The 115,343-nt window shown below is 66.6% G+C and carries 94 protein-coding genes (1 of these 94 running past the window's edge); 51 read left to right on the forward strand and 43 right to left on the reverse strand.

The features are described from left to right. Positions 1-264: 264 nt before the first annotated feature. Positions 265-2,493 (reverse strand): NADP-dependent isocitrate dehydrogenase, encoded by a 2,229-nt coding sequence (locus tag CEJ42_RS00005; protein WP_079219060.1) that lies wholly within the window; start codon positions 2,491-2,493, stop codon positions 265-267. Between the two features lie 364 nt (positions 2,494-2,857). Next, complete coding sequence (gene tcuC / locus CEJ42_RS00010; RefSeq protein WP_079214842.1) at positions 2,858-4,144, reverse strand: MFS transporter; 1,287 nt, start codon at positions 4,142-4,144, stop codon at positions 2,858-2,860. A gap of 359 nt (positions 4,145-4,503) precedes the next feature. Between tcuC and CEJ42_RS00015 the strand changes: the two genes are divergently transcribed. Then, positions 4,504-5,499: a 2-hydroxyacid dehydrogenase gene (locus tag CEJ42_RS00015; RefSeq protein WP_088749668.1), complete on the forward strand. Its 996-nt coding sequence runs from the start codon at positions 4,504-4,506 to the stop codon at positions 5,497-5,499. Positions 5,500-5,503: 4 nt separating this feature from the next. On the opposite strand, the gene CEJ42_RS00020 is transcribed toward CEJ42_RS00015, so the two are convergent. The 3 genes from CEJ42_RS00020 to hmpA form a co-directional block, all read right to left on the reverse strand. Then, the gene (locus tag CEJ42_RS00020) at positions 5,504-5,851 is read right to left on the reverse strand and encodes a hypothetical protein (RefSeq protein WP_079214844.1); all 348 of its coding nucleotides are present in this window, start codon (positions 5,849-5,851) and stop codon (positions 5,504-5,506) included. A 130-nt stretch (positions 5,852-5,981) separates the two neighbouring features. Further along, positions 5,982-6,389, reverse strand: a complete 408-nt coding sequence (locus CEJ42_RS00025) for a hemerythrin domain-containing protein (protein WP_088749669.1) — start codon at positions 6,387-6,389, stop codon at positions 5,982-5,984. Between the two features lie 43 nt (positions 6,390-6,432). Next, positions 6,433-7,626 carry an NO-inducible flavohemoprotein gene (gene hmpA / locus CEJ42_RS00030; protein ID WP_079214846.1) on the reverse strand — a complete coding sequence of 398 codons (1,194 nt, stop codon included), beginning with the start codon at positions 7,624-7,626 and terminating at the stop codon, positions 6,433-6,435. 170 nt (positions 7,627-7,796) lie between these two features. Here hmpA and norR point away from each other — a divergent pair, with 170 nt between their 5' ends. Beyond that, positions 7,797-9,368 carry a nitric oxide reductase transcriptional regulator NorR gene (gene norR / locus CEJ42_RS00035; protein ID WP_088749670.1) on the forward strand — a complete coding sequence of 524 codons (1,572 nt, stop codon included), beginning with the start codon at positions 7,797-7,799 and terminating at the stop codon, positions 9,366-9,368. A 113-nt stretch (positions 9,369-9,481) separates the two neighbouring features. Here norR and CEJ42_RS00040 read toward each other — a convergent pair whose 3' ends face one another. Together CEJ42_RS00040 and CEJ42_RS00045 are read right to left on the reverse strand one after the other, a co-directional pair. After that, entirely contained in the window at positions 9,482-10,132 is a 651-nt protein-coding gene (locus tag CEJ42_RS00040; protein WP_088749671.1) for a DUF1120 domain-containing protein, read from the reverse strand. A gap of 359 nt (positions 10,133-10,491) precedes the next feature. Next, complete coding sequence (locus CEJ42_RS00045; RefSeq protein WP_079214849.1) at positions 10,492-10,674, reverse strand: hypothetical protein; 183 nt, start codon at positions 10,672-10,674, stop codon at positions 10,492-10,494. Here CEJ42_RS00045 and CEJ42_RS25125 point away from each other — a divergent pair. The 12 genes from CEJ42_RS25125 to CEJ42_RS00105 all read left to right on the forward strand — a co-directional run bounded on the left by CEJ42_RS25125 (position 10,673) and on the right by CEJ42_RS00105 (position 32,398). Further along, positions 10,673-11,035: a hypothetical protein gene (locus CEJ42_RS25125; RefSeq protein ID WP_129587650.1), complete on the forward strand. Its 363-nt coding sequence runs from the start codon at positions 10,673-10,675 to the stop codon at positions 11,033-11,035. The two genes, CEJ42_RS00045 and CEJ42_RS25125, sit on opposite strands and share 2 nt — an antisense overlap. 87 nt (positions 11,036-11,122) lie before the next feature. After that, the gene (locus CEJ42_RS00050) at positions 11,123-11,350 is read left to right on the forward strand and encodes a dodecin (protein WP_088749672.1); all 228 of its coding nucleotides are present in this window, start codon (positions 11,123-11,125) and stop codon (positions 11,348-11,350) included. A gap of 702 nt (positions 11,351-12,052) precedes the next feature. Beyond that, complete coding sequence (gene glgA, locus CEJ42_RS00055; RefSeq protein ID WP_088749673.1) at positions 12,053-13,657, forward strand: glycogen synthase GlgA; 1,605 nt, start codon at positions 12,053-12,055, stop codon at positions 13,655-13,657. 163 nt (positions 13,658-13,820) lie between these two features. Continuing rightward, positions 13,821-16,223, forward strand: coding sequence for a 1,4-alpha-glucan branching protein GlgB (gene glgB, locus CEJ42_RS00060; protein WP_088749674.1), 2,403 nt, complete (start codon positions 13,821-13,823; stop codon positions 16,221-16,223). A gap of 1 nt (position 16,224) precedes the next feature. Next, a complete protein-coding gene (gene glgX / locus CEJ42_RS00065) occupies positions 16,225-18,486 on the forward strand; it encodes a glycogen debranching protein GlgX (RefSeq protein WP_088749675.1) in 2,262 nt (753 codons plus the stop codon). Continuing rightward, positions 18,483-20,342 (forward strand): malto-oligosyltrehalose trehalohydrolase, encoded by a 1,860-nt coding sequence (treZ, locus tag CEJ42_RS00070; RefSeq protein WP_088749676.1) that lies wholly within the window; start codon positions 18,483-18,485, stop codon positions 20,340-20,342. The genes glgX and treZ overlap by 4 nt, the downstream gene beginning before the upstream one ends. Positions 20,343-20,395: 53 nt before the next feature. Beyond that, positions 20,396-22,669 (forward strand): 4-alpha-glucanotransferase, encoded by a 2,274-nt coding sequence (malQ, locus tag CEJ42_RS00075; protein WP_088750174.1) that lies wholly within the window; start codon positions 20,396-20,398, stop codon positions 22,667-22,669. After that, positions 22,669-25,863, forward strand: coding sequence for a malto-oligosyltrehalose synthase (locus CEJ42_RS25185; RefSeq protein WP_129587651.1), 3,195 nt, complete (start codon positions 22,669-22,671; stop codon positions 25,861-25,863). Before malQ ends, CEJ42_RS25185 begins: the two co-directional genes overlap by 1 nt. A gap of 316 nt (positions 25,864-26,179) precedes the next feature. Continuing rightward, the gene (gene pgi, locus CEJ42_RS00090) at positions 26,180-27,880 is read left to right on the forward strand and encodes a glucose-6-phosphate isomerase (protein WP_079214856.1); all 1,701 of its coding nucleotides are present in this window, start codon (positions 26,180-26,182) and stop codon (positions 27,878-27,880) included. A 405-nt stretch (positions 27,881-28,285) separates the two neighbouring features. After that, complete coding sequence (locus CEJ42_RS00095; protein WP_088749677.1) at positions 28,286-29,890, forward strand: sensor histidine kinase; 1,605 nt, start codon at positions 28,286-28,288, stop codon at positions 29,888-29,890. 38 nt (positions 29,891-29,928) lie between these two features. Then, a complete protein-coding gene (locus CEJ42_RS00100) occupies positions 29,929-30,387 on the forward strand; it encodes a response regulator (RefSeq protein WP_088749678.1) in 459 nt (152 codons plus the stop codon). A 1-nt stretch (position 30,388) separates the two neighbouring features. After that, positions 30,389-32,398: a hybrid sensor histidine kinase/response regulator gene (locus CEJ42_RS00105; RefSeq protein WP_088749679.1), complete on the forward strand. Its 2,010-nt coding sequence runs from the start codon at positions 30,389-30,391 to the stop codon at positions 32,396-32,398. An 85-nt stretch (positions 32,399-32,483) separates the two neighbouring features. On the opposite strand, the gene CEJ42_RS00110 is transcribed toward CEJ42_RS00105, so the two are convergent. Then, complete coding sequence (locus tag CEJ42_RS00110) at positions 32,484-34,697, reverse strand: ATP-binding protein (RefSeq protein WP_088749680.1); 2,214 nt, start codon at positions 34,695-34,697, stop codon at positions 32,484-32,486. A gap of 569 nt (positions 34,698-35,266) precedes the next feature. Between CEJ42_RS00110 and CEJ42_RS24910 the strand changes: the two genes are divergently transcribed. The 5 genes from CEJ42_RS24910 (at position 35,267) to CEJ42_RS00130 (ending at position 43,948) form a co-directional block, all read left to right on the forward strand. Next, a complete protein-coding gene (locus tag CEJ42_RS24910; protein ID WP_165774358.1) occupies positions 35,267-35,431 on the forward strand; it encodes a hypothetical protein in 165 nt (54 codons plus the stop codon). 12 nt (positions 35,432-35,443) lie between these two features. Beyond that, positions 35,444-35,833 carry a hypothetical protein gene (locus tag CEJ42_RS00115; RefSeq protein WP_079214862.1) on the forward strand — a complete coding sequence of 130 codons (390 nt, stop codon included), beginning with the start codon at positions 35,444-35,446 and terminating at the stop codon, positions 35,831-35,833. A gap of 325 nt (positions 35,834-36,158) precedes the next feature. Next, complete coding sequence (locus tag CEJ42_RS00120) at positions 36,159-40,052, forward strand: hybrid sensor histidine kinase/response regulator (protein ID WP_088749681.1); 3,894 nt, start codon at positions 36,159-36,161, stop codon at positions 40,050-40,052. A gap of 315 nt (positions 40,053-40,367) precedes the next feature. Beyond that, positions 40,368-42,515: a TonB-dependent siderophore receptor gene (locus CEJ42_RS00125; protein ID WP_088750175.1), complete on the forward strand. Its 2,148-nt coding sequence runs from the start codon at positions 40,368-40,370 to the stop codon at positions 42,513-42,515. A gap of 185 nt (positions 42,516-42,700) precedes the next feature. Further along, entirely contained in the window at positions 42,701-43,948 is a 1,248-nt protein-coding gene (locus tag CEJ42_RS00130) for a PepSY-associated TM helix domain-containing protein (protein WP_088749682.1), read from the forward strand. Positions 43,949-43,958: 10 nt separating this feature from the next. Here CEJ42_RS00130 and CEJ42_RS00135 read toward each other — a convergent pair whose 3' ends face one another. Further along, positions 43,959-44,717, reverse strand: coding sequence for a 2OG-Fe(II) oxygenase (locus tag CEJ42_RS00135; protein ID WP_088749683.1), 759 nt, complete (start codon positions 44,715-44,717; stop codon positions 43,959-43,961). Between the two features lie 191 nt (positions 44,718-44,908). On the opposite strand from CEJ42_RS00135, the gene CEJ42_RS00140 reads away from it, so the two are divergent. Next, a complete protein-coding gene (locus tag CEJ42_RS00140; RefSeq protein WP_088749684.1) occupies positions 44,909-45,337 on the forward strand; it encodes a TOBE domain-containing protein in 429 nt (142 codons plus the stop codon). 123 nt (positions 45,338-45,460) lie between these two features. Here CEJ42_RS00140 and CEJ42_RS00145 read toward each other — a convergent pair whose 3' ends face one another. Next, positions 45,461-46,285 carry a universal stress protein gene (locus CEJ42_RS00145; protein WP_088749685.1) on the reverse strand — a complete coding sequence of 275 codons (825 nt, stop codon included), beginning with the start codon at positions 46,283-46,285 and terminating at the stop codon, positions 45,461-45,463. Between the two features lie 144 nt (positions 46,286-46,429). After that, positions 46,430-47,299 carry a LysR substrate-binding domain-containing protein gene (locus CEJ42_RS00150; protein WP_079214868.1) on the reverse strand — a complete coding sequence of 290 codons (870 nt, stop codon included), beginning with the start codon at positions 47,297-47,299 and terminating at the stop codon, positions 46,430-46,432. 104 nt (positions 47,300-47,403) lie between these two features. Between CEJ42_RS00150 and CEJ42_RS00155 the strand changes: the two genes are divergently transcribed. Both CEJ42_RS00155 and CEJ42_RS00160 read left to right on the forward strand, forming a co-directional pair. Beyond that, the gene (locus CEJ42_RS00155; protein ID WP_088749686.1) at positions 47,404-47,820 is read left to right on the forward strand and encodes a VOC family protein; all 417 of its coding nucleotides are present in this window, start codon (positions 47,404-47,406) and stop codon (positions 47,818-47,820) included. Then, the gene (locus CEJ42_RS00160; RefSeq protein WP_088749687.1) at positions 47,817-48,767 is read left to right on the forward strand and encodes a 2-hydroxyacid dehydrogenase; all 951 of its coding nucleotides are present in this window, start codon (positions 47,817-47,819) and stop codon (positions 48,765-48,767) included. Before CEJ42_RS00155 ends, CEJ42_RS00160 begins: the two co-directional genes overlap by 4 nt. 60 nt (positions 48,768-48,827) lie before the next feature. Here the strand turns inward: CEJ42_RS00160 and CEJ42_RS00165 are convergent, their stop codons facing one another. The 8 genes from CEJ42_RS00165 to CEJ42_RS00200 all read right to left on the reverse strand — a co-directional run bounded on the left by CEJ42_RS00165 (position 48,828) and on the right by CEJ42_RS00200 (position 60,648). Further along, on the reverse strand, positions 48,828-49,754 hold the full coding sequence (locus CEJ42_RS00165; protein ID WP_088749688.1) for a bestrophin family protein: 927 nt from the start codon (positions 49,752-49,754) through the stop codon (positions 48,828-48,830). A 149-nt stretch (positions 49,755-49,903) separates the two neighbouring features. Further along, positions 49,904-51,349, reverse strand: coding sequence for a heavy metal sensor histidine kinase (locus CEJ42_RS00170; protein WP_088749689.1), 1,446 nt, complete (start codon positions 51,347-51,349; stop codon positions 49,904-49,906). 7 nt (positions 51,350-51,356) lie between these two features. Continuing rightward, positions 51,357-52,049: a heavy metal response regulator transcription factor gene (locus tag CEJ42_RS00175; protein WP_088749690.1), complete on the reverse strand. Its 693-nt coding sequence runs from the start codon at positions 52,047-52,049 to the stop codon at positions 51,357-51,359. A 125-nt stretch (positions 52,050-52,174) separates the two neighbouring features. Continuing rightward, positions 52,175-55,330 carry an efflux RND transporter permease subunit gene (locus CEJ42_RS00180; RefSeq protein ID WP_088749691.1) on the reverse strand — a complete coding sequence of 1,052 codons (3,156 nt, stop codon included), beginning with the start codon at positions 55,328-55,330 and terminating at the stop codon, positions 52,175-52,177. Further along, positions 55,327-56,541: an efflux RND transporter periplasmic adaptor subunit gene (locus CEJ42_RS00185; protein ID WP_088749692.1), complete on the reverse strand. Its 1,215-nt coding sequence runs from the start codon at positions 56,539-56,541 to the stop codon at positions 55,327-55,329. The genes CEJ42_RS00180 and CEJ42_RS00185 overlap by 4 nt, the downstream gene beginning before the upstream one ends. Positions 56,542-56,593: 52 nt before the next feature. Then, entirely contained in the window at positions 56,594-58,045 is a 1,452-nt protein-coding gene (locus CEJ42_RS00190; RefSeq protein ID WP_088749693.1) for an efflux transporter outer membrane subunit, read from the reverse strand. A 237-nt stretch (positions 58,046-58,282) separates the two neighbouring features. Further along, positions 58,283-59,527 carry a multidrug effflux MFS transporter gene (locus CEJ42_RS00195; protein WP_088749694.1) on the reverse strand — a complete coding sequence of 415 codons (1,245 nt, stop codon included), beginning with the start codon at positions 59,525-59,527 and terminating at the stop codon, positions 58,283-58,285. 140 nt (positions 59,528-59,667) lie between these two features. After that, positions 59,668-60,648, reverse strand: coding sequence for an aldo/keto reductase (locus tag CEJ42_RS00200; protein ID WP_088749695.1), 981 nt, complete (start codon positions 60,646-60,648; stop codon positions 59,668-59,670). Positions 60,649-60,764: 116 nt separating this feature from the next. On the opposite strand from CEJ42_RS00200, the gene CEJ42_RS00205 reads away from it, so the two are divergent. Next, positions 60,765-61,685, forward strand: a complete 921-nt coding sequence (locus CEJ42_RS00205) for a LysR family transcriptional regulator (protein ID WP_088749696.1) — start codon at positions 60,765-60,767, stop codon at positions 61,683-61,685. Here the strand turns inward: CEJ42_RS00205 and CEJ42_RS24915 are convergent. From CEJ42_RS24915 to CEJ42_RS00225, 5 genes are all read right to left on the reverse strand, one after another. Then, complete coding sequence (locus CEJ42_RS24915) at positions 61,666-61,842, reverse strand: hypothetical protein (RefSeq protein ID WP_165774359.1); 177 nt, start codon at positions 61,840-61,842, stop codon at positions 61,666-61,668. The genes CEJ42_RS00205 and CEJ42_RS24915 overlap by 20 nt on opposite strands. Positions 61,843-61,844: 2 nt before the next feature. Next, on the reverse strand, positions 61,845-64,304 hold the full coding sequence (locus tag CEJ42_RS00210; protein ID WP_243397743.1) for a TonB-dependent siderophore receptor: 2,460 nt from the start codon (positions 64,302-64,304) through the stop codon (positions 61,845-61,847). Between the two features lie 95 nt (positions 64,305-64,399). Then, positions 64,400-65,443 (reverse strand): FecR domain-containing protein, encoded by a 1,044-nt coding sequence (locus tag CEJ42_RS00215; protein WP_088749698.1) that lies wholly within the window; start codon positions 65,441-65,443, stop codon positions 64,400-64,402. A 25-nt stretch (positions 65,444-65,468) separates the two neighbouring features. After that, positions 65,469-65,966, reverse strand: a complete 498-nt coding sequence (locus tag CEJ42_RS00220) for a sigma-70 family RNA polymerase sigma factor (RefSeq protein ID WP_079214882.1) — start codon at positions 65,964-65,966, stop codon at positions 65,469-65,471. 199 nt (positions 65,967-66,165) lie between these two features. Beyond that, on the reverse strand, positions 66,166-67,359 hold the full coding sequence (locus CEJ42_RS00225) for a citrate synthase family protein (RefSeq protein ID WP_088749700.1): 1,194 nt from the start codon (positions 67,357-67,359) through the stop codon (positions 66,166-66,168). A gap of 159 nt (positions 67,360-67,518) precedes the next feature. On the opposite strand from CEJ42_RS00225, the gene CEJ42_RS00230 reads away from it, so the two are divergent. From CEJ42_RS00230 to CEJ42_RS00245, 4 genes are all read left to right on the forward strand, one after another. Beyond that, positions 67,519-68,880 carry a CoA transferase gene (locus CEJ42_RS00230; RefSeq protein ID WP_243397744.1) on the forward strand — a complete coding sequence of 454 codons (1,362 nt, stop codon included), beginning with the start codon at positions 67,519-67,521 and terminating at the stop codon, positions 68,878-68,880. A gap of 80 nt (positions 68,881-68,960) precedes the next feature. Continuing rightward, entirely contained in the window at positions 68,961-69,653 is a 693-nt protein-coding gene (gene lepB / locus CEJ42_RS00235; RefSeq protein WP_088749702.1) for a signal peptidase I, read from the forward strand. Positions 69,654-69,914: 261 nt separating this feature from the next. Next, complete coding sequence (locus CEJ42_RS00240) at positions 69,915-70,538, forward strand: TetR/AcrR family transcriptional regulator (RefSeq protein ID WP_217507411.1); 624 nt, start codon at positions 69,915-69,917, stop codon at positions 70,536-70,538. A 433-nt stretch (positions 70,539-70,971) separates the two neighbouring features. After that, on the forward strand, positions 70,972-71,307 hold the full coding sequence (locus tag CEJ42_RS00245) for a hypothetical protein (protein ID WP_237772481.1): 336 nt from the start codon (positions 70,972-70,974) through the stop codon (positions 71,305-71,307). Positions 71,308-71,328: 21 nt separating this feature from the next. On the opposite strand, the gene CEJ42_RS00250 is transcribed toward CEJ42_RS00245, so the two are convergent. The 4 genes from CEJ42_RS00250 to CEJ42_RS00265 form a co-directional block, all read right to left on the reverse strand. After that, entirely contained in the window at positions 71,329-72,126 is a 798-nt protein-coding gene (locus CEJ42_RS00250; RefSeq protein ID WP_420840742.1) for an endonuclease/exonuclease/phosphatase family protein, read from the reverse strand. Positions 72,127-72,128: 2 nt separating this feature from the next. Next, positions 72,129-74,504, reverse strand: a complete 2,376-nt coding sequence (locus CEJ42_RS00255; protein ID WP_088749705.1) for a VTT domain-containing protein — start codon at positions 74,502-74,504, stop codon at positions 72,129-72,131. A gap of 61 nt (positions 74,505-74,565) precedes the next feature. Beyond that, positions 74,566-74,751 carry a hypothetical protein gene (locus CEJ42_RS00260; protein ID WP_088749706.1) on the reverse strand — a complete coding sequence of 62 codons (186 nt, stop codon included), beginning with the start codon at positions 74,749-74,751 and terminating at the stop codon, positions 74,566-74,568. Positions 74,752-74,787: 36 nt separating this feature from the next. Beyond that, positions 74,788-74,994 carry a hypothetical protein gene (locus CEJ42_RS00265; RefSeq protein WP_129587653.1) on the reverse strand — a complete coding sequence of 69 codons (207 nt, stop codon included), beginning with the start codon at positions 74,992-74,994 and terminating at the stop codon, positions 74,788-74,790. Between the two features lie 344 nt (positions 74,995-75,338). Between CEJ42_RS00265 and CEJ42_RS00270 the strand changes: the two genes are divergently transcribed. The 5 genes from CEJ42_RS00270 (at position 75,339) to CEJ42_RS00290 (ending at position 80,545) form a co-directional block, all read left to right on the forward strand. Then, positions 75,339-77,768: a HAMP domain-containing protein gene (locus tag CEJ42_RS00270; RefSeq protein WP_088749707.1), complete on the forward strand. Its 2,430-nt coding sequence runs from the start codon at positions 75,339-75,341 to the stop codon at positions 77,766-77,768. Positions 77,769-77,834: 66 nt separating this feature from the next. Continuing rightward, the gene (locus CEJ42_RS00275) at positions 77,835-78,560 is read left to right on the forward strand and encodes a methyl-accepting chemotaxis protein (protein ID WP_079219065.1); all 726 of its coding nucleotides are present in this window, start codon (positions 77,835-77,837) and stop codon (positions 78,558-78,560) included. 2 nt (positions 78,561-78,562) lie between these two features. After that, positions 78,563-79,150 (forward strand): hypothetical protein, encoded by a 588-nt coding sequence (locus CEJ42_RS00280; RefSeq protein WP_088749708.1) that lies wholly within the window; start codon positions 78,563-78,565, stop codon positions 79,148-79,150. A 19-nt stretch (positions 79,151-79,169) separates the two neighbouring features. Then, the gene (locus CEJ42_RS00285; protein ID WP_079219066.1) at positions 79,170-80,111 is read left to right on the forward strand and encodes a chemotaxis protein CheX; all 942 of its coding nucleotides are present in this window, start codon (positions 79,170-79,172) and stop codon (positions 80,109-80,111) included. 65 nt (positions 80,112-80,176) lie between these two features. Continuing rightward, complete coding sequence (locus CEJ42_RS00290) at positions 80,177-80,545, forward strand: response regulator (RefSeq protein WP_079214892.1); 369 nt, start codon at positions 80,177-80,179, stop codon at positions 80,543-80,545. Positions 80,546-80,742: 197 nt separating this feature from the next. Here the strand turns inward: CEJ42_RS00290 and CEJ42_RS00295 are convergent, their stop codons facing one another. Beyond that, entirely contained in the window at positions 80,743-81,621 is an 879-nt protein-coding gene (locus CEJ42_RS00295; RefSeq protein WP_088749709.1) for a PCC domain-containing protein, read from the reverse strand. 226 nt (positions 81,622-81,847) lie between these two features. On the opposite strand from CEJ42_RS00295, the gene CEJ42_RS00300 reads away from it, so the two are divergent. Then, a complete protein-coding gene (locus CEJ42_RS00300; RefSeq protein ID WP_088749710.1) occupies positions 81,848-82,312 on the forward strand; it encodes a DUF2000 domain-containing protein in 465 nt (154 codons plus the stop codon). A 19-nt stretch (positions 82,313-82,331) separates the two neighbouring features. On the opposite strand, the gene CEJ42_RS00305 is transcribed toward CEJ42_RS00300, so the two are convergent. Continuing rightward, the gene (locus CEJ42_RS00305; protein WP_088749711.1) at positions 82,332-83,156 is read right to left on the reverse strand and encodes a helix-turn-helix domain-containing protein; all 825 of its coding nucleotides are present in this window, start codon (positions 83,154-83,156) and stop codon (positions 82,332-82,334) included. Positions 83,157-83,159: 3 nt separating this feature from the next. Then, a complete protein-coding gene (locus tag CEJ42_RS00310; RefSeq protein WP_079219068.1) occupies positions 83,160-83,456 on the reverse strand; it encodes a YciI-like protein in 297 nt (98 codons plus the stop codon). 276 nt (positions 83,457-83,732) lie between these two features. Between CEJ42_RS00310 and bla the strand changes: the two genes are divergently transcribed. Then, the gene (bla, locus tag CEJ42_RS00315) at positions 83,733-84,629 is read left to right on the forward strand and encodes a class A beta-lactamase (RefSeq protein ID WP_088750176.1); all 897 of its coding nucleotides are present in this window, start codon (positions 83,733-83,735) and stop codon (positions 84,627-84,629) included. Positions 84,630-84,735: 106 nt separating this feature from the next. Beyond that, complete coding sequence (locus CEJ42_RS00320; RefSeq protein ID WP_088749712.1) at positions 84,736-85,887, forward strand: zinc-binding metallopeptidase family protein; 1,152 nt, start codon at positions 84,736-84,738, stop codon at positions 85,885-85,887. Here CEJ42_RS00320 and CEJ42_RS00325 read toward each other — a convergent pair. After that, positions 85,881-86,378 carry a Csu type fimbrial protein gene (locus CEJ42_RS00325; protein ID WP_088749713.1) on the reverse strand — a complete coding sequence of 166 codons (498 nt, stop codon included), beginning with the start codon at positions 86,376-86,378 and terminating at the stop codon, positions 85,881-85,883. The genes CEJ42_RS00320 and CEJ42_RS00325 overlap by 7 nt on opposite strands. Positions 86,379-86,659: 281 nt before the next feature. Beyond that, entirely contained in the window at positions 86,660-88,003 is a 1,344-nt protein-coding gene (locus CEJ42_RS00330) for an MFS transporter (protein WP_079214896.1), read from the reverse strand. Between the two features lie 155 nt (positions 88,004-88,158). Here CEJ42_RS00330 and cyoA point away from each other — a divergent pair, with 155 nt between their 5' ends. The 13 genes from cyoA to CEJ42_RS00395 all read left to right on the forward strand — a co-directional run bounded on the left by cyoA (position 88,159) and on the right by CEJ42_RS00395 (position 102,419). Next, positions 88,159-89,091 carry a ubiquinol oxidase subunit II gene (gene cyoA / locus CEJ42_RS00335; protein WP_088750177.1) on the forward strand — a complete coding sequence of 311 codons (933 nt, stop codon included), beginning with the start codon at positions 88,159-88,161 and terminating at the stop codon, positions 89,089-89,091. Positions 89,092-89,169: 78 nt separating this feature from the next. Beyond that, positions 89,170-91,173: a cytochrome o ubiquinol oxidase subunit I gene (gene cyoB / locus CEJ42_RS00340; RefSeq protein WP_079214897.1), complete on the forward strand. Its 2,004-nt coding sequence runs from the start codon at positions 89,170-89,172 to the stop codon at positions 91,171-91,173. Next, the gene (gene cyoC, locus CEJ42_RS00345; protein WP_079214898.1) at positions 91,166-91,792 is read left to right on the forward strand and encodes a cytochrome o ubiquinol oxidase subunit III; all 627 of its coding nucleotides are present in this window, start codon (positions 91,166-91,168) and stop codon (positions 91,790-91,792) included. The genes cyoB and cyoC overlap by 8 nt, the downstream gene beginning before the upstream one ends. Next, positions 91,789-92,274, forward strand: a complete 486-nt coding sequence (cyoD, locus tag CEJ42_RS00350; RefSeq protein WP_088749714.1) for a cytochrome o ubiquinol oxidase subunit IV — start codon at positions 91,789-91,791, stop codon at positions 92,272-92,274. The genes cyoC and cyoD overlap by 4 nt, the downstream gene beginning before the upstream one ends. Continuing rightward, positions 92,271-93,110, forward strand: a complete 840-nt coding sequence (locus tag CEJ42_RS00355) for an SURF1 family protein (RefSeq protein WP_088749715.1) — start codon at positions 92,271-92,273, stop codon at positions 93,108-93,110. The genes cyoD and CEJ42_RS00355 overlap by 4 nt, the downstream gene beginning before the upstream one ends. A gap of 6 nt (positions 93,111-93,116) precedes the next feature. Then, complete coding sequence (locus tag CEJ42_RS00360) at positions 93,117-94,472, forward strand: ATP-binding protein (RefSeq protein ID WP_088749716.1); 1,356 nt, start codon at positions 93,117-93,119, stop codon at positions 94,470-94,472. Positions 94,473-94,630: 158 nt separating this feature from the next. Beyond that, a complete protein-coding gene (locus tag CEJ42_RS00365) occupies positions 94,631-95,170 on the forward strand; it encodes a response regulator transcription factor (protein WP_079214902.1) in 540 nt (179 codons plus the stop codon). A 155-nt stretch (positions 95,171-95,325) separates the two neighbouring features. Beyond that, entirely contained in the window at positions 95,326-96,510 is a 1,185-nt protein-coding gene (locus CEJ42_RS00370) for an ABC transporter substrate-binding protein (protein ID WP_420840743.1), read from the forward strand. Positions 96,511-96,553: 43 nt separating this feature from the next. Then, the gene (locus CEJ42_RS00375; RefSeq protein WP_088749718.1) at positions 96,554-98,446 is read left to right on the forward strand and encodes an ABC transporter permease; all 1,893 of its coding nucleotides are present in this window, start codon (positions 96,554-96,556) and stop codon (positions 98,444-98,446) included. Then, on the forward strand, positions 98,443-99,216 hold the full coding sequence (locus tag CEJ42_RS00380; RefSeq protein WP_088749719.1) for an ABC transporter ATP-binding protein: 774 nt from the start codon (positions 98,443-98,445) through the stop codon (positions 99,214-99,216). The genes CEJ42_RS00375 and CEJ42_RS00380 overlap by 4 nt, the downstream gene beginning before the upstream one ends. Then, positions 99,213-99,914, forward strand: a complete 702-nt coding sequence (locus CEJ42_RS00385) for an ABC transporter ATP-binding protein (RefSeq protein ID WP_088749720.1) — start codon at positions 99,213-99,215, stop codon at positions 99,912-99,914. Before CEJ42_RS00380 ends, CEJ42_RS00385 begins: the two co-directional genes overlap by 4 nt. A gap of 215 nt (positions 99,915-100,129) precedes the next feature. Then, positions 100,130-101,767 carry a histidine kinase famiy protein gene (locus CEJ42_RS00390; protein ID WP_088749721.1) on the forward strand — a complete coding sequence of 546 codons (1,638 nt, stop codon included), beginning with the start codon at positions 100,130-100,132 and terminating at the stop codon, positions 101,765-101,767. A gap of 52 nt (positions 101,768-101,819) precedes the next feature. After that, a complete protein-coding gene (locus tag CEJ42_RS00395; RefSeq protein WP_079214908.1) occupies positions 101,820-102,419 on the forward strand; it encodes a DUF6988 family protein in 600 nt (199 codons plus the stop codon). Here CEJ42_RS00395 and bioD read toward each other — a convergent pair. Genes bioD through bioB form a run of 5 tightly spaced genes read right to left on the reverse strand, consistent with a single transcriptional unit; the run spans position 102,412 to position 107,883 of the window. After that, positions 102,412-103,128, reverse strand: coding sequence for a dethiobiotin synthase (gene bioD / locus CEJ42_RS00400; RefSeq protein WP_088749722.1), 717 nt, complete (start codon positions 103,126-103,128; stop codon positions 102,412-102,414). The two genes, CEJ42_RS00395 and bioD, sit on opposite strands and share 8 nt — an antisense overlap. Beyond that, on the reverse strand, positions 103,125-104,462 hold the full coding sequence (bioA, locus tag CEJ42_RS00405; RefSeq protein ID WP_088749723.1) for an adenosylmethionine--8-amino-7-oxononanoate transaminase: 1,338 nt from the start codon (positions 104,460-104,462) through the stop codon (positions 103,125-103,127). The genes bioD and bioA overlap by 4 nt, the downstream gene beginning before the upstream one ends. Then, positions 104,459-105,640: an 8-amino-7-oxononanoate synthase gene (bioF, locus tag CEJ42_RS00410; protein WP_088749724.1), complete on the reverse strand. Its 1,182-nt coding sequence runs from the start codon at positions 105,638-105,640 to the stop codon at positions 104,459-104,461. The genes bioA and bioF overlap by 4 nt, the downstream gene beginning before the upstream one ends. Further along, positions 105,633-106,838 (reverse strand): cytochrome P450, encoded by a 1,206-nt coding sequence (locus CEJ42_RS00415; protein WP_243397745.1) that lies wholly within the window; start codon positions 106,836-106,838, stop codon positions 105,633-105,635. The genes bioF and CEJ42_RS00415 overlap by 8 nt, the downstream gene beginning before the upstream one ends. A 1-nt stretch (position 106,839) precedes the next feature. Beyond that, complete coding sequence (gene bioB / locus CEJ42_RS00420; protein WP_088749725.1) at positions 106,840-107,883, reverse strand: biotin synthase BioB; 1,044 nt, start codon at positions 107,881-107,883, stop codon at positions 106,840-106,842. A 107-nt stretch (positions 107,884-107,990) separates the two neighbouring features. On the opposite strand from bioB, the gene CEJ42_RS00425 reads away from it, so the two are divergent. Further along, positions 107,991-108,632, forward strand: coding sequence for a GntR family transcriptional regulator (locus tag CEJ42_RS00425; protein ID WP_088749726.1), 642 nt, complete (start codon positions 107,991-107,993; stop codon positions 108,630-108,632). A 228-nt stretch (positions 108,633-108,860) separates the two neighbouring features. Here the strand turns inward: CEJ42_RS00425 and CEJ42_RS00430 are convergent, their stop codons facing one another. Further along, positions 108,861-109,790, reverse strand: coding sequence for an AraC family transcriptional regulator (locus tag CEJ42_RS00430; protein ID WP_088749727.1), 930 nt, complete (start codon positions 109,788-109,790; stop codon positions 108,861-108,863). 126 nt (positions 109,791-109,916) lie between these two features. On the opposite strand from CEJ42_RS00430, the gene CEJ42_RS00435 reads away from it, so the two are divergent. After that, positions 109,917-110,660, forward strand: coding sequence for an SDR family oxidoreductase (locus tag CEJ42_RS00435; RefSeq protein ID WP_088749728.1), 744 nt, complete (start codon positions 109,917-109,919; stop codon positions 110,658-110,660). A gap of 16 nt (positions 110,661-110,676) precedes the next feature. Here CEJ42_RS00435 and CEJ42_RS00440 read toward each other — a convergent pair whose 3' ends face one another. Then, entirely contained in the window at positions 110,677-111,399 is a 723-nt protein-coding gene (locus CEJ42_RS00440; RefSeq protein WP_088749729.1) for an alpha/beta fold hydrolase, read from the reverse strand. Positions 111,400-111,545: 146 nt separating this feature from the next. On the opposite strand from CEJ42_RS00440, the gene CEJ42_RS00445 reads away from it, so the two are divergent. Then, on the forward strand, positions 111,546-112,937 hold the full coding sequence (locus CEJ42_RS00445) for an aminotransferase-like domain-containing protein (RefSeq protein WP_088749730.1): 1,392 nt from the start codon (positions 111,546-111,548) through the stop codon (positions 112,935-112,937). A 3-nt stretch (positions 112,938-112,940) separates the two neighbouring features. On the opposite strand, the gene CEJ42_RS00450 is transcribed toward CEJ42_RS00445, so the two are convergent. From CEJ42_RS00450 to CEJ42_RS00460, 3 genes are all read right to left on the reverse strand, one after another. Continuing rightward, positions 112,941-113,726 carry an alpha/beta fold hydrolase gene (locus CEJ42_RS00450; protein WP_088749731.1) on the reverse strand — a complete coding sequence of 262 codons (786 nt, stop codon included), beginning with the start codon at positions 113,724-113,726 and terminating at the stop codon, positions 112,941-112,943. Between the two features lie 90 nt (positions 113,727-113,816). Further along, on the reverse strand, positions 113,817-114,167 hold the full coding sequence (tnpC, locus tag CEJ42_RS00455) for a Tn3 family transposase post-transcriptional regulator TnpC (protein WP_088749732.1): 351 nt from the start codon (positions 114,165-114,167) through the stop codon (positions 113,817-113,819). Beyond that, positions 114,164-115,343: the end of a Tn3 family transposase gene (locus tag CEJ42_RS00460; protein WP_088749733.1), read on the reverse strand. The gene runs 1,835 nt beyond the window's last position; 1,180 of the gene's 3,015 nt are visible here — the last part of the coding sequence; its start codon lies off the right edge, out of view — the gene reads right to left on this strand; the stop codon is at positions 114,164-114,166. Before CEJ42_RS00460 ends, tnpC begins: the two co-directional genes overlap by 4 nt.

Raw genomic sequence — 115,343 nt, forward strand, 5'->3', positions numbered from 1 at the left:
CCCGCCGCCGTCATCCCGGCGCAGGCCGGGATCCAGTGGCGTTTGTTGCGCCTCACGGGCCGTTGAACGACGCTGGATCCTGACTTTCGTCAGGATGACGGAGAAAGGGGATGCGGCGGCTGCCTCCCCGCCCGTCGCCCTCATCCCGGCGCAGGCCGGGATCCAGCGGCGTTTGTCGCGCCTCGCAGGCCGTTGAACGAGGCCATGAAAAAAGCCGCGAACTCACGTCCGCGGCTTTTTCACGACCAGAACTCCAGCGAAGGATTACGCTGCGTCCAGCGCCTTGTTCAGCGTTTCGCTGGGGCGCATCACGGCGAAGGTCTTTTCGCGGTCCGGCATGTAGTAGCCGCCGATATCCACTTGCTTGCCCTGCACCGAGTTCAGCTCCGAGACGATCTTCTGCTCGTTGTCGGCCAGTGCCTTGGCCAGCGGCGCGAAGTGCTTGGCCAGGTCGGCGTCGTCCTTCTGCGCGGCCAGTTCCTGGGCCCAGTACAGCGCCAGGTAGAAGTGGCTGCCGCGGTTGTCCAGTTCGCCGGTCTTGGCCGAGGGCGACTTGTTGTTGTCCAGCAGCTTGCCGGTGGCGGCGTCCAGGGTCTGGGCCAGAATCTTGGCCTTGGCATTGCCGGTCTTGATGCCGACGTCTTCGATCGACACGGCCAGCGCCAGGAATTCACCCAGCGAGTCCCAGCGCAGGTGGTTTTCGCCGACCAGCTGCTGCACGTGCTTGGGCGCCGAGCCGCCGGCGCCGGTTTCGAACATGCCGCCGCCGGCCATCAGCGGGACGATCGACAGCATCTTGGCCGAGGTGCCCAGTTCCATGATCGGGAACAGGTCGGTCAGGTAGTCGCGCAGGATGTTGCCGGTCACCGAGATGGTGTCCATGCCGCGGATCACGCGCTCCAGGGTGTAACGCATCGCACGCACCTGCGACATGATCTGGATGTCCACGCCGTTGGTGTCGTGGTCCTTCAGGTAGGTGCGGACCTTCTTGATCAGCTCGGCTTCGTGCGGACGGTACGGGTCCAGCCAGAACACCGCCGGCATGCCCGACAGGCGCGCGCGGGTGACCGCCAGCTTGACCCAGTCGCGCACCGCCGGATCCTTGACCTGGCACATGCGCCAGATGTCGCCTTCTTCGACGTTCTGCTCCAGCAGCACTTCGCCGTCCAGGGTGACGATACGCGCCACGCCGGCCTGGGCGATTTCGAAGGTCTTGTCGTGCGAACCGTATTCCTCGGCCTTCTGGGCCATCAGGCCGACGTTGGGCACGGTGCCCATGGTGACCGGGTCGAAGGCGCCGTTGGTCTTGCAGAAGTTGATGATCTCCTGGTAGATGCGGGCGAAGGTCGATTCCGGCAGCAGGGCCTTGGTGTCTTCGGTCTTGTTGTCGGCGTTCCACATCTTGCCGCCGGCGCGGATCATGGCCGGCATGGAGGCGTCGACGATCACGTCGTTGGGGGCGTGCAGGTTGGTGATGCCCTTGGAGGAGTCGACCATGGCCAGGCGCGGGCGCTTGGCTTCGTCGGCCTTCAGGTCGGCCAGCACTTCAGCCTTCTTGGCTTCCGGCAGGGTGTTGATCTTCTCGTACACGCCGGACATGCCGTTGTTCGGGTTCACGCCGATTTCGGCGAACAGCTTGGCGTGCTTCTCGAAGGTGTTCTTGTAGTAGGTGCGCACGGCGTGGCCGAACACGATGGGGTGCGAGACCTTCATCATGGTCGCCTTCACGTGCACCGACAGCAGCAGGTTGGTGTCGAAGGCGTCCTGCATCTGCTCTTCGTAGTAGGCGCACAGGGCCTTCTTGCTCATGTACATGCTGTCGATGATCTCGCCGGCCTGCAGCGAAACCTTGGGTTTCAGCACGATGGTTTCACCGGATTTGGTGACCAGGTCCATCTTGACGTCGACCGCCTTCTCGATGGTCAGGCTCTTCTCGCCGGCGTAGAAGTCGCCGCCGTGCATGTGCGCCACGTGGGTGCGCGAAGCCATGCTCCACTTGGACATCGAGTGCGGGTGCTTGCGGGCGTAGTTCTTGACGGCGTTGGGGGCGCGGCGGTCGGAGTTGCCTTCGCGCAGGACCGGGTTCACGGCCGAGCCGGAGACCTTGGCGTAGCGCTTCTGGATCGCCTTTTCCTCGTCGCTGGACGGGTTTTCCGGGTAGTCCGGCAGCTTGTAGCCGCGCGCCTGCAGTTCGCGGATGGCGGCTTGCAGCTGCAGCACCGAGGCGCTGATGTTGGGCAGCTTGATGATGTTGGCTTCCGGCTTCTGGGTCAGTGCGCCCAATTCGGCCAGGGTGTCGGGGACTTTCTGTTCATCGGTCAGGAACTCGGAGAATTCCGCCAGGATACGCGCGGCCACCGAAATATCGCTCTCGACGACGTCGATGCCGGCTTGCGCGGTGAATTTCTTGACGATTGGCAGCAGCGAGTGGGTCGCCAGATAGGGTGCCTCGTCGGTCAGCGTATAGATGATGGTCGGGTTGCCAGTAGTCACGATGATGTCCTTGCTGTTGGTGTGTTGATGTGCAGTGGTGCGTGATCCTTCCGGAGGCCGGACGCGGCGGCTCATGCACTTGTCGGCTGAGGCTTCCGCATCTCCTTGTCGGCTTTCCGGCTGGAAATTCGTCTCCCGGGGCGGCTTTTTCAGGATATCCCTGTCCAGGGCCGCGGCAAAAAACAGCGGTAGTTTACTCCTAAGCGGGAGGAAATGCTTCAACTCTTATATAAGACTTGAAGAATTTTTTGCATGCGCCTTGATGCCGCCGTTGCTTTTGCTGCAATAAATCCGGGAGGAAAACAAAAAAGGGCCGCTTGCGCGGCCCGTTTCAATAGCTATCGCCGGGGAGTACCCTGGCGCTTCAGGCCGGTACCGTCTGGCTCGACGCCTTGTTGCGGTAGAGCACGAAGGTGGCGATCAGGCCGCATACGGCCGCCGCGCTCATCCAGATGCCGGGCGCCGCCTTGTCGCCGGTGTACTGGATCAGGCCGGTGGCGATCGCCGGGGTGAAGCCGCCGAACAGCGCCGTGGCCAGGCTGTAGGCCAGCGAGAAGCCCGCGGTGCGCACGTCGGCCGGCATCACTTCGGTCAGCGCGACCACCATGGCGCCGTTGTAGCTGGCGTACAGGAAGGACAGCCACAGCTCGACGATCAGCATCTTGGAGAAGGTGGCGTCATGCACCAGCCAGTTCACGGCCGGGTAGGCGGTCAGGATGGTCAGGACGGTGAAGGCCACCAGGATCGGACGGCGGCCGATGCGGTCCGACAGCGCGCCCATGATGGGCAGCCAGATGAAGTTGGACAGGCCCACGCACAGCGTGACGATCAGGGATGCCTCGGTCGACAGCTTGAGCACGCTCTTGCCGAAGGTCGGGGTGTAGACCGTGATCAGGTAGAACGACACGGTGGTCATCGACACCAGCATCATGCCGGCGATCACCAGCTTCCAGTTCTCGATCATCGAACGGAAGATCTGGCCGGTGGTCGGACGGTGCTTGCGGCGCATGAACTCTTCGGTCTCCTGCAGCGAGCGGCGGATCACGAACAGCACCGGCACGATCAGGCAGCCGATGAAGAAGGGAATGCGCCAGCCCCATTCGCCGATCTCCAGCGGAGTCAGCGTGGTCGACAGCACGTAGCCGATGGCGGCCGCCACGATGATGGCCACCTGCTGGCTGCCCGACTGCCAGCTCACATAGAAGCCCTTGTTGCCGGGCGTGGCCATTTCGGCCAGGTAGACCGACACGCCGCCCAGCTCGACACCGGCCGAGAAGCCCTGCAGCAGGCGGCCCACCAGCACCAGCACCGGCGCCAGCGCGCCGATGGAGGAGTAGGCCGGCACGAAGGCGATCAGCATGGTGCCCAGCGCCATCAGCGCCAGCGTCACGATCAGGCCCTGGCGACGCCCCACGCGGTCGACGTAGGCGCCCAGGATGATGGCGCCCAGCGGACGCATCAGGAAGCCCGCGCCAAAGGTCATGAAGGTCAGCATCAGCGACGCGAACTCGTTGTCGCCCGGGAAGAAGGCCTTCGAGATGTGCGTGGCGTAGAAGCCGAACAGGAAGAAGTCGAACATTTCCATGAAGTTGCCGCTGGTGACGCGCAGCACGGTGGAAAGCTTCGATTGCGAAGATGTGGATGTACTCATGATGTGTGCCTCATTGTATGTTTGGCGGACCGTGTTGCTTCCGGTCTTATGCCTGTCTCGGCCGGCAGTGGATGCCGGTTCTAATCAGGATCTTTTTGTGTGTGTCAGCTATTGCGCCGCCGATTCTATCCCCGAAAAGCGGCGTGCGGATCGTGTATCGGGGCCGCGCATGCAGATTTCGGTTTTTTCGATAGCTGGATGAAAGCTTCGCGCCGCAAACGGGCGCAAAATCAGCCGTTTGCCAACGCTTCGACAGGAAGCTGAGTTGCGTCAATGCATGCAAGCCGCGCCTGTGGTGCAATGCCGCATGGAGAACAGCCGGATGCTCCGGTTCACCCGCCCAGCCAGAAAGGCCCGTCATGAAAACCGCCGTCTTCAGCGCTCGCCGCTACGACCAGACCCTGCTTGCCCGCGCCAACGTCGCCGGCGCGCACCAGTTGCTGTTCCTGCAGGATAGGCTCAGCCTTGAAACCGCCGGGCTTGCGGCCGGCTGCGAGGCGGTCAGCGTATTCGTCAACGACGACGCCGGCGCCGCCGTGCTGGAGCAGTTGGCGGCGCAGGGCACGCGCTTCGTCACCACGCGCTCCACCGGGTTCAATCACATCGACGCGCTGGCCGCCGCACGGCTGGGCATGACCGTGGCGCGCGTGGCGGACTATTCGCCGCATTCGGTGGCCGAGTTCGCGGTCGGCTTGCTGCTGGCGGTGAACCGCAAGATCGCCCGCGCCAGCATGCGCACGCGCGAGGGCAATTTCGAGCTGGACGGCCTGATGGGTTTCGATCTGCACGGCAAGACCGTGGGCGTGATCGGCACCGGCAAGATCGGCGCCATCTTCGCGCGCATCATGGCCGGCTTCGGCAGCAAGGTGCTGGGCAGCGACATGCATCGCAATGCGGAGTTCGAGGCGCTGGGCGGACGTTATGTGGAGGCGGCCGAGCTGTTCGCGGCCAGCGATGTGGTGTCGCTGCATTGTCCGCTGACCGAGGCCACGCGCTACATCGTCAACGCGCAGTCGCTGGCGTCGGCCAAGCACGGCTGCATCCTGGTCAATACCAGTCGCGGCGGACTGGTCGATACCGAGGCGGCGATCGCGGCCCTGAAGAGCGGGCGCCTGCGCGGGCTGGCCATCGACGTCTACGAGCAGGAGGCCAGCCTGTTCTTCCAGGACCTGTCGTCCACCGTCATCACCGACGACGTGATCCAGCGCCTGGTGTCCTTTCCCAACGTGATCGTCACCGGCCACCAGGCCTTCTTCACCGAAGAGGCGATCGGCCAGATCATGCAGACCACGATACGCAACCTCAGCGAGTTCGAGGCCGGCGCCGACCTGGGCGAGCGGCTGGTGCGCGCCTGAACCGCTAGTCGGCTCGGCGAAACAGGGTGTCGAGCTGCTCGCCGATGCGCGGCAGCAGGTGCTCGCGCACGCGCTGGATGATCTGCTCGGCGTTGCCGGCGCCGTAGGCGTCGGTCAATTCCTTTTGCATCTCGAAGTGCAGGTAGAGCAGGCCGCGAAGGGTCTCGAAGGCGGTGGGATGGTCGTCGCCGCAGACCAGCGCGTTGTTGTTGAGCACGTGGCCGATCACGCCGGGATCGAACAGGCGCACCTGGCAGATGACGGCATAGCGCACGATCTCCATGTCCAGCGCTTCCAGGTCTTCGCGCCATTCGCCGGGCGTATGGCGCTCGGCGCCGAGTTTTTCAGTCATGGCATAGCTCCCGCGGATAGTGAAGAGCCAGCTTAGCAGAACGGCGCCGGCCCTCACCTGAGCAGGATCAAGGTCTGCGCAGATCGCGCGCGGCCGGCCGGGCCGCTGCAGCGCGGCCTGGCGGCGCCGTCTAGGTCGCTTCGATCAGCGGATAGAAGTCGCGGTTCTCGCGGCCGATGCGATCGAACAGGATCTTCAGCACTCGGTTGGCGTCGGCGCGAAAGCCTTCCGGCTGCTCGGCGATGCGTTGCGCGTCGTTCCACTGGCGCGAGAAGCGGCCATACTGCGCGGCGATGTCGGCCATCTCTTCCTGGTACTGGCGCCCCTTGGCGGCCAGGGCGGCGCCGGCTTCCTGCAGCGCCGGGTAGAGGAAGCGGTCCTCCACCGAGAGGTGCAGCTTGATGACCGAGCTCATGGCGATCACTTCGCGGGCGATGGCGGCGGCGTGCCCGGCGATGCCCAGCGCGGTCAGTTTCTTGAGTTCCTGCACGTGGCGGATGATGTCCGCATGTTCGCGGCGGTATTTGTCGAGGTTCATGTTCGTTCCTTGTTCCTTGTTCAATGTTCGCTGTTGCGCTCGCTCAGTCCAGGGCCGCGGCCGGGCCGAAGAATTCGTAGCGGCTTTGCGCGTCAGGCACGCCGATTTCGCGCAGATAGCGCTTGACCGCCTTCATGAAGGGCTTGGGGCCGACGAAGTAGGCGTCGACGTCGGTGGTGGCCGGCATCCAGCGCTGCAGCAGCGCGCGGTCGATCATGCCGGTGGCGTCGGGACGGCGGTCGCCGGCGCGCTCGCGCTCATAACAGAAGAAGCGGCGCAGCTGCGGATGGCGCGCGGCCAGTTGCTCCACATGGTCGCGGAAGGCATGCACGCCGCCGTCGCGCGCGGCGTGGATGAAGTGCACCGGCCGCCCGTTCGCCAGCGCCGCCTCCAGCATGGAGAGCATGGGCGTGATGCCCACGCCGCCGCTGATCAGCACCAGCGGCTTGTCGCCCGCGGCCAGCGAGAAGTCGCCCGAGGGCGGGAACAGTTCCACCACCGCGCCTTCATGGATCTCGTCGTGCAGGTGGCGCGAGACCTTGCCGCCCGCTTCGCGCTTGACGCTGATGCGGTATTGCGGCGGCTGGCCGGGCAGGTTCAGGGGCGCGGAGAGCGAGTACTGGCGGCGCTGCTCTTCGCCGTCGACCACCATGCGCAGGCCGATGTACTGTCCCGGTTCGAAGTCGAGCAGGGCGCCGCCATCCTGCGCGCGGAAGTAGAAGGAGGTGATCTCGTCGCTCTCGGCCACCTTGCGCGCCACGATGAAATTGCGCGCGCCGCGCCAGCCGCCGGGCGCTTGCGCCTTGGCGTCGTAGACCTGCTGCTCGGCGCCGATCAGGATGTCGGCCAGCTGGCCATAGGCCGCGCCCCAGGCGTCGATGACGGCGTCGGTGGCGATCTCCGCGCCCAGCACTTCGCGGATGGCGCGCAGCAGGCAGTCGCCGACCATCGGATAGTGCTCGGGCATGATCTGCACGGCGACGTGCTTGTTGACGATCTGCGCGGCCAGCGGGCCGAGGGCTTCCAGGCGGTCGATGTGGCGGGCGTACATCAGCACGCCGTTGGCCAGGGCGCGCGGCTGGTCGCCGCTGGCTTGGTGGGTGCGGTTGAACAGCGGACGCACCTGCGGGTAGTCGCGCATGAGCATCTTGTAGAAGTGGGTGGTCAGCGCTTCGCCGCCGGACTCCAGCAGCGGGACGGTGGATTTGACGATGGCAAGTTGTGCGTCGGTAAGCATGGTGCGCCTTTCAAGCGGTGGAGAGTGAGGGGCCGGCGGCGCCGGTCTTGCCTTCTTCCATTACAAGTCGCGTGCCAGGCATCGATGCTTTTGAAATCAATGACTTGGCGGCGATCCGTGTCAAATAAACCCGTGTCATAATGACCCTTAATTATTTTAATGAGGTCAAAATGACTTCCAAAGCCTTGCTCGATGCCTTGCTGCCCCTGGTCGCCGATCTGTCACGGGCAATCGATGACCGCGAGCGCTATCGCCGCCTGTTGCAGGCCATGCGCACGCTGTTTCCCTGCGATGCCGCCGCGCTCTTGCGGCTGGACGGCGAGGTGCTGGTGCCGCTGGCCATCGACGGGCTTTCCGGCGATACCCTGGGGCGGCGCTTTCGCGTGGCCGAGCATCCGCGCTTCGGCGTGCTGCTGGCCAATGCGGCGCCGACGCGCTTTCCCGCCGACTCATCCTTGCCCGATCCCTATGACGGCCTGGTCGACGGCCTGAACGACGCCCACGGCGAACTGGAGGTGCATGACTGCATGGGATGCGCGCTCACCGTCAACAGCCGCCCCTGGGGCCTGGTGACGCTGGACGCGCTGGGGCCGGGCCGTTTCGACAGCGTCGACATGGCCTCGCTGCAGGCCTTCGCCGATCTCGCCGCGGCCACCGTCAACGTGGCCGAGCGCATCGATGTGCTGTCGGCCGCCGGCGAGCAGGAGCGCCAGCGCGCCGAAGCCTATCGCCTGGGGCTGGAAGAAAGCCAGGGCAAGCGCGAGCTGATCGGCCAGAGCCCGGCGCACCAGCAGCTGCTGCAGGAAATCCGCATGGCCGGCCCCAGCGACATGACGGTGCTGGTGACCGGCGAGACCGGCACCGGCAAGGAGCTGGTGGCGCACGCGCTGCACGCCGCCTCGCCGCGCGCGCGCAAGCCGATGATCAGCCTGAACTGCGCGGCCTTGCCGGACACCCTGGTCGAGAGCGAGCTGTTCGGCCACGTGCGCGGCGCCTTTTCCGGCGCGGTCGCGGACCGCCGCGGCAAGTTCGAGATGGCCGACGGCGGCACGCTGTTCCTGGACGAGGTGGGCGAGCTGCCGCTGGCGGTGCAGGCCAAGCTGCTGCGCGTGCTGCAGAGCGGCCAGTTGCAGCGTGTGGGTTCCGACCGCGAACATCGCGTCGACGTGCGCCTGGTGGCCGCCACCAACCGCGACCTGGCCGACGAGGTCAAGCAGGGCCGCTTTCGCGCCGACTTCTACCATCGCCTCTCGGTGTTCCCGATCCGCGTGCCGCCGCTGCGCGAGCGCGGGCGCGACGTGCTGCTGCTGGCCGGCTTCTTCCTCGAAGAGAACCGCGCCCGGCTCGGCCTTTCCAGCCTGAGGCTGGCGGCGGACGCGCAGCGCGCGCTGCTGGACTATCCGTGGCCCGGCAACATCCGCGAGCTCGAGCATCTGGTCGGCCGCAGCGCCTTGCGCGCGCTGGCCGCCCACAAGACGCGCCCGGCGATCCTGACGCTGACGGCTGATGAGCTGGATCTGCGCATGCAGGAGGGCGGCGGTGAGCCCGATGAAAGGCGCGACCAGCAGCAGGTTGATGCGGCCGCTTCCGGCAATCTGCGGGACGCCGTCGAGCGCTACGAGCGCATGCTGGTCGGCGACAGCCTGGAGCGCAACGCCGGCAACCTCGCCGCCGCCGCGCGCGAGCTGGGGCTGGACCGGGCCAACCTCAACCGGCTGGCGCGGCGCCTGGGATTGCGCTGAGCGCAGACTTGCCGGATGGGCGGAGGGGATAAAGGTGGGGAAGGGGGAGACGGGCGGGCAGGTGTGTGTACGCCGGCGCAAACCGCCGTGATGCACGCGCCGCCTTGAACCGATCAGAGGTACTGGATTTCGACCGTGGCCGACCCGTCCAGTGGGATGTCCTGCGTCAGCGGGAGATTTTCCGGGCGATTCAGGTAGGGCACGACATACACGCTCATCCTGACTTCCTTGAACGGCGCCGGCGTGTTGCCGCCGGCGGTGGTCCAGGAGAAGGCGCGATCCGTGCCCATCTGGCCGCCGTTGCCGTTGACGATCCAGGACTGGTTGCCGTCGACGGAGAACAGATTGTGGGCGGGCGCGCCGTCGGTGCGGATCGACCCGGGAACGATCACCAGGTTGTAGCGGCCCACCTTCGCGCCGCCCACCATGCCAAGACCGTAGGAGAAATGGCTCCCGGCATGCGTGCTGCTTGCACTGCGGTTGTCGAGCACCCTCAGCGCCATCTTGACCGGCGCCTGGCAGGAGATGCTGATGTCGATTGGCGTCCAATGCAAGGCCATCTCCTTGCCGGCCGGCAGCGAGGAGGCCGGGATGACGCCGAAGTCGACCGTGCCGTTGCCGCCCAGTGTCGGGGTGCAGGCCACCGTCTTGATCGCGCCGGTCACCTTCAGCTCGGCATTGCCGGCCGCCTGGGCCGCGAGCATCGGTGCGGACAAGGCGATCATCGCCAGCGGCAGCAAGAATTTTCTCGTGTTCTTTTTCATGGTGTCTGCTTTCTTCCGGGCCGCTGTCTGGTCGCTGCGGCTCCGGTTTGCAAGGGAGCTTCGAATAGAAAAGATTCTATTTTTGATCACCAACCATGGGTATAGGAAAATTCTCAAAAGCGCACGGCCTTTGGGACGGGAATGAGGGGGATGGGGCGGTGAAGAAGGGGAAGTGCAGGAAGTGCGGGAAATGCATCAAGCGCAGCAAGCGCGCCAATAGCAACGATCAGGGCAAGCCCGAAGGCCTGCCCTGATGCGTTTGCGCCGGATCGTCGTCCGGCGCTGTCTTTGTCGTGGCTGTCGGACTGAGTCGTCGGCCTGTCTCCACATCTCCTGCTTGAATCAGTGCTTGCGCCGTCTCAGCCTTGCGCGGCTTCGCCTTCTGCATCGGCCAGCTGGCCGCGGATGCGGATGGCGGTGAGATGGCGGGCCGCCGCAGCGTCGTCGTTGACGTGCTGCAGGTCTTCGGCCGTATCGATCGCCGCCTGCGTCTGGGCTTGCTGCTGGGGCGTCGGCATGGTGCCATGGTTGAGTTGCGACATGATGATCTCCAGGGATGAAAATCTCGTGCAGGGGCGCGACGGAAAGCTTCGGAAGATCTTCCCGTCGCCGGCCCCGGGGCGACCGCAATGGGTGGCCCGATGGCTGAACATTATGCGCTCAAGTTGCGCTGCAATATCGGTTCTCGTCCTATTTCTTTGTAGGACATACGGTAATTTACATGCTGTTTTTGCTCGCTTTGCAACAAATTGCCGGGCCCGCGCCGGGCCTCATTTGCTGCAAGGCAAAAAACGATTCCTGCCGGAAAATCGCCTGCCGTCCTACAGCGATAGCGGTCTGTGGCTGATGGAACCGCCGCCCCTTTCTTTCTACGATCGTCACAACGCGACTCAATGCAGATGACGCCGCGGATGAGGAGCGCGCCGCGCGCCATCCCGCGCGGGAAATCTTTTATATCGATGGCATATCGATAGGCGAAAGGACCAAGCCATGAGCGAACGCAAGCAGGACAATTCCAGCACCTACAAGGTGATCGAGGTGGTCGGCAGTTCCCCCAGGAGCAGCGACGACGCGATCCGCAATGCCATCGCCGATGTGGTCAGGACGGTCAAGCACGTCGACTGGTTCGAGGTGACCGAATGCCGCGGCCATGTCGAGGGCGGCAGCATCGCCCATTTTCAGGTCGGGCTGAAGGTCGGATTTCGCGTGGAAAGCTGATCTGCAGGTCGCAGCAGGCGCGAGCTCATCGGCTCGGACGCCGTGCCCCGCAAGGCCGGCGCGGCAGCGTCACTGACGAGCGATACAGGCGCGCAATGAGCCTGTGCACCACATAGCCAAGCTCAATTTGCGCACCCTCCGTTATGTTGATTAACTGCAGGGTAAGCGCAGACTGCGGTGACGCCGGCCGGAAGGACAGAGACGGGGAATACGGCGCAAACCGCGAAGTTCGACACAGCATGGTCGCGCCCGGTGCAATGCAGCCACCAGCATGGATCGCACGCGTCGCCTGCGGGGACGCGTCGCTACGGCAGCCGGTCCGGCGCGCCGTTTTCAGGAAATGAGCGGAGTGAACCAGGAACGAAGCGGGCATGCGCATGCCGTCTTCCGTTCGCGCAGGGCCTTGGCCCGGATCGCGCAATGCCGCTTCCAGCAAGGGATTCGCTGCGATGCAACAGTAGGATTCATCCTACGCCATGTCGGGCTGCTGTCCGATAGTGAGTGCCGTCTGGCAACCGTATAACGTCAATCATCGGCGCTCAAGCAATTTCCGTCGCATTACAAAAACATGGGACTCGATCGTCTCCCGCATCTCCGCCACGAGGATGAAGCTCGCGCGCGGCCGTGGAAGCAAGCGAAGTCTGCCGGCGACACATCAGCGTGCTTTCCATCCAGGTGCTTTCACACATTTAGGGGACCATCTTGCAAGCTCGAGTTCTTTTAGTCAGCTCGGAGGCTGTGCCGCTCGTGAAGACCGGCGGCCTGGCCGACGTGATCACCGCGCTCGCGGTGTCTCTGCGCAAAGCCGGCATCGATGCCAGCATCCTCATGCCCGCCTATCCCGAAGCGGTCCGCAACCTCGGCGAAACAGTCCAGATCGGCCTGAAGAACGGCCTGCCCGGCGGCGCCGGACGTCTCTTGCGCGGGACCATCCCGGGCACCGACGTGCCGGCCCTGTTGCTGGATACGGCGCGTTTCCGCCAGCGCGGCGCCAATCCCTATCTCGACAACGACGGCGTCGAGTTCAGCGACAACGCGCTGTGTTTCGCCGACCTGTCGCATGCGGCCGTGGCCATCTGCGCCGGCGAGACCAGCCTGCAGGTGCCGCACGTGGTGCACGCCAACGACTGGCATGCCGGATTGATTCCCTGCCTGCTGAAGCTGCGCGGGCTGGACCACATCGGCACCATGCTGACCATCCACAACCTGGCCTTCCAGGGCAACTTCGACCTGCGTTCGGCCGAGCAGGTGGGCATTCCGCAGCACCTGCTGACCGGCGACGGCGTGGAGTACTGGGGCAAGCTGTCGTTCCTGAAGGCCGGCATCCGCTTCTCGGACTGCGTCTCCACCGTCAGCCGCAACTACGCGCAGGAAATCATGACGCCGCGCTTCGGCTGCGGCATGGACGGCGTGCTTTCCTTCCGCAAGCTGGACCTGCGGGCCATTCCCAACGGCATCGACGCCGAGCTGTGGAACCCCGCCGACGATCCTCTGATCGCGCGCAACTTCAGCGTCGGCAACATGAAGGGCAAGGCCGCCTGCAAGCGCGACCTGCAGAAGCTCTTCGGCCTGCTGCCGGCGGATCCGTTCGCGCCCGTGCTGGGCATCGGCAGTCGTATCTCGCACCAGAAGATGGCCGACGTCGTCATCGAGGCGCTGCCGGCCATCATGCAGCGTCATCCGCGCCTGCAGGTGGTGGTGCTGGGCTGCGGCGAGCGCGAGTATGAAGACGGCTTCCTGGCCCTGGCCGAGCGTTATCCGGGCCGCATCGGCGTGCATATCGGCTACGACGAGCGTCGCGCCCACGCCTTGCATGCCGGCAGCGACATGTTGCTGCACCCGACCCGTTTCGAGCCCTTCGGCCTGACCCCGATCTACGCGATGCGCTACGGCGCCATCCCCATCGGTTCACGCGTGGGCGGCCTGGTCGACACCGTGCGCGACGCCGACCTCGATGCGGCCAATGCCACCGGCGTGCTGTTCGACGGCGAGACCGCCGCCGACATGGAAGCTGCGGTGGCGCGCGCCTTCGTCCTGTATGCCGACAACGAGCGCTGGCAGGCCGTGCAGCGCAACGCCATGAGCGTGCAGTGGGACTGGTCGGGACCGACCCAGTCGTATATCGACGCCTACGTGCATGTCGCCCAGCCCGAGGTGCGGCCGCTGTTTGCGCCGCCGCGCATCGCCGCGGCGGTGGCGGCCGAGCGCCCGGTGATCAATGCCGACCGCATGACCAATCCCGCCGCCGCCATCGTGGCGGCCATCGCCGGCGTGGTCGGCGGATCGGCCGCAGCGGCTGCAGCTTGAGCCGCGCCGAAGCGCTCAGCCAGGCTGCGGCGCAGGCCGCTACAACAACACGCCGCCGTCATGATCGCCTGCCGTCAGGGGCGCCAATGATGGCGGTTTTTGCTGGCGCGTCGCCACGACGCGCGGCAGTCGATCAACAGTGATAAGAAGAACAGGAGTTTGCATGTCCGGCATGTCCGTCATGGCTTATCGTGAGACGGTGGAACAGCCGTCCACCGCCGCAAGCACGTCGCCGTCCGCCACCGGCGGCGCGGCCCATCCCATCCCCCTGAAAAAACACGGCCTGTCCGAACAGGAAGCGGCGATGTTCGCCGCCTTGCTGGAAGGGCGGCTGAACCAGGCCTTTGCCCTGCTTGGGCCGCGCTACCTGTCCGAAGGCGAGGGCGGGGTGACCGTGATCCGCGCCTTCCATCCGGGCGCCTTGGCGGTGCGCGTCACCTGCCGCGCCACCGGCCGCCTGCTGGGCACGCTGGAGCAACTGACCGGACGCGGCGGCGAAGCGAGCGGATTTTTCGCCGGCGCCGTGGTCGGGCTGGAGCGCCGCCACGCGGTACCTTATGTGCTGGAGGTCGACTGGCGCGAGCCCGACGGCAGCGTCAGCGTGCAATCCACCGAGGATCCCTACGCCTTCGGCCTGCTGCTGGGCGAGCTCGACCTGCACCTGCTGATGGAAGGCCGCCATCGCCAGCTGGCCGATTGCCTGGGCGCGATCCCCTTGGAGATCGACGGCGTGCCCGGCACCCGCTTTGCCGTGTGGGCGCCCAACGCCGAGCGGGTCTCGGTGGTGGGCGACTTCAACCAGTGGGACGGCCGCCGTCACGTGATGCGGCTGCGCCATGAGCCGGGTGTGTGGGAGATCTTCATCCCGCGCATCGGTCCGGGCGATGTCTACAAATACGAGATCCTCGGGCGCGACGGCGTGCTGCTGCCGCTCAAGGCCGATCCCGTGGCGCGCGCCACCGAAGTGCCGCCGGCCACCGCCTCGGTGGTGGCCAATGCGCAGCCCTACGAATGGCAGGACCAGGCATGGATGGCGCAACGCGCGCAGCGGCAGTCGACTTCGGCGCCGATGTCGATCTATGAAGTCCATCCCGCGTCATGGCGCCGGGTGCCGGAAGAGGGCTGCCGCAACCTCAGCTGGGACGAGCTGGCCGACCAGCTCATTCCTTACGTGCAGGAGCTGGGCTTCACCCACATCGAGTTGATGCCGGTGATGGAGCATCCCTTCGGCGGCTCCTGGGGTTACCAGCCGATCAGCATGTTCGCGCCCAGCGCGCGCTTCGGCAAGCCGGAGCGCTTCGCCGCCTTCGTCGACCGTTGCCACCAGGCCGGCATCGGTGTGCTGCTGGACTGGGTACCGGCGCATTTCCCCAGCGACGAGCACGGCCTGGCGCAGTTCGACGGCACCGCGCTCTACGAGCATGCCGATCCGCGCGAAGGCTTCCACCAGGACTGGAACACCCTGATCTTCAACCTCGGCCGCAACGAGGTGCGCGGCTTCCTGATCGCCAGCGCCCTGGAGTGGCTGGAACATTTCCACGTCGACGGCCTGCGCGTGGATGCGGTGGCCTCGATGCTGTACCGCGACTACAGCCGCAAGTCCGGCGAATGGGTGCCGAACATCCACGGCGGGCGCGAGAACCTGGAGGCGGTGGCCTTCATGCGCGAGCTCAACGGCGTGGTGGCCGAGCGCTGCCCCGGCGCGCTGATGATCGCAGAGGAGTCGACCTCCTGGCCCGGCGTGACCTCCGAGATCAAGCAGGAGGGCGACCACCACGGCCTGGGCTTTTCGTACAAGTGGAACATGGGCTGGATGAACGACACGCTGCGCTACATGCAGTACGACCCGCTGTTCCGCCGCTACCATCACCACGACATGACCTTCGGGCTGCTGTACGCGTTTTCGGAAAACTTCATCCTGCCGATCTCGCACGACGAGGTGGTGCACGGCAAGCGCTCCCTGCTCAACAAGATGCCGGGCGACGAATGGCGGCGCTTCGCCAACGTGCGGGCCTATTTCGGTTTCATGTGGGCGCATCCGGGCAAGAAGCTGCTGTTCATGGGCAGCGAGCTCGGCCAGCATGACGAGTTCGACCACGACAAATCGCCGCCCTGGCACCTGCTCGACCAACACGGCGGGCATCCCGCCGGGCATCGCCAGCTGCGCGGCCTGGTGGCTGACCTCAACCGCCTCTATCGCGCCGAGCCGGCGCTGCACCAGCGCGACTGCCGCGCCGACGGCTTCGCCTGGGCGGTGGGCGACGACAGCGTCAACAGCGTGCTGGCCTTCTTCCGCTATGCCGACGACGGCTCGCCGCTGCTGGTGGTGTCCAACATGACGCCGGTGCCGCGCCGCAACTACCGGATCGGCGTGCCGCCGGTGGCGCCCGGCCACAACGGCATCTGGCGCGAGATCCTCAATACCGACGCCGCCGTCTACGGCGGCAGCAACGCCGGCAACATGGGTACGGTGCGTGCCGAGCCGTTCGGCTGGCACGGTCATCCGGCCTCGGTCGAACTGACGCTGCCGCCCCTGTCCACCCTGATCCTGCGCCGGGAGGGCTGAGATGAGCGTCGCCTTTCCCGACCGCCTGATGCCGGGGCTGCCGTACCCGCTGGGCGCCAGTTCCGATGGCCTGGGCGTGAACTTCGCCGTCTTTTCGGCGCACGCCACGCGCATGGACCTGTGCCTGTTCGATCCCTCCGGCAAGCGCGAACTGAAGCGCATCCCGCTGCCCGAATGCACCGACGAGGTGTGGCACGGCTACCTGCCGGGCGCCGCGCCCGGCCTGGTGTACGGCTACCGTGCGCACGGCCCTTATGAACCCACCAAGGGGCATCGCTTCAATCCGCACAAGCTGCTGCTCGATCCCTACGCCAAGCGCCTGGTCGGGCAGGTGCGCTGGACCGATGCGCTGTACGGCTACCGCATGCATTCGCCGCGCGCCGATTTGTCCTTCGACCGCCGCGACAGCGCCGCCGCCATGCCCAAGGCGATGGTGACGGAAGAGGCCTTCGTGTGGGAACACGACCGCCTGCCGCAGGTGCCGTGGAGCAAGACGGTGATCTACGAGGCCCATGTGCGCGGGATCTCGAGGATGCGCGAAGACCTGCTGCCGCACGAGCGCGGCACCTTCGCCGCGCTGGCCGACCCGGCCTTCATCGACCACCTGCTGCGGCTGGGCGTGACCACGCTGGAGCTGATGCCGGTGCACGCCTTCCTGCAGGACAGCTTCCTGGTGGAGCGCGGCCTGTCCAATTACTGGGGCTACAGCACGCTGGGCTATTTCGCGCCCGAGCCGTCCTACATGTCGACGGGCGACCCCAACGAGCTGCGCATGGCGGTGCGCCGCCTGCACAGCGCCGGCATCGAGGTCATCCTGGACGTGGTCTACAACCACACCAGCTGCGGCAGCGAGCTGGGGCCGACGCTGTCGTTCCGCGGTCTCGACAACGCCAGCTACTTCCGCCTGATGCCCGGCCAGGAGCGCTACCACATCAACGACACCGGCTGCGGCAACACGCTCAACCTCTCCCATCCGCGCGTGCTGCAGATGGTGCTCGATTCGCTGCGCTACTGGGCGCAGTCCTTCCATATCGACGGTTTCCGCTTCGACCTCGGTTCCACGCTGGGGCGCGAGCCCAACGGCTTCGACCCGGGCTCAGGCTTCTTCGACGCGCTGCTGCAGGACCCGGTGCTGTCGCGCCTGAAACTGATCTCGGAACCCTGGGACATCGGCCCCGGCGGTTACCAGCTGGGCAACCATCCGGCGCGCTTTGCCGAGTGGAACGACAAGTTCCGCGACGACATGCGCAAGTTCTGGAAGGGCGACGAAGCCATGCGCGGCGGTTTCGCCCAGCGCATGCTGGGGTCGGCCGAACTGTTCGAACACAATCGCCGCAAGCCCTGGGCCACGGTGAACTTCATCGCCTCGCACGACGGCTTCACGCTGCGCGACCTGGTCAGCTACAACGGCAAGCACAACGAAGCCAACGGCGAGAACGGCAACGACGGCCACAACGACAACGCCAGCTACAACTGGGGCGCCGAAGGCGAGACCGACGACCCCGAGGTGCTCGCCGCGCGCGGCTGCGCCCAGCGCTCCATGCTGGCCTCCGTGCTGCTGGCGCAGGGCACGCCGATGCTGCTGGCCGGCGACGAGTTTCACCGCAGCCAGGGCGGCAACAACAACGCCTATTGTCAGGACAACGACATCTCCTGGATCAACTGGGATCGCGCCCGTTCGCCCGAGGGCACGGCGCTGACCGACTTCGTCGGCCGGGTGACGGCGATCCGGCGCGACTTCGAGGTGCTGCGCTCCGGCTATTTTTTGCATGGCAAGGAGATGATCGCCGAGGGCCTGCAGGACGTGGCCTGGTTCGACGAGGCGGCCAAGCCGGTGTCCAGCGACGACTGGCGCAATCCGGTGGCGCGCGCCATCACGCTGCAGCTGGCGGGCAAGCGCCAGGAGCCGCACAAGCAGTTGAGCGCGCGCATCACCGACGCCGCCAACACCGCCATGCCGGCCGAGGTGCCGGAAGCGGTGCCGGACGTGGTGCTGATGTTCGTCAATGCCGGTCATGAACCGATCGAGTTCTGTTTCCCGCGCCAGGCCGCCACCTATTGCCTGCTGCTCGATACCGCGCTGGAGAACGGCATGCCGACTGGCAACAACGGCGAGATCACGGTGGCCGGCGATCAGAAGGTGACGGTCGCCGCGCACAGCATGCAGGTCTACGCCAACCGTCCCTTGCATTTGTCGTCCGCCATCTACCCGCTGGCGGCCAACGAATGGATAACCCGCAATGAATGGGGAGAACGCGCATGAGCGCCCATTTTTCCTGGCAGTTGCCTTTTGGCGCGCAGGTGAGCGCGCCGGGCCGCGTGCGCTTTCGCACCTGGGCCCCCGGCGCCAAGACCGCCGCGGTCGAGATCGACGGCCGCGGTCGCGTGCCGATGCAGGCCGAGCCCGACGGCGAGGGCTGGTTCGCCTTGGAGACCGAGTGCGATCCCGGCACGCGCTACCGCTATGCCTTCATGTCGCAGGTCGACGGCGAGGTGCTGGTGCCCGATCCGGCTTCGCGCGGCCAGGCCGGCGACGTCTTCGATCCCAGCGTGGTGGTCGATCCGCACGCCTACCAGTGGCAATACCCGAACTGGGCCGGCCGCCCCTGGCACGAGACGGTGCTCTACGAGTTGCATCCCGGCGCGCTGGGCGGCTTCGCCGGCATCCAGCAACGCCTGCCGGAGCTGGCCGCACTGGGCATCACGGCCGTCGAGCTGATGCCGGTGGGTGAATTTCCCGGCGCCCAGAACTGGGGCTACGACGGCGTGCTGCCGTTCGCGCCCGACGCCAGCTACGGCACGCCCGAGCAGTTGAAGGCCCTGATCGACACCGCCCACGGGCTGGGCATGATGGTGTTCCTGGACGTCGTCTACAACCACTTCGGGCCGGACGGCAACTACCTCAACAGCTATGCGCCGGCCTTCTTCCGCCACGACATGAACACCCTGTGGGGCGCGACCATCGATTTTCGCCGCCCGGAGGTGGATGATTTCTTCACCCAGAACGCGCTGTACTGGCTGCAGGAATATCGCTTCGACGGCCTGCGCTTCGATGCCGTGCACGCCATCTGCGTACCCGAGTGGCTGGCGAAGCTGGGCCGCCGCATCCGCCAGGAAACCGGCGGCCAGCGCCATGTGCACCTGGTGCTGGAGCACGACGGCAACGCCGCGCACCTGCTGGGCTTCGCGGCCGACGGCAGCGACGCGGCCGGCAGCGCCACGCACGTCTACGACGCCCAGTGGAACGACGACGCCCATCACGTGCTGCACGTACTGCTGACCGGCGAAGACGGCGGCTACTACGCCGCCTACGCCGACCGGCCGGCGGAGAAGCTGGCGCGTTGCCTGAAGGAGGGCTTCGTCTACCAGGGCGAGGTGTCGCCGTATTCCGGCGAGCCGCGCGGCGAGCCCAGCGCCGACCTGCCGCCCACGGCCTTCGTCAACTTCCTGCAGAACCACGACCAGATCGGCAACCGCGCCTTCGGCGAACGGCTCACCGTGCTGGCCCATCCGCTGGCGCTGCACGCTGCGCAGGCCTTGCTGCTGCTGGCGCCGCAGATCCCGATGCTGTTCATGGGCGAGGAGTTCGGCGCGGTCCAGCCTTTCCTGTACTTCACCAGCCACCGCGACGAAGAACTGGCGCGCGCCGTGCGCGAAGGGCGCAAGCGCGAGTTCGGGCGCTTCCCGCAGTTTTCCGATCCGGCGCTGCTGGAGAAACTGCCGGACCCGAACAGCTTTTCCACCTTCATCGCCTCGATCCCCGAACCCGGGCCAGCGCCGGAGTCGGCCGCCTGGCTCGGCCGCGTGGCGCAGCTGCTGCGCATCCGCAGCCTGCATATCGCGCCTTTCCTGCGCGGCGCGCACGCCATCGACGCGCAAGCCATCGGGCCCAAGGCGGTCAACGCGCGCTGGCTGCTGGCCGACCGCTCGGTGCTCAACATTACCGTCAACCTGGCCGAACAGGGCCTGACCGAATCGCTGGACCGGCTGGCCCATCCGGCCGGCGCCGACCTGCTGTACGACAGCGGCGGCGCGCTGGAGGGTCTGGCCGCGGGATGCTTCCCCGGCTACGCCATCCTGGCCATCCGCGAGCCGGCCGCACCCATGGGAGCAATGTGATGAATGCAATGACAAGCGCCGTCCTGGCGCACGGCAAGGGAGAGACGCGGGAGATGCGAGAGACATGGGGTACGCAGCAGGCCGGACCCAGGGCCGTGCCGCCGGCCGCGGCGACGGGCGAAAGCCCCTTGCACGCGCTGGCGCGCGAAGCCGGCATTGCCGTGCGCTGGACCGATGCCTACGACCAGCCGCAGGTGGTGGGCGGCGAAGCCCTGCGCGCCATCCTGGAAGCGCTGGGCCTGCCGTGCGCCGGTGACGGCGATTGCCGCGAGAGCCTGGCGCTGCTGGCGCGCGAACAGGCGGTGGGCCAGTTGCCACCGCTGGTGACGGGCGTGCAGCACCAGCCGGTGGAGCTGCCCCTGCATTCGGGATTGCATGGCCAGTCCTGCCGGGTCGAGCTGGAGAACGGCGCGCGCCTGACGCTGCTGATCTCGGGCGACGTCACGCGGGCGCCGGCGATTCCGCCCATCGACGTGCCCGGCTACCATCGCCTGCTGGTGGCGGGCCATATCCTCACGCTGGCGATCGCGCCGCCGCGCTGCTACACCGTCGCCGATGCCTTGAAGGAGAGCGGCGTCGAACGCGGCTGGGCCTTGTCGGCGCAGCTCTACAGCCTGCGCAGCGACAGCCTGAAGCCCTCGCGCAATGTCTACGGCGACGGCGGCATCGGCCATTTCAGCGCGCTGGGCGAGCTGGCGCAACTGGCTGGCGGCTACGGCGCGGCCGCGCTGGCGATGTCGCCGGTGCACGCCATGTTCGGCGCCGACCCGGGACGCGCGAGCCCCTATTCGCCGTCCAGCCGGCTGTTCGTCAATCCGCTGCTGATCGATCCGGCGGCCGTGCTGGGCGAGGCGGCGCAGGCGCAGGTGCTGGCCGAAGGCGGGTCGGAGATGATCGCCGGCCATGAGCGGCTGCAGCGCGAAGGCCTGGTCGACTGGGCGCGCGCCGGCGCGCATCGCATGGAGCTGTTGCGCCGGCTGTACGCGCTGTTTCGGATGGAGAGCACGCCGGACGGCGGGCGCCAGGCCGCCTTTGCCGCCTTCAAGCTCGACGGCGGCCGGGCGCTGCGCGCGCACGCGCTCTACGAGGCCTACAGCCACGCGCTGGCCGCGCGCGGCGAGCCGGGCAGCTGCGACTGGCGCAGCTGGGGCGAGGCCGGCAGCCATCCGGATACGCCGCAGATGCGCGCGTTCGCGCAGCAGCAGGGCGGCGAGATCGACTTCCATATGTTCCTGCAATGGCAGGCCGCGCGCGGGCTGGCGCAGGCGCAAAAGCAGGCCCGCGACAACGGCATGGCCATCGGCCTGATCGCCGACCTGGCGGTGGGCGCCGACAATGGCGGCAGCCAGGCCTGGAGCCATCAGCAGGAAATCGCCGCCGGCCTGACCGTGGGCGCGCCGCCGGATCTGCTGGCGCCACAAGGGCAGAACTGGGGGCTGGGCGCGTTCTCGCCGCTGGCCCTGCGCCGCAGCGGCTACCAGGGATACCTGGCCATGCTGCGCGCCTGCTTCGCGCAAGGCGGCGGCCTGCGCATCGACCACGTGCTGGGGCTGAACCGCCTGTGGCTGGTGCCGCAGCGGCTCGGCGCCGAAGGCGGCGCCTACGTGCGCTATCCGCTGCAGGACATGCTGCGCCTGATCGCGCTGGAGTCCTGGCGTCATCGCTCGGTGGTGATCGGCGAAGACCTCGGCACCGTCCCGCCCGGATTCGACCGCGTGCTGGACGAGTCCGGCGTGGCCGGCATCCGCGTGCTGTGGTTCCAGCGGGACAAGAAGACCTTCCTGCCGCCGCAGTCCTGGTCGGACAAGGCGATTGCCGTCACCACCACCCATGATCTGCCGACCGTGGCGGGCTGGTGGGCCGGCGCCGACATCGCCTGGCGCGCGCGCCTGGGCCAGACCGACGCCGCCGGCGAGTCCGAAGCCTATCGCGCGCGCGCCGCCGACCGCCAGGCATTGTGGCAACGCTTCATCGAGCAGGGCGTGGCCAGCGGCCCGGTACCCGCCGTATCGGCCGAGGAGGCGCAGGCGATGACGGAAACGGCGGAGTCGCTGGCGCAGCCGCCGCAGTCGCTGCTCTCATGCGCCCCGGCGGTCGACGCCGCGCTGGAATTCATCGCCGCCGCCCCGGCGCCGCTGGCGGTGGTGCCGGTGGAGGACGTGCTGGGCTTGCCGCAACAGCCCAACCTGCCGGGCCTGACCGACCCGCATCCCAACTGGCGTCGCCGCCTGCCGGCCGACATGCCGCAGCTGTTTTCCTCGTATGAGGCAAGGGCGCGCCTGGAGCGCCTGCGACGCACGCGCGGTGCGCCGCCCAAGGAGGCCTGATGGACCTGGACACCCGAGACAACGCCCGCGCCGGTCGCCTGGCCGCGCAGGCCGCCGAGCGCCGCGAGCAGCGCCGCAGCCGGCGCGACGTGCCGCGCGCGACGGCGCGCCTGCAGTTCAACCGCGACTTCCGCTTCGAGCAGGCCACCGAGCTGGTGGCCTACTACGACACGCTGGGCGTGAGCCACATCTACGCCTCGCCCATCCTCACCGCGCGCCCCGGCTCGACGCACGGCTACGACGTGGTCGATCCGACCCGCATCAATCCCGAACTGGGCGGCGAACCGGCCCTGCGCACGCTGTGCGGCGAGCTTGCCGGACGCGGCATGGGCATGATCGTCGACATCGTGCCCAACCACATGGCGGTGGGCAAGGACAACCCCTGGTGGCAAGACGTGCTGCGCTGGGGACGCCGCAGCCGCTACGCGAACTGGTTCGACATCGACTGGGAGAGCCCCGATCCGGCGCTGGCCGGCAAGTTGCTGCTGCCTTTTCTGGGCCAGAGTTACGGCGAGGCGCTGGAGGCGGGCGAGCTGCCGCTGCGTTTCGACGAGCAGCAGGGCGAGTTCTACGTGGCGCATTACGACAATCGCTTCCCGCTGTCGCCCCATGACTACGCGACGGTGCTGGAGACCGCCGGCAGCCCGCGGCTGGAGACGGTCATCGCGCTGTTTCGCGCGCTGGAGAACGGCGATCGCCCGCCCGGACAGGCAGCAGACGCCGGCCGGCAATCGCTGCGCGAGCTGGCGCAGGATGCCGACGGCATGGCCGACATCGACGCCGCGCTGGCGGCGTTCTCGGTGGCGCAGCCGCACGGGCGCGACGCCATGCACCAGCTGCTGGAGCGCCAGCATTACCGGCTGGCGTTCTGGCGCAACGCCGCCGACGAGATCAACTGGCGTCGCTTCTTCGAGGTCAGCGAACTGGTCGGCATGCGGGTGGAGGACGAAGAGGTGTTCGAGGCCATGCACGCGGAGATCTTCCGCCTGTATGCCGAGGGCCTGATCGACGGCGTGCGGCTGGACCATATCGACGGCCTGGCCGATCCCGGCGCTTATTGCCGGCTGCTGCGCCGGCGCCTGCGCGCGCTGCGCGCCGGGCACGAGCCCTACATCATCGCCGAGAAGATCCTGGCGCGCGACGAGCGGCTGCCGCATGACTGGGCGCTGGACGGCACCACCGGCTACGAATTCATGGACCAGTGCGCCGCGGTACTGCACGACCCGGAAGGCGAACCGGTGCTGGACGACATCTGGCGCGGCATCGTCGCCGGCCTGGCCGGCGAGGCGCCGCCGCATCCGGCGGAGGGCGCCGGGCGCCGCGACCAGCAGGAGCGCCTGGAGCAGCCGGAGCCGGGGTCGGATCCGGCGCGGCAGAGCGCGGCCAATGCCGATGACAACGCCATGCCGTCGCCGGCGCGCTCCGGGGCGCTCCCGTTACCGGCGTGGGCGCCGATCGACCGCATGCTGGGGCGCGGGCGGTGTGAACTGTGCGATTTCGAATCCATCGTGCGCGATGCGCGCCGCAGTTTCCTGGTGCGCAACTTCGCCGCCGAATTCAACGCGCTCACGCTCTGCCTGCACAAGCTGGCGCGCAGCGCGGTGCAGACCCGCGACCTGTCGCTGATGGCCATACGCCGCAGCGTGGCCGAGCTGCTGGTGCACTTCCCGGTGTACCGCACCTACGCCACCGCCGAGGGCATGCCGGCGGCCGAGCGTGAGACCCTGGCCTGCGCGGCCATCGCCGCTGCCGCCACCTTGCACGCCTCCGACCATGCGGCGCTGCATGTGGTGGAAGGCTGGCTGGGCGGCGACCTGCTGCACGCGCCGGCCGATGCGCCGCGCCGCGCCTTGCAGCTGCGCGCGATCTCGCGCTTCCAGCAGCTGACGCCGCCGCTGACGGCCAAGTCGGTCGAGGACACGGCTTTCTATCGTTATGGCCGCCTGTTGTCGCGCAATGAAGTGGGATCCGACCCGTCGCAGCTGACGCTGTCGGTGCGCGACTTCCATCGCCTGGCGGGACTGCGCGCCGCGCACGCGCCTTACAGCCTGCTGGCCACCGCCACCCACGACCACAAGCGCGGCGAGGACGCGCGCATGCGGCTGGCCGCGCTATCCGAGATTCCCGAGGAGTGGGGCACCATCCTGCGCCATTGGCGCACGCTCAATGCGCCCATCGTGCAGGCCACCGCCGGACCGCAGGGCGCGATCGACGCCGCCGACGAGTGCATGCTCTACCAGACCCTGGTGGGCGCCTGGCCGGAGGGCATGCGCGCGGTCGACGACGATCTGCAGCCGCTGGAGCGCCTGGCGCGGCGCGTCGTCGAGTGGCAGCGCAAGGCGCTGCGCGAGGGCAAGCGGCGCAGCGACTGGCTGGCGCCGCAGCTGGACTACGAGCAGGCCTGCGAGCGCTTCGTGCGCGCGCTGCTGTGCGACCCGGGGCTGGATCCGCGCCATCATCCCTTCCTGGTGGAGCTGGAAGAGTTCGTGCGCCGGCTCTCGCCGCTGGGTACCGTCAACAGCCTGACGCAGACCATGCTCAAGCTGTGCGCGCCGGGCGTGCCGGACTTCTACCAGGGCACCGAGCTGTGGGACCTGAGCCTGGTGGATCCCGACAATCGCAGCGCGGTCGACTTCCCGCTGCGCGCGCGCCGGCTGGCCGAGGCGGTGGCGCGTCCGGTATCGCTGCGCGACTGGCAAAGCGGCGGCGCCAAGCTGCAGCTCATCCGCGCGGTGCTGCACTATCGGCGCGGGCATGCCGAGCTGTTCGGCGCCGGCGGCTATATCCCGTTGTCGGTGCATGGCAAGCTGGCGCGCCATGTGCTGGCCTTCGCGCGCATCCTGCCGGAACCGGAGGGTGAGGACGGGGCGGGCGAGAGCCTGCGCGCCACCATCGTGGTCTGCACCCGGCTGGCGGGCAAGCTGCTGAGCTTCGAAGGGCCGCGCGACGATGCCTTGCCGCTGGTGTCCTCGCAATCCTGGGGCGATACCTGCATCGCCATCCCGGCCGTGCTGTCGCACACGGGCGCGGGAGCCTTGCGCCAGTGGAACAGCGTGCTCACCAGCGGCCACGGCGCGCTGGCCGAGGGCGCACTGGCGGACGGCGCACTGGCTGACGGGGAGCCCGGCGGGCTCATCGCCGTGGGCGAGATCCTGGGCAGCCTGCCGGTGGAACTGCTGGAGTTGCACGGCTGAAAGCGGGGCCCTGGGGCCTTGATTGTCGTGGTTTGTTGCGGATTGTTGCGTTGCGGAAATTCCTTTTTTCCTACAAGGAAATGGGCGGCAGTCCTATCGCATTGCGCAAGTGGGCGCCGCTACCATGTCGGCAGCCTTGTGTGCCTCCCGAAAAACCCTGGGAGCCGCTCGGGTCAAGCCTTCTGCCACGAGACGGCGAAGCGGGAAGATGGCGAATGCGGTAGACAAAACCCTCGCCGGACGCTATCTTTGATGCATTGCATCATGAAGCATCGCACCTCCTCTCCGTCTACACCAAGAACAAGGAGCAGCACTCATGACGACTTTGCCCGCCAGCGACATCCAGTTGCCCCTCTTTATCTATGCGCAGCGCGAGCCGCTGACCGAGAAAAGCGCCTGGGTCGCGCTCGAAGAGCACCACCGGGACCGCGCCCGCCATTTCCAGCTTGAGCGACTGTTCGCCGCCAACGACAAGCGCGGCGAGACGATGACGGCCGAAGGCGCCGGCGTCTACCTCGATTACTCCAAGAACCTCGTCACCTCCGAAACCATGGCCCTGCTGATGCAGCTGGCCCGCCAATGCGGCTTGCAAGACCGCATCGACGCCATGTTCCGCGGCGACAAGATCAACAATACCGAAGGCCGCTCGGTGCTGCATACGGCGCTGCGCCGTCCTGCCGGCGACAGCCTGATGGTCGACGGCGAAGACATCGTGGCCCAGGTGCAGGACGTGCTCGGCCGCATGGAGCAGTTCGCGCATCGCGTGCGCTCCGGCGAGTGGCTGGGTCACACCGGTCGCCCGATCCGCCACGTCGTCAACATCGGCATCGGCGGCTCCGACCTCGGCCCGATGATGGCGCACGAGGCGCTGCGCTTCTACAGCAAGCGCGACATCACCATGCACTTCCTGTCCGACGTCGACGGCGCCGCGCTGCAGGAAACGGTGCGCGCGCTGCCGGCCGAGCAGACCCTGTTCATCGTCTGCTCCAAGACCTTCACCACGCTGGAAACCATCACCAACGCCCACGCCGCCCGCCAGTGGCTGGTCTCGCAGCTGGGCGACGAGCGCGCGGTGTCGCGCCACTTCGCCGGCGTGACCACCAACATCGAGGAAGCGACCCGATTCGGCATCGACCCGGACAACATGTTCGGATTCTGGGACTGGGTCGGCGGCCGCTACTCGATGACCAGCGCGATCGGCCTGTCGACCATGATCGCCATCGGCCCGGACAATTTCCGCGAGCTGCTCGCCGGCTTCCACGCGATGGATGAGCATTTTCGCACCGCGCCGCTGGAGCGCAACCTGCCGGCCATCCTCGGCATGCTCACGGTGTGGTACACCAACTTCTTCGGCGCCGCCAGCCAGGCGGTGCTGCCGTACAGCCAGTACCTCAAGCGCTTGCCGGCCTACCTGCAGCAACTGACCATGGAGAGCAACGGCAAGCACATCACCGTCAACGGCGAGACCGCCGCCTACCAGACCTCGCCGGTCTACTGGGGCGACAACGGCATCAACGGCCAGCATTCGTTCTACCAGATGCTGCACCAGGGCACGCAGCTGGTGCCGTGCGACTTCATCGGTTTCTGCCAGCCGCTGGAACAGGTGGGCGACCAGCATGAACTGCTGATGGCCAACATGTTCGCCCAGTCGGAAGCGCTGGCCTTCGGCAAGAAGGCCGCGCAGGTGCGCGAGGAAGGCACGCCCGAAGAACTGGTGCCGCACCGCGTGTTCGACGGCAACCGTCCCAGCAACAGCATGCTGGTCGAAAAGCTCACGCCGCACAGCCTGGGCGCGCTGGTGGCGCTGTACGAGCACAGCGTGTTCACCCAGGGCGTGATCTGGAACATCGATTCCTTCGACCAATGGGGCGTCGAACTGGGCAAGCAGCTGGCCAAGCGCACCGCGCGCCAGCTGATCGACCATAGCCAGCCGCTGCATCACGACAGTTCCACCAACGCGCTGATCCGTCGCTTCCGCGGCGGCGGCGAGCAAACGCTGCAGGCGCGCGCCGCCTGACATCGGCCATCCCGGGATAGCGCTTGCCAGCGTGACGGCAAGGCGCTTTCCCGGGGCCGGCCGCAAGATGATTTCCCTCCGCCGGCGCATCCAGCGCACGGCTTGACTGACTGCGTGCGCCGCATGCTGACGCAGCTCATGTTTCCTGCATCGCATTCAAAATCAGCTCATCAATAGCGCTTAATTCCCGTTGGGTGAGTTTATAATCGTCCGTAATAATTGATTACCGGAAAGCGGCCCGCGCCGACATGCGCATGCGGGCGATAACAATAAAACAATAGCCCCGGCACGCAACACAACAGAAAAGAATGCAGCGCACGAGGGACGCCGGCGCGGCGCAATGCCGCGGCGGAACCGGTGGTCCGTGCGATCCGGACATGGTGCTTCAGAGGTGGGCGAACGCGCATGAAATTACTGACCAAAGGCTTGCTGATCGTCGCAATCCCGAGCTTGTTCGAGCTGGTGCTGCTGGCCTCGCTGTTCAAGACGCAGTCCGATGCGGAAGAGGCCGAACGCTGGGCCGCGCATTCGGCGCTGGTCATGAACAAGGCGGCCGAAGTGCGCGAGCCGATGCTGCTGGAGTCGTCCCGGATCCGCAATTCGGTGATCGTCAACGATCCGGCCCCGATCAGCCGTCCGGAAATGTGGGCCGACCTGGAGATCAAGGTCGGCGAGCTTGAGCGGCTGGTCGAAGACAATGCCGAGCAGACCCGTTCCATCCTGTCGATCCGGGAAGCCATCGCGAGCTACCGCGCGTGGGCCGACAGCGCGCGCGAGCGCATGCAGAACGGCCGGCGCGACGAGCTGGTCAGGCAGCTGCACGACGAGCAGGGGCCGCACCGGCTGGCCGATTTCCGCAGCCGCCTCAACAAGTTCATCGACACCGAGCGCAAGCTGGGCGACGAGCGCAACGAAGACCTGCAGGATGTGCGCGAGTCGCAGACCTGGCTGCTGATCGCGGCGGTGCTGGGTTCCATCGCGGCGGCCGTGATGGCGTCCTATGCGTTCACGCGCAATATCGGCACGCGCGTGGCGATCGTCACCGACAACGCGCGCCGGCTGGCCGACGGCCAGGCGCTGGCCGAGCGGGTGCGCGGCAGCGACGAGATCTCGATGCTGGACAGCGTCCTGCACGCCACCAGCGAGCGACTCAACGACGCCAACCGGCGCGCCCAGGCGTACCGCGAGGAGATCGAGGGCCACGCGCGCGAGCTGGCCGACGTCAACGCCCACCTGCGCCAGCAGACCCAGGACAACGAGATGTTCATCTACAGCGTCTCGCACGACCTGCGCTCGCCGCTGGTCAACCTGCAGGGCTTCAGCAAGGAGATCACGCATGCGACCAGGGACCTCGCCGCGGAAATCGACAAGCTGAACCTGGCGGAGGCCGACAAGGCGAGGATCCGCGGGATGATCGAGGACGACATTCATACCTCGCTGCGTTTCATCCAGAATGCCGTCACGCGCTCGGCCAGCATCATCGACGCCATGCTGAGGCTGTCGCGCGCCGGCCGCGTGGAGTACCAGCCGGTGATGCTGGACATCAACGTGATGGCGCAGCGCATCGTCGACGCCATGAGCGGCAGCATCCGCGGCAAGGAGGCCGCAGTCGAGATACAGCGCGTCTTGCCGCAGGCCTGGGGCGATCCCACCGCCATCGAGCAGGTGTTCGGCAACCTGGTGGGCAACGCCGTCAATTACCTGGACCCGAAGCGCCCGGGCCGCATCGAGCTGGGCTGCCTGAGCGGCAACGGCGCGGGCACCGGCGAGGGGCTCAATACCTATTTCGTGCGCGACAACGGCCTGGGCATCCCGGCCACGCACATGAGCAAGATGTTTACCGCGTTCCAGCGCCTGCACGGCAACGTCGCGCAGGGCGAAGGCATCGGCCTGGCGCTGGTCAAGCGGGTGGTGGAGCGCCACGGCGGCAAGATCTGGGCGGAGTCGGAAGAGGGCGTGGGCACCACCTTCTTCGTCGCGCTGCCGGCGCAGCCGCCGGGCGCGGTCTGAATCCGAATCCGAATCACAACACGACAAGCGGGGCAAGCATGGCGACGGAACACAGTGTGAATATCATCCTGGTCGAGGACGACGATGGTCACGCTCTCCTGGTGGAGAAGAACCTGCGGCGGGCCGGGCTGGTGAACGGCTTCCTGCGGCTCAAGGACGGCCAGGAAGCGCTCGATTATTTCTTCAAGGGCGAGGGCAGCCGCTCCGACATGCAGCAGGTGGTGGTGCTGCTGGACGTGAACATGCCCAAGGTGACCGGCATCGAGGTGCTGCGGCAGATCAAGCAGGATGCGACCACGACGTCGATCCCGGTGATCATGCTGACCACCACCGACGACCCGCGCGAGATCGAGCGCTGCTACGAATACGGCTGCAACGTCTACATCACCAAGCCGGTGGAGTACGACGATTTCATCGAGGCGGTGCGCCGGCTGGGCTTCTTCCTGCAGGTGGTCAAGCTGCCGATGAATTCGCAGAACCAGAAGGGCGCCGCCTGAGATGAGTGAAGAAGTACGCGCGCATGTATTGATCCTGGAAGACGACGAGGGATTGCTCGCGCTCGCCAGCCGGGTGCTGAAGAAACACGGACACCGCGTGACCACGGCCGCGGAGGCCGAGGCGGCGCGCGCGGCGGTGGCGCAGGATCCGCCGGACCTGCTGATCGTCGACTACAACCTGCAGGCGCTGGACACCGGCCTGGACTTCTTCCGCAGCCTGCGCGCAAGCGGCGTGGAGATTCCCGCCATCATGGTCTCGGGCGTATCGGACGAGCCGCGCATCATCGAGGCGCTGCGCGCCGGCGTGGCCGACGTGCTGCCCAAGACCAGCGACTATCTCGACTATCTGCCGGAGGCGGTGGACCGGCTGCTCAACCAGTTGAAGCTGCAGCGCCAGGCCGAAGAGTCGGCGCGCATGGTGCAGCAGGAGCAGTACTACCGGATGGTGTCGGAGGCGATTCCGCACCTGGTCTGGTCGTGCCTGCCGGACGGCGAATTCGATTACCTCAGCAAGCAATGGCTGGAATACACCGGCGTCGAGCTGGCGCCCCAGCTCGGCCTGCGCTGGATCGACCTGGTGGTGCATCCGGATGATCGCGCCGCCACGCGCGAGAGCCTGCTGGAGGCGGTGCGCGAGGAGCGCACGCATATCCTGGCGAAGTTCCGCCTGCGCCGCCACGACGGCCAATACCGCTGGTTCACCTGCAACGGGTCGCCGCTGCTGTGCTCGGAAGGGCACGTGCAGAAATGGCTGGGCACCTGCACCGACATCGACGACCTCAAGCGTTCCGAACATGACCGCGAGCTGCTGCTGACGGCCGAGCGGGTCGCCCGCGCCGAGGCCGAACGCATGACGCGGGTGAAGGACGAGTTCGTCGCCACCCTCTCGCATGAACTGCGCACGCCGCTCAACGCCATCATCGGCTGGACCCAGTACCTGCTGCGCGATCCGTCGGACGGCGCCAAGCTGGAAAAGGGCCTGCAGGTGATCGAGCGCAACGCCAAGCTGCAGGCGCAGATGGTGGAAGACCTGCTGGACATGAGCCGCATCCTGTCGGGAAAACTGCGCCTGGACGTGCAGCGGGTCGACATGGCCACGGTGATCGACGACGCCATCGCCTCGGTGCAGGCGGCGGCCGACGCCAAGGAGATCCGCCTGGTCGCGGTGCTGGGCTCGGCCGGCATCATCCACGGCGATCCTTCGCGGCTGCAGCAGGTGGTCTGGAACCTGCTGATGAACGCCATCAAGTTCACCCCCAAGCAGGGGCGCGTGTCGGTTTCGCTGCGCAAGACCGGCAGCGAGGTGGAGCTGGAAATCTCCGACAACGGCCAGGGGATCAAGCCGGAATTCCTGGGCAGCGTGTTCGATCGCTTCAGCCAGGAAGACGCCAGCCTGAGCCGCGCGGCCAACGGCCTCGGCCTGGGGCTGTCGATCACGCGCCAGCTGGTCGAGCTGCACGGCGGCAGCGTGCGCGCGGCCAGCGAAGGGCAGGGGCAGGGCGCCAGTTTCTATGTCAGCCTGCCGCTGGCGGCGGTGCAGGACGAGAGCGCCGGCGCGGTGTTCCTGCGGGAGACGGAGCCCGAGATCGAGCCCGAACTGTCGGGGCTGCATGTGCTGCTGGTGGAGGACGAGGTCGATGCGCGCGAGCTGGTGCAGCGCATCCTGGAAGAGCGCGGCGCCACCGTGGATGCGGTGGGCAGCGCCGACGAGGCGCTGGATGCCTTCCGCCATATGCGGCCCAACGTCATCGTCAGCGACATCGGCCTGCCGGGCCAGGATGGTTACGAGTTCATGCGCAGCGTGCGCGCGCTGGAAAGCAGCCAGGCCAGCGGTGCGCCGATGACGCCGGCGGCGGCGCTGACCGCGCTGGCCCGCACCGAGGATCGCAGGCGGGCCCTGATGGCAGGCTTCCAGGCCCACATCGCCAAGCCGGTCGATCCGCTGGAGCTGCTGTTCCTGATCGCCTCGTTGTCGGGACGCACCGGCAGCCGCTCGCGGCTGATCAACTGAGCAATGACATGTCGGTGAGGTGATCGCGCACCCAAGAAAAAGCCCGCTTCACGGCGGGCTTTTTCTTGCGCGGTCGATGCCGGGCTCAGCGTTCGTTGGGCTCGGCCAGCGGCAGGCTTACGGTGAAGGTGATGATGCCGTTCTCGCAGTCGACGGCGATCTTCCCGCCGTGGCCGTTGACGATCTCGCTGACGATGTACAGCCCCAGGCCCAGGCCTCGGCTGTTGCGCTGGTTGCCCAGGGATTCCTTCTTGTAGGGCTTGAACAGGTTGTTGCGCACATGCAGCGGGATCGGCGTGCCGTGGTTCGATACCGAGATGGTCAGCATGTCCTCGCGGCGGAACGCGATGATGGTGGCCGGCTTGCCGATCTCGCCGTGATGGCGGGTGTTGGAAAGCAGGTTGGAAATCACCTGGCTGATGCGGTCGCTGTCCAGGTCGAGCTCGCCGCAGTCTTCCGCCTCGAGGATGATCTCGCTGTCGGGATAGGCGGTCCGGGCTTCGCTGACGATTTCCGAGATCATCTTGTGCAGGTCGGTCTTGCGGCGCTGGATGTCCAGCCCCAGCCCGCTTTGCAGCCGGCTGATGTCCAGCACCTGCGAGATCAGCCGGTGCATGCGGCTGCTCGAGGACGAAATGCGTTTGCTGAGGTTGGAGCTGGATGGCGATTGCTCGCGCACCTCGATCATGCGCGCGGCCATCATGATGGCCTGCAGCGGATCGCGCAGGTCGTGGCCCAGCGTGGCCAGCAGGGTCTCGCGCGCACGCTTGACCATGTTCTCGTTGGACAGCGCGACTTCCTGCAGGTCCAGCCGCAGTTGCGCGGCCACTTCAAGTTGCGTCTTTTCCCACGGCAGGCTCTTGCCGCGCACGGTTTCCTTCCACACCGAGAAGGAGCCGCGCGGCGTCAGGCGCGGACCGAGCGGGCCGATGGTGTATTTCTTCTCCGGGTTGCCGCCCCAGCGGACGTCTTCCACCTGCTCGCTGCGGAACCAGAAGGCATAGCCGTTCTGCTCGCGGTAGAAGCGGATCGCCAGCACGCCGCACACGTCGCCCAGCGCCGACTTCAGGTCGGGCACGTCGGCGCCCAGCGAGCTGGTGTAGAAGATGTCGCCGCTCTCGTTTTCGTTGAGCCAGTTCACCAGCGCATTGACGCCCTCGCGCGGGGGCGCCTTGCCGAAGGTCTGGGTCTTGCGGTCCAGCGAGATGGCGCCGCCGTGGCTGTTCATCAGGCGCAGGAAGCCGTGATGGTCGGCCGACAGCGACAGCACGATGTCTTCGCGGTCGGTCACCTGGGCCACGATCTCGCGGCGCAGGGAGGCCGAGTGCTCCAGCGCGCGCGTGCGCTCACCGTTGAGGTTGCGCTCGACCAGCGTGCTCACCACCTGCGACAGCAATTGGCAGGACATGCGCACCGCATGCGGCACCAGGTGCGGCGTCATGTGGTGGCAGGCGATCAGTCCCCAGAGGCGGTCGCCGATGACGATGGACAGGCTCATCGAGGCGCCCACGCCCATGTTGCTCAGGTATTCGATGTGCACCGGCGAGACGCTGCGCAGCATGCTGTGCGAGAGGTCCAGCGGGCGGCCGGTGAGGGGATTGTGGTCGGGTTCGATCGGCACCGGCCGGTAGCCGACGTCGGCGATCAGGCGGATCGGGTTGATCACGTACAGGCGGCGCGCCTGCGCCGGGATGTCGCTGGCCGGATAGCGCTGGCCGAGGAAGGGTTCGAGGTCCGGCCGCCGGTGTTCGGCCACCACCTCGCCGCTGTCGTCGTGCAGGAAGCGATAGGCCATCACGCGGTCGAAGCCGGTGATGCGGGCGATCTCGTCCACCGCCAGCGTCAGCAGGTCTTCCACGCCTTGCTGGCGCTGGATGCGCTGGATCGCCTGGTGCGCGGCGAGCGCGAAGGAGTCGAGGCCGATGGCGTCGGGCGGGCGCTTTTCGAACTCGGCCACCAGCACGCCCTCGGACTTGTGCGTGACGACGTCGAACGGCCCCGAGGCCAGCGTCACCAGCTTCGAATCGATATAGCCGTGGCGGTCTTCCAGCGCGGCATGGATGGCGCTGCGCGCATCGGCGTTGAGGTGGCGCTCGTCCAGCGCCTGTCCGACCGCGGGCAGCGGGCCGAGAAGGTCGGTGGCGTTGCGGCTGGCGCCGGCCAGCGCGCCATCGGGGGAGAAGGTCAGCAGCGCGCCGTGCGACTGGATGGAGCCGGGAATGTGGATCGGTTCGTGATCACAGTTGCTGAGGTCGACGTGGCGCTTGCGGCGTTCGCTCTGGTAATACGGATTGCTCATGCTGCGCTTCCTTCCCGAACCCCGGCGGAGGAGGTCGTCGTCGCCATGCCGCCGGCAAGGTGTGCCGCGGCCACGCCGGTGTGTGCGTGTGCAAGGAGGTCCTTGCCTTGGACTGGAGGACGCGCCTTGTGTGCTCCGGCGGATTCGCTGGTCATGGAGTGCTTGTCTTTTGGAAAAAAAGATTATAGGTGCGAGAGGCAAATCGATGTGAGGTAATTGCCAATTAATTTCAAGAAACTGAGAAGCGATCCGGGCAGTATCGCTAGCGCGCGGGAACTTCCTTTTTGTCCTACAAGGAAATACGGCAGCGTCCGATATGACTCATCAATGCCACATCCTATGATCGTCAGGCTTGCAAAAAGATCGCCGTGAGACAACGGCGAGCCGTCAATTTGACGTGCGTAGAACGAACTTGCAGACGTGATTGGCTCAAGATGTTTTGGGGCAATATCGCGTCGAAATTCCGTTCAAACAAAGTCCGCCTAAACGATGGAGTTTGGCTAAAATAAAAATCGTCGGCGACCGCGGGCGCATCGAAAACGCATTCGGGAGTGAGGACTATGCTGTCGATGAAACACAAGGAAAAAATCGATCGCAGCTTCGACGGATCCACCAACCTGGTGGACCGCTGGAAGCAGGAGCGGGAATTGCGGCGCGCCGCAGACGAATCCGGCAAACGCATTGCCAAGGATGGCCGCCGCGAGGAGCGCAGCCGGCCAGTTTTGGAACTTTGACGAGGTAGCATCATGGATAAGTCCGATACCGCACATTCGTCCGAGGGCAGCAGCATTTCCATCCAGCAGGGCGACTGGGATGCCTATCGCAGCCACATCGACAACCACGCGGCGCCGCTGCCCGGCTCGCACAGGCCGGTCGACGAGGGCGAGGAAGACAACCGCGTCGACCTCGGCGAACCGCCCAGCGATTCCTCCGGCCAGCCGCTCAACGGCGAGGACGACATCCTCGCCTATCGCCGCCAGTGCGCGCGCGCCTACATCGGCATGAACGGCCGCCTGGGCGGACGCGCATATCACGCCAACGAGCCGGTGATCCTCACGCAGGAGGCCGTCAATGAGCTGGCCGAGCTCAATCGCATCCTGCGGGAAGAACGCCTGCAAAAAAAGAAGACCCGCTGATTTCCTGCGTGCCGCGCGCATGTCGGATGAGTGCTCAAAGCCTTGTAGGACAACAGGAAGTTGCCCGCAAAGCCTTTTCGCACAAGGCTTTGCGCGGTGCTAGGCGCTGCCGGCGGCGATGCGGCCGGGCGTTCGGAGACAGCGCCCTTCCCGTATAATCGAGCGAATATTTTGAGATGCCGCGCCGCCGCGTATGCGGGCCGGGCCGGCGGGGGAAAGCGGCGTCGCGCGACTGCCGGGCGCATCGAAACAATCACACCGCAATGCGCCGGGTGGCGAGACGTCGTCGACAAGACCTTGGTGCTTACAGGTACGTTTTCACGACATGGCAGAAATCACATGGTTGCGCGGCGGCGGTCTGGCCGGCCGGATCGTTTCCGCATCCGACTGGACTTCCAGCGCGCTCGGCGCGCCCGCGGACTGGTCGCCGACCCTGCGCACCGCGCTCAACATCGCGCTGCATTCGCCGTCGCCGGTCCTGCTGGTGTGGGGCGAGGCGCGCAGCATGCTTTACAACGACGCGTTCGCCACCTGTATCGGCGATCGCCATCCGGCCGCCTTCGGCGCGCCGCTTGCCGAAGTGTCGTTCTGGCCCGCCATCCGCGCGGCGCATGACGCCGCCATCGAAGCCTGCTTCGGCGGCCGCCAGCAATTGCTGGAAGACCAGAACGTGGCGCTGCCGGCCGGCACCGCGCAGTCGGATGCCTGGTTCGATTTTTCCTATGTGCCGGTATTCTCCGCCAACGGTTCGGACATCGAGGGCGTGATGTGCTCCATCATCGACTCCTCGCGCCTGCCGCGCGTCGGACGTCGCCTGCCGCCGGATGCGCAGCGCATGCACATGATCAACCGCGAACTGACGGTCGAACTCGACAATGCCCAGCAGGCCCACCGCGAGCTGACCGCGGAGACGCGCTTCCTGCGCGAGCTGCTGGAGCAGTCGCCCAGTTTCATGGCCGTGGTGCGCGGGCCGGATCATGTGTTTGAAATGGTCAACGGCGCCTACTTCAAGCTGTTCGGCGATCGCCCGGTGATCGGCCTGCCGGCGCGCGAGGCCTTGCCGCAGCTGCTGGACGAGGACCTGTTCCAGCAGCTGGACCGGGTCCGCCGCACCGGCCAGACCTACAACGCGCACGGCGCCAGGCTGTTCCTCAAGCGCAGCGCCGGCGGCCAGTTCGCCGAGGTGGTGCTGGACTTCGTGTTCCAGCCGATGTTCTGCGCCGAGGGCAAGGTCGACGGCATCTTCATCGAAGGTTTCGACATCACCGAGCGCTTCGCCGCCGAGGAGCGCCTGCGCATCGCCGACAGCGCCGGCGGGATCGGCATCTTCGAGTGGTTCCCGGAGTCCGGCAAGCTGCTGGTGTCGGACCGCTTCCGTCAGTTGTGGGGCCTGCCGCCGCGCGGCGAGGTGACGGCCGACGAGCTGGTGGCCATGATCGACGAGGAGCATCGCCCGCAGCTGGGCGTGGCGACCATCAAGGAGCAGGACCGCAAGAACCCGCTCGAATACACCGAATATCACATCACCCGCCCCGACGGGCAGAAGCGCTGGCTGGCCCGCAAGGGCGAGGTGGTGCGCGACGATCCGCGTACCGCCCGGCGCTATGTCGGGGTGGTGTTCGACGTCACCGCGCGCAAGCTGATGGAGCAGGCGCTGGCGGCGTCCGAGACCAGCGTGCGCGCCAACAACGCCTTCGTGCGACAGCTGCTGGACTCGACCGACCAGGGCTTCTATTCGATCGACCGCGAGGGTCGGGTCACGCTGTGCAACGCGGCCTTCATCCGCATGCTGGGCTTCCAGAACGAGAAGGACGTGCTCGGTCGCTCCATGCACGAAGTGATCCAGCATTCGCATCCCGACGGCAGCCCCTATGCGCTGGCCGACAGCCCGGTCTACCGCGCGGCGCGCGACGGCGTCAGCGCGCATGTGGACGGCGAGGTCTTCTTCCGTGCCGACGGCAGCAGCTTCCCGGTGCAATACCAGGCGCATCCGGTCTGGCAGGACGGCGTGCTGCAAGGCGCGCTGTGCACCTTCGTCGACCTCACCGAACGGCGCCGCGGCATGCAGGCGCTGTTGTGGAGCGAGAACCGCCTGACCGCGATCTTCAACCAGGCCTCGGTGTGCTTCTCCGAACTCGACCTGCAGGGCCGCTACCTGCGCGTGAACGACGCGCTGTGCCGGATGCTGTGCCGTACCGAAGACGAGTTGCTGCTGATGACGCTGGCGGATGTCACCCACCCGGACGACGTGCCGATCAACATGTCGATGTTCAACCGCTGCATCGAGGACGGCAAGTCGTTCACGCTGGAGAAGCGCTATGTGCGCCCGGACAATTCCACGTTCTGGGTCTCCAGCAACATCAGCCGCATCGTCGATGCCGAAGGCCGTCCGCAGGCGATGATCGCGGTGTCCACCGACATCACTGAACGCCGCCGCGCCGAAGAAGCCCTGCGTGAGCTCAACGACACCCTGGAGCAGCGCGTGGTCGAGGAAATCCTCGAGCGCAGCCGCGCCGAGGCCGCGCTGGGCCAGATGCAGAAGATGGAAGCGGTGGGCCAGCTCACCGGCGGCGTGGCGCACGACTTCAACAACGTGCTGCAGATCATCGGTGGCAACCTGCAGCTGCTGCAGTCCGATCCGACGCTGGAGGACAAGAGCCGTCAGCGCGTGAAGATCGCCATCGCCGCGGTGGACCGCGGCGCCAAGCTGTCCTCGCAACTGCTGGCCTTCGCCCGTCGCCAGCCGCTGCAGCCGCGCAGCATCAACCTGGAGCGCGTGGTGCAGAACATGGACGACCTGCTGCGCCGCGCGGTGGGCGAGACCATCGAGATCTCCACCGTCATCGGCCGCGGGCTCTGGAACACCATGCTCGACCCCAACCAGGTCGAGAACCTGATCATCAACACCGCCATCAATGCGCGCGACGCCATGCCCAACGGCGGCCGGCTGACGCTGCAGGTCGAGAACGTGCAGCTGACGGATCCCTATTTCCTGTCGCAGGCCGACCTGGCGCCGGGCGAGTACGTGCAGCTGTCGATCTCCGACAACGGCTACGGCATGTCGCCGGAGGTGCGCGAGCGCGCCTTCGAACCCTTCTTCACGACCAAGAAGGAAGGCGAGGGCACCGGGCTGGGGCTGTCGATGGCCTACGGTTTCGTCAAGCAGAGCAAGGGCCACATCAGTATCCACAGCGAGACCGGGCGCGGCACCACGATCCGCATCTACTTCCCCCGTTCGCGCGAGGAAGAGGTGGCGATCGAAGACAACCGCGAGATGGAAGTGCGCGGCGGCAGCGAGACCATCCTGGTGGTCGAGGACGATCCCAACCTGCAGCTGACGGTGATCGACACCCTGTCGTCGCTGGGCTACAAGGTGCTCAAGGCCGACAACGGCGAGCGGGCCCTGGCGATTGTCCAGAGCGGCATCCATATCGACATGATCTTCACCGACGTGGTCATGCCGGGCGCGGTGCCGGCCACCGAGCTGGCGCGCCAGGCGCGGCAGTTGTTGCCGGGCGTGGAAGTGCTGTTCACCTCCGGTTATCCGCGCGACGCCATCGTGCATGAAGGGCGGCTGGATGTGGGCGTCGAGCTGCTGTCCAAGCCGTACCGGCTGAACCAGCTGGCGCGCCGCATCCGCCACATGCTGTCCAACCGCGCGCACCGCACGCAGCTGGTGCAGTCGCGCGCCGAGCACGAGGCCGGGAGCGAGACGGCGTCGGCGACCATCCATGTGCTGCCGGTCGGCGAGCGCCAGCGCAAGTCCGAGCCCGAACCGGCGCAGCTGGAGCAGGGTCAGGCGCAGGGCGGTTTTGCGGCTTCCTCCAACGGCGTGGCCATGCCGCCGCCATCGGCGCCGCCGTCCGGCTTGCGGCTGCTGGTGGTGGAGGACAACATCGATTCCCAGCAACTGGTGTGCGAGCTGCTGGAAACCCTGGGGCATGCCGCGCGCGGCGTCACCAGCGGCGAGGAGGCGCAGAAGGTGCTGGGCGAGCAGGAGTTCGACGTGCTCTTCACCGACGTCAACCTGCCGGGCATCTCCGGCGTGGATCTGGCCAAGAGCGCGCTGACGCGCTTCCCGGACATGTCGGTGATCTTCGCGTCCGGCTACGGCGCGATGGTGGCGCGCAACGTGGGCTTCGCTTCGCATTCGCTGCCCAAGCCGTATGACATCGACCAGCTGCAGGACATCCTGAAGAAGATTTCGACCGCCGCCTGAGTCGCCATCGCTATCCCGGCCGGCCGCCCGTGAACATGCGGGCGGCCGGCGGCGTTTCCATTGCTTCCATTCCCCCGTTCTTTTTCCTTCCCCGGCGGGCACGCCAGCTTGTCGCACCGGCATCCGCGCGCGCGGAAGTTGTCTGCGCGTCATCGTTCCTGGCGCGGCCGAGCACAATCTTTGTAAGTTTTGTTTTCTTTTTCCGGGCTTCTTTTTAAAATAAATAGTAATAATTCGTATTTACATTTATTTTTAATTGAAAAGAAGGAAGCAAGCTTGAACCTGGAAAAACCGCTGGTGGCGCGCCCGAGCGCCATGTCCCGCGCGCTGCGCAAGGCGCTTGTCTACATGACCCTGGCCGGCACGCCGGCGCTCACCGCCACGCTGGCAATGGCGCAGGAGGCCACCGACAAGGTGCAGGCCGCCAATGCCAACGCGGCCGACGCGACCGACGCGCAACTGCCCACCGTCACGGTGTCCGGCGCGGTGGAAGGCAAGCAGCACCTGCAGACGCAATCGGCCAGCGGCGCGCTGGGTTCGCGTTCGGTGCTCGATACGCCGTTCTCGGTCACCAGCGTCACCGCCGATGAACTGGCGGACAAACAGATCCTCAAGCTGGGCGACGTCTTCTACGGCGACGCCTCGGTCAGCGACAACAGCGGCGGCTACAGCGCCTGGGCGTCCTACGTCACCATCCGCGGCCTGCCGGCGGACTGGCAGAACTCCTTTCGCATCGACGGCAAGCCTTTCCTCAGCTACGGCCTCACGCTGCCGTACGACCACTTCGAACGCATCGACCTGCTCAAGGGCTCGTCGGGCTTCATGTACGGCTTCGGCACGCCGGGCGGCCTGATCAACTACGTCACCAAGAAACCGACCGACACGCCGGTGCGCAGCGTCAGCGTGGGCTACACCAGCAACAACATCTGGAGCGAGCACATCGACCTGGGCGGGCGCTTCGGCAACGACCAGCGGTTCGGCTACCGCCTCAACGTCACGCACGACCAGGGCGAGACCTTCAACGAAGGCCAGATCCGCCGCAATGCCGTGTCGCTGGCGCTGGATGCGCGCTTGACGCGCGACCTGACCTGGGACTTCAATGCCATCTGGCAGAACAGCAACTCGGAAGACCAGACGCCGTCCATCGTCACCAGCGGCCTGACCGGCAGCCAGCTGCCGGCGGTGATCAGCGGCGGCAACAAGACCCTGGTGGGCGGCGGCCAGCACCTGGACACCAATTTCCAGCTCTACCAGACCGGCCTGACCTACCGCATCAATCCGGACTGGAAGGCCAACCTCAGCTACAGCCACAGCACCTCAAAGCGTTTCCGCAACGAGGGCATCGCGACCCTGACCGACGCTGCCGGCAACTACACCGACTGGCGCTCGGATTCGCGCGAGGGCCACGTGTTCGACCAGTGGCAGGCGATGCTGGAGGGGAACGCCAGGACCGGCTTCCTGGAGCACCAGCTGGTGCTGGGCGCATCCTGGCAAAAGCAGGTCAACGACTATTCGGTCTCGCAGTACTACCAGCAGATCGGCACCGGCAACCTGTACACGCAGAACACCAATTCGCATGACAGCTCGACCGACCTGCAGACCTATCACTCCGGCATCATCACCCAGCAGGCGGTGTTCGCCAGCGATACGCTGAAGTTCTCTGACCAGTGGTCGCTGCTGGCCGGCGCGCGCTACAACGAGTTCCGCCAGGACAGCTTCAGCACCGCCGGCGCCCTGACGTCGCGCTACGACAAGTCGGCGCTGACGCCGACCGTGGCCCTGATGTACAAGCCCTGGCAAAACACCACGATCTACGGCAGCTACGTGGAGTCGCTGGAGCAGGGCGGCACGCCCGCGCTGGGCACCACCAACTACGGCCAGCAGCTGAACCCGCTCAAGAGCAAGCAGTACGAGTTCGGCGCCAAGACCGACCACGAGCGCTGGAGCGCCACCGCGGCGCTGTTCCGCATCGAGCGCGCGGCCGAGTACACCGTCAACAACACCCTGGTGCAGGACGGCCAGTCCAACTACCAGGGCCTGGAACTGGGCGGCGCCTTCAGACCGACCCCGCAATGGCAGCTGGGCGCCAGCATGATGCTGCTGGACGCCAAGTACGACAAGGGCAGCACCTATAACGGCAACCGCGTGGCCGGCGCGCCCAAGAACATGGCGACCGCGCAGGTGTCCTACCTGATGCCGCAGTTGTCGGGCCTGAAACTGATGGCCGACGCCAAGTACACCGGCAACACCATGCTGGGCGCGGCCAACAATATCGAACTGCCGAGCTATACCCTGTTCAACCTGGGCGCCAGCTACACCACGCGCATCGGCAAGTACGACACCACCTTCCGGGCGGCGGTCAACAACCTGCTGGACAAGCGCTACTGGCAATACCAGTATGAGAATTACATCAAGCCGGGCGATCCACGCACCTTCAGCGTGAGCGCCAAGGTGGACTTCTGAGCGGGATCGTCCGCGGCTGGTAGTACAATGCGGGCCTGTGGGCTCCTGTGAGGCATCCAGGCCCGATTCCAGGCCCGACTCTGGCGGCGTCCCACCGGGCGCCGCCGTTTGCATTCGCAACGGCTCAGCCACTTTCAGACAAACCAACCCAGACCAAGCCAGCACCCGCAGCCAGGTACAAAGCAATGCGCGCACTCTTCGTCATCATCCATCGCTGGTTCGGACTGGCCGCCGCGGTCTTCCTCTTCATCGCCGGCGCCACCGGCGCCGTCATCTCGTGGGACCACGAGCTGGACGCCTGGCTCAACCCGCAGCTGTTCCACGCCAAGAGCGCCGACCTGCCGGGCGCGGGCGAGCCCAAGGGCGGGCTGGAACTGGCCAACCTGGTGGAAAAGGCCGAGCCCAGGCTGCGCGTGACCTATACGCTCACCAATGAAGAGCCCGGCCACACGATGAACATGATGGTCGAGCCGCGCCTCGACCCGGCCACCGGCAAGCCCTATGCGCTGGACTACAACCAGATCGCGGTCGACCCGGTCACGGCCGAGATCCAGGGACGCCGCATGTGGGGCGCGGTCTCGCTGTCGCGCGAGAACCTGCTGCCGTTCCTCTACAAGCTGCACTACACCATGCACCTGCCCGACATGGGCGGGATTGAAACCGGCATGTGGCTGATGGGCATCATCGGCATCGTATGGGCGCTGGACTGCTTCATCGCGCTCTACCTGTCCTTCCCCAACTGGCGCAGCTGGCGCAAGTCTTTCGCCTTCCGCTGGCGCGACGGCGGCCACAAGCTCAACTTCGACCTGCACCGCTCCGGCGGCGTCTGGGTGTGGGGGCTGCTGCTGATCCTGGCGGTGACCTCGATTTCGATGAACCTGGAGCGCCAGGTCATGCGGCCCATCCTGCAGACCGTCTCCACACTGACGGCCAGCCCCTTCGATACGCGCACGCCGCTGGCGCCGGAGAAGACCGGCGAGCCGCGCATCTCGCGCGAACAGGTGATCGAGCTCGGACGCCGGGAAGGCAGCCGGCTGGGCCTGGCCGACCCGGTCGGCGGCGTGTTCTATTCGGGCATGTTCGGCGTCTACGGCGTGGGCTTCTTCCAGCCCGGCAACGATCACGGCGACGTCGGCCTGGGCAACGCCTGGTTGTACTTCGACGCCAACAGCGGCGCTTACGAAGGCGGCCGCATCCCCGGCAGCGGCAGCGCCGGCGACATCTTCCTGCAATCGCAATTCCCGCTGCATTCCGGCCGCATCCTGGGCCTGCCGGGCCGCATCATGATCTCCATCATGGGCGCGCTGGTGGCCATGCTGTCGGTGACCGGCGTGATCATCTGGGTGCGCAAGCGCCGCGCGCGCCTGCAGCAGCGCGCCAAGCTGGCCGGCAACCCGGCCGTGGGGCAACGTCCGGCCGCCGAGCCGCGCTGAAGGGCCCACTTCAGGTGGCGTCGTGGAAGATGACGCCCAGCGTGTGCCGGTGTCCCGCGCGCAGGCGCGACACGCCGTGCCGCATGCTGACCCGGTAGACATGGCCGGCGCCGCGCGCGCCTTGCACCGGCCGCTGGTTCACCGCGAACACCACCGCGTCCCCCTGGCGCAGCGGCACCACCTCCGGGCGCGATTGCATGCGCGGGCGCTGCTCGGTGAGCACGAATTCGCCGCCCTCGAAATCCCGCCCCGGCTCCGACAGCAGGATCGCCACCTGCAGCGGAAACACATGTTCCCCATACAGATCCTGATGCAGGCAGTTGTAGTCGCCGGCCCCGTAGCGCAGCAGCAGGGGCGTCGGCCGCACCTGTCCGGCCGCGTTGCAGCGCTGCTGGAAGTCCGCGTGGGTGTCGGGATAGCGCACCGGCAGGCCCATCAGCCGGTTCCAGCGGTTGGCCAGCGGCGCCAGGCGCGCGTACAGCGCGGTGCGCAGCATCTGCACCGGCGAGGGCAGCGGATAGCGGAAGTACTTGTATTCGCCCAGGCCGAAGTTGTGGCGCGCCATGACGACGCGTGAACGGAACAGCCTGTCGTCGTCGTAGCAGCCGGCCAGCGAGGCGGCCTCGCGGGCGTCGAGCAGGCCCGGGATCATGGCCCAGCCTGCGGCGTCGAGGTCGAGGGCCAGCGACGGCCACGGCAGGGCGTCGATACGGGATGGCAGATCGGCGAACGGGGCGGTGCCCGGCGGCAACGTAGCGATGGATGGCATGGCGCTCTCTTTTGTCGGAATGGCGCCAGTGTGCGCCGGCGCGGGCGCCGCGGCACTCCGCCGCTTGCTTTTGAATTGCATGGCGGACATATCGCCGGCGATATAAGCCCGATGCGCCCGGGAAGCGTCCACGGCATGCGCTTTTAGGTATGATCGGAGGCTGTTTCGCTACACATGACAAAGGAGAAACCATGCTCACCAGCGCACGCAACGAATTTTCCGGCAAGGTAAGCCAGATCCGCCCGGGAGCGGTCAACGATGAAATCGAGCTCACCCTGGCCGGCGGCGACCGCATCGTCGCCGTGATCACGCAGGAGAGCACCAAGTCGCTGGGCCTGGCGATCGGCAGCGACGCCATCGCGCTGGTCAAGGCGCCGTGGGTGATCCTGTCTTCGCCCAACGCCGGCGTGAAGCTGTCCACCCGCAACCGCCTGGAAGGCAGCGTCAAGGCCATCAAGCCGGGCGCGGTCAACACCGAGGTGGAAGTGTCGCTGAAGGGCGGCGAGACGCTGGCCGCGATCATCACCCAGGAAAGCGCCAACAGCATGGGCCTGGCCGAAGGCAAGCCGGTGGTGGCCTTCTTCAAGGCATCGCATGTGATCGTCGGCGTCAAGGCCTGATGGCGTAACCGCATGATCGCCTGAGGGCGCGGGGCCGGGCGCAGGCAGGCCCGGCCGCTCGATCGCAAAAGAAAAGGGCATGCTCGCGCATGCCCTTTTTCACGTCCGTTCCGTCTGTCGCCCTCAGTGCGCCATCAGCACCGGCAGCGTCATGGTCTTGAGCACCGTCAGCGTCACGCCGCCCAGCAGTACCTCGCGAAAACGCGTGTGGCCGTAGCCGCCCATCACCAGCAGGTCGGAGCCACGATCGGCGGCCAGCGACAGCAGCGCGTTGCCGATGTCGATGTGGGTGCGCTCCTGCGCCACTTCCACCTTCACGCCGTGACGCGCCAGATAGAGCGCGATGTCGGCGCCGGGCTGCTCGCCGTGCGTGCCCTGGCGCCGGTCGGCGTTGAAGATGGCCACCGTCACGTTGTCGGCGGCGCGCAGCAGCGGCAGCGCGGCGGTGACTGCGCGCGTGGCTTCCATGCTGCCGTCCCAGGCGATCAGCGCGTTCTTGCCGACTTCACTGAAGTCGCCCGCCGAGGGCACCACCAGCACCGGACGCGGGGCGTTGAGCATCACATATTCGGGCAGGTCGACGATGAAGCTGCTGTCGGGTTCGTCGAGGTCGCTCTGGCTCAGCACCACCAGGTCGGCGTAGCGCGCCTGCAGCGCCAGGCCGCCCTCGACGTCGTCGTCGATGAAGCGTTTTTCATAGGACAGCACGCCGACGCTCCTCGAGATGCCGTCGAACACCTCCAGCGCCGCCAGCGCGCGGTCGCGGAAGCCGTCGATATGCGTGGCCACGAAGGCCGCGCCTTCCATCTGGATGAAGCTGGAGATGCCGGTCATGGCGCTGCCGATCAGGTGGGCATGCTGGGCGCGGGCGATCTCGGCGGCGATGCGGATGCGTTGCGCGGCGTGGCGCGACTGGTCGACGTGGACCAGGATGGATTTGTAGCTCATGGCGGCTCCTCGTAGCGTTCGGTGGCGGGCCCGTGCGCGTGTGCGCCGCTGCCCATGCCTTGAGCCTAGGCCCGGCCGCGGACCGCGTCCAGCGTCGTCAAGCGCAGGATTTGAGGCACATCAAGCGCGCCGCAATCAGGCCGCTCAGCCGGCCGGGATCGCCTCGGCCAGCAGGCGCAGCATGTTGGGGCGCGCGCCCTGGGCGGGCGTGAGCAGGATGATGTCGCGCCGGTAGAGGCCGCCGCCGGCGCCTTCCACCGGCTCCATGCGGCAGCCGGCGGCGAGTTTCTCGATGCCGTTCCAGTGCGGCACCAGGCTCACGCCCACGCCGTCGGCCACCAGCATGGCGATGGTCTCCAGCGCGTCGAGATCGCACAGCAGCGTGGGGCGCAGCCCCTGGTCGTCCAGGTAGCGCTGCGCCGGTCGGCCGCCCCAGGCGGACGGGTCGTAGCGGATGTAGGGCTGGGCTTGCAACAGCGCGGCGGCATCCCCGCGCAACCGGCGGCGCGCCAGCAGGATCAGTTCTTCCTGGCGCAGCAGCCGGGCGTGCAGCGTGCGCGGCAGCTCGAAAGGCGGGCGCACCAGGATGGCGGCGTCGATCTCGCCGGCCAGCAGCGCCTGGTGCAGCGAGCGCGAGGTGCCCGGCACGATGACCGGGCGCACGCCCGGCGCCTGGCGCGTCAGCGTCTGCAGCACGCCGGGCAGCATGCCGGTCAGGGCGGTGGAAATGGCGCCGATGCGCAGCGTGCCGGTGAGGCCCTCGTCGTCGGCGTCGCCGGCCAGCAGCGCCACTTCGCTGACGATGCGCCGCGCGCGCGGCAGCAGCGCGATGCAGGCCTCGGTGGCCTTGGCGGCATGGCCGGCGCGCGACAGCAGCTCGAAGCCGAGCTCGCGCTCCAACGCCTGGATGCGCTGGCTGACGGCCGCCGCGGTCAGGCCTTCGGCGCGCGCGGCGTCGGCGATGGAGCCGCTGTCGGCGACGGCGATCAGGCTTCTGAGATAGCGGCTATCCATAAATATTTCTTTCGAAGTACTTAAAAATTACATGCTATCTCTTTTGGTGAGGAGCGGCTATCCTTCCCGCTTCACCTGTACGTTTCTGCCATCGAGGGAATCCCATGAAATCCATCTTCCACCTTGCCTACCACGTGCGCGACCTCGACCAGGCCCGCCGCTTCTACTGCGACCTGCTGGGCTGCGAAGAAGGCCGCAGCACCGACACCTGGGTCGACATCGACTTCTTCGGCCACCAGCTGTCGCTGCACCTGGGCGAGCCGTTCGCCGTCACCAACACCGGCAGGGTCGGCAACCACATGGTGCCGATGCCGCACCTGGGCATCATCCTGGCCATGACCGACTGGAAACAATTGGCCGAGACCCTCACCGCCAGCGGCGTAGTCGACTTCGTGCTGGAGCCGCAGATCCGCTTCGCCGGCGAGCCGGGCGAGCAGGCCACCATGTTCTTCCTCGACCCGTTCGGCAATCCGATCGAAGTGAAGGGCTTCAACAGCCTGGAACAGGTCTACGCCAAATGAGCGCAGGCTTGCCCATTCCCTTCGTCAGCCAGTCCGACGCGGTGTCGGTGCAGGGCTGGGTGAAGGCGCTCAACGCCGCCATGCCGGGCGAGCGGGTGGTGGCGTTTTCCGAGCTGGGCGAGGCCGAGCGTGCGCAATGCCGCCTGGCCATCGTCGCCAACCCCGATCCGGCGCAGTTGAAGCTCATGCCGCAGCTGGAGTGGGTGCACAGCGTCTGGGCCGGCGTCGAGCGGCTGGTGGCCGATCTCGGCGAGAGCGGCCTGCAGCTCACGCGCCTGGTCGATCCGCGCCTGGCCGCCACGATGGCCGAGGCGGTGCTGGCCTGGACCCTCTACCTGCACCGCGACATGCCGATGTATGCGCAGCGCCAGCGTTTTCGCGTGTGGCAGGCCGACGAATACGTGCTGCCCGAGAACCGGGTGGTCGGCATCCTCGGTCTGGGCACGCTGGGCGAAGCCGCGGCCGCGGCCTTGCTGCCGGCGCGCTTCAAGGTCTGCGGCTGGAGCCGCAGCAGGCGCGAGGTCGCCGGCGTGCAGAGTTTCAGCGGCGAGGATGGCTTGAAGCAGATGCTGGGCATGAGCGACATCCTGGTCTGCCTGCTGCCGCTGACCGCGCAGACGCAGGGCCTGCTCAACGCCGAGCGGCTGGCCATGCTGCCGCCGCAGGCGCAGCTGATCAACTTCGCGCGCGGCGCCATCGTCGACGACCAGGCCCTGTGCGCGGCGCTGGACGAGCGCCACCTGCGCCACGCGGTGCTGGATGTCTTCACCAACGAACCGCTGCCGGCCGACAGCTGGCACTGGACCCATCCCGACGTCACGGTGCTGCCGCATATCTCGGCGCCGACCAACCGTGAGACGGCCTCGGCCATCGTCGCGGGCAATGTGCGGCGCTATCGCGAGAGCGGGGAGATTCCGGCGAACGTGGATATGCGGCGTGGTTATTGAGCGAAGCGTCGTACAGCAAAAAGGACAGCCTCGGCTGTCCTTTTTTGATTTCGGCGCCGTTCAACTGAGCCGATAATCCTTGTCGCACTTCGCCGCCTCCGGTATTTCCTCCCCCACGATCTCCAGCACCGAACGTTCGATCTCCAGGCACATCGCGTCCAGCGGCAGGCTGTTGGCCGCCTCGCCGAAGGGTTCGGCGATTTCCCCGGCGATCGCCTCCAGCGCCAGGAAGGTATAGGACACGAACACCGAGATCAGCGGCGTGGCGTAGCCGATCGCGTCCACCAGGCCGAAGGGCAGCAGCAGGCAGTAGATGTAGACGGTACGGTGCAGCAGCACGCCGTAGGGGAAAGGAATCGGCGTGGAAGCGATCCGCTCGCAGGCGCCGATGCAGTGGTTCAGTTCGTTGAGCTGGCCGTCGCAGGTCCACAGGTGCGCGTCGGACAGCTCGCCGTCGCGATGGGCCAGCGCCAGCATGGCGCGCAGCTCGTGCATCAGCTGCACCGGCAGGTAGTGCGCGCAGCGCAGCCGCAGACCGACGTCGGGCGGCAGCAGGCGCGCCAGGTCGCTGTCGGGGCCGGTCTTGCGCAGCTGGTGCTTGAGCGCATAGGCCAGCATCACCACGCGGCGGGCCAACAGCTTGTGGTCCAGGCCATCGGCGCCGTGGCGGCGACCGGCGTATTGCTCGGCCTGCGACACCAGCGCGCGCGCCGCGATCAGCAGCGCACCCCAGATCTTGCGGCCTTCCCAGAACCGGTCGTAGCTGGCGTTGTTGCGAAACGCCAGGAAGATGGCCAGCGCCACGCCCAGCAGCGTGAAGGTGGACGTGTTCAACGGCAGCTTGTCGCCGAATATCTTGCCGCCGGTAAAGACCGCCAGCGTGGAGAAGGCGGTCATCATCAGCATCTGCGGGATGATGGAGGGCAGCACCGAGCCGCGCCAGACGAACAGCATGCGGAACCAGTTCGGCTGCGGACGGACGATCATGATGGCGTTTCCTTTTCTTTTTTCTCGTGCGCGCGGCCGCGATGAAGGGCGCGCGTTGATACAAGCGTCAGGATAGGCCAGCGCCGCGGCGCCGGCGTGTACAGATTCGGACGGGAGGCGAGGGTACAGCGGCCGGCCTGCGCCGCCGCTCAGATCAGGGAGATGGTGAAGCCGATGCTGTTGCGGCCGTCCTCGCTGGAGGCGAAGGCGCGGCCGCCGTGCATGCGCGCCACCGCCTTGACGATGGCCAGCCCCAGCCCGTGGCCGTGGCTGCCGTTGATGTCCTGGCGCGCGGTGTCGACGCGGTAGAAGCGGTCGAACAGGCGCGGCAGGTGGCGCGGATCGATGCCCATGCCGGGGTTGGTGACGGCGATGCGCACCGCGTCGTCCTGGCGCGCGATGTCGACCCGGATCAGCGCGCCCACCGGCGAATGCTGGATGGCGTTCTGGATCAGGTTGGTCAGGGCGCGCTTGAAGAGCGCGGTTTCCATCATCGCCGTGGCCTCGGTGTCGCCGCTGACGGTGACGCTCATGCCGGCGTCGTCCAGCACGAACTCGAAGAAGTCCACGGTCTTGCGCACCTCGTCGGCCACGCGCGCCTGCACCAGCGCCGTGGCGGCTTCGCCCTGGTCGGAACGCGCCAGGAACAGCATGTCGTTGACGATGGAGCGGATGCGGTCCAGCTCCTCCAGGTTGGATTGCAGCACGTCCTTGAATTCGCCGGCGCTGCGTTCGCGGGCCAGCGCCACCTGGGTTTCGCCGATCAGGTTGGCCAGCGGCGTGCGCAGTTCGTGGGCGACGTCAGCGTTGAAGGATTCCAGCTGCGTATAGGCTTCTTCGATACGTTCCAGCGCGCCGTTGAAGGCCTGCGCCAGGGCCGACAGCTCCTCCGGCAGCGACTCGGCCGACATGCGCGCCGACAGCTTGCGCGGCGAGAAGCTCTGGGCGCGCGCCGACATGCGGCGCAGCGGCGCCAGCCCGGCGCGGGCGATCCAGTAACTGGAGATCACCGCCAGCACGATGCCCAGCAGCGAAAACACCGAGGTCGCCACCAGGAAGGTGCGGCGCATCTCGAAGTAGGGCTCGGTATCGATACCCACCGTCACGTGCACTTCGGGGCGCTCCTCGAAAGCCGGCAGGGTGCGCGTCATGATGTGCAGCGGGTATTCCTTGCCGCCCACCTTCAGCATGCCGACGTTGCTGCCGTCCTCGACGATGGCTTCCGGCTTGAGCAGCGTCAGATCGCCGTAGCGGAAGCGCTCGTCGGCGCCCGAGATCCAGAACGAGACGCGCTGGTCGGCCTGCGACAGCGCCGCCAGCTTGATCTGCACCCGGCCCCAGCGCTCGGTATTGCCGGCGCGGCCGATCTGGTAGCTGATGTCGTTCAGGGTGGTGACCAGGCCGTCGCGCTCATGGCGCATCAGCTCGCCCTTCAACACGGTGTAGAGCACGATGCCGGTGAGTGCGAAGATGAACAGGGCCGAGGCCGCCGACATCAGCACCAGGCGCGCGGTGATGGACTGGCGGCGCGGCAGGCGGCGCCGCGGCTCCCGGGGCGGGGCGGCGACGTCGGGCTGGAAGCCGTGGCGGTCCATGGCGGGCTCAGTCGTCGCCGGCGTCGCCGGCGGCGCGCGGCTCCAGCACGTAGCCCATGCCGCGCACGGTGTGCAGCAGCTTCTGGTCGAACGGAATGTCGATCTTGGCGCGCAGGCGCTTGATGGCGACCTCCACCACATTGGTGTTGCTGTCGAAGTTCATGTCCCACACCAGTTCGGCGATGGCGGTCTTGGACAGGATCTCGCCCTGGCGGCGCGCCATCACCGCCAGCAGCGCGAACTCCTTGGCGGTCAGGTCGATGCGGGTGCCGCCGCGGAAGGCCTTGCGCGAGATCAGGTCGATCTGCAGGTCGCCGATGCGCAGCTGCGCCGGCTCCTGCGAGCGGCCGCGCCGGGTCAGCGCCTGCAGGCGGGCCAGCAGTTCGAGGAAGGAGAAGGGCTTGATCAGGTAATCGTCGGCGCCGTCGTGCAGGCCCTTGATGCGGTCCTCCACGCTGTCGCGCGCGGTCAGCATGATCACCGGGGTCTGCTTGACGGTGCGCAGCGAGCGCAGCACCGAAAAGCCGTCCAGGCCCGGCAGCATCACGTCCAGCACGATCACGTCGTAGTCGTGCTGGATCGCCAGGTGCTGGCCGTCCACCCCGTTGAAGGCGAGGTCGACCGCGCACCCCTGCTCGGTCAGTCCCTTGCAGAGGTATTCGGACATCTTTTGCTCGTCTTCGACTATCAGGATCTTCATGCGGTCTCCACCCGCCGCGCCGTAACGATGCGTCACGGCCGCGGCATAGCCAGAATTTTAACTCTTCGGCTTTTTATTATTGTTCTCCGCTCGGATATTTCATCGCTTGCCAATGCTTTCACGCCTCAATGCCCCTGCTGCGCCAGCTTGGCGGCCTTGCGCTGCAGGCGCGCTTCCTTCTTGCGCATGTACCAGTAGTGGGCGCGGTCCAGGTACAGGTAGACCACCGGTGTGGTGAACAGCGTGAGCGCCTGCGACAGCACCAGGCCGCCCACCATCGCGTAGCCCAGCGGGCGGCGCAGCTCGGAGCCGGCGCCGTGGCCCAGCATCAGCGGCAGGCCCGAGAGCAGGGCGCACATGGTGGTCATCATGATCGGGCGGAAACGCAGCAGGCAGGCCTGGTAGATCGCCTTCTCCGGCTCCATGCCGTGTTCGCGCTCGGCGGTCAGGGCGAAGTCGATCATCATGATGCCGTTCTTCTTGACGATGCCGATCAGCAGGATGATGCCGATCAGCGCGATCACGGAGAGGTCGTAGCCGCCCGCCATCAGGATCAGCAGCGCGCCCACGCCGGCCGAGGGCAGCGTCGAGAGGATGGTCAGCGGGTGGATGTAGCTCTCATAGAGCAGGCCCAGCACGATGTACACCGCAATGAGCGCGGCCGCGATCAGGTAGGGCTGCGACGACAGCGAGTCGCCGAAGGCCTTGGCCGTGCCCTGGAAGTTGCCCACCAGGGTCTGCGGCGCGCCCATCTCGTCCTTGGTCTTGTTGATGATGTCCACCGCCTCGCCCAGCGATACGCCACGGGCCAGGTTGAAGGAGATCGTCACCGCCGGGAACTGGCTCTGGTGGCTGATCGACAGGTAGGCGGTCTTGGTGGTGTCGACCTTCACGAAGGTCGACAGCGGCACCTGCTGGCCGGTCAGCGGCGAGGTCAGATAGAGCTTGTTGAACAGCGCCGGATCCTTCTGCAGCTCGGGCGTGACTTCCATGATCACGCGATAGCTGTTGATCTGGGTGAAGTACTGCGCGACCTGGCGCTGGCCGATGGCGTCGTAGATGGTGGCGTCGATCAGCGAAGGCGAGATGCCGAAGCTGGAGGCGCGCGCGCGGTCGATGGTGATGACCGCGGCGGCGGCCTGGTTCTGCTGGTCGGAGGCGACGTCGGTCAGCTGCGGCAACTGGCGGAAGCGCTCCAGCATCTTCGGCGCCCAGACGTTGAGTTCGTCCAGGTCGGTGTCGGTCACCGTGTACTGGTACTGGGTACGCGAGAGGCGACCGCCGACGTTGATGTCCTGGCTGGCCTGCATGAACAGGTTCACGCCCTGCACGCGCGAGACCTTGGGACGCAGGCGCGCGATGATCTCGTCGGCATTGGTGGTGCGGCCCTGGTCCTTGGGCTTCAAGGCGATGAAGAACTGGCCGGTGTTGAAGGTGGTCGAGCCCGCGCTCATGGCAAAGCCGATCACGTCCGGATCCTGGCGCACGATGTCGGCCACCTTCAGCAGGCGCTCATGCATGGCGGCCGAGGAGGTGTCCTGCGCCGATTCGGCAAAGCCCACGATGACGCCGTTGTCCTGCTGCGGGAAGAAGCCCTTGGGGATGAAGATGAACAGCACCACCGTCAGCGCCACCGTGCCGATGAAGGTCATCAGGGTGATGAACTGGTGCTTCATGACCACGTCCAGGCCACGCTTGTAGCCGGCCAGCATGGCGTCGAAGCCGCGCTCGAAAAGCTGGTACAGCTTGCCGTGCTGGTTGCCATGTTCGTTTTTCAGGAAGCGCGAGCACAGCATCGGCGTCAGGGTCAGCGAGATGATCACCGACACGCCGATGGTCAGCGTCACGGTGACGGCGAACTCGCGGAACAGGCGGCCGACGATGCCGCCCATCAGCAGCAGCGGGATGAACACCGCCACCAGCGACACCGAGATCGAGATGATGGTGAAGCCGATCTCGCCCGCGCCCTTGAGCGCCGCTTCCATCGGCGCCATGCCTTCTTCGACGTAGCGGTAGATGTTTTCCAGCATCACGATGGCGTCGTCGACCACGAAGCCGACCGCGATCGTCAGCGCCATCAGCGACAGGTTGTCCAGGCTGTAGCCGACCACGTACATCACGCCGGCCGTGCCCATGATGGCCAGCGGCACGGTGATGCTGGGAATCAGCGTGGCGGCGACGTTGCGCAGGAACACGAAGATCACCATCACCACCAGGGCGATAGTCAGGATCAGCGTGAACTCGACGTCTTCCACCGAGGCGCGGATGGTCTGGGTGCGGTCGATCAGGGTGTTGATGTGGATCGCGGCGGGGATGGCGGCGCGCAGGCGCGGCATGGCGGCGTTGATGCGGCCGACCGTCTCGATCACGTTGGCGCCGGGCTGCTTGGTGATGGCCAGCACGATGGAGCGGCCGTTGGTGATGGTGTGGTCGCTGCCGGCGGCGGCGCCGGCGAAGGCCCAGGCGGCGATCTTGTTGTTTTCCGGGCCGTCGATGGCCACGCCGATGTCCCTGACGCGGATCGGCGCGCCGTTGCGCCATGCCAGCACCATGTCGTTCCACTGCTCGGCCTTGAGCAGCTGGTCGTTGGTGTAGACGGTGAAGCTCTGGCGCGCGCCGTCGACCGTGCCCTTGGGCTGGTTGACGGTGGTGGTGGCGATCACGCCGCGGATGTCTTCCAGGCTGATGCCCAGCGTGGCGATCTTGGCCGGGTCGACCTGGATGCGCACGGCGGGCTTCTGCTGGCCGTTGACGTTGACCAGGCCCACGCCCGAGATCTGCGAGATCTGCTGCGCCAGGATGTTGTCGGCGTAGTCGTTGACCACCGTCAGCGGCAAGGCCTCCGACTGCACCGACATGATCATGATCGGCGAGTCGGCCGGGTTGATCTTGCGGAAGGTCGGCGGGTTGGGCATGTTGGCCGGCAACTGCCCGGTGGAGGCGTTGATGGCCGCCTGCACGTCCAGCGCGGCGGCGTCGATGTTGCGGTTCAGGTCGAACTGCAGCGTGATCTGCGTGGTGCCCAGCGAGCTCTGCGAGGTCATCTGGGTGAGGCCGGCGATCAGCGAGAACTGGCGCTCCAGCGGCTGGGCCACGTTGGAGGCCATGGTCTCAGGGTTGCCCCCGGGCAGCTGGGCGGTGACCTGGATGGTCGGAAAGTCGACCTGCGGCAGCGGCGCCACCGGCAAGAGCGGCCACACGGCCACGCCCACCAGCAGGATGGCGATGGCCAGCAGGGTGGTGCCGATCGGGCGCTTGATGAATGCAGCGGAGACGCTCACTTGGCATTTCCTTTCGCATCATCCTTCTTGGCGTCGCCGGCGGCCTTCTGCGGCGGCTTGCTCTCGACGATCTTCGCGCCCGGCTTGAGCTTGTACTGGCCGTCCAGCACCACGCGCTGGCCGGCGGCCACGCCGGCGTCGGCTGCGAGCACGGCGATGCCGTCCTGGATGCGCTCGACCTTGACCGGCTTCATCGCGGCCTTGTCCTGCTCGTCCACGGCATACACGTAGGTGCCTTGCTGGTTGCGCTGGATGGCGGCGGCCGGCAGCGTCAGGGCGTTGCCGTGGTCGTGCATCTGCAGGCGCACGTTGACGTACTGGCCCGGCCACAGCTTGTGCTCGGCGTTCTCGAAGCGCGCCTTCAGCTGCACGGTGCCGTTGGTAGTGTTGATCTGGTTGTCCAGCAGGATCAGCTTGCCGGTGGCCAGCGCCTCCTGGGATTCGCGCGCATAGGCCGTCACCTTCAGCGACTGCTTGCTGCCCAGCTGGGCGCGGTTGATGGCCGGCACCGCCTCTTCGGGCAGCGTGAAGAGCAGGGTGATCGGGTCGATCTGGTTGATCACCACCAGCCCGCTGGCGTCGGTGGCGTGCACGATGTTGCCCGGATCCACCAGGCGCGCGCCGACCCGGCCCGAGATCGGGGCGGTGATGGTGGTGTAGCTGACCTGCACCTTGGCGTAGCTGATCTGGGCTTCGTCGGTCTTGACCGCGGCTTCAAGCTGCGAGACCAGCGCCTTCTGCGTGTCGAGCTGCTGCTGGGTGGCGGCGTCCTGGCCGCGCAGGGTCGTGTAGCGCTGCAGGTCGAGGCGAGCGTTGGCCAGCTGGGCGGCGTCCTTGGCGCGCTGCGCCTCGGCCTGGGCCAGCTGCGCCTGCAGCGCGCGCGGGTCGATCTGGGCCAGCAGCTGGCCCTTCTTCACGTCTTCGCCTTCCTTGAAGCCCACCTTGTCGAGCTGGCCGTCGATGCGCACCTTCACCGTCACGCTGGCGTTGGCGGTCACCGTGCCCACGCCGGCCAGGTACAGCGGCACGTCGCGTTCCTGCACGTTGGTCAGGCTCACGGCCACCGGCGGCGCTTCCTTGGCCTGCGGCTGGTCGGCGGCGTTGGCGCGCTGCATCTGCAGCCAGCCGCCGGCGCCTGCTGCGGCCAGGATGGCGGCGGTCACGGCGATGGCCAGGGAAGTGCGCTTGGGAGTATGGGTTGGGGTAGTCATGCCTGAAACTCGTTCGGTAGAGATCGCGGTGAATGTCTGAAATGGAGTCGGATCAGCGTGCGGCCAGCGGTGGCTGTGGTTCCGCCTGGCCGGCATGCCAGCCGCCGCCGGTGGCCTTGACCAGCGCCACGCTGGCCACCAGCTGGCGGCCCAGCAACGTGACGGCGGTGCGCTGGTTGGTCAGCGAGGTGGCCTGGGTGGTCACCACCGACAGATAGGTCACGGTGCCGGCCTGGTACTGGCTCATCGCCAGGCGTTCGGCCAGTTGCGCCGCCTTCACGGCCTGCGCCTGGACCTCGCTCTCGCGGTCCAGCACGCGCAGGGTGGAGAGGTTGTCTTCCACCTCCTGCAAGCCGCCCAGCACGGTCTGCTTGTATTGCGCCACGGCGGCGTCATAGGCGGCTACCGCCTGGTCGTTGCGGGCGCTGCGGGCGCCGCCGTCGAAGATGGTTTCGGCCAGCGCCGCGCCCAGCGACCAGACCCGGCTCGGGGTATCGAACAACTGCCCGAAGGCCAGGCTGTTGTAGCCGCCCGAGGCCGACAGCGTCAGTGTCGGGAAGTAGGCCGCACGGGCCACGCCGATGTTGGCGTTGGCGGCGGCGGCCAGGCGCTCGGCATTGGCGATGTCGGGGCGGCGCTCCAGCAGTTCGGAGGGCAGGCCGGTCGGGATCTGCGGCAGGCTGGCCTGCAGGCGTTGGGCATTGGCGTCCATCGCGCTGTCGCTGGCAGCGGCTGCCTGCAACGGCGCCAGCGAGAAGGCCGCGGGTGCACGGCCAATCAGCATGGCGATGGCGTGCTCCAGCTGGTTGCGCGTGGCGTCGAGGTCGATCAGTTGGGCCTGGGCCGAGCGCAATTGGGTCTCGGCCTGGGCCACATCGGAGCGCAGGGCGGTGCCGGCCTCGTATTGGTGGGTGGTCAGCTGCAGCGAACGGGTGTAGGCCTCGACGGTGCGACGGTACAGGTCCTTTTGCAGGTCGGTCACGCGCAGCTGCAGGTAATCCTGGGCCAGCGTGGCCTGGATCGACAACCGGGCCGCCGCCAGGCTGGCGGCGCTGGCCTGGGCATTGGCGTCGCCGGCCTCGGCGCCGCGGCGGATGCGGCCCCAGATGTCGGCCTCCCAGGAGGCGTTGAGGCCGACGGTATAGCTGTCGGCCAGGCGCTGGGTCCCGTTGGTGTTGGTCTGGGCGCGGGCGGCGCCGGCCTGGGCGCCGACGGTGGGCCACAGGCTGGCGCGCGCGATCTGCGACGCGGCCTGGGCCTGGCGATATTGCGCGGCGGCCTGCTGGATGTTCTGGTTGGCAGCGTTGGCCTGGACGATCAGGTCATTGAGGATGGGGTCGCCATAGGCTTCCCACCAGCGCTGGTTGCCGTCGACCTGGCCGGGGGCGGCAACTTTCCACGGACCGTCCTCCTTGTAGGCCTGGGGCAGCTCCATCGTCGGCCGGACATAGTCCGGACCGACGGCGCAGCCCGCCAGCAGTGCAGCCAGCGCCAGCGCAGTCATTCCCCTTGCGGCGCGGAAGGGGGATTGATGTTTGGGATGAGTGAAATGACTGGTGCTGACGCTGGTTGCGGCACGGCGAAACGGAACGACCATAGGGTGTACACGGGTGGGCATACTGATGACGGACAGGCCGCCATTCCACGCCCCTCAGCGCGAACACGTCGGCCACTGCTTTTACTTGCCGACAATGTACCTTTTGCCGATCAACGGCAGCCTGACGTCAATATGACAATTCTGTCAGTTTGACGCCGCATTCCTGTGCGGCACCGAAAGTGCGCAGAACGCTGTGCCGACGCCGCAGATCGCGATGATCAGGCCCATCGGCCACGGCGTGCCGTCGGCCAGCAGACCGACCAGCGCGGAGCCCAGGATGCCAGTGCCGTAATGAGAGGCGCCGACCAGCGCCGATACCGCCCCTGCGCGTTCGGCATAACCGGTCAGGGCGCCGGCGATGGCGTTTGCCACGATCAGGCCGTTGGAACCAACGTACACGAAAAGCGGCAGCGCCAGGCCGGGCACGCCCCCGACATCGAAACCGGCGGTGAGCGCCAGCAGCAGGCCGGAGCCTGCGGCGCACAGCGCACCGATGCGCATGAGGCGTTCACTGCCCATTTTCAGCACCAGGCGAGAGCTGATCTGATTGGTGGCCATGATGCCGACAATACCTAGTGAGAACAGCACTCCATAAGCCTGCGGCGACATGTGGTGGTAGCTGATGTAGGCCGCCGGAGTGCCAGCCACATAGGCGTAGATGCCGCCATAGAAGAAACCGCCGGTGCCCATGTAGGCAAGGATACGGCGTTGGCGCAGCAGGCCGGCGTAGATAGCCAGCGCGCCATTCAATGCATGCGGGTTGCGACGTTCGGCCGGCAGAGTCTCGGGCAGGCGGCGCAGCGCCAGCAGCGTGGCCACGCCCACGCCCAGCAGCGTCCAGAAGATCGCGCGCCAGGAGGCAGCCTGCAGGATCAGGCTGCCCACGGCAGGGCCGATCAATGGCGCGATGGCGGTGACCGTCATCAGCGTCGACATCATGCGCGCGGCTTGCGGTCCGGCGTAGAGGTCGCGCACCATGGCGCGCGCCAGCACCACGCTGGCGCACGCTCCCACCGCCTGCAGGACGCGCCAAGCGATCATCGCGGCGACGCTGTCGGCCAGCGCACAGCCGGCCGATCCGATCGCAAACAGCACTAGCCCGACGGCCACCGGCAGGCGCCGGCCGTAGCGGTCGCTGATCGGTCCCCACACCAGCTGGCCCAGGCTGAAGCCGATCAGGTAGCTGGAGATGGTCAGTTCCATCGCGCCGTGGCCGGCGTTCAGGGCCACGCTCATGGCCGGCAGCGCCGGCAGGTAGACGTCGGTGGAGATCGAGGCGAAGGCCATCAGCGCGCTGAGGAGACCCAGCGTGAGCAGGCTCTGGCGGGCGGCGGATTCGGTGGCGGCGTGGTCGGGGCTGGAACTTGAACTTGAGGGCGAGGGGGACATTGGGGGTAAGCGGGCGCGGGTCGGGAAGAACTTCTCAAAGCGGGAACTGTAGCGCAAAAGCGCCGATGCCGTCGGCGGCGCTGCGCGCGACGGCGTTTGGTGTGCGCATGCCGGGCGGATGCGCACTGCCCGGCATTGCTTCAGCGGTCCACGCGCTGTTGTAGGTGGGCCGGGTAGCGGTCGCCCGCGATCCTGATCTGCGCCAGCGCCGCTTCGATGTCGGCCAGGTCTTGCGGGCTCAGGGCGACATCGGCCGCGCCCAGGTTCTCTTGCAGGCGGTGCAGCTTGGTGGTGCCCGGAATCGGCGCGATCCACGGCTCCCGCGCCAGCAGCCAGGCCAGCGCGATCTGCGCGCGGGTCAGGCCGCGCGGCGCGGCGATGCGGCCCAGGACATCGATCAGGGCGGCGTTGGCGCGGCGGTTCTCTTCATCGAAGCGCGGCACGATGTTGCGGAAGTCAGACTTGTCGAAACTGGTCTTGTCGTCAATGGCGCCGGTCAGGAAACCCTTGCCCAGCGGGCTGAACGGGACGAAGCCGATGCCCAGCTCGCGCAGCGTGGGCAGCACCTTTTCTTCCGGCTCGCGCCACCACAGCGAATACTCGCTCTGCAGGGCCGCCACCGGCTGCACCGCATGAGCGCGGCGCAACGACTGCTCGCCGGCCTCGGACATGCCGAAGTGCCCGACCTTGCCTTCGGCGATCAGGTCCCTGACGGTGCCGGCTACGTCCTCGACGGGAACGGAGGGATCGACGCGATGCTGGTAGAACAGGTCGATGCGGTCGGTCTTCAAATGCCTGAGCGAGGCCTCGGCGACCGCGCGGATGCGCTCCGGACGGCTGTCCACGCCCTTGGTGGCATCGCCGTCCCTGAAACCGAACTTGGTGGCGATCACGACCTGGTCGCGGAACGGGGCGAGCGCCTCGCCAACCAGTTCCTCGTTGAAGCGGCCGTAGGCTTCGGCGGTGTCGAAGAAGGTGACGCCCTGTTCGAAGGCCGAGCGGATCAGCCTGATGCCGTCTTCCTTGCTCACCGCCGGGCCGTAGCCGAAGCTCAGGCCCATGCAGCCCAGTCCGAGCGCCGAGACCTCCAGTCCGGTGGTGCCGAGTTTGCGTGTTTTCATGCGGATTCTCCTTTGCGTTGCCCCCCTTGTAGCGAGCGATGCAGTGCATGGTACGGGTGCGGCGCTTATTTGATTAGAGCCTATAATCAACATGAGCTTATGAAAGGAGTTCATCAATGGGCCGCGAGAACTACAACGACCTGCTGGCTTTCATCGCGGTGGCGCGCGAGGGCAGCTTCACCCGCGCCGCCGCCCAGATGGGCGTTTCGCAGTCGGCCCTGAGCCACACCATCCGCGCGCTGGAGGCGCGCCTGGGCGTGCGCCTGCTGACCCGCACCACGCGCAGCGTGTCGGCCACCGAGGCCGGGGAGCGTCTGGCGCTGGCCATCGGCCCGCGCTTTGAAGAGATCGAATCGGAGCTGGCGGCGCTGACCGAACTGAAGGACAAGCCGGCCGGCAGCATCCGCATCACGGCCGCAGAGCACGCCGCCAACACGGTGCTATGGCCGCGCCTGCACCAGCTGAGCGCGCAGTATCCCGACATCAACGTGGAAATCACGGTCGACTACGGCCTGACCGATATCGTCGCCGGCCGGTATGACGCCGGCGTGCGCCTGGGAGACCAGGTGGAGAAGGACATGATCGCCGTGCGCATCGGCCCGGACCTGCGCATGGTGGTGGTGGGCGCGCCCGCCTATCTGGCCGGCAGGACGCTTCCGCGCACGCCGGCCGACCTGGCGCAGCACAATTGCATCAACCTGCGCCTGCCGACCCGCGGCGGGCTGATGGCCTGGGAGCTGGAGCGCGACGGGCATCCGCTCAAGGCCCGCGTCCAGGGACAATGGACCTTCAACAGCAGCGCGCCCATCCTGCGCGCGGCGCTGGCCGGCTGCGGCGTGGCTTACGTGCCGGAGGACATGGCCGCGCCCTATCTGGCCGGCGGCGAGCTCAAGCACCTGCTCAAGGCCTGGACGCCGACGTTCCCGGGCTACCACCTGTACTACGCCAGCCGCCGGCAATCGTCGCCGGCCTTCGGACTGGTGGTCGACGCCTTGCGCTACGACGGCGCTCGCAGCGCTACCGGCCGGGCCGGTTGAGCCCGACGCTCCAGCTGTGGCCGCTGCCGGGTAGCACGTCACTGCGCACGGTGGCCGCGGGCATGCCCTGGCCGACCTCGATATCGGCATGGACAAGGGCATGGGCCGACAGCAGGGCCGCCGCCAGCGCGACTGCCGCGATCTTGCGCGCGCTCATGCTCAGAACTCCAGCGAGGTCAGCAGCGAGAACTGGCGCGCGTCGCCCATGGAGACGAAGTACTGGTTGGCGCTGGAGGTGTAGTAGGTCTTGTTGAACAGGTTCTTGATGTTGAACTGGAACTTGACGGCCTTGCCGCCTATCGTCGTGTCGTAGGTGGCGAAGGCGTCGGCCACCGTGTAGGACGGCAGCATGAAGCTGTTGGCCGAATCGCCCGGGCGCTCGCCCACGTAGCGGCCGCCGCCGCCCACGCGCAGCCGGTCGCCGCCGGTCACCGGGCCGACGTCGTAGGCCATGCTCAGCGCGGCGGTCTGGCGGGCCACGTTCCACAGGCGCAGGCCGGTGAAGACCGGGTCTTCGGTGGTCTTGGCGTCGAGCCAGGCGTAGCTGCCGATCATGGCCAGGCGCCTGGTGAGCTGACCGGTCACATCCAGTTCGACCCCGCGCGAGCGCGCCGCGCCCGAGGTGCGCCAGTCGGTCAGGCCCGTGGAGGCGTTGAACTGCGACACCAGCACATTCTTCTTCCTGATGTCGAACACCGCCAGCGTGCCGGACAGGCCGCCCGGGTTGTCGTATTTCACGCCGCCTTCCCAGGACTTGGCTTCTTCCGGCGGGACGTTGGAGTCGATCACCATGCCGCCGGTCAGCGGCGCGATCGACGAGGTCGGCTTGAGCGACTGGGTGTAGCTGGCGTACAGCGAGAGCTGCTCGTCCAGCTTGTAGATCAGGCCGGCGCGCGGCAGCCATTTGTCGCCGGAGAGGTCGGTGTTGGCCTTGAACGGGCGGCCGCGCCCGGCCAGCTGGCTGTAGTCCTGGTAGCGCAGGCCGGCCACGGCGATCCAGCGCTCGCCCAGGTGCAGCGCATCCTGCACGAACAGCGACTTGTTGTGCAGCAGGTCGGTCTGGTCGCTGTCGCCGGCGGACACCACGCTGGCCGGCTGCGCCAGGCCGTACACCGGATTGAGGAAGTTGAAGCTGGTGCTGGTGGAGGCGCCGCGCAGCAGGTCGGCGCGATAGATCTTGCGGTACTCGATGTCGGCGCCGAACTGGACCTCGTGGCGCAAGCCGCCCAGGTCCAGGCGGCCGTCGGCGTAGGCGATGGCGTAGCTGTCGGTCGACAGCGCGCCACGGGTGCCGTCGTTGCTGCGCGAGACTACGCCGGTGACCGGGTTGACGCCCGCCACGCGCAGCTGGCGCGCGTCGTAGACCTCGCGGTTGTAGCTCAGGCCGACATGGGTCTTCCAGTCGGCGTTGAGCCGGTGGTCGATGCTCAGCTGGGTGGTTTCGCTGCTGCCTTTCATGTCGTTGCCGGGTTCGTCCAGGCGGCGCTCGGCGGGGATGGCGAGCGGGCGGCCGGTGCGCGAGTCGATCGCGGTGCCGCGGTCGAAGGGGTAGAGGAATTCGCGCTGTTCCATCGAGAACACGACCTGCGTGTCGCGCCCGTACCAGGCCAGCGACGGGGCGACCACGGTTTCCTGGATCTGGCCGTAGTTGCGCCAGTAGTTCTGGTCGGTGCGGTCGACGATCAGGCGATAGGCCAGGCCGGAGTCGCCGATCGGGCCGGTGGTGTCGAGCGTGAGCTGGCCGCCGTTCTTGCCGTCGCCATAGGTGGAGCCGGCGAAGGAAATCTCGTTGCGCTGGGCCAGCTGCGGTTTTTTGGTGACGATGTTGATCACGCCGCCCGGATCCATCAGGCCGTACAGCAGCGAGGACGGCCCCTTGAGCACTTCCACGCTTTCGGCGGTGACGTTGAACGCGCGCCCCTGCACCAGCGGCATGCCGTTGCGCATGACCGAACCGTCGCGGTTGCCGCCGAAGCCGCGTTTCATGATGGTGTCCTGGGTGCTGGCCAGGGTATTGCCCTGGGTCAGGCCGCTGATGGCGCCCACGGCATCGTCCAGGTTGCGCGGGCGCTGGTCCTTGATCACCTGAGCCGGCACGATGTTGACGATCTGCGGCACATCCAGCATGGAGGCCGCTCCGCGCAGGGTCGAGGCGTTGGGGACGGCGCGGTAGGTGCCGTCGGCCTCGCCGGTGGGCGCGGCGGTCACCGCCACCTGCGGCAGCTGGCCGTCGGCGCTGGCGCTGGTGGCGCCGGCGTTGATCACGATGAAGCTGCCGTCAGGCTGGCGCACCGCCGACAAGCCGCTGCCGGCCAGCAGCCGCGCCAGGCCCTGGTCGGGCGAGACGCTGCCTTGCAGGCCGGGCGAGGATTTTCCCTGGGTCAGGCGGGCGTCGGCCGAGAGCAGGATGCCGGCTTCGGCGGCGAACTGGCGCAGCGCCTGGCCCAGCGGACCGGCGGCGATGCTGTAGCTGCGTGTGGCGGCCTGGGCCTGGGCTTGCTGCGCGTGGACGGCGGGCGCCGCCAGCAGGGGCAGCGCCAGCGCGGCCAGGTGGACGGCCAGCGCGAGCGTGCGCAGGCGCGGTTGAACGGACGGAGCGATGTCGGAAACGTGGCGCATGGGTGGTCTTTTCGGATCTTGAACGTCTTGGTCTGTTGCTTCCATTGCCAAGCGAGATTCAAAAAGGGGAACCGGCCATGCGAAAAATCCGGAGCTCAGCCTGGCTTGCCCGGCGGAGGATCTTTGGCCTCGACCGTGACCCACCAGGGCAGGATGCGGCGCACCTTGACCGGCAGGCTGGCTTCCAGCGCGGCCAGTACGCGGTCGGTATCGTTGATGGGATAGACGCCGACCAGCGGCAGGGCGGCGACTTCGGGCGCACAGCCCAGATGGCCGCGGCGGTAGCGGCCCAGTTCGGCCAGGAAGTCGTCGAGCCGCATGCCGTCGGGCATGAGCAGGTTGCGCGACCAGGCGGCCATGCTTTCGTCGGCGGGCGTGGGCGTGCCCATGGCATCGGCGTCGAAACGCACCCGCGATCCGGCCGGCAGCATCAACGGCGCGGCCTTGCCCGAGGGGCTGATCATGACCTTGCCTTCCAGCACGGTGAGCACCGTGGCGCGCTCTTCCAGCCTGACCAGAAAGCGCGTGCCCAGCGCCTGCATGCGCCCGGCCGGCACGTCCACCACCAATGGGCGCGCGGGGTCGCGCTTGTCGTGGGCGGTCTGGATCATGATTTCGCCGCGATGCAGGGCGATGCGGCGCAGCACGTCGCTGTAGTCGGCGTCGGCGGCGCTGGCGGTGTTGAGCCACAGCAGCGAGCCGTCGGCCAGCTGCTGGCGGCGGGTTTCGCCCACTTCGGTACGGTATTGCGCGGTCAGCGCGGCGAAGTAGCCGCGCACTTCGCGCGAGCTGCCGACGCTGCCGGCCACGGTCACGCCGGCGGCCAGCCATGCCAGGGTCTTGATCGCCTTGCGGCGATGCTGGCCGTTCCGGGCCAGCACGCGATGGCCGACCACCTGCGGCATCACGCCGAATTCGGCATTGACGGCCTCGACCCGGCTCCAGGCGGCGCGGTGGCGCTCGTCCGCATCCAGCCACTGGCGCCAGCGGCTGCGGTCGGTCTCGGCCGCATCGTCGGCGCGCAGCACCGCAAACCACTCGGCCGCCTGCTGCAGGTCGGCGTAGCCCGGGCGGGCGTCGGCGGTCGGCTGGGGCGGAGTGGAGTCTTGCTTCGGGTAAAGCTGGAGGCGGTCCTGCATGGCTGTCGGCTGCGCGTTTTTCGAATTATTGATCGAGCAGGATCATACATTGCAGCATGGCCTGTGCCATGTACTTTTTCACCATGCGGTCGGAAACACCCAGTTCCTGGGCAATCTGCAGGTAGGTCAGGCCGTCCAGCTGGGACATCAGGAAGGCCTGGCGCGCCTTGGGCGGCAGCTGGTCGAGCATGGCGTCGATGCGCATCAGGGTTTCCAGCACCAGCGAACGTTGTTCGGGCGAGGGTTCCTGCAGCTCAGGGTGCGATGCCAGGGCATCCAGATAGGCGCGCTCCAGCTCCAGGCGGCGCCAGTGGTTGACCATCAGGCCGTGGGCCACGGTGCGCAGGTAGGCGCGCGGCTCCTGCAGGCCTTCGGCCGGTTTGCTGGAAAGCAGGCGCAGGAAGGTGTCCTGGGCCAGTTCGGCGGCGTCTTCGCGCGAGCCGAGCTTGCGCCATAGCCAGCCGAACAGCCAGCCGTGATGGCTGCTGTAGACGTGCTCGAATGAATTGCTGGAATAGGCCACGATGTGTCAGACGGGAGACTGAACGGAGGAACGAAACGCCAGGCGTATCGGCCGGTGATCGTGGCAACTGCGGCTGGATCGGGGCACGGAACCGGCGTGCGGCGCGGGTTCCGAAGCAGCGATTATATTCGGAACAATTCTTATTCACAAATTTTAAGGACCACTTCGTTGCAATTCGGGCGCTGAAGCGCCGGGATTCTCACGGCGTGGGTTCCGGTCGTGCCCCGACATAGGATGCGCGCGGCCGGATCAGGCTGCCGGTGTCGCGCTGCTCCAGCGCATGGGCGATCCAGCCCAGCGAGCGGCCCAGCGCGAAGATGCCGAAGGCGCTGCCGGGCGGCAAGCCCAGATGGCGGCGCAGCGCGGCCAGCGCGAAGTCGAGCGAGGGCGCGTGGCCGGTGAGTTCGCGGATGCGGGCGATGGCGGCCTGCCAGTCCGGATGCGCGGGCAGGATGGGGGCCAGCAGCGCGGCGGCGCGCACATCGCCGGCCGGATAGAGATGATGGCCGAAGCCGGGCAGGTCGTCGCCGCGCGCCAGGCGCGCTTCGATCCCGGCGGCGATATCGCCGGCCATGGCCAGTTCATCCAGCAGCGCTTCCACCCTTGCCGTGGTGCCGCCGTGGCGCGGGCCGCTCAGGGCGGCCAGCCCGCCGATCACGCAAGCCTGCAGGCTGGCGTCGGTGGAGGCGATGCAGCGGGCGGTGAAGCCCGATGCGTTCAGCTCATGGTCCGCGCACAGCACCAGGGCGCGCCTGACCAGCGCGGCGCCGTGCGCCTCCAGGCCCCAGGCCTGGGCGCACTGCGCATGGACAGGGGCGGCCGATGGCGGGGAGCCCAGCAGGCAGGCTGCCAGGCGACGCACCAGCATGCCGCAGCTGGCCAGCCTGCGGCCCGGCTGCAACTGCCATTGCGCGCCGAGGTCGTCGCCGCAGGCCAGTGAGAACAGCGGCAGCAGCGCATGCTCGGCGCGGCGTCCGGCGAAGCCCGTCTGCAGCATGGAGAAGCCGGCCGCCATGGCCGGCGCTTCGGGACCGAAGGCCTCATCGGCGTCGCACTGCCACAGCAGCGCCGCGGCCTGTTCCATGCCTGCCTCTTCGCTGAAGGCGACGGCGTCCAGCCCCCGGTAGTAGAGGCGGCCGTCCTCGATCAGCGTCAGCGACGACTCCAGCACCGGCAGTCCCCAACTGAGCGCGGCCTTGGCCACTTCCCGGGGCTTGCGCCCGCGCGTGCGGCTTCCAGCCAGGCGCCGGACATCCTCGGCCAGGTAGCGACTCTCGCGCGGATCGTCGCCGGGATGGGCATGCAGCAGGCCGCGGCTGACGTAGGCGTACAGGGTCTGGCGGGACACGCCCAGCAGGGCGGCGGCGTCGGCGGAGGAGAGATAGGCGCTCATGGAGTGGCTCGCGGCTTGGATATGTTGATCAAATTAATCAATATTGACGATTAATTCAAGCGGAGTAAGCTGGCTTCAAGCAGCAATCCACCCATCCGCCATTTCGAAAAGGAGCACGCCATGTCGCAGGAATTCCCATCCCACCCCGTAGCCGGCCGAATGCTGGCTGAGATCTGGCGCGCCCTGGACGGCGCGCCGGCCCTGATTTCCACGGTAAGACTGGAAGGCGGGGGCGCCTTGCCTTCGGTGTTCGCCACCAGCGACCTGGCCCAGGCGTCGGTTGCCGCGGCCGGCCTGGCGGTGGCCGAACTGGTTGCCGCGGCGGGCGGCGCCATGCCTGCGGTGGAATGCGACCGTCGCCTGGCCTCGATGTGGTTCTCCGGTTCCTTGCGTGCCCAGGGCTGGACGCCGCCTGCCTTGTGGGATTCGGTCGCCGGCGACTACCGCTGCGCGGACGGCTGGATCCGGCTGCACACCAACGCGCCGCATCACCGCGCCGCCGCGCTGCAGGTGCTGGGACTGGATCCGACGACCGCGCCGCGCGAAGACGTCGCCCGCGAGGTGGCGCGCTGGAAGGGCTGCGAACTGGAAGCCGCGATCGTCGCCAACCAGGGCTGCGCCGCCGAGATGCGCAGTCTCGCGCAGTGGTCGGCGCATCCCCAGGGTATCGCCGTGGCGGCCGAGCCGCTGGTGTGGCGCCAGGGATTCGACGCTCCCGTCAGGCGCGGCGCGCCCTTCGACGCGGCGCGGCCGCTGGCGGGCATCCGCGTGCTGGATCTGACGCGGGTGCTGGCCGGGCCGACCGCGACGCGCTTCCTGGCGGCATTCGGCGCGGATGTGCTGCGCATCGATCCGGTGTCGTGGGACGAGCCGGGCGTCGTGCCCGAGATGACGCTGGGCAAGCGCTGCGCCCATCTCGATTTCAGGGAGGCGCAGGACCGGCAGGCGTTCGAGCGCCTGTTGTCCGAGGCCGATGTGCTGGTGCACGGCTATCGCCCGCAGGCGCTGGAGCATCTCGGCCTGGGCGCGGCGCGGCGGCGCCAGCTCAACGGGGCGCTGGTCGACGTGGCGCTGGACGCCTATGGCTGGAGCGGCCCCTGGGCCGGCCGCCGCGGCTTCGACAGCCTGGTGCAGATGAGCGCCGGCATCGCCGACGCCGGCATGCGCCTGCTGGGCCGCGACAAACCCGCGCCCTTGCCGGTACAGGCGCTGGACCATGCCACCGGCTACCTGCTGGCGGCGTCTGCGTTGCGCGGCCTCACGCGGCGCCGGCAGGCCGGGGAGGGCAGCCAATACCGGTTGTCGCTGGCGCGTACGGCGCGGCTGCTGGCGTCGCATCCGGCAGAAGGCGTCGAACCGGCGTTTGCTGCGGAAGCGGCAGCGGACCTGGGCGCGGCCGTCGAAAACACCGCGTGGGGCCCGGCGCGACGGCTGCGCACGCCGCTGCGGATCGCCGGCGTGCCGTTGCGCTGGGATCTGCCGGCCTCGCCCTTGCGCGCGTGCGCGGCAGAGTGGCGCTGAACGCGGTAGGATGACGTCCGGTCAGCCGCCGTCGGTGGCCGGCGCACCGATCCGCCACCACAAATCTTGAAGGACTTGCCATGAAGACATTGAAGAACCTGCTGGGCGAATACAAGGGGCTGATGGTCTTCATGGCGCTGATGGTGGTGTTTCGCAGCGCCATCGCCGACTACAACGTGGTGCCCAGCGGCTCCATGCTGCCCACGGTGATGATCGGCGACCGCATCCTGGTCAACAAATTGGCCTACGACCTGCGCGTGCCGCTGACCCATATCAGCATCGCCCGCCTGGGCGAGCCGCGCCGCGGCGACATCGTCACGGTCGACTCGAAGGAAGCCGGCGAACTGCTGCTCAAGCGCGTGATCGGCCTGCCGGGGGACGTGGTGGAATTGCGCGACAACGTGCTTTACATCAATGGCCAGGCCGCCAGCTACAGTAATGCGGCGATCCGCGCGCCGGAAGGCGACGCCACGGACCGCGCCGAATACCGCGACGAGCACCTGGGCGACATGTCGCACCTGGTGCGCCTGTCGCAGTCCCATCCCAGCCTGCGCAGCAGCTACGGCCCGGTGGTGGTGCCGGCGGACCAATACCTGATGCTGGGCGACAACCGGGACAACAGCGCCGACTCGCGCTACTACGGTTTCTTCGGCCGCAGCGAACTGATGGGGCGCACCCGGCGCATCGCTTTCTCGCTGGACGCCGACCACGGCTACCGGCCGCGTCTGGACCGCTTCGGCCAACTGCTGGATGAGGTGGCGGCGAGCCGCTGAGGGCGGCGTTGCCCGGATTTGGGGCGGGGAATGCCGGTTAATGTTGATTGAGAAAATTCTTTAATCAACATTAATATCCGCCTGCAAGTGATTGATTATTATTGAAATATTCGGATTTCGCCGAGCTGGCGGCTCATCCGCCGGCCGCACCGCAAGCCCCATTCTGGGCCTGCATCCGCCTGTTTGCTATTTTTCTGACAAAAGTGCTCAAGTTGTCGCAAGGCATGCCGTTATACAACACGGATTACCTGCAATTGTCATTTGGAGCACATCATTTCTCTCACCTTCATTTCCGATCCGGCTACCGGCCGCCGCCGTAACGCGGTCAGCCACGACGCCATTCTCGACGCCACGTATGTGATGCTCGAGGAGATCGGCTTCGACAAGCTGTCGCTGGAAGGTGTGGCTGCGCGCGCGGGCGTGGGCAAGGCGACCATCTATCGCTGGTGGCCCAACAAGAGCGCGCTGGCGATGGAATCCCTGCTGCGAGCCGTCGAACCGATGCCCCCTATCGGCGACAGCGGTTCCTCGCGCCAGGATATCGAAGACCACATGACCCGCCTGTCGCAGCTGCTGCGCGGCAAGTCGGGCCGCGTGGTGCGCGAAATGATCGCACTGGCCCAGTTCGACGACGAGACCATGCGCATCTTCAATGACAACTACCTCGAACCGCGCCGGGTGGCGCTGGTGAGCGTACTTCGCCGCGGTGCCCAGCGCGGCGAGTTCAGGGAGGATTTCGACCTGAACCTGGTGTTCGATCTGCTGTATGCCCCCTTGCTGCAGCGGCTCCTGACCGGAAGTGCCGACATCGACGAGCGCCAGATCCAGTCCCAGCTGAAGCTGGTGCTCGGCAGCATCGCCCTGGAACAACCCGTCGTACAGTAAAAAGGCAAGCGTAAATATTCGAGCTAACAAGCGTAAATTTTGTTGAGCGCAAGATAATTTGCACCTAGAATCCGAGACGAAACGTATCGTATTGGTTCTGGGCAAATCTCCTATTGCGAGAACAAATGATGTCCATTCGCCGCGATGGTCTCGTTTGACGCTTGAAATAGCCGTTTTCCCGAAGACATGGTGAGGGTGAACAACCCGCTGCCGCGCTCTTCGGAGCACGGGCCGGACAACCCGTCCGCCCATTCCGCCCGGACGCGCCTGTAGATGGCAGGCGCCTTCCATTCGATACCTTCATCCAGATCAGACAAGTACCGGCTTGCCGCAAGGCAGGCGGGTTGACGGTTGCCGTTCGGCAGAGGGCGTCTTGCAGGCGGCCGCGCGGCGATCCAGGGGCGTAGAACACATGCAAGTGCAAGGGGGAAAAATGCACAGCGAGGCGATGAACGGTTGCGCGGGCGAAGGCCCGTTACGCAAGATCGACTGGTGCCGCAGGCACCGCCAGACCCAGCGCTGGTGCGCGCTGGGATTCGTGATGATTCCGTTGGTCTTTGGCTTCCTGTGGGCGCAGTTCGCTGCCGCCCGCGAGACCGGCGAGCTGCTGTACGCCAACGAGGTCTGCGGCTGCCGCGACGTGGTGGCCAGCTGGGTCAGCGATTATGTCTGGACGCAGATGATCTGGCTGCCCTGCAATACGCTGTTCCTGATCATCTGGGTGGCGCTGGCGGTCAAGCTTTGGAACGGCAAGCGCCGTCCGGGCTGACGCGCTCCTTCATCCTTATGCCTAGCCGTCGATATGCGCGATCAGCGGCAGGTGGTCCGACGCCACCCGCGCCAGCGCCGAGCGGTGCACTTCCACCTGCAGCAGGCGATGGCGCGGGCTGATCCAGATCCGGTCCAGTGAAAACACCGGCCAGCGCGACGGAAACGTGCGTGGCGCCGGGGCCGGCTCGAAGTGCGACACCAGCCAGCGCAAGGCGCGGCCCCAGACGAACCATTCGTTCACATCTCCCATCAGTATCACCGGCGCCTGGTCGGTATCGAAGGCCTGCAACAGGCGCTTGATCTGCTCGCGCCGTTCGGCCGGCTTCAACCCGAGATGGGTGGCGACCACCCGCAGCATGTGGCCGTGGCAATCGATATCGGCATCCAGCGCGCCGCGCGGCTCGCGGCTGCCGAAGGACAGGTCGATGGATTCGGTGGCCAGCACCGGATAGCGGCTCAGCACCGCGTTGCCGTAGCGGCGCTCGCGGGTTTCCATGGTGGGGCTTTCCACCGCATGAAAGCCGGTGGTCTGGCGCAGCAGGTCCAGCACATTGGGCTGGGCCGTGCCGCCCAGCGGGACTTCCTGCAATGCGATGACATCGGCCTCGATCTCGCCCAGCACGCCGGCGATGCGTTCCGGCGAGAACCTGCCGTCGGTGCCGACGGCGCTGTGGATGTTGTAGGTGGCGACCGTCAACGGCCAGGGATCAAGTCCCGCCAGCGGTACATCGGCGCTGAGCACCAGTTCGGTATCCGATGCCGGAGCGGGCGCAGGTACAACCATTCCCGGGCTTCGGGCCGCTTCCTCCGCCATCATGCTCATGCCCGCCGCGCCTCGACATGGGCGTGACGGCCCGAGGGCGCTTGCAGTTCCTGGTAGTGGCTCTCGCTCTTGAGGTCGGCCTTGGGTTCGTCGCGGCGCAGCGCCTGCTGCTCGTGCTCGCCGATGGCCTGCGCGGCCTTGCCGCCGCGGCCGGCGCGCTTTGCCGATGCCGAGGTCCTGTCGCGCGGCTTGAGCAGCTTTTGCAGGCCGTATGCCGACAGCATCAGGGCCGCCGTCACCAGCGCCAGCACCAGCACGGTCTGCAGGCTGGGATGGCGGATCGCCTCGGCCAGGTTGTGCGAGAAGATCACCGTCAGCACGATGCCCGGCACCATGCCGATGAGCGTGCCGATCATGTAGTCGCGCAGGCCCAGGTGCGACGCGCCGGCCACCACGTTGACCACGGTGAAGGGCGCGATGGGCAGCAGGCGGATCACCGCCATCGCCGCGATGCCGCGCTGGGCGAAGCGGCGGCTCAGGTTGTTGATGCGCGGCCCCAGCATCTGGCGCAAGGCGTCGTGGCCCAGCCAGTTGCCCAGGTAGAAGCCCAGCGCCGCGCTCAGGGCCACGCCGGTGGTGGCGTACAGGCCGCCGTAGAGCGGCCCGAAGACCACCCCCGCCACCGCGATGAGCACGGTGATCGGCACCATCAGCATGCCGGCGGCGACGAAGGCGGCGATCACGATCACCGGCGTGAAGGGCATCTTGTCGACGCTGCGCGCCAGGGCGATCATCGAGCTCAGGTTGATGTATTCGCGCAGCGGCGTGAAGCGCCATGCCAGCGCAAAGGCCACCAGTGCCACCGCCAACAGGCCCAGCCCGATCATGCGCCGCGGCACCGGCTTGCGCGCGCTGCGCGGCACGTAGGCGTCGACGATCTCGTCGGGACTGATCGGGCGCTCGGGGTCGAACACGGCGTTGTCCTGGGTCAGCGCGTCCAGCTCCGGGATCAGGCGCGGCTCCAGCGGCGCCAGTTCGCGCCCGCCTTCCTGGCGCAGGGCGGCGACGGCGCCGTGCAGGCTGGCTTCGCCTTCGATGCGCGCAGCGACTTCTGCGGCTTGCGTACCCAGGTGTTCGGCGATCAGGCGGTTGCGCATCCCCGCGATGGCGGCGCGCGTCTCGGCCTGCCGCGCGGCGTCGCCCTGGATCTCGACGGTGAGGTTGCATTCGGTGTCGAAGGCCATCGAGCGGTTGCTCATGTTGGCCGAACCGACGGAGAACAGCCGGTCGTCCATGGCGAACACCTTGCTGTGCACGTTCAGGCATTGCTCGTCGTCCAACCCCGGCAGCTGCGGGCTGTACATCTGGTACCGGGAGCCGGCTTGCGAGCTCCGCGCCGGCAGCGAATTCTTCAGCCTGTGGTGGATGCGCGCCCGCAAGGCGCCCATGGTGGCCTGTTCCAGCCAGCCGCTCTGGGTGTGGGGCGACACCACCATGACTTCGGGGCCGTCCGGCTCGCGCAGGCGCGCGCCCAAGGCTTCGGCCAGCACGTTGGAGGTGAAGTACTGGTTCTCGAAGAACAGGTGCCGGCGCGCGCCGGCGATCGCATCGAGATACAACTGGCGCACCTCGAACACGCCGGCATGGCCGTCGTATGCCGGCTCGGTGCGGGAGATGCCGACCTCGATATCGCTCAGGTCCGGCGCGAACTGCTCCGGCCAGAGATCGCGCAGCGTGCTGGCCAGAGGCGGCTCGGCCATCTCGATGTCCTGCCGCCGGATGTCGCCGTAACCGGCCTGGAACCAGCGACGCCGCGCCAGTTCGCCCAGGGCGCGCGCGGCATTGCCGTCGACCATGGCCTGCACGTCGTGGAACGGGGCGTAGGCCTTGCCGTCCGGATCGCGGCGCAGGGGATTGTCGGCGGCGTGGTCGGACGTATCCCAGCGGCAACGCGTCAGGTCCAGCCCGCCGACGAAGGCTAGGCTGTCGTCGATGACGACCACTTTCTGGTGATGCGAAGCGCCCACCGGATGGCGGGCGTCGGTATGGAAGACCAGCCGCTTGTTGCGCTCGCGACCGGGCTTCTTGGCCATCAGCCATTCGCGCTCCAGCGCGTAGAGCATGGCGTAATCCCAGTTCAGCACATGCATGTGCAGCCGCGGGCGCCGCGCCACCAGCGCGTGCAGCAGGTCGCCCAGCTGCTCGGGGAAGCCGTCATCGGCGCCTTGCGGCGTCAGCACCGTGCGGCTGTCGATGTCCCAGCCGAGAATGAAGACGCTGCGCTCGGCCTTGAGCAGGGCCGAGCGCAGCGCGCTGAAGTAGTCGGCGGCGTCGACCAGCAGCCTGAAGCGGTCGGCGTGTTCCAGCCGCCAGCAGTTGCGCCCCGCCTGCAACAGTGGGCGCTCGGTATCTGGTTGGACGTCGTCTTGCATGGCGGCTCCGGAGATTGATCTTGCTTTTATGGCTGATGCGGCGGGGGCCGGCCCGGTGTGTTCAGGGCTTGCCCACCGAGATCGGATGTTCTTCGCGGGCCTTGTTCTTGCCGTCCATGGGCTTGCTCGAGGCGCCGGTCTGCACCTGCGGTTTGTCCTGCTGCGCAAAGCGCTGCGGCCGGCTTTTGTCGAGGCCGGTTTCGGTCGAGTTGGCGTATTCCTGCGCCAGGGGGGCGGTATTGCTCATGATGTGCTCCTTGATGTGCGTTCGGATTAAGGAATCTCAGGAACCGTTGCGCGACTTGTCGGGCTGCTTGATGTGCGCGCTGCCCTGGTCGACATGGCCGTGCGCGACGGCCTGGCGCTCGTTTTCGGCGGCCATCGCCTGCTGCTGCTTTTCCGCCTGGGCGGCAAAGGGATTGCCCGGAGCGTTGGCCTGATGCTGCTGGGGCTGCTGGGCGGATGTCTGAGGAGAGTGCTTGTGCTGCATGATGTCCTCCTTTGTCATCGATGGAGACACCACATTAGTCCGCCCGGGCGCGCGGGCACATCGGACAGGCCCCCAAGCTGATGTAGGAAGACTCCGTCGCCACTTGCGAGTGCGAAGAATTTCCATGCGGCACTATCGCCGCCGGAGAAGGTTTGCGGCAATTGCGAAAACTGCCGGGAACGCGAGCCATGCCGCTTCGCGGCAAACCGTGTCGCGTATTGTCACGCAGCAGTAATACTTGAGTGCAACAATCCGCCCCGCATCCAGATCGGCCTGATCGAATGTTCACGTTCCTGGGATGAGCGTGAAACAGTGCCGCGGATCGCCACTTCAAGGGGAATTCAATGACCATCCGTATGCGTATCACGCTGCTCGTGATACTGACGTTCATCGCCATCGCAGGCATCGGCGGCTATGCGATGTACCAGTCCCGCGGTAGCGCGGTCGAAGTCAAATCCGTGACCGAGGGCGTGATGCCCAGCGTGCTGGCCTCGTCCGACCTGATGGGCCAGCTCAAGGACGTGCAGCTGGCGGCGATGGTGATGGTCACCGAAACCGACAACCAGCTGGTCGTGCAGGAAAACGAAAAGCTGGCCGAGAAAAAGGCGGTGCTCGAAAAAGCCCTGGCGCTGCAGGAAAAGCAGGCCGACGGCGTGGCCCAGCGCGGCCTGATCGTGCAGGCCCAGGAAAGCCTGGACAACTACTTCGGCGCCATCGACAACACCGCCAAGTTCAAGCTGGCCGGCAAGAACGAGATCGCCCAGGCGCAGTTCTTCGGCGGCGTGATGCAGTACCAGACCGAGCTGGAAGGCATCGTCAACACCCTGCGCATCGAGAAGAACCGCTTCAAGGACAACGCGATCGCCTCGCTCAACGGCAAGCTGTCGCAAACCACCACCACCATCACCATGGTGACCATCGTGGCCGTGCTGCTGCTGGGCGGCATCGGTTTCCTGCTGTACCGCCAGATCACCGGCCCGATCAGCCGCATGTCGACCATGATGGGCGAGATCGCCACCAGCCAGGACTTCACCCGCCGCCTGCCGGTGCAGCGCATGGATGAAGTGGGGCACTCCATCGTCGCCTTCAACGGCATGGTGGAAAAGATCGAGGAAGCCTCGGCCCAGGTGCGCCAGAAGACCGCCGACATGCAGGCCATGCTGCAGAACATTCCGCAGGGCATCCTGACCATCGTCGACGGCAACAAGATCCACCCCGAATACTCGGCCTTCCTGGAGACCGTGTTCGAGACCTCCGACATCGCCGGCCGCGACCTGATGGACCTGGTGTTTTCCGGCACCAACCTGGGCGCCGACACGCTGTCGCAGATCGAAGCCATCGGCGGCGCCTGCATCGGCGAGGACGTCATGAACTTCGAGTTCAACGAACACCTGATGGTGGGCGAGCTGGAAAAGACCATGGCCGGCGGCAACAAGAAGATCCTCGACCTGTCGTGGTCGCCGATCACCGACGACAACGACATGGTGATCCGACTGATGCTGTGCGTGCGCGATGTCACCGAGCTGCGCCAGTTGGCCGCCGAGGCCAACGAACAGAAGCGCGAGCTGGAAATGATCGGCGAGATCCTCGCCGTGGCGCCGGCCAAGTTCGCCGAGTTCATCGGCAGCGCGCGCCGCTTCCTGGACGAGAACGAGCAGATCGTGCATCAGAACCCGGAAGCGACCGCGTTCGCCATCGCCAAGCTGTTCCGCAACATGCACACCATCAAGGGCAACGGCCGCACCTATGGCCTGCTGCACCTGGCCAACGTGGTGCACGACGCCGAACAGCACTATGACGACCTGCGTCATCCCGAAACCGGCGCCGTGTGGAGCCAGGAACACCTGCTGCTGCAACTGGCCCAGGTGCGCGAGATCATCGACCGCTACGCCCGCATCAACGACGTCACGCTGGGCCGCGGCAGCGCCGCCGCCGAAGCCTCGGAGGCCGGCCCGGGATATGAACGCCATGTCCTGACCATCGACCGCAAGCACATCCAGGAAAGCCTGCACCGCCTGGAGCACGTCAATACCGCCAACCTGCACGAGCTGGTGGCCGTGCGCAACGAGGTGCGCCGCACGCTGCGCCTCCTGGGCACCGAGGCCGTGCAGGACGTGTTGGCGCCGGTGACCGATTCGCTGCCGGCGCTGGCCGCCGACCTGGGCAAGGCGGCGCCGGTAGTCGAGATCGAAGACAACGGCTACGTGGTGCACAGCTTCGCCTCGCCGCTGCTGCAAAACGTCTTCATGCACCTGATCCGCAATGCCGTGGACCACGGCCTGGAAGGCACGGCTGAGCGCGTCGCCGCCGGCAAGCCGGAAGCGGGCGCCATCAAGCTGGAAATGGGCGTGATGGACAACCTGTTCCAGATGGCGCTGTCGGACGACGGCCGCGGCCTGGCCCTGCAGCGCGTGCGCCAGATCGGCATCGAAAAGAACCTGATTACGGTCGACCAGGCCCTGAGCGACGCCGAACTGGCGCGCCTGATCCTGCAGCCCGGCTTCTCCACCCGCAGCGAAGTGACCGAAGTGTCCGGCCGCGGCGTGGGCATGGACGCGGTGCTGGACTTCGTGACCCGCGAACACGGCAAGATCGAGATCCGCTTCACCGATACCGCCGAGGGCGCCGCCTTCCGTCCGTTCCAGATCATCGTGATGCTGCCCGAGAGCGTGGCGGTGGAAGTGGACGGCATCGACGTGCCTTATCCGGTGGCCGGCCAGGAGCCAGGCCATCCGGTACAGCTGCCGCAGGACGGCAACCCGCAGGTCGCCTGAGTCGGCCTGAAGGACGCGAAGACAGATGCATAGCAGCAAGCAAGTAATGGTGTGGAAATGACTTTCATGTGGAACTCGATACTCTTCCTGGCGCTGGGCGCCGCGCTGGCCGGACTGCCGATGGCGGTGCTGTGGAAGCGCCAGCAGCGCCGCGCGGCGCGCATGATCGACCTGGAGCAGGTCGAAGCCATCAAGCGCAGCGTGCAGCAAACGCTGGAGGAGCAGCAGCGCGACCTCGCCGGCCATCAGCTGCAGCTGGAGGAGGAGCGCCGCGACGGCGAGCGCCGCATGGCGGAATTGCACCGCGAGAGCGAGGCGATGATCGCGCGCCTGAGTTCCAGCAAGTCCGAGAGCATGGCGCGCGTGATGGAGAATTGCGACGCCTCGCAAGACACCATCGCCAGGCTGCTGGGCCTGATCCGCACCTTCGAGCGCTGGCATGACGACATGAACGTGCTGATCTCGCACAACCGCGAGATGCACCGCAAGAACGACGAGTTCGCGCTGATCGTCAACCAGGTCATCATCGTCGCGCTCAACGCCTCGATCGAGGCCGCGCGCGCCGGCGCCCACGGCCGCGGCTTCGCCGTGGTGGCCTCCGAGGTGCGCGACCTGGCGCAGCGCGCCGAGAAGCTCTCCAAGAGCTATCGCGCCAACCTGTACCAGAACGACCTGATCACCACCACCACCTTCCAGGACCTGCAGGCCGGCGGCAAGATGATCATGGGCGCGGTCATCGGCCTGGACCTGATCAACAAGAAGACCAGGGACGCGCTGGCCGAGGCGGCCTGAGCATGGAAGAGATGACCGGCCAGACGACGGGCAGCCAATTGATCAGCCCATCCGCCAGGGACGGCTTCGACACGCTGCTGCAGCAGGCCCTGAAGGCCAGCATGGTGCCGTCGGACGCCAGCGCCGAGATCTCGGTGATCGATGACATCGCCGCCATCAGCGAGAAGAAGATCGTGGTGCTGACGGTGTCGTCCTACCTGTTTCGCCTGATGGTGATGCTCCATTTCTCGCCCGACGCCGCGACCCGGGGCCATTTCGCGCGCCTGAACCGGGTCGATCCGTCCGAGATGGACGACCAGGGCTTCATGGACGCCATCGCCGAATGCGGCAACCTGTGCTGCGGCATCCTGAACCGCGACCTGGGGCGTTTCTTCCCGCACCTGGGCATGTCCACGCCCAATGTGATCGACAGCCACTGCGCGGCCTACCTGCAACGGCTCAATGCCGAGCACATCCGGCATTTCGCCATCGATGTCCCGGAGTCGCCGCGCCTGCACGTCTCCCTGTGCGTGTCGGCCTACGCCGAGATGGATTTCGCGGTGTCGGCCGACGAGCAGGACGTCAGCACCGGCGAGCTGGAACTGTTCTGATACGGAGAGAAGAGTGAACATGGATACCGCAATCACCAGCAAGGTGCTGGTGCTGGACAAGGATGCCGACTGCTACGGCACCATCAAGTCCTTCTGCGAACGCAACAACCTGGTCGGCCTGAAGGCGCATGAGGAACACGTGATGGCGGTGCTGCGCAGCAACGTCGACCTGGGCGGAGTGATGCTGTCGGAAAGCCTGGCCGGGCTGGGCGGCGACGGCCGCGGCCTGGCGCGGCGCATCCATGAGGTGCGCCCGGAGCTGCCGATCTTCCTGCGCCGCCGCCGCGAGGCCGCGCAAGACGACGCGATCGACGCGCGCGAGGCGGGCCTGTTCAGCGCGGTCTACCGCATCGAAGACATCGACGCGCTGGCGCCTGCGGTGGCGGCCTCGATCTTCAGCCAGAGCTATCCGAACGCGCTGGTGCGCGGCATCGCCGAAATCAGCCGCATGGTGCTGGAGAGCCAGTTTCCGGCCATGAACGTGGACATCGACAAGCCTTACCTGGTGCGCGACCGCATCATCTTCGGCGAGGTATTTACGCTCATTCCGCTGGAAAGCAGCTGGTGCCGCGGCTACATGATGCTGCAAGCCGAGCAGCGCGCGCTGCAGGAGCTGGTGCCGGGCGAGCAGGGGGATTTCCGCGACCTCAACAACGCGCTGGGCGAGATCACCAACCTGATCTGGGGCTGGTTCAAGAACCGCTTCATCAACCAGACCCATGTGGTGCAGCAGCTGAGCCAGGTGCCGATCATCATCAACCACCAGCACCGCTACATCTCGTTCGGCTCGGACGATGCGCAGTTGTGTTTCAAGTATGTGCTCACCGGCAAGGACGGTGGCGCGCCGGTGACCCTGCTGCAGCGCTTCATCTTCAACCTCTCCTGGTCGCCCGAAGACTTCACCGAGAACCAGACGTCGGTGGAAGAGCTGTTCGAATCGGGCGAGCTGGAACTGTTCTGAACACAAGCGTCCCGAGATCCTCGCTTCGCTTTTATTTTTGCATTCATCATCGAGAGAGAAACAACATGGCACAAATCCTGGTAGTGGACGATTCGAGCACCGTGCGCGCCGAAGTCGGCGATTTCCTGAAGAAGAACGGCCTGGACGTGGCGCTGGCCGTGGACGGCCGCGACGGCCTGAACAAGCTGAAGGGCGACCCGGCGATCAAGCTGGTGGTGTCGGACGTGAACATGCCCAACATGGACGGCCTGACCATGGCCGAGAAGATTCGCAGCGAACTGGGCAATGCCGCCGTCAACATCATCATGCTGACCACCGAGAACTCGCCGATCATGAAGGAACGCGGCAAGGCCGCCGGCATCAAGGGCTGGATCGTCAAGCCGTTCAAGGGCGACGCAGTGCTGCCGACGTTCAAGAAGCTGGTGGGGGCGTAAGCCGATTCAGCCAGGACGCCGGCGGCGGGTCTCGCCGGCGCGTAGCTGACCGCGTAGTTGACCGCGTAGTTCACCGTACTCTGGGGGCCGGCCGCAAGGCCGGAAGAGGGGGAGTCAGCGCGTCGCCCCGAGAATGGCCGACGCTGTCTGTCTCTGTGGAACGCCGCCTGCGGGCGGCGTTTTGCTTTTTGGGCGTCCTATTGCTCTTCGAGCACCAGCTCGAAGCAGATCAGCACCGGGTTGCGCCCCCGCGCCAGCACGCCTTCGCAGACCTTGCCTTCGGGGTTGATCAGGGCGATTTCCAGCCGCGCGCGCAAGCCGTCCGGTCCGTTCTTCACTTCGCCGGAGCGCACCAGGATTTCGGTGGCACGGTCTTCCAGCACGCGGCCATCCTCGAAATCGGCGCCGATGATGCTGCCCACGCTGCCGCGAATCACGGCCTGGGCGATGCCGTGCGAACGGCAGGCCTCTTCGACGGCCATGGTCAGGTCCTCGTCCGGGCGGATGCGCGCCAGCACCACGCGCTTGCCGCCGGCCGGCTGTGCGGCGTCCGACAGGCGGGTCGGGTGGAACAGGGTGAAATTGGTCTCGGGGTCGTACTTCGTGGCCATGGTGGCGTCGTGCACGCCCCAGGCCTGCGCCTGGCCGGATTCTTCGACGATGGTCTTGTCCATCATCAGATGACCGCCCTGGGGCTGGCCGTCGCGGCCGCGCCAGACCGCGTGGCAATGCACGAAGGGCTCGCCGTCCTTGCGGCCGTAGGTGGCCACGGCGTACTCGATCAGCGTGCCTTCTTCCATGCTGTGCGGATCGCTGTAGAAGGCGGCGTGCTGGTCATCCACCGCCAGCGCGGGCATCAGGAAATGCAGCGGACGCACCCGCAGGTTCTCGAAGCGCACCGTGCCGCCGTCCATGCCGGCCTGGGCCAGCGGAATGCTCATGGCGTCGCGCAGGCTGCGGCCGGCCTGGAGCGTGAAGCTGTGCGACATGGCCTCGGCTTCGAGGCTGACGATGCGCACCGGGTCGGGCTTGCCGGGATGGCGGACGGTGCGGGCGAAGGCTGGGCGTGCTGACATGGGGTCTCCTGTGGCGTCTGGGGGATTGCGGCCTTTGCTGGCGTTGCCGGAGCATCGCCTGGCCATCGATGTGTATTCAGTAGACGATGTTTCGAATTATCCCGCTTTCCGGCCGGGCGTGCTGGTGAATGTTTTTAACCGGTCGCCGCCACGGCTGCAATACGGTACAAGACCGCCGCATGCGTGCTGGCTAGACTCGCCGTTTTCATGTTGACGAGGAGTTCCAATGAAGAGGGACGAGACACTGCAGGCCGGCGACGCCACTGTCGCTGCCGAGGAGTCGATTTTCGCCAGGCGTTGCGTGGTGGTGGTCGACGCGGCGCTGCCGCCGGGCAAGGCCGCCAACGCCGCGGCGGTGATTGCGCTGACTTTGGGCCAGCGCCATCCCGAACTGGTGGGGCCGCCGCTGGTGGATGCCTCCGGCGCGACGCACCCGGGCCTGATCCCGATCGGCATCGCCGTGTTGTCGGCGCCGGCCGAGGCGCTGGCGGGATTGCGGGCCAAGGCGGTGCAGGGTGGATGCGATGTGGTGGATTTCCCGGTGCAGGGCCAGCAGACCACCGACTACCAGGCCTTCATCGACGCCGTGGCGCAGGTCAGGGAAGAGGATCTGCGCTATGTGGGCATGGCGCTGCTCGGGCCGCGCAAGGCGGTCGGCAAGCTGGTGGGGAACCTGGCGCTGCTCAAGTGAAAATGAGGCGGGCGGCGCCTCAGGCCCTGACCGCGCTGCGGTAGGCGCCGGGCGTGAAGCCCATGATGCGGCGAAAGCTGCGGTTCATGTGGGCCTGGTCGGTGAAGCCGCAGTCGGCGGCCACTTCCGACAGCGGCCGGCCCAGGCGCATCAGCCGCATCGCGCGGCGTACGCGCGACTGGCGCTGGAATTCGTGCGGGCTCATGCCGGTGTCGCGGCAAAAGGCGCGATAGAGACGATAGACCGGCAGCCCTGAGACGCCGGCCACTTCATCGAGCCGCACGCGCTGGTCCAGGCGTTCTTCCAGGAAGTCGCGCGTCATGGCCACGGCCCGGTGTTCCTTGCCCGGTTCGCGCACCACCGGACCATCGGCGGCGTGGCGACGCATCAGGCGCGCCGCGAACTCCAGGTAGTGCTGCTGGCGCAGCAGGGCCGGGCCGTCTTCCTGCGAGCCCTGATGCACGGCGCTGAGCAGCATCGACAGTCGCCGGTCGCGGATGATCGGCCCCTTGATCGCCGCGCCGCGCAGCGGGCCTTCGTCGCCGACCAGGCTGCGCAGGTGATCCAGATCCACATACAGGGTGCGCAATTGCCAGCCGTCTTCATCGACCGGCCAGCCGGCGTGCGGCTCGTCGGCGCCGATGGCGTAGAGGTCGCCGGCGCGCGCGACGAATTCGGTGCCGGGCATGCGGATGCGAATGGCGCCCGCCGTCAGCAACGCGAAACAGGCGGTGTCGTGGGTGTGGACGTCGTAGGAAAAGTCATGGAAGCGTCCGCGCAACAGGTCGGCGCCGAGATCCTCGGCGCGCCAGAAGCGGGTCTCGGTCGATGCGGCGGACGCCATGGCTCAGAGCGGATTGGGCACGAGTTCGGCGATGCCGACGACAGTCGTCCAGGGCTTGACCTGCCAGCGCGTGACCAGGCCGTTGAGCACATACGGATCGGCGGCGGCGAATTTCTCGGCGTGCCCGGCGGCGCCTGCGAACAGCAGCAGCCCGCTTTCGGGCGGGTTGCCGACGGCGCCGCCGGCCAGCAGTTCGCCACGGGCGACGGCTTCTTTGCATAGTTCGATGTGCACGGCGCGATGGGCCGTACGGCGCTCCAGATAGTCGTCGACGAAGTCGTACATGAGCAGGTAGAGCATGATGATGTCCGGGGCGAAGTAAAAGAAGCAATATAGCACCGGGCTGCTTGCACGGCTGGCGGCGGCGCATGCAGGGATTTACCTGCGACCGCCCCTTGTGTTTGCGAGCGCCGGGCCCATATCGGACGGCAAGCCGTTTCCGGCGGACAGCGGCGAATATGAAATTTCGCTGACAGCCGGAACCATTCGGGCCTCGCGCCGCCTGATACTGATTCACCGAACCCACATGCAGCGGCGCAGATGGCCAAGCGGCATGCGAACAATAAAGACAAGACCATGACTCCATCGCCAAACCGCCGCACGCTGCTTATCGCGGGCGGCCTGTCCACTCTCCTGGGCGGCTGCGCCCTGGTCCGCGAACGTCCCGACAACAGCGCCGTGATCCGCCAGAAGCTGGCCGAACTGGAGAAACAATCCGGCGGCCGCCTGGGCGTGATGGCCATCGACAACGCCGGCGGCGCATCTTCGGACCGGGTCGGCTATCGCGAGACCGAGCGCTTTCCGTTTTGCAGCACCTTCAAGATCGTGCTGGTCGGCGCCATCCTCAACCGCAGCCTGGAAGACGGCAGCCTGCTGCAGCGCCGCGTGCGCTATGGCGCGGGCGAGCTGGTGGCGTATTCGCCGGTGACCGAAAAGGCGGTCGGCGCGGGCATGACGGTGAGCGGACTGTGCGCTGCGGCACTGCAATACAGCGACAATACCGCCGGCAACCTGCTGATCCGCGAACTGGGCGGCATTGCGGCGGTGAACGAGTATGCGCGCAAGATCGGCGACCAGGGTTTCCGGCTGGATCGCATGGAGACCGAGCTCAACAGCGCCGTGCCGGGCGACGAGCGCGACACCACCACGCCGCTAGCCATGGCGCAGACCCTGCAGGGCCTGACGCTGGGCGAGACGCTGCCCGAACTGCAGCGCCGCATGCTGGTGGACTGGATGCGCGGCAATACCACCGGCGGCACCCGCATCCGTTCGGCCATGCCGCGCGACTGGCAGATCGGCGACAAGACCGGCGGCGGCGACTACGGCACCACCAACGATGTCGCCGTGATCTGGCCGGGCAGCGAATCGCCGGTAGTACTGGCGATCTACTTCACCCAGACCGCCAAGGATGCGCCCATGCGCAACGACGTCGTGGCCGAGGCCGCGCGCATCGTGGGCGAACACTTCATCTGAGCGCAATCCCTTCCGTGGCGCGGAACGTAATGCGCCCTGGCTCTTCCAAGACTGAGCAGCTGCCGCGCCGGTGCGCCGCGGCGATGACCAGACCAGGGGGAGAACCATGAAGACGTTTCATTGCGACAACTGCGGCAAGCAGGTGTTCTTCGAAAACACCGTCTGCGGCAACTGCGGCTGGATGCTGGGTTACCAGCCCGATCTGCAGTCGATCGCCAGCTTTTCGCCGGAGCAACCGGCGGCGCCTGCGCCTGCCGCGACTGAGACCGCGCAGCCGTCCGCCGGCCGCTGGCGCAGCGTCAAGCCTGAAAACGCAGGGCGCGTGTTTCGGCAATGCGTGAACTACTGGCGCGAGAACATCTGCAACTGGATGATCGACGCGCAGAACCCGCACGAGCTGTGCGCCTCATGCCGCTTGACGCGCGTGATCCCCTCGCTGGAGGACGGCAACAACCGCGTGTTGTGGAGCCGCCTGGAGACGGCCAAGCGCCGCCTGCTGCATTCGCTGTGGATCATGGGCTTGCAGCCGGTGCCCAAGGCCGAGGATGAGGAGGCCGGACTGGCGTTCGAATTCCTGCAGGACATGCCGCATGGCGAGCGCGTGCTGACCGGCCATGCCGACGGCGTGATCACCATCAACATCGCCGAAGCCGATCCCGCCTATCGGGAGAAGGCGCGGGTGCAGATGGCCGAGCCTTACCGCACGTTGCTGGGGCATTTCCGTCACGAGAGCGGGCACTATTATTTTGACCGGCTGGTGGCGGGCTCCCCATGGCTGGAGCCGTTTCGCGCGATGTTCGGCGACGAGCGCCAGGACTACGGCGAGTGCCTGCAGCGTCATTACGACAACGGCCCGCCCGACAAATGGGAAGAAAGCTTCGTCAGCGCCTACGCCAGCAGCCATCCCTGGGAAGACTGGGCCGAGACCTGGGCTCACTACATGCACATGTTCGATACGCTGGAAACGGCATACTCGTGCGGGGTGCAGCTGCGCCCCCGCAACGCGGATGAGCAGAAGCTGGTGATCCACGCCCATCCGATCGCGGTCGGGTCATTCGACGAGCTGGTCAGCGAATGGTTTGCGCTGACCTATGTGCTCAACAGCCTGAACCGCAGCATCGGCATGCCGGATTCCTATCCCTTTACGTTGTCGACGCCGGTGCTGGACAAGCTGCGTTTCGTCCATGAGGTCGTGGGCGGACACGGCAAGCAGGCGCCTCCCGATGCCGCCCAGGCGCCGGCGGCGCCGGTTCAATAGGTGAGGGTGACGGTGACGGTGTCGGAATAGATGTCGGCCTTCGGCGCTTGCCCGGCCGGGATGCGGCCGTAGACGGTCAGGGTCTGCAGCAGGCCGTTGGCGGTGCCGGCGACGGTGTCGGTGCCGACGTTGGAGCCCCAGATGCTGGAGCGGCCGGAATTGCGATACAGCGCGTAGCTGAGCGTGTCGCCGGACAAGCCGGTCAGCTTGCGCACCGAGGTGGTGGCGCCGGAGCCGCTGCCGGCATCGAGGCCGACGTTGTAACTGGTGCCGAAGGTGCAGATCACGCTGATGCTGCCGGTCTGGTCCAGCTGGGCCATGTTGTACGAGCCGAAGGCGATGGTCGAACCGAAGACCAGGCACACCGACAGCACGTTCGAGCCGACGCTGATCGAGCCGCTGCCGGATGCGGCCATGGCGGGCATCGGATGGTTGATGGCAGTCGCAAAGGCGAGCGCCAGACTGAGTTTCCTGAAGTTCCTGCTTAGCATTTGTCGTTCCCCTGGCCGGATTGGCGGCGTGTTGCCGCCTTTTTCCTGTGTACCCCGGCAGTAGGAACTTTAGGTTGCGCTACCATGAACGCTAATCGGGTATTCCCCTAGCGCTGCTGAAATTGCGTTCAGGGTTTTCCTTAAAATCCACTGAAAGTCACGTTCTTGTGGTGCGGATGCATCAAACGGCGTTTTCCGTTTCGACGTCTATGCAAAGCCTGAAAAAAAAGCCCGGGAGCGAACTCCCGGGCTTTTTTGCGTGCGGCTGCCAGATCAGGGGGTCATTCTTCCCGGGATTCCAGCGCGCGGTTCAGGCTCAGCGCCGCCAGCGAGCCGACCGCGCCCGACAGCAGGTAGAAGCTGACGTAGGCCATGCCGAAGTGCGCCGACAAGCCCAGCGCCACCAGCGGGGCGAAACCGGCGCCCACCAGCCATGCCACGTCCTGGGTCAGGGCCGCGCCGGTGTAGCGGTAGCGGCTCTGGAAGTTGGCGGTCACAGCGCCCGCAGCCTGGCCGTAGGACAGGCCCAGCAGGCCGAAGCCGATCAGGATGAAGGCGTTCTGGCCGGATTCGCCGCCGTTCATCAGGGTCGGCACGAAGGCCGACAGGATGGCGATCAGCAACGCCATGGAGCCCAGCGTGGTGCGGCGACCGAAGCGGTCGGCGATGGCGCCGGAGATCACGATGCCCAGGGCCATGATGACGCCGCCGATGATCTGCACCACCAGGAAGCCCGCTGTTTCGCGCAGCGAATACAGCTTGATCCAGGACAGCGGGAACACCGTCACCAGGTGGAACAGGGCGTAACTGGCCAGTGCGGCGAGGGCGCCGATGAGGATGTTGCGTCCTTGCGTCGTGGTCAGCTCGATGATGCCGGCCGGCTCCAGTTCGCGTTCGTCCAGCAGCTTGGCGTATTCCGGGGTGGAAACGAGGCGCAGCCGTGCGAACAGCGCAACAACGTTAATGGCAAAAGCCACATAAAAAGGAAAGCGCCAGCCCCAATCCAGGAAATCTTCCGTGGTAAGATTCGCGAGCATATAGGCAAACAGGCTCGCCGCAATCACGAAACCAAGCGGCGCGCCAAGCTGGCCGAGGGCTGCATACCAACCGCGTTTGTTCTGGGGAGCATTCATGGCCAGCAGCGACGGCAGACCGTCCCAGGCCCCGCCCAGCGCAATGCCTTGTCCGACCCGCAGCAGCGACAGCAGGGCAATGGACCACATGCCTATATGGTCAAAAGTTGGCAGTAAGGCAATACCCGCCGTTGAAAAACCAAGCAGGAACAGCGCCAGCGTCAGTTTCACTTCTCTTCCGTAAGCCCGCTGGATCGCCATGAAGATCGCTGTGCCGATAGGTCTGGCCAGGAACGCGAACGCAAAGATCGTAAACGCGTAGAGCGTGCCTTCCAGCCTCTGTTCGAAAGGAAAGAAAATGGCCGGAAATACCAGTACTGACGCCAATGCGTACACGAAAAAGTCGAAATACTCGGACGCTCGTCCGATAACGACGCCGACGGCGATTTCACCGGGCTCGATATGCCCGTGATCGCGGGTTGCGGGAGGGACGTTGGATTGCGGCCGGAATTCGTCGGAACCCTGACCGTTGTGGATGCTGGTGCTTGCCATGGCTTTGTCTCCCACTGTTAGAGGTTTAGTCGCAGTACGAAAATCCCATCCCGACAGTTGTGGCATGACAGGGTGGGACAAAACGTCCAATCGCCAACACACTTTATTGCCGTTACATTAGCATGCTCTGCTACATACGACTGGACTTTTCCTCCATGGTTTCTCAAATACTCCGTCGCGGATTGCTTCTGCTGCCTGCTCTTTTGTTGGCTGGATGCAACACCGTAGTCATGAATCCCTCCGGCGACATCGCGAACCAACAGGCTCGCCTGATCGTCATCTCCACCGTCCTGATGCTGATCATCATCATTCCGGTGATCGTGCTGACCCTGCTGTTCGCCTGGCGTTATCGCAAAGGCAACACTTCGGCTCCCTACGAGCCGGACTGGGATCACTCGACCCGCCTCGAGCTGATCATCTGGGGCGCTCCGCTGCTGATCATCATCGCGCTGGGCCTGTTGACCTGGATTACCACCCACACGCTCGATCCGTACCGTCCGCTGTCGCGCATCGACGCCGAGCGCCCGCTGGCGCCGCAGGCCAAGACGCTGACCGTGGAAGTGGTGGCGCTGGACTGGAAGTGGCTGTTCATCTATCCGGAGCAGGGCATCGCTACCGTCAATGAGCTGGCCGCGCCGGTCGACACCCAGATCCAGTTCAAGATCACCGCCTCCAACGTGATGAACTCGTTCTACATTCCCGCCCTGGCAGGCCAGATCTACGCCATGCCGAGCATGGAAACCAAGCTGCACGCCGTCATCAACAAGGCCGGCGAGTACGAAGGCTTCTCGGCGAACTACAGCGGCGCGGGCTTCTCGCACATGCGCTTCAAGTTCCACGGCCTGGACCAGCAGGGCTTCGACGAATGGGTCAAGAAGGCCAAGGCCGAGTCCGGCACCATGAAGCGCGAAGACTACCTGAAGCTGGAACAGCCGAGCGAGCGCGAGCCCGCACGCATGTTCGGCACGGTCGATGCCGGTTTGTTCCACGACATCGTGAACCGCTGCGTGGCTGCCAACACGGTCTGCCTGGACAAGATGATGGCCAGCGACCTGAACGTGAAGCCCGGTCAGCAAAAGCATGAGTGATCGTTCCCAGCGCAGTAGCCGTATTGGTGCGGCGGCCCGTCGCCGCACCCTGATTTCCTTTTTCCCCGGGAAGTAAAGATGTCCGACAATTTTGACCTGATAAAGCTGATCTTCGGTCGCCTCAGCCTGGAAGCGATTCCATACCATGAGCCGATCCTGATTGGTACCTTCGCCATGGTGGCAGTGGGCGGCCTCGTGATGCTGGCCCTGCTGACCAAATACCGCCTGTGGGGCATGCTGTGGCGTGACTGGTTCACCAGCATCGACCACAAGCGCATTGGCATCATGTACATCATCCTCGCCATCGTGATGCTGCTGCGCGGCTTCGCCGATGCGCTGATGATGCGCGCCCAGCAGGCGATCGCCTTCGGCGACAACGCCGGCTTCCTGCCGCCGCACCACTACGACCAGGTCTTCACCGCCCACGGCGTGATCATGATCTTCTTCGTGGCCATGCCGCTGGTGACGGGCCTGATGAACTACGTCGTGCCCCTGCAGATCGGCGCGCGCGACGTGGCCTTCCCGTTCCTGAACAACTTCAGCTTCTGGATGACCACCTTCGGCGCGCTGCTGGTGATGGCTTCGCTGTTCGTCGGCGAATTCGCCCGCACCGGCTGGCTGGCTTACCCGCCGCTGTCCGGTATCCTGTACAGCCCTGACGTCGGGGTCGACTACTACATATGGGCGTTGCAGGTGGCCGGGGTAGGGACCTTGCTCTCGGGCATCAACCTGGTGGTGACCATCGTCAAGATGCGCGCCCCGGGCATGAACATGATGAAGATGCCCGTCTTCACCTGGACCTCGCTGTGCACCAACGTGCTGATCGTGGCCGCCTTCCCGGTGCTGACCGCCGTGCTGGGCATGCTGTCGCTGGACCGCGTCTTCGGCACCAACTTCTTCACCAACGACATGGGCGGCAACGCCATGATGTACGTGAACCTGATCTGGATCTGGGGCCACCCCGAGGTCTACATCCTGGTTCTGCCGGCGTTCGGCATCTTCTCTGAAGTCGTCTCGACCTTCAGCGGCAAGCGCCTGTTCGGCTACACCTCCATGGTGTATGCGACCGTCGTGATCACCATCCTGTCCTACCTGGTGTGGCTGCACCACTTCTTCACCATGGGTTCGGGCGCCAGCGTGAACTCGTTCTTCGGCATCACCACGATGATCATCTCGATCCCGACCGGTGCGAAGATCTTCAACTGGCTGTTCACCATGTACCGCGGCCGTATCCGCTTCGAAGTCCCCATGCTGTGGACCATCGGCTTCATGATCACCTTCGTGATCGGCGGCATGACCGGCGTGCTGCTGGCCGTTCCCCCGGCCGACTTCGTGCTGCACAACAGCCTGTTCCTGATCGCCCACTTCCACAACGTGATCATCGGCGGCGTGGTGTTCGGCATGTTCGCCGGCATCAACTTCTGGTTCCCGAAGGCATTCGGCTTCAAGCTGAACGAATTCTGGGGCAAGTGCTCGTTCTGGTTCTGGTTCGTCGGTTTCTACCTCGCCTTCATGCCGCTGTACGTCCTGGGCCTGATGGGCGTGACCCGCCGCATGAGCCACTTCGACGACCCGTCGCTGCAGATCTGGTTCGTGATCGCCGCCCTGGGCGCCGGTCTGGTCGGTCTGGGCATCCTGTCGTTCATCATCCAGATCGCCGTCTCGATCCGCGACCGCAAGAAGCTGGCCGACGTCACCGGCGACCCGTGGAACGGCCGTACCCTGGAATGGTCGACCTCGTCGCCGCCGCCTGACTACAACTTCGCCTTCACCCCGGTCGTGCACGACAACGACGCCTGGGCCGACATGAAGAAGAACAACTATCAGCGTCCGCTGGGCGATTTCGTGGAAATCCACATGCCCAAGAACACCGGCGCCGGCTTCATCATCGCCGCCCTGGCAGCAGCAGTGGGCTTCACCCTGATCTGGCAGATGTGGATCCCGGCCGTGGCCGCCTTCATCGCCCTGGTCGTGGCTACCATCGTCCACACCTTTAACTACAACCGCGACTACTACATCCCGGCCGACGAAGTCGTCCGTGTCGAAGCAGAGCGCACTCGCCTGTTGAATAGCCATGTCTGAAGCAATCAACCACACGGCCGACGCGACGCCAAGCTCGCGCTACTTCGTCCGCCATCATCATCCGGAGAACGGCACTCTGCTGGGCTTCTGGATCTACCTGATGAGCGATTGCCTGATCTTCGCCTGCCTGTTTGCGTGCTACGCCGTGCTCGGCCGCAACTACGCAGGCGGCCCGACCGGCGCCGAGCTGTTCGACCTGCCGCTGGTGGCGCTGAACACCGCGCTGCTGCTGCTGTCGTCGATCACCTACGGCTTCGCGATGCTGGCCATGCAAGCCAAGAAGCAGCAGAACACCATCTTCTGGCTGATCGTGACCGGCCTCCTGGGCGCGGGCTTCATCTACTTCGAACTGTATGAGTTCCTGCACCTGATCCACGAAGGCGCGGGCCCGCAACGCAGCGGCTTCCTGACCTCGTTCTTCGCGCTGGTCGGCACCCACGGCCTGCACGTATCCTTCGGCATCATCTGGCTGGTCGTGCTGCTGTTCCAGATCAACAAGCACGGCCTGACTCCGGAAAACGGCCGCCGTCTGATGTGCCTGTCGATGTTCTGGCACTTCCTGGACGTGGTCTGGATCGGCGTCTTCACCTTTGTCTACCTGATGGGAGTCCTGCCATGAGCCGCGGCCACCAAGAACACCCGGCCCGACCGATGGGCCATCACGACGACCATGGCCACGGCCACGGTCATGGCGACCACGCCGCGCATGGCAGCATGAAGGACTACGTCACCGGCTTCGTGCTGGCAGTCATCCTGACCGCCATCCCGTTCTGGCTGGTGATGAGCAAGGCGGTCGACAATTCCGCGCGCATGGGCATCATCCTGCTGGCCTTCGCGGCCGTGCAGATCGTGGTGCACATCAAGTACTTCCTGCACATGAACGGCAAGTCCGAAGGCGGCTGGAACATGCTGTCGATGATCTTCACCATCGTCATCGTGGGCATCACGCTGTCCGGCTCGCTGTGGGTCATGTACCACATGAACCACAACATGATGCCGACCATGTCGCCTGAAAACATGCCTACCGAGACTGTTCCCCAGTCGATGCAAGGCATGCAGGGCATGCAGGGCATGCAGCACAATATGCAGCAATCGAAATGAGCCTGACGCCACGTAATGTTGGCGTGACGAAAGGCAAAGAAAACGGAACCGCGAAAGCGGTTCCGGCATCCCGCTCAAAGGCCAGCCTGGTTTTCCTGGCCATTTGCGCGGGATTTTTCTTTCTGGCCTTCGCCGCGCTGGGAACCTGGCAGATCTATCGCCTGCAGTGGAAGCTGGCCCTGATCGCCAAGGTCGACGCCCGGGTGCATGCCGCGCCCGTGCCCGCGCCGGGCCATGAGGCCTGGCCGCAAGTCTCGGCCGACAACGACGAATACCGCCGCGTCACGCTCACCGGCCGCTACCTGTACGGCAAGACCACCGCCGTGCAGGCCAGCACCGACCTGGGCAGCGGCTCCTGGCTGATCACGCCGCTGCAGACCGCCGGCGGCGACGTCGTGCTGGTCAATCGCGGCTTCGTCAGCACTTCGCCGATCAAGCTGATCGCCACCACCGTCCAGGACGGTCCGGCCGAGCAGCCGGTCGAGGTGACCGGCCTGATGCGCATGAGCGAGAAGGGCGGCGGTTTCCTGCGCGCCAACGACGCGGCCCAGAACCGCTGGTATTCGCGCGACGTCGACGCCATTGCCGCCGCGCGCGGGGTAGGGGCGGTCGCGCCTTACTTCGTCGACGCCGACAAGGCCTCGTCGCAAGCCAATGCCGCGGTCGCGCCGGATGCGGAAAAGCCGGTCGGCGGACTGACCGTGATCGCCTTCCACAACAGCCATCTGGTCTATGCCCTGACCTGGTACGCGCTGGCGCTGATGGCGGCCGCCGCCGGCTGGTGGGTAGTGCGCGACGACCGCCGTCGCCGCGCCGGCCGTGCCGCTGCGGAGTAAGCCGGCATGAGCGCCGCCGACACGCCAGTCAAGCGCAGGACGCTCAGGGAGCGCTGGCAGCGCCTGCGCCAGGGAGAGGAAAACCCGGCCGGCCACCAGAACATGCTGCTGCTGATCCAGCTGCGTTGGCTGGCGGTGCTGGGACAGATCTCCACGATCGCCTTCGTGGTGCTGGTGTTCGGCATCCACCTGCCGCTGCCGCACATGCTGGAGGTGCTGTCCTGCCTGATCGCCTTCAACATCGCCAGCCACCTGCGCTGGCACGAACGGCGCACGGTATCCAACGCCGAGCTGTTCCTGGCGCTGCTGGTCGACGTGGCGGTGCTGACCTTCCAGCTCTATCTCTCGGGCGGCATTTCCAATCCGTTCGCCTTCCTCTACCTGATGCAGATCATCCTCTCGGCCGTGCTCCTGAAGCCCTGGTCGAGCTGGGCCATCGTCGGCGTCACCATGGCCTGCCTGGCCGGGCTGGCGCTGTTCTCCGAGCCGCTGGCGCTGCCGCCGGACCACAGCGCCGGGCTGTTCAGCCTGTACGTCGAAGGCACGCTGATCTGCTTCCTGCTCAACGCCGGCCTGATGGTGTTCTTCATCACCCGGATCAGCACCAACCTGCGCGCCGGCGACGCCTTGCTGGCCGACCTGCGCCAGCGCGCGGCCGAAGAGGACCATATCGTGCGCATGGGCCTGCTGGCCTCGGGCGCGGCCCATGAACTGGGCACGCCGCTGGCGACCGTCTCGGTGATCCTGGGCGACTGGCGCCGCATGCCTGAAATCAGCCAGCGCCCCGAGCTGCTGGACGACATCGCGGAGATGGAGGCCCAGCTGCAGCGCTGCAAATCCATCGTCAGCGGGGTGCTGCTGTCGGCCGGCGAGGCGCGCGGCGAATCCTCGGTCAAGACCACGCTCAACACCTTCCTCGACAGCGTCGCCGACGACTGGCGCCAGTCGCGTCCGGTGGAAACCTTCGAGTACCGCAACCTGATCGAACACGACCTGCCGGTGGCCTTCGACTCGGCCATCAAGCAGATGCTGGGCAACGTGCTGGACAACGCCTTCGAAGTGTCGCCCCAGTGGCTGTCGCTGCTGGTGAAGCGCGAAGAGGACCTGTTGCTGATCGAAGTGACCGACCACGGCCCCGGCTTCCCGGAGTGGATGCTCAATCAGATCGGCAAGCCCTACCAGTCCACCAAGGGCAAGCCCGGTCGCGGCCTGGGCCTGTTCTTCGTGGTCAACGTGGCGCGCAAGCTGGGCGGGCGCATCTCTGCCCGCAACCGCGAAGGCGGTGGCGCGCAGGTGACGCTGGCCTTGCCGCTGGCAGCCATCAGCCTGGAAGACGCGGCGGACGCGCCGGGCGCGGCCTGATACCCGTCCGCACATTTTTTTTGAGCCGCCTCAAACCGCGCCGGGCGGGCGTTTGACGCCGATCAATCCCGATTTCATACCTTGGTGTAAGTGCCAAAGCCCAAACTCGCCATACAATAGCGGGTTGGGAAAGTAGAAATAATTGATGGGAACGCAACATGACGGCAGCTGATCGCCTGCTACTGATCATCGAGGACGACGCCGCCTTCGCCCGCACCCTGGGCCGCTCGTTCGAACGCCGCGGCTACAAGGTGCTGCAAGCCTCCAACCAGGACGAGGCGGCCATTCACCTGAAAGACCACAACCCGGGCTACGCCGTGGTCGACCTGAAACTCTCCGGCAACGCTTCGGGCCTGGCCTGCGTGCAGATGCTGCACGCCCATGACGAAGCCATGCTGATCGTGGTGCTGACCGGTTTCGCCAGCATCACCACGGCGGTGGAGGCGATCAAGCTGGGCGCCTGCCAGTATCTTGCCAAGCCTTCCAATACCGACGACATCGAGGCCGCCTTCGGCCACGTCGCCGGCATGTCCGATCTCGAGCTGCCGGCCCGCGCGACCTCGATCAAGACGCTGGAATGGGAGCGCATCCACGAAATGCTGGTCGAGACCGACTTCAACATCTCCGAAACCGCCCGCCGGCTCGGCATGCACCGCCGCACGCTGGCCCGCAAGCTCGAAAAGCAGCGCATCAAGTAGGGCGGGCGACCCCGCCTGAGACCGCCCCGGGCCCGATCGGCCGACAGCGGTTATCATTACGCCCGCAGCGCCGCCGCCACAGCTTGCGGCGCGGGAACGCAACGACACCAGAAGGGAACAACGTGAACTATCGCATCGGTTTTCTCCAGCGCGGCATCCTGCTGAGCGCCGCCGCAGCCTCGTTCGCCGCCGCCGGCGGCGCGCAGGCCCAGGCCACCATCAAGATCGGCGAGATCAACAGCTACAAGGCCCAGCCGGCCTTCCTCGAGCCGTATCGCCACGGCTGGGAAATGGCGGTCGAGGAAGTCAATGCCGCCGGCGGCGTGCTGGGCAAGAAGCTGGAAGTGGTGGCGCGCGACGACAACGGCAATCCGGGCGACTCGGTGCGCATCGCCGAGGAGCTGGTGGCGCGCGAGCGCGTGGCGCTGCTGTTCGGCGGTTTCCTCTCCAACACCGGCCTGGCGCTGACCGACTATGCCAGACAGCACAAGGTGTTCTTCCTCGCCGCCGAGCCGCTGACCGACAAGATCGTCTGGCAGAACGGCAACAAGTACACCTACCGCCTGCGTCCCTCGACCTACATGCTGGTCGCTTCGGTCGTGAAGGAAGCCGTCAAGCTGAAGAAGAAGCGCTGGGCCATCGTCTATCCCAACTATGAATACGGGCAGTCGGCCGTGGCCAGCTTCAAGGCGCTGATGAAGCAGGCGCAGCCGGACGTGGAGTTCGTCGCCGAGCAGGCGTCGCCGCTGGGCAAGATCGACGCCGGCTCGGTGACCCAGGCGCTGGCCGACGCCAAGCCCGATGCCATCTTCAACGCGCTGTTCGCGGCCGATCTCGGCAAGTTCGTGCGCGAGGGCAATACCCGCGGCCTGTTCGACGGCGTGGAAGTGGTGTCGCTGCTGACCGGCGAGCCGGAATACCTGGATCCGCTGAAGAACGAGGCACCGGTGAACTGGATCGTGACCGGCTATCCCTGGTATGCGATCAATACCCCCGAGCACAAGAAATTCGTCGACGCCTATCGCAAGAAATTCAACGACTATCCGCGCAACGGCTCGCTGGTCGGCTATAGCGCGCTGATGTCGATTGCCGCAGGCATCAAGAAGGCCGGCAGCCTCGACGCCGACAAGCTGGCCGCCGCGTTCTCGGGCCTGAAGGTCGATACGCCGGTGGCGCCCATCGTCTATCGCGCGCAAGACCACCAGTCCACGTTGGGCGCCTTCGTCGGCCGCACCGGCGTCAAGGATGGCCGCGGCATCATGACCAGCTTCACTTATGTGGACGGCGCCGCGCTGCAGTTGCCGGACGCCGAAGTGAAAAAGCTGCGCCCGGCCGACTGATCTTTCCTCCGATGTCCATCCCGCCAAGGCAAGCGTCGCGACCATGACGCTTGCCAGCCTCACCGTCCAGCTGATCAACGGCCTGGCCGACGCCTCCGCCATGTTCCTGGTGGCGGCCGGCCTGTCGCTGATCTTCGGCGTCACGCGCATCGTCAACTTCGCGCACGGCTCCTTCTACATGCTGGGTATCTACATCGCCTACAGCCTGGTCGACGCCATCGGCGCCACCGCCGTCGGTTTCTGGGGCGCGGTGCTGCTCTCGGCCTGTATCGTGGCCGTCATCGGCGCGCTGGTCGAGGTCGCCATCCTGCGCCGCATCTATCGCGCGCCCGAACTGTTCCAGTTGCTGGCTACGTTCGCGCTGGTGCTGGTGATCAAGGACGCCGCGCTCTGGTACTGGGGGCCGGAAGACCTGTTCGGCCCGCGCGCGCCCGGCCTGGCCGGCGCGGTGCGGCTGCTGGACCGGCGCCTGCCGCAATACGACCTGCTGCTGATCGGCATCGGCCCGCTGGTGTTCGCGCTGTTGTGGCTGCTGACCAACCGCACCCGCTGGGGCACCCTGATCCGCGCCGCCACGCAGGACCGAGAGATGCTGGGCGCGCTGGGCGTGAACCAGTCCTGGCTGTTTACCGCCGTGTTCGCGCTGGGGTGTTTCCTGGCCGGCCTGGGCGGGGCGCTGCAAGGGCCGCGCATGCCGGCCAACCTGGCGCTGGACCTCGATACCATCAGCAATGCCTTCGTGGTGGTGGTGGTCGGCGGCATGGGCTCGATCGGCGGCGCCTTTGCCGCGGCCTTGCTGATCGCCGAAGTCAAGGCGCTGTGCATCGCGCTGGGCAACGTCTCGCTATTGGGCATCGACTTTTCGCTGTCGCGGCTGACGCTGGTGGTGGAGTTCCTGGTCATGGCGGCGATCCTGGTGGCGCGCCCCTGGGGCCTGTTCGGCAGGCCGCTGGCGGCAGTGCGCAGCAGCGCCGCGCATGAAGCGCCGCTGCCCGCGGCCAGCCGCATGTCGCGCCTGTCGGGCATCGCGCTGCTGGCGGTGCTGCTGGCCCTGCCGCTGCTGGCGCCGGCCTATCCGTACCTGCCGGTGCTGATGGTGGAAATCCTGGTGGCCGTGCTGTTTGCCGCCAGCCTGCATTTCATGATGGGGCCGGGCGGCATGGCGTCGTTCGGGCATGCCGCGTTCTTCGGCCTGGGCGCATATGGCGCGGCCCTGTTCGTGCTCAAGCTGCAATGGTCGATGGCGGCCGCCTTCATCGCCGGTCCGGCGGTGGCGATGCTGGGCGCCTTGCTGTTCGGCTGGTTCTGCGTGCGCCTGTCCGGCGTCTACCTGGCCATGCTGACGCTGGCCTTCGCGCAGATCGTGTGGGCCGTGATCTACCAGTGGGACGGCTTCACCGGCGGCAGCAACGGCCTGGTCGGCATACGCGCCGACGAGGTGTTCGCTACGCCCACGGCCTACTACTATCTGGCGCTGGCCTGCACCGCGCTCGGCGTGTGGCTGTTGCGGCGCCTGGTCTACGCGCCGTTCGGCATGGCGCTGCGCGCCGCGCGCGACTCCGCCGTGCGCTCCGAAGCCCTGGGCATCGACGTGCGGCGCGTGCAGTGGCTGGGATTCGCGGCGGCCGGCCTGTTCTGCGGCCTGGCCGGCGTGCTGTTCGCGTTCTCCAAGGGCAGCATCTCGCCCGAGGCGGCGGGTGTCGGCCGTTCGGTCGATGCGCTGGTGATGGTCATGCTGGGCGGCGTGCAGAGCTTGGCCGGTCCGTTGCTGGGCGGCGCGCTGTTTACCTGGCTGCAGGACCTGGTGGCGCGCGAGACCGACTACTGGCGCGCCTTGCTGGGCCTGGTGATCCTGGCGCTGGTGTTGCTGTTCCCGGGCGGCGTGGCCGGCGCGTTGCGGCGCATCGGGTCCCGCGGCAGGGAGGAGGGCGCATGAGCCTGCTCCAGGTGCAGCATCTGTCCAAGTCCTTCGGCGGCGTGCGCGCGCTCGACGATGTCTCGTTCGCGCTGCCCGCAGGGCAGCTGCTGGCGCTGATCGGCCCCAACGGCGCGGGCAAGTCGACCTGCTTCAACATCATCAACGGCCAGTTGCGTCCCGATGGCGGCGCCGTGCTGCTGGACGGCGAAGACATCGCCGGCATGGCCGCGCGCCAGATCTGGCGGCGCGGCGTGGGCCGTACCTTCCAGGTCTCGGCGGCGTTCCATTCGATGACCGTGCTGGAGAATGTGCAGGCGGCCCTGCTGTCGCACCATCGCAAGCTTTCCCAGCTGTGGCGCCCGGCCTCGGCCTACTTCCGCGACGAGGCCATGCAACTGCTTGAGCAGGTGGGCATGGCCGGGCAGGCGCAGCGCGCCTGCGCAGTGCTGGCCTACGGCGACATCAAGCGGGTCGAGCTGGCGATGGCGCTGTCCAATGCGCCGCGCCTGCTGCTGATGGACGAGCCCACCGCCGGCATGGCCGCGCACGAACGCAACGAACTGATGGCGCTGACGCGCCGCCTGGTCAACGAGCGCGGCATCTCGGTGCTGTTTACCGAGCACAGCATGGACGTGGTGTTCGCCCATGCCGACCGCATCATCGTGCTGGCGCGCGGCAAGCTGATCGCCGCCGGCGACGCGCAGGCGGTGCGCAACGACCTGCTGGTGCGCGAAGTCTATTTCGGCTCCGGCAACACCTTCGAGACGGCGCGGGAGGAGAGGGCATGAGCACGCCGCTGCTGCAGGTACAGGGATTGAACGGCTTCTACGGCCGCGCCCACATCCTCTTCGATCTTGAACTCGAGGTCGCGCGCGGCGAAGTGGTCGCCCTGATGGGGCGCAACGGCGCCGGCAAGTCGACCACGCTGAAGGCGCTGATGGGACTGCTGGAAGGCACGCAGGGCCGGGTCAGCTTCGACGGGTGCGAGGTGTCGCGCATGGCGCCGTACCGGCGTGCGCGCCTGGGGCTGGGCTTCGTGCCGGAAGACCGGCGCGTGTTCACCGACCTGTCGGTGCTGCAGAACCTGGAAACCGGCCGCCAGCCGCCGCGCCCCGGCGCGCCGCAATGGACGCCGCAAGCCCTGTTCGAACTCTTCCCCAACCTCGGCGCCATGCCCGATCGCCCCGGCGGGCAGATGAGCGGCGGCGAACAGCAGATGCTCACCATCGCCCGCACGCTGATGGGCAATCCGCATTTGGTGCTGCTGGACGAACCCTCCGAAGGCGTCGCGCCGGTGATCGTGGAGCAGATGGCGGCGATGATCGCCAGGCTCAAGGAAGCCGGCATGGCGGTGCTGTTGTGCGAGCAGAATTTCCATTTCGCGCGGCTGGTCAGCGACCGCGCCTATCTGCTCGACCATGGCCGCATCGCCTACCGCGGCACGCTCGACGGCGCCCAGGCTCATCAGTCGGAAAGTCTTTCCTAGCGCGGCGCGTCGCCGATCGGCGACATGCCTGGGCAGTGTTTCCGAAATTCAATTGGAACCAGCCATTGCCGCGTTGTCCAACCTGTAACAAGCTCATCTGACCTGCGCGCAAGCGCGGGCGGATCGGGCTTTTCCTGTTCCATTGAATCGGCGGCAGCGGCATCGGCCGACGCCACGGAGATGACGCCGCCGCATCGACCAGGGAGACCCAACCGATGCAGAGTAACGACAACGACAATCCATACCGCCTGTCCGCCGCGGAATTCAACGAGCGCGGCGACGAACCGCGCAGCCACGTTTCCGTGGGCGACGACGCCAACGACATCTTCTTCGCCGCCGTCGAGATGACGCGCATGCCCATGATCGTGTCCGACCCGCGCCGCCCCGACAATCCCATCGTCTTCGTCAACAACGCCTTCATCAACATGACCGGCTACACCCGCGAGGACGTGATCGGCAAGAACTGCCGCTTCCTGCAGGGGCCGGAGACCGACCGTGCCGCGGTGGCGCAGATCCGCCGCGCCATCGAGCAGCGCAAGGAGATCGCCACCGAGATCCTCAACTACCGCAAGAACGGCTCGTCGTTCTGGAATGCGCTGTTCATCTCGCCGGTCTACAACAAGCACGGCGAACTGGCCTATTACTTCAGCTCGCAGCTGGACATCAGCCGCCGCCGCGACGCCGAGCAGGCGCTGGGCCAGGCGCGCAAGATGGAGGCGCTGGGCCAGCTGACCGGCGGCATCGCCCACGACTTCAACAACCTGCTGCAGGTCATCAGCGGCTATCTCGACATCATCGGCCTGACGCTGCGCAGCGACGACCCGGACCTGTCGCGCATCGCGCGCAGCGCCGACAGCATCCGCAGCGCCTCCAACAAGGCCGCGATGCTGACGCAACAGCTGCTGGCCTTCGCGCGCAAGCAGCGCCTGGAAGGGCGCACCATCAACCTCAACTCGCTGACCGAGGGCTTTACCGACCTCGTGCGCCGCACGCTGGGCGGCGAGATCGACGTGCAGACCAACCTGGCGCCGGACCTGTGGAACTCGCGGCTCGATCCCACCCAGATGGAAGTCGCGCTGCTCAACGTGCTGATCAACGCGCGCGACGCCATGAGCGGAAAGGGCAGCCTGCGCATCGACACCACCAACGAATCGCTGGCCGCCGGCGAGCCGGCGCTGGAGCTGGGCCTGAAGCCGGGCAATTATGTCTCCATCGCCATCGTCGACGACGGGCCGGGCATCCCCGCCAACATCCTGCCGCGCGTGATGGATCCTTTCTTCACCACCAAGGACGAAGGCAAGGGCACGGGGCTGGGACTGTCGATGGTGTACGGCTTCGTGAAGCAGTCCGGCGGCGCGGTCAGGATCACGTCCGAGGAGGGCGGCGGCACTACCGTGCGCATGTATTTCCCGTCGACGCAGGACGAGGTCGGCGGCCCGTTCGAGTACGAGAGCCATACGCCGGATCAGGGTGGCCACGAGCACATTCTGGTGGTGGACGATAGAATTGAAGTTGCGGAGCTGGCCCAGGCGATGCTGGAAAGCCTGGGCTATCGGGTCAGCATGGTCAATTCGCCGGCCGAAGCTCTGCAGCTGATCAGGAGCGGCAAACGCGTGGACCTGCTGTTTACCGACCTCATCATGCCGGGCAACATGAACGGCGTGCTGCTGGCCCGCGAGGCGATGCGCGCGGCGCCCGCGATCAAGGTGCTGCTGACCACCGGCTACGCCAGCGAATCGATAGAACGCCATGACGCCGCGGGAGAATTCCCCGTCATCGGCAAGCCTTACCGCCACGATGAGCTGGCGCGCAAGATACGCATCGTCCTCGACGGCGCCACCGGCGTAAGCTGAACCACACGCCGCAGCACCAGCCGCCGGGCCCAACCATTTGGGAAGGATCTTCATGGAACTGGAACACATGCTGGCCAGGGCGGAGTCGCTGGCCTACCGCATCTCTTCCGAATTCAACGGCCAGCCGCTGCCGGAAGACGAGCGCGCCTGCGCCGCGATCGGCTGCCTGACGGTGGCCCAGCAGCACCACAGCGCCATCATCATCCTGTTCAGGAACGACATGCCGGTGCACGCCGCCGCCTTTGCGCTGATCCGGCACCAGATCGAAACCGCCTTCAACGCGCTGTGGCTGTGGTACTGCGCCACCGACGACGAGATCGCGCGCTTCATGCAGGACGGCAGCGGCAAGACCGTGCGCCAGCTGGTGGCCCAGGTCGACGGCGTGCTGGCCGGCCGCGCCGGCGACGAGGCCTCGATCATCCGCAGCCACTGGTCGCAACTGAGCGACTTCGTGTTCTCGGGCGAGCGCCGCATCCGCCACTGGCTGGACGCCAACGTGGTCGATGCGATCTATTCGGAAGACGCGGTCGCCGAGCTGGTGGACCTGTCGAACTCGATTGCCGAGCTGGGCCTGGCCACCTACCGCAGCCTGAGCGGCGGCGCGGCCGACATGCCGGTCGCCGAGCAGCCGCGCGACAAGGCCGTCAAGTAGGGCGCTGCGGGAGGCCCAGCGCGGCAGCGTCCAGCAGCTGCGACGCGCGCTCGGCATCCAGCGCCGGATCCCATGGCAACCCGCCCAGCAGGGGCGCACCGATGCGTTGCGCGAGACTGTCCGTCATGGCCTGCGCATAGGGCTCGTGCGGATCGATGCAATTGGCCACCCAGCCCGCCAGCGGCAGCGACCTGGCCGCAATCGCCTGGCAGGTCAACAAGGCGTGGTTGATGCAGCCCAGCCTTATTCCCACCACCAGCACCACCGGCAAGCCCAGCCGCGCCGCCAGCTCGTCGCTGTTGTGCTTGGCGTCCAGCGGCACGACGAACCCGCCGGCGCCTTCCACCACCACCGCCGGGGCGATCCCGGCGATCTCGCGGTAGCAACGCTCGAGATGATCGATGTCGATGACCACGCCTTCTTCCGCCGCCGCGATGTGCGGAGCGGTGGCGCGCTTGAGCAGATAGGGATTGGCCAGTCGCGCCGGCAACGCCACATCCGATGCCGCGTGCAAGGCGTCGGCATCCTCGTTGCGCCAGCGGGCGCCGTCATGGAAGGCGCCGGAGGCCACCGGTTTCATTCCCGCCGCCGGCAGGCCGTGCGCGGCATGCAGCCGCAGCAGCGCCGACGCCACCAGGGTCTTGCCCACGCCGGTATCGGTGCCGGTCACGAACAGGCCGCGCGCCTGCCTGGTTTGCGGCGTCTTCATCGCATCACCGCCTCGAACGTTGCATATGCCTGCCGGGCCAGCCATTGCGCCTGCTCATCATCAAGGATGTAGGGCGGCATCAGGTAGATCGTATTGCCGATGGGGCGCAGCAGCAGTTCGTTCTGTGCCGCCTGCTGTGCGAAGCGGCGCGCAAAGGTCGCGGCGACGGCGGGATCGGGCAGGATCGCGTCGCAGGCCCAGATCATGCCGGTGCGACGGTAATGCGCGATGCGCGCGTCCTGCGCCAGCGGCAGCAGCGCGGCGTCCATCGTCTGGGCGAAGCGGCGGTTGCGTTCCAGCACCTGCTCGTCCTCGAAGATCGCCAGCGTCTCCAGCGCCGCGCGGCAGGCCAGCGGATTGCCGGTGTAGGAATGCGAATGCAGGAAGCCGCGGCGCACATCGTCATCGTAGAACGCCTGGTAGATGTGCTCCTGCGCCATCACCAGCGAGAGCGGCAGGTAGCCGCCGCTGATGCCCTTGGACAGGCACAGCAGGTCGGGCCAGATGCCGGCCTGTTCGCAGGCGAAGAAGCTGCCGCTGCGCCCGCAGCCCACGGCGATCTCGTCGGCGATCAGGTGCGCGCCGTAGGCGTCGCACAGCCTGCGCAGGCCGGCGACATAGGCGACATCGTGCATGGCCATGCCGCTGGCGCACTGGACCAGCGGCTCGACGATCACGGCGGCGATGCGCCCGCGATGGCGCTGCAGCAGTTGCTCCACATCGGCCAGCGCGCGGGCGGCCACGTCGACGGCGCTTTCGCCCGGTTGCGCCAGGCGGGCGTCGGGCGAGGCGGCGATATGGGCCGGGCGCAGCATCGCTTCGTAGGGCGCACGGAACAACGACGTATCGGTCACGCCCAGCGCGCCCAGCGTCTCGCCGTGGTAGCCGCCGGCCACGCAGATGAATTCGGTCTTGCCGGCATGGCCGGCATTGCGCCAGGCGTGCGCGCTCATCTTCAGCGCGATCTCCACCGCCGATGCGCCGTCCGAGGCGTAAAAGCAGCGTCCGAGCGCGTGGCCGGTCAGGGCCGACAATTTCTCCGACAGCGCCACCACCGGCTCGTGCGTGAAGCCGGCCAGCATCGCATGCTCCAGCTTGCCCAATTGGTCCACCAGCGCGCCGTTGATGCGGGCGTTGGTGTGCCCGAACAGATTGACCCACCACGAACTGATCGCATCCAGGTAGCGCCGTCCGTCGGCGTCGTGCAGCCACGCGCCGTGGCCGTGCGTGACGGCGATCGGCGGCACGCTCTCGTGCCGGCGCATCTGCGTGCACGGGTGCCAGACGCTGCGCAGGCTGCGGGAGGCCATATCTTGCGGCAGCGGCGCGGTCATTGCGTCGCTCCGGTCGCCAGGCGCGGCATTTCTCCGGCGATCCGCCGCAGCGCGCCGATCAGCTGCGCAACATGCTCCCGCGTATGCAGCGCGCTCAGGCTGATGCGCAGCCGCGCGCTGCCCTTGGGCACCGTCGGCGGGCAAATGGCCGGCGCCCATATTCCCAGTTCGCGCAGGCGTTGCGCCAGCGCGCGGGCGTCGGCATTGCCGCCCACGATCAGCGGCTGGATGGCGCTCGGCGAGGGCAGCAGCGTCCATGGCAGGCCGACGAGGCCCTGCCTGAGCAGGCCGGCCAGTTCGCCCAGATGCGTGCGCCGCCACTGGTCGCGCGCGATGATCCTCAGGCTGGCCGAGGTGGCCGCCGCCAATAGCGGAGGGTTGGCGGTGGTGAACATGTAGGTGCGGGCGCGCTGCATGATCCATTCGATCAGCGTGGCGTCACCGGCGGCGAAGGCGCCGGCCACGCCGGCCGCCTTGCCCAGCGTACCCATGCAGATCACATGCGGCGCATTCACGCCGGCATGCGCCAGGCTGCCGCGGCCCTCGGGGCCGAGCACGCCCAGGCCGTGGGCGTCGTCGGCCAGCAGCCAGGCGTCGTGGCGCGCGCAGATCGCCGCCAGTTCGGCCAGCGGCGCCAGGTCGCCGTCCATGCTGAAGACGGCGTCGGTCACCACCAGCTTGCGCGGCGCCTTGCTGCGCGCCAGCACCTGCTCCAGCCGCGCCGTGTCGTTATGCGCAAACACGCGCAAGCCGGCGCCGGACAAGCGCACGCCGTCGATCAGCGAAGCGTGGCAGAGGCGGTCCACGAACACCGCGTCGCCGGCGCCGACCAGCGCGCCGATGATGCCGATGTTGGCCATGTAGCCATTGGAAAAATACAACGCGCGCGGCATGCCGGTGAAGGCGGCCAGCTCCTGCTCCAGCTGCTCATGCGCGCGGCTGTGGCCGGAGATCAGCGCCGACGCGCCGGCGCCCACGCCATATTCGCCGGCGGCGGCCATTGCGGCCGCGGCGATCTCCGGGTGATTGGCCAGGCCGAGGTAGTCGTTGCTGCAAAACGCCAGGCAGGGCGCGCCGTCGGCGTCCAGCATTGGCCCTTGCGCGCCGTCCACCACGCGCCGGGTGCGCCTGAGGCTGTGCGCCGCGAGTTCGGCCAGGTCTTGCGAGAAGTCATGCATGAAGAGGTTTCCTTGTAACGGGCAGGCGCTCCAGCGCGCGATAGGCGGAGGTTTCCTGCCAGGCCGGCGCGCCGGCGGCGAGGCGGATGTCGGGCATGGCGCGCATCAGCGCAGTGAAGGCGATCTCCGCCTCCAGTTGCGTGAGCGCCGCGCCCAGGCAGACATGCGGGCCGTGGCCGAAGGACAGGTGATTGCCCTCGTCGCGCCGGATGTCGAAGCGCTCCGGCTGCGCGAACCGGCGGGCGTCATGGTTGGCCGCGCCGATATGCAGGATGGCAAGCTCGCCCCGTTTAAGCAGCCTGCCGCCGAGCTCGACGTCGGCCACCAGCCGCCTGCCGGTGTATTGCACCGGGCTGTCATAGCGCAGCATCTCGCGCACGGCGCCGCGCAGCAGTTGCGGCGAGGCCTGCAGCAGCGCCCACTGCTCGGGATGCCGCAGCAGCGCCAGCAGGCCGTTGCCCAGGAGGTTGCGGGTGGTTTCGTAGCCGGCGAAGAGCAGGGTGCAGCACTGCGCCAGCGCCTCGATGGCGGTGAGGCGATGTTCCTGCCGCGCCTGGGCGATCCAGGCCAGCAAGCTGTCGCCACCGATGGCGTCGGTGTCGGCAAGCGTTCGCGTGAAGAACGCGCACATGTCGGCCAGCGCCTGCTGCGCGGCCAGCGTCTGGCGCATCTGCGGCGTGGGGCTGCCGATGAAGGCGGCCAGATCCGCCGCCCAGCCGATGAACTCTTCAGGAACCTCATGCGCAATGCCAAGCAGGTTGGCGATCACCAGCGCGGGCAAGGGGAGGGCGAAGGCCGCGACGAAATCGAATTCGCCGGCGCCGTCGGCATCGATGCCGGCCAGCAGGCGCTGTGCGATTGCGGCGATGGCCGGGGCTTGCCGCTGCAGCCCGGCCGGCTTGAAACCCGGCAGGATCACATCGCGCAGCCGGCGATGGCCGCGACCGTCGACGAACAGCAGCGAACGCGCGAACACGCGCTTGAACTGCAACTGCGCAGGCGTCGGCGCGCTGCCGTCGGGCCCCAGTCCGCTGTTGATCCAGCGCGCCGCCCGCCTGACCGAAAAGCGAGGATCGCGCAGCGCGGCAGCGACCTCGTCATAACCGCTCAGCAGCCATGCGCCGCCGCAGTATTGCTCGCTCCACACGGGGCCCTGCGTGGCATGGCCAATCTGCACGGCCTGCATGGCCGGTGGCATGTCACGCTTCACGGCTGGCGGCCGCGGCGCGCATGCCCAGTCGCGCCAGCAGGTCGAGGTCCGACGAAACCGGGGCGTTGGGCGTGGTCAGCAGCTTGCTGCCGAGGAAGATGGAGTTGGCGCCGGCGGCGAAGCACAGCGCCTGGGTGGCGTCGCCCATGCTTTCGCGTCCGGCCGAGAGCCGGATCACCGAGCGCGGCAGCGCGATGCGCGCGGCTGCCACGGTGCGCACGAACTCGAACTCGTCCAGCGCCGGCGCGTCTTCCAGCGGCGTGCCCTTGATCGGCACCAGGTGGTTGATCGGCACCGACTCCGGCTGCGGCGCCAGGTTGGCCAGCCGCGCGATCAGCCCGGCGCGCTGGCGGCGGCTTTCGCCCATGCCGATGATGCCGCCGCAGCAGACGTTGAGCCCGGCATCCTGCACCTTGCGGATGGTGTCGAGCCGGTCCTGGTAGGTGCGGGTGGTGATGACCTGGCCGTAGAAGTCGGGCGCGGTATCGAGGTTGTGGTTGTAGAAATCCAGCCCGGCCTCTTTCAGCGCCTGGGCCTGGTGGTCTTCCAGCATGCCCAGCGTCATGCAGGTTTCCATGCCCAGCGCGCGCACTTCCCTGACCATGGTGGTGAGGCCGTCCATGTCGCGGTCCTTGGGATTGCGCCATGCCGCGCCCATGCAAAAGCGCGTCGCGCCTTGCGCCTTGGCGGCGCGCGCCGCCTCGATCACGGCCTGCGCCTGCATCAGCTTGCCGGCCGGCACGCCGGCCTCGCGATGACGCGAGGATTGCGAGCAGTAGCCGCAATCCTCGGGGCAGCCGCCGGTCTTGATCGACAGCAGGCTGGAGAGCTGCACTTCGTCGGGCGCGTGGTGCGCGCGATGGACGGTCTGCGCGCGGTACAGCAGTTCGGGGAAGGGCAGTTCGAACAGGCGTTCGACGCCATCGGTGTTCCACGGGCCGGGGGCGTTGGCGGCGTCGGCGGCATTAATGGTGGACGAAGCGGTGGACGAAGCGGCCTTGCGGCCGGTGTGGGCGATATCGCTCAGGCTCATAGATAAAATCCAAAGCAAGGTTTGAAAAGCTTAAAATTCTGCTTCGGCGGATTCTATCTTCGTGCTTTTTCATCAAACAATAAGTTTTTTCATAGATTATCTATAAAATGAGCGAGGCAAAAACAGCCCCGGCAACCATCGTCGAGCGTATCGCCGACGCCTTGCGAACCCGCATCGTGCGCGGCGAAATCGCCGGCGGCGCGGCGCTTCGGCAGGACCATATCGCCGAGGAATTCCAGTCCAGCCACGTACCGGTGAGGGAAGCATTCCGCCAGCTGGAGGCGCAGGGGCTGGCGATCGCCTTGCCCCGTCGCGGCGTGCGCGTGACCGAGCTCGACCCGGTGGTCATCAAGGAAAACGTGGTGATGCGCGCCTCGCTGGAGCTGCTGGCGCTCAAGCACGGCGCGCCGCGCTTCTCGTCGCTGCACATCGATCGCCTGCAGGAGGCGCACGAGGCCTGTTCGCAGGCGGCCTCGCTGGTGGAGTGGGACGCGGCCAACAACCTGTTCCACGACATCCTCTCCAGCGAGTGCGGCATGCCGCGCCTGCTGGCGGTGCTGCGCCAGCTGCAGCTGACCAACTCGCGCTACCTGTTCTCGACCGGCATGAAACGCGGGTGGCAGCCGCGCTCCGACCACGACCACATGTTGATCATCGACGCCCTGAAGGAGAAGAAGACCGAGCGCGCGCTGCAACTGCTGAGCATGCACATCGGCACGATGGAGCGGGTCGGGTTCAAGGCGGGCTGAGCGGGCGGCGCCGTCCTTGCGGCAAGGGCGGCAAGCCGGGCGCCGTTCAAGCCCGCCCCAGCCCATCGGCCAGCGACGCCTTCGCCGTCTCCAACCAGCCGCCGGAGGCGGTGCGCGTATGCATCGGCGGCATCGCCGGACGCGACGACATCCAGCATGCGCTGGAAATGATTCGGGATACCTTGAGAGAATCGCCGCCGGTGAAGCCGGCGGTGGTGTAGGGCGCCGTCAGGAGGCTTGCAGCTGCTCCTGCACATAGCGCGACGGCGGCACGCCCACGTGCCGGCCGAAGGCCACGCTGAAGGTGCTGGCCGAGCTGTAGCCGACCTGCTGCGCCACCTCGGCCACGCCGGTTTCGCCGCGCAGCAGCAGGTTCTTGGCCAGCGCCATGCGCCAGGCCAGCAGGTATTCCATCGGCGCCACGCCGACCTCCCGACGGAAGCGCTCGAAGAAGGCCGAGCGCGACAATGCCGCTTCCTTGGCCAGCCGCGCCACGTTCCAGGCTTCGGCCGGGCTCTCGTGCATGCGCCTGATCGCCAGCGCCAGGCGCGGGTCGGCCAGGCCGCGCAGCAGGCCCGGCGAGGCGGCGCCGCCGGCATCGGCGCCCGAGCGCAGGGCCTCGATCAGCAACACCTCCAGCAAGCGCGCCAGCACCACCTCGCGCGCCGGGCGCTGGGCGCGGGACTCGTCTCCCACCAGCCGCACCAGCGTGGCCAGCCGCTGCTCGCCGCGCACGATCACCAGCCGCGGCAGCAGCGACACCAGCAGCGCCGAATCGGGCGAATCGAAGACGCAATGCCCGACCAGGAAGCGCGCCTCGGGCTCGGCATCGGGCCAGCCCAGGCGAAATTCGCCGTTCAGCAATTGCAGGGGCGGGTTGTCGTCGCTGAACTCGGGGCCGTCCGAGGCTTGCAGGCTGGCCATGGCGAAACCCTGCATCGACGGCGCCAGCACGAAGTCGCCGGCGTGCAGGACGATTTCCCGCTCGTCGTCCAGCAGCACGCGGCAGGCGCCTTCAAGGATGGCGCCGTAGAAGGACTGGCCCGGATCGGTGCGTCTCACCCGCCAGGGCCCGGCGCCGGACACGGTCTTGGAAAAGCGCGCGGCGGGCCGCAGCAGCGTGACGAATTCGGCCAGCGGATCGACTGCGTCGAGCATGATTGGACTATTACAAAAGGAAATTGGACTTTTTATTGTAGCAAGTCCTGCCGATGGATCCTATGCTGGCGTCTCTGTGCCTGCGCTCATGTCGACCGCAGCGCCAACCCATCAAGGAGCCCCCGCATGAAAACCATTCTGATCACCGGCTGTTCGTCCGGCTTTGGCCTGGAAATCGCCCGCTACTTTCTCCAGCGCGACTGGAACGTCATCGCCACCATGCGCACGCCGCGCAACGACCTGCTGCCGGCCTCGCCGAACCTGCGCATCCTGGCGCTGGACGTCGGCGACGAGGCCAGCATCCGCGCCGCCGTCGCGGCCGCCGGCCAGGTCGACGTGCTGGTCAACAATGCCGGCGTCGGCCTGCTGGGCGCGGTGGAGGCCATCACCATGGACAAGGTGCGCGAGATCTTCGAGACCAATACCCTGGGCACCATCGCCATGACGCAGGCGGTGCTGCCGCAGATGCGCGAGCGCAAGTCGGGCGTGGTGGTCAACGTGACCTCCAGCGTGACGCTGAAGTCGCTGCCGCTGCTGGCGGTCTATACCGGCAGCAAGACCGCGGTGAACGGGTTCACCGAGTCGCTGGCGCTGGAACTGGAACCGTTCGGCGTGCAGGTGCGGCTGGTGCTGCCGGGCCGGTCGCCCAGCACGAAATTCGCCGAGAACGCGCGCTCGCGCATGGACGGCAACCTGCCGGAAGCCTATGGCGCCATCGCGGCGGCCGTGTTCGAAAACTTCCAGGACGATTCGCAGGTGACCTACGCCAGGGACGTGGCCGAGGCCGTCTGGCGCGCCGCCACCGACCCGGCCTCGCCGATGCGTATTCCGGCCGGCGAGGACGCCATCGCCTGGGCAAGCCAGGCCTGAGACCAGCCCCGGGGGCTCAGACCTCGGTCACCAGACGGTGCAGCATCTCGGCCGTCTCGGTCGGGCGCGAGAGGAAGGGCGAGTGGCTGCTGTCGAGCTCCTTGATGCGCGCGCAGCCCGAGCGCGCCGCCATCACCCGTTGCAGCACCGGGTCGATGGCGCGGTCGCGGGTGCAGACGATGTAGCTCTTGGGCACCTTGCCGTAACGCTCCTCGGTCAGCTCGACCGGGGTCACGATGGGGGCGATGGCCTGCGCCTGGAACTGCGGCGCGGCCCAGGCGGCGACCGCGTGCGGCGCGTCGTGCATGAAGGTGTCCACGCGCGAGGACGGCCGGGTGCTGGCGGCGACGCTGTCGCCGTCTGCCTCCACCGGCGACATCCGGCGCGGCGGCGCCAGGTCCGACAGCGAGCTCAGCGCGTCGCCGTTGCCGGGCACGAAGGCGCACATGTAGATGATGCGCGCCAGGCTGTCCGCCGCCTTTTCGGCCGCCGCGGTGACGGCGATGCCGCCCATGCCGTGGCCCACCAGCGTGACCCGTTTGCCGATCGCCCTGATCGCGCGCAGGATGGCGTCGGCGTACATCGGCAGCGTGACCTCGCCCAGCGGCGTGGTGTCGGCGCCGCTGCCGGGCAGGTCCATTGTATGGACCTCGTGCCCGCGCATGTTCAGCTCCGCGCTGACGGCGGGCCACACCCATTTGCCTTGCCAGGTGTCGTGAACCAACAGGAAGTTGGCCATGTGATTCTCCTTGTTCGTGCGTCTGGATGCGGTCGGCGATGTATGGATTTGTATTTTTGTAAAATCCATACTAACATCTGGAATACAGCGCAACAATCCAGACAAAACCCCTACATACGCCATCAACACCGCATCGGAATACCAGCATGGGACGAGGCAGCATCGCATTGGAATGGGTCAGCGAATTCACCGCCGACGGCGGGCCGCGCTACCTGCAGATTGTCGGCTTCATGGAACAGGCGATCTCCGAGGAGCTGCTGAAACCGGGCGACCGCCTGCCGCCGCAACGCCTGCTGGCCGAGCGGCTGGGCGTGGACCTGACCACGGTGACGCGCGCCTACACCGAAGCGCGCCGCCGCAACCTGCTGGAGGCGCGGGGCGCCGCCGGCACCTTCATCGCCGCGCCGCGCGTGGACCTGACGCAGGTGATCGACCTGTCGATGAACATACCTCCGCCGCCGGCCGGCATCGACCTCGACGACGTGCTGCGCCAGGGGGTGTCGCAGGTGCTGATGCACAGCGATGTCGACCTGCTGATGACCTATCACCTGGGCGGCGGCAGCAGCGCCGACCGCGCGGCCGGCGCGATGTGGCTGCACGCCATGCTGGGCGCGCTGGATGAGGAGAGGGTGCTGGCCTGTTCGGGCGCGCAGTCGGCGCTGGCGGCGCTGATCCTGTCGCAGACGCAGCCGGGCGAGGCGATCCTGGCCGAGCCGCTGACGTATCCGGGACTGCTGACGGCGGCCGCGCAACTGGGGCGGCACGTGGTGGCGGTCGACATCGACGGCGACGGCATGCGGCCGGACTTGCTGGAGACGCTGGCGCGCCGGCACCGGGCGCGGCTGGTCTACCTGAATCCCACGCTGCAAAATCCAACCACCCACACCATGCCCGCGGCGCGGCGCATCGAGATCGCTTCGATGGCCGAGAAGCTGGACCTGCGCCTCATCGAGGACGACCCGTACTGGCTGTTCAGCCCGAACGCCCCGAAACCTTTGGCGCACTATGCGCCGCGCCATGTGTTCTACGTGTCGACGCTGTCGAAGTGCCTGTTGCCCGGCCTGCGCACCGCCTATGTGGTCACGCCCGAGGGCATGCCGCAGGACGAAGTGCTGGGCGCGCTGCGTTCTTTCGTGCTGATGTCCACGCCGCTGATGACGTCGTTGACCACGCAATGGATACACGACGGCACCGCCGCCTCCTTGCTGGAAGGCATCCGCACCGAGGCCTGGGCGCGCCAGGAGCTGGCGCATCGCACGCTGGGCGACGCCGGCCTGGCGCAGTCCGGCGGCATCCACATCTGGAAGGCGCTGCCGGCGCACTGGCGCGGCGCCGACTTCGTGCAGAAGGCGCGCGCCGAGGGGCTTAATGTGGTGTCGCACGAGGCCTTCCGCACGGCGACCGGAGACACCCCGGGCGCGCCGGCGCATATCCGCATCTCGCTGGGCCGCTCGCGCAGCCGCTTCGAGCTGGTCAATGCGCTGCGGCGGCTGGCCGAACTGGCCCAGCGCCGCCGGCAGCGCGAGGTGGTGGTGTAAGCCTTACTTCGCGGGCGCGTTGTTGGCCGCTTCCAGGATCAGGCCGGCGATCTCGTCCGGGTGCGACAGCATGGACACGTGCGAAGACGCCACTTCGATGGTCTTGGCCTTCATGCGCGCGGCCAGGAATCGCTCCAGCTCCGGCGACGTGGTGCGGTCGTTGGTCGACACCGCGTACCAGGTCGGCTTGCTGCGCCATGCGGCCTGGGTGATGCGCGAGGCGAACAGGGTGTCCGAGATGCGGCCCTGCACCGCCGACAGGGCACGGGCCTTGACCGGATCGACGTCGCCGGCGAAGTCGCGCACGAAGGCCTGCTCGCTCAGCTGGGCGAAGCCGTTGGCCTTGACCAGTCCGGCCGATGCCGGCGGCGTCGGGAACCTGGCGGCCAGCGCACCGTAATCTTCACCCGCATCCGGCGCGCGCGCCGCGACATACACCAGGCCTGCCACCTTGGGGTCGGTGCCCGCTTCGCTGATTACCGTACCCGCCCACGAATGGCCCACCAGGATGGTCGGGCCGTCCTGCAGCGCCAGGATGCGTTTGGTCGCTTCCACGTCGTCGGCCAGCGAGGACAGCGGATTTTGCACCGCGGTCACATGCAGGCCGGCCTTCTGCAGGCGTTCGATGACGTCGGTCCAGCAGGAGCCGTCGGCGTAGGCGCCGTGCACCAGCACCACGTTGCGGATGGCCGGCGCGGCCTCGGCGGCTGCCGCGCCGTGGGACAGCGAGAGCGCGGCGGCGGTGCCGGCGGCGGCGATGAGGGTCTTCAGGAATTGGCGTTTGATCATGATGGTTTCCTAGTCGGGGGGCAGCCGAGATAAGGCTAATGTTCATACATAAGCCTAAAAGTAATAAAAGCATGCTTCTTTATAACTGATTCAATCTTTTGGTGCGAGTGCCTCAAGGGGCTCTATTGATCGCTGCCAACCACGCATAACCCCTACGATGCGTTGAACGCAGCTGATTGTGTCAAATACCATCTCTGGCAATGAGTCCTCCCCTGTCGGCACAGAGAGACCCGCGCCGTTTAAGACGGTGTGTGCCATCCCATGCAGGCGAAGTAATTCGTCGCGCAGTCCATCCTCTGAACGCAGCAAATCTATGACCTTATCAAGTTCGTCGACGATAGTTAATAAAGCCGAAGTGTCGAATTCCTGCTGAAGTTTCTTTAGGGCATCGTTATCTACCAGGCCATAGGCAGTTTTTATGGTTTCGTGTTCTTTAGTCATGCGACTCCCTCTGCGCCTTTCGGTGCTTCCGCCCTCGCTCTTTTTGCAGCCTGTTTGAATAGTGCCTCCTTAAGCCAAGCCTCCGGCGGACGCTTCATATCAAGGAAATAATTTCCGAAGCGTTTGACGCCCGTCGTGCCATATGGGCTCATATATGTTGCATCTTCAACGGCAATTTGCTCACCTTCTGCATAAAGCTCCTGGATAATTCGCATCATATCCACCGTGTTCTGCAAAATGACTGCGGAAGCCACCAGGTCGATATATCTCACTCTCTTTTGCTGCTCGTTCAAGTCGTTTTCGGTGATGACGTCACCGCCAAAATCGAGCCATTTGGTGAACGCATGGTAAGACTCGATTTTGTTGGTCGTAGCAGTTACTTCTTGACGCATCTCCTTTTGCGAGATCCAGCGTAACAGGTAGATGGTGCGCAGTACTCTGCCCAGCTCCCTTGCAGCCGCAAAGAGTCGATTGTGGCGGCCGTCATGACTCAATTTTCGAAGGAGCATCGGAGACGCCACCTTTCCTTGCTGGATCGAGATCGCTACTTGCATGAGATCTTGCCAGTGGTTCTGGATTAATTTCCAGTCAACAACATCGCTAAATAGCCTGTCGATGTGCTTGTACTTAGTGGTCTTGTCCGCTTTATAGAATTTCAGATCCTTCCAGTTACGAATTCGAGGCATTAGCTGGATGCCATTCAGATAGGTGAATGCAAATACGACCTCAGACTGTCCGTGCGTGTCGGAATAGACCGTATCAGGCTGGACGCTTAGACCCGCTTTCATCAGACCTTCAATGACATATATCGCTTCCAGCATTCCCGGCGGAATAAAACTGCGGAAATTTGCGATGTAATTATCTGCCACATGGCGATATGCCACGGCCCCCATCCGCTTGTATCGGAAGTGCATGCCTACAAGCAGATTTTGTTCGTAAAAATCGTATTGTGTGCCGTCAGCGGCCACCTTCGTTCCATCGCCCCAGAGTTTCGGAAGTTCCAATCGAAGGTACAGCTCCGTAAGGTCGCGACAAGCGTTGTCTAGTTGTTCCAGGCTCATGTGGCGCTGGTTGACATAGGAAAGCTGATGAGGAGTGACGCCATTGGACAGATGTCGAGCGGCTTGATGTGGCCCAAGGTTACATCCCATTGCGAACACGGTCAGCAGGTAACGC

Origin of the sequence: Herbaspirillum robiniae (assembly GCF_002213415.1) — a bacterium.
Taxonomy (GTDB): domain Bacteria; phylum Pseudomonadota; class Gammaproteobacteria; order Burkholderiales; family Burkholderiaceae_D; genus Herbaspirillum; species Herbaspirillum robiniae.

Bases quoted from the DNA above. Each gene is read 5' to 3' on its own strand.
- tcuC (WP_079214842.1), bottom strand. From the start codon at position 4,144: ATGAGTACATCCACATCTTCGCAATCGAAGCTTTCCACCGTGCTGCGC.
- CEJ42_RS00015 (WP_088749668.1), top strand. From the start codon at position 4,504: ATGAAAACCGCCGTCTTCAGCGCTCGCCGCTACGACCAGACCCTGCTT.
- CEJ42_RS00020 (WP_079214844.1), bottom strand. From the start codon at position 5,851: ATGACTGAAAAACTCGGCGCCGAGCGCCATACGCCCGGCGAATGGCGC.
- CEJ42_RS00025 (WP_088749669.1), bottom strand. From the start codon at position 6,389: ATGAACCTCGACAAATACCGCCGCGAACATGCGGACATCATCCGCCAC.
- hmpA (WP_079214846.1), bottom strand. From the start codon at position 7,626: ATGCTTACCGACGCACAACTTGCCATCGTCAAATCCACCGTCCCGCTG.
- norR (WP_088749670.1), top strand. From the start codon at position 7,797: ATGACTTCCAAAGCCTTGCTCGATGCCTTGCTGCCCCTGGTCGCCGAT.
- CEJ42_RS00040 (WP_088749671.1), bottom strand. From the start codon at position 10,132: ATGAAAAAGAACACGAGAAAATTCTTGCTGCCGCTGGCGATGATCGCC.
- CEJ42_RS25125 (WP_129587650.1), top strand. From the start codon at position 10,673: ATGATGATCTCCAGGGATGAAAATCTCGTGCAGGGGCGCGACGGAAAG.
- CEJ42_RS00045 (WP_079214849.1), bottom strand. From the start codon at position 10,674: ATGTCGCAACTCAACCATGGCACCATGCCGACGCCCCAGCAGCAAGCC.
- CEJ42_RS00050 (WP_088749672.1), top strand. From the start codon at position 11,123: ATGAGCGAACGCAAGCAGGACAATTCCAGCACCTACAAGGTGATCGAG.
- glgB (WP_088749674.1), top strand. From the start codon at position 13,821: ATGTCCGGCATGTCCGTCATGGCTTATCGTGAGACGGTGGAACAGCCG.
- glgX (WP_088749675.1), top strand. From the start codon at position 16,225: ATGAGCGTCGCCTTTCCCGACCGCCTGATGCCGGGGCTGCCGTACCCG.
- treZ (WP_088749676.1), top strand. From the start codon at position 18,483: ATGAGCGCCCATTTTTCCTGGCAGTTGCCTTTTGGCGCGCAGGTGAGC.
- malQ (WP_088750174.1), top strand. From the start codon at position 20,396: ATGCGAGAGACATGGGGTACGCAGCAGGCCGGACCCAGGGCCGTGCCG.
- CEJ42_RS25185 (WP_129587651.1), top strand. From the start codon at position 22,669: ATGGACCTGGACACCCGAGACAACGCCCGCGCCGGTCGCCTGGCCGCG.
- pgi (WP_079214856.1), top strand. From the start codon at position 26,180: ATGACGACTTTGCCCGCCAGCGACATCCAGTTGCCCCTCTTTATCTAT.
- CEJ42_RS00095 (WP_088749677.1), top strand. From the start codon at position 28,286: ATGAAATTACTGACCAAAGGCTTGCTGATCGTCGCAATCCCGAGCTTG.
- CEJ42_RS00100 (WP_088749678.1), top strand. From the start codon at position 29,929: ATGGCGACGGAACACAGTGTGAATATCATCCTGGTCGAGGACGACGAT.
- CEJ42_RS00105 (WP_088749679.1), top strand. From the start codon at position 30,389: ATGAGTGAAGAAGTACGCGCGCATGTATTGATCCTGGAAGACGACGAG.
- CEJ42_RS00110 (WP_088749680.1), bottom strand. From the start codon at position 34,697: ATGAGCAATCCGTATTACCAGAGCGAACGCCGCAAGCGCCACGTCGAC.
- CEJ42_RS24910 (WP_165774358.1), top strand. From the start codon at position 35,267: ATGAAACACAAGGAAAAAATCGATCGCAGCTTCGACGGATCCACCAAC.
- CEJ42_RS00115 (WP_079214862.1), top strand. From the start codon at position 35,444: ATGGATAAGTCCGATACCGCACATTCGTCCGAGGGCAGCAGCATTTCC.
- CEJ42_RS00120 (WP_088749681.1), top strand. From the start codon at position 36,159: ATGGCAGAAATCACATGGTTGCGCGGCGGCGGTCTGGCCGGCCGGATC.
- CEJ42_RS00125 (WP_088750175.1), top strand. From the start codon at position 40,368: ATGTCCCGCGCGCTGCGCAAGGCGCTTGTCTACATGACCCTGGCCGGC.
- CEJ42_RS00130 (WP_088749682.1), top strand. From the start codon at position 42,701: ATGCGCGCACTCTTCGTCATCATCCATCGCTGGTTCGGACTGGCCGCC.
- CEJ42_RS00135 (WP_088749683.1), bottom strand. From the start codon at position 44,717: ATGCCATCCATCGCTACGTTGCCGCCGGGCACCGCCCCGTTCGCCGAT.
- CEJ42_RS00140 (WP_088749684.1), top strand. From the start codon at position 44,909: ATGCTCACCAGCGCACGCAACGAATTTTCCGGCAAGGTAAGCCAGATC.
- CEJ42_RS00145 (WP_088749685.1), bottom strand. From the start codon at position 46,285: ATGAGCTACAAATCCATCCTGGTCCACGTCGACCAGTCGCGCCACGCC.
- CEJ42_RS00150 (WP_079214868.1), bottom strand. From the start codon at position 47,299: ATGGATAGCCGCTATCTCAGAAGCCTGATCGCCGTCGCCGACAGCGGC.
- CEJ42_RS00155 (WP_088749686.1), top strand. From the start codon at position 47,404: ATGAAATCCATCTTCCACCTTGCCTACCACGTGCGCGACCTCGACCAG.
- CEJ42_RS00160 (WP_088749687.1), top strand. From the start codon at position 47,817: ATGAGCGCAGGCTTGCCCATTCCCTTCGTCAGCCAGTCCGACGCGGTG.
- CEJ42_RS00165 (WP_088749688.1), bottom strand. From the start codon at position 49,754: ATGATCGTCCGTCCGCAGCCGAACTGGTTCCGCATGCTGTTCGTCTGG.
- CEJ42_RS00170 (WP_088749689.1), bottom strand. From the start codon at position 51,349: ATGGACCGCCACGGCTTCCAGCCCGACGTCGCCGCCCCGCCCCGGGAG.
- CEJ42_RS00175 (WP_088749690.1), bottom strand. From the start codon at position 52,049: ATGAAGATCCTGATAGTCGAAGACGAGCAAAAGATGTCCGAATACCTC.
- CEJ42_RS00185 (WP_088749692.1), bottom strand. From the start codon at position 56,541: ATGACTACCCCAACCCATACTCCCAAGCGCACTTCCCTGGCCATCGCC.
- CEJ42_RS00190 (WP_088749693.1), bottom strand. From the start codon at position 58,045: ATGACTGCGCTGGCGCTGGCTGCACTGCTGGCGGGCTGCGCCGTCGGT.
- CEJ42_RS00195 (WP_088749694.1), bottom strand. From the start codon at position 59,527: ATGTCCCCCTCGCCCTCAAGTTCAAGTTCCAGCCCCGACCACGCCGCC.
- CEJ42_RS00200 (WP_088749695.1), bottom strand. From the start codon at position 60,648: ATGAAAACACGCAAACTCGGCACCACCGGACTGGAGGTCTCGGCGCTC.
- CEJ42_RS00205 (WP_088749696.1), top strand. From the start codon at position 60,765: ATGGGCCGCGAGAACTACAACGACCTGCTGGCTTTCATCGCGGTGGCG.
- CEJ42_RS24915 (WP_165774359.1), bottom strand. From the start codon at position 61,842: ATGAGCGCGCGCAAGATCGCGGCAGTCGCGCTGGCGGCGGCCCTGCTG.
- CEJ42_RS00210 (WP_243397743.1), bottom strand. From the start codon at position 64,304: ATGCGCCACGTTTCCGACATCGCTCCGTCCGTTCAACCGCGCCTGCGC.
- CEJ42_RS00215 (WP_088749698.1), bottom strand. From the start codon at position 65,443: ATGCAGGACCGCCTCCAGCTTTACCCGAAGCAAGACTCCACTCCGCCC.
- CEJ42_RS00225 (WP_088749700.1), bottom strand. From the start codon at position 67,359: ATGAGCGCCTATCTCTCCTCCGCCGACGCCGCCGCCCTGCTGGGCGTG.
- CEJ42_RS00230 (WP_243397744.1), top strand. From the start codon at position 67,519: ATGCTGGCTGAGATCTGGCGCGCCCTGGACGGCGCGCCGGCCCTGATT.
- lepB (WP_088749702.1), top strand. From the start codon at position 68,961: ATGAAGACATTGAAGAACCTGCTGGGCGAATACAAGGGGCTGATGGTC.
- CEJ42_RS00245 (WP_237772481.1), top strand. From the start codon at position 70,972: ATGCACAGCGAGGCGATGAACGGTTGCGCGGGCGAAGGCCCGTTACGC.
- CEJ42_RS00250 (WP_420840742.1), bottom strand. From the start codon at position 72,126: ATGATGGCGGAGGAAGCGGCCCGAAGCCCGGGAATGGTTGTACCTGCG.
- CEJ42_RS00255 (WP_088749705.1), bottom strand. From the start codon at position 74,504: ATGCAAGACGACGTCCAACCAGATACCGAGCGCCCACTGTTGCAGGCG.
- CEJ42_RS00260 (WP_088749706.1), bottom strand. From the start codon at position 74,751: ATGAGCAATACCGCCCCCCTGGCGCAGGAATACGCCAACTCGACCGAA.
- CEJ42_RS00265 (WP_129587653.1), bottom strand. From the start codon at position 74,994: ATGCAGCACAAGCACTCTCCTCAGACATCCGCCCAGCAGCCCCAGCAG.
- CEJ42_RS00270 (WP_088749707.1), top strand. From the start codon at position 75,339: ATGACCATCCGTATGCGTATCACGCTGCTCGTGATACTGACGTTCATC.
- CEJ42_RS00275 (WP_079219065.1), top strand. From the start codon at position 77,835: ATGTGGAACTCGATACTCTTCCTGGCGCTGGGCGCCGCGCTGGCCGGA.
- CEJ42_RS00280 (WP_088749708.1), top strand. From the start codon at position 78,563: ATGGAAGAGATGACCGGCCAGACGACGGGCAGCCAATTGATCAGCCCA.
- CEJ42_RS00285 (WP_079219066.1), top strand. From the start codon at position 79,170: ATGGATACCGCAATCACCAGCAAGGTGCTGGTGCTGGACAAGGATGCC.
- CEJ42_RS00290 (WP_079214892.1), top strand. From the start codon at position 80,177: ATGGCACAAATCCTGGTAGTGGACGATTCGAGCACCGTGCGCGCCGAA.
- CEJ42_RS00295 (WP_088749709.1), bottom strand. From the start codon at position 81,621: ATGTCAGCACGCCCAGCCTTCGCCCGCACCGTCCGCCATCCCGGCAAG.
- CEJ42_RS00300 (WP_088749710.1), top strand. From the start codon at position 81,848: ATGAAGAGGGACGAGACACTGCAGGCCGGCGACGCCACTGTCGCTGCC.
- CEJ42_RS00305 (WP_088749711.1), bottom strand. From the start codon at position 83,156: ATGGCGTCCGCCGCATCGACCGAGACCCGCTTCTGGCGCGCCGAGGAT.
- CEJ42_RS00310 (WP_079219068.1), bottom strand. From the start codon at position 83,456: ATGCTCTACCTGCTCATGTACGACTTCGTCGACGACTATCTGGAGCGC.
- bla (WP_088750176.1), top strand. From the start codon at position 83,733: ATGACTCCATCGCCAAACCGCCGCACGCTGCTTATCGCGGGCGGCCTG.
- CEJ42_RS00320 (WP_088749712.1), top strand. From the start codon at position 84,736: ATGAAGACGTTTCATTGCGACAACTGCGGCAAGCAGGTGTTCTTCGAA.
- CEJ42_RS00325 (WP_088749713.1), bottom strand. From the start codon at position 86,378: ATGCTAAGCAGGAACTTCAGGAAACTCAGTCTGGCGCTCGCCTTTGCG.
- CEJ42_RS00330 (WP_079214896.1), bottom strand. From the start codon at position 88,003: ATGGCAAGCACCAGCATCCACAACGGTCAGGGTTCCGACGAATTCCGG.
- cyoA (WP_088750177.1), top strand. From the start codon at position 88,159: ATGGTTTCTCAAATACTCCGTCGCGGATTGCTTCTGCTGCCTGCTCTT.
- cyoB (WP_079214897.1), top strand. From the start codon at position 89,170: ATGTCCGACAATTTTGACCTGATAAAGCTGATCTTCGGTCGCCTCAGC.
- cyoC (WP_079214898.1), top strand. From the start codon at position 91,166: ATGTCTGAAGCAATCAACCACACGGCCGACGCGACGCCAAGCTCGCGC.
- cyoD (WP_088749714.1), top strand. From the start codon at position 91,789: ATGAGCCGCGGCCACCAAGAACACCCGGCCCGACCGATGGGCCATCAC.
- CEJ42_RS00355 (WP_088749715.1), top strand. From the start codon at position 92,271: ATGAGCCTGACGCCACGTAATGTTGGCGTGACGAAAGGCAAAGAAAAC.
- CEJ42_RS00360 (WP_088749716.1), top strand. From the start codon at position 93,117: ATGAGCGCCGCCGACACGCCAGTCAAGCGCAGGACGCTCAGGGAGCGC.
- CEJ42_RS00365 (WP_079214902.1), top strand. From the start codon at position 94,631: ATGACGGCAGCTGATCGCCTGCTACTGATCATCGAGGACGACGCCGCC.
- CEJ42_RS00375 (WP_088749718.1), top strand. From the start codon at position 96,554: ATGACGCTTGCCAGCCTCACCGTCCAGCTGATCAACGGCCTGGCCGAC.
- CEJ42_RS00380 (WP_088749719.1), top strand. From the start codon at position 98,443: ATGAGCCTGCTCCAGGTGCAGCATCTGTCCAAGTCCTTCGGCGGCGTG.
- CEJ42_RS00385 (WP_088749720.1), top strand. From the start codon at position 99,213: ATGAGCACGCCGCTGCTGCAGGTACAGGGATTGAACGGCTTCTACGGC.
- CEJ42_RS00390 (WP_088749721.1), top strand. From the start codon at position 100,130: ATGCAGAGTAACGACAACGACAATCCATACCGCCTGTCCGCCGCGGAA.
- CEJ42_RS00395 (WP_079214908.1), top strand. From the start codon at position 101,820: ATGGAACTGGAACACATGCTGGCCAGGGCGGAGTCGCTGGCCTACCGC.
- bioD (WP_088749722.1), bottom strand. From the start codon at position 103,128: ATGAAGACGCCGCAAACCAGGCAGGCGCGCGGCCTGTTCGTGACCGGC.
- bioA (WP_088749723.1), bottom strand. From the start codon at position 104,462: ATGACCGCGCCGCTGCCGCAAGATATGGCCTCCCGCAGCCTGCGCAGC.
- bioF (WP_088749724.1), bottom strand. From the start codon at position 105,640: ATGCATGACTTCTCGCAAGACCTGGCCGAACTCGCGGCGCACAGCCTC.
- CEJ42_RS00415 (WP_243397745.1), bottom strand. From the start codon at position 106,838: ATGCCACCGGCCATGCAGGCCGTGCAGATTGGCCATGCCACGCAGGGC.
- bioB (WP_088749725.1), bottom strand. From the start codon at position 107,883: ATGAGCCTGAGCGATATCGCCCACACCGGCCGCAAGGCCGCTTCGTCC.
- CEJ42_RS00425 (WP_088749726.1), top strand. From the start codon at position 107,991: ATGAGCGAGGCAAAAACAGCCCCGGCAACCATCGTCGAGCGTATCGCC.
- CEJ42_RS00430 (WP_088749727.1), bottom strand. From the start codon at position 109,790: ATGCTCGACGCAGTCGATCCGCTGGCCGAATTCGTCACGCTGCTGCGG.
- CEJ42_RS00435 (WP_088749728.1), top strand. From the start codon at position 109,917: ATGAAAACCATTCTGATCACCGGCTGTTCGTCCGGCTTTGGCCTGGAA.
- CEJ42_RS00440 (WP_088749729.1), bottom strand. From the start codon at position 111,399: ATGGCCAACTTCCTGTTGGTTCACGACACCTGGCAAGGCAAATGGGTG.
- CEJ42_RS00445 (WP_088749730.1), top strand. From the start codon at position 111,546: ATGGGACGAGGCAGCATCGCATTGGAATGGGTCAGCGAATTCACCGCC.
- CEJ42_RS00450 (WP_088749731.1), bottom strand. From the start codon at position 113,726: ATGATCAAACGCCAATTCCTGAAGACCCTCATCGCCGCCGCCGGCACC.
- tnpC (WP_088749732.1), bottom strand. From the start codon at position 114,167: ATGACTAAAGAACACGAAACCATAAAAACTGCCTATGGCCTGGTAGAT.